The organism is Amycolatopsis ponsaeliensis, from assembly GCF_030182635.1.
Lineage (GTDB): Bacteria > Actinomycetota > Actinomycetes > Mycobacteriales > Pseudonocardiaceae > Amycolatopsis > Amycolatopsis ponsaeliensis.
The window spans coordinates 111937-225272 of sequence record NZ_JAPZLD010000008.1 but is presented as its reverse complement, the minus strand read 5'-3'; the positions used below and the strand labels follow the sequence as shown (position 1 = coordinate 225272).

Here is a 113336-nt window from a genome sequence, read left to right as displayed (position 1 = left end):
GGTCTTCGCAGCGGTCGGCCCAGACGGGGTCGCCGGTCAGCCGGGTGAGCAGCTGGTGGCTCGCCATGAACTCGACGATCCCGCAGGTCTCGAAGCCCTGCCGCGGGTCCCCGAAGCCGGGCCGCGCGTTCTCGTCCCCGGCGAAACCGCCGCCGGCGAACTGGCCGTAGGTGGCCATGACCGTGTCGTAGTCCTGGTAGGTGGCCTGGGTCAGGCTCGCACTGCCGGAGCGCAGGGCGTACTGGGCGGGTTCCCGGAAGCCCTGGGCGATGTTGACGTTGTGCAGGCTGGGCAGGTTGCCGACCCAGTTGGCGCCGTAGGCGTGGATCTTGTCGGCGAGGTCGAGCAGGAAGGTGTCGCCGGTGCGGTTGAAGAGCCAGAAGACGCTGTCGAGGCCGTCGCCCCAGCGGACGGACACCCAGCTGGAGTCGAAGGCGCTCTTGCCCTGGGCGTTCATGTAGCGGAGGAAGCGGGTGAGGAACGGGATGACGCGAGTGTCGCCGGTGTACTCCTGCCAGGAGCGCAGGGCTTGCAGGAGCGGGAGGTACGGCCAGAAGTCGGGGCCGCTGTTGAGCGCGGTGCGCAGGGCGGTGGGGCCGAAGAAGCCGTCGGACTGCTGGGTGGCGAGGATGGCGTCGATCCACTTGGCGGCGGTGGCTTTCGCGGTGGCGTCCCCGGTGACGGCGGCGAGGTCTACGTAGCCGCGCAGCCAGTAGGGCACTTCTTCCCAGCCGGCGCGCTCGGGGTGGACCCAGCCGCTGGTGGCGAAGTCGAGGAAGTGCGAGGTCTCGGGGTAGTGGCCGCAGAGGCCGTCGAGCTGCAGTTTCAGCTGGCCGGCGAGCCAGCCCCGCGCGGTGACGGCCCCGGGCGGCAGTTTCAGGAAGGCGGCGGGCTTCAGCGGAGCGGCGTTCGGGGTGTAGAGGCCGCCTTGCGCGGGGGCGAGCGTTCTGAGCGCGGCGGCCTCGGCTTGGTTCGCGTTGGCACCGACCAGCACGGTGGCGGCGGCAACTCCGGCTCCAGTGACGAACTGCCTGCGGCTCAGCGACACGGGATGGCCTCCGCTCGTCTTTACAACGTTGTAAAAGTAGGTTTTACTCGGTGGATACAACGTTGTAAATCCGCCGTTCGTCGGAGCGGCCGAAAAGCGCATGAGGGGCACCCTCATGGCTTTTAAGTCCATGGGGGTGCCCCTCATGGACTTTTCGGGGCGGCTGGGGCCGGCCGGCTCCGCACGTGGGCGGGCTACGGCACGTTCGGCGAGACCGGGTCGGCTCCGCTCCCCGCCGGGTCGGGTCCGGCAACGCCGCCCGCCGCCGGTTTGGGCGGCTCCTCCTCCGCACCGTCCTCAGTGGACCCCTCGCGCACCCACTTCAGCTTCACCTCGAACTGCCCCTGCAGCCCCGTCCGCGCGATCACCGCGCCGGCCTGGGCGTCCAGCTTCACGCCGAACTTGAGCTCCACCTCGTCCGGGCCCAAGCCGCGGAACTGGGCCAACGCCGCTCCCGCTGCCGCGCGGACCTCGCCCAGTGCGTGCTCGAACGTCGTCGTTGCCTTGCGGAGTACTCCCGACGGCGCCGAAGCGCGCTCCAGGCCCGGCTCCACCTCCATCTCGACCAGCACCGATCCGCCGTCGGCCAGCGGGAAACGCACGAATTCCGGCAAGTAATCCTCCTGAAGCAGAAACAATCAACAACGCAAATCCAGCCACTGCTCCCGGCCGATGCCGAGGCGCACCCGGTCCAACTGGACGAGCAGGTCCGGCAGCCGGTCCGGGTGGGCCAGGTACTCCAGCACCGCCTGGTAGAACGCGCTGCTCATCGCCGACGGCATCAGGTCCGACGCGTCGAAACACAGGTCCTTCCCCTGTGCGAGGGTCGTCGCGATCCGCTTGGTGACGTCGCTGCGGTAGACGCCCTGGTCCACGAGCCGCTGGTGCACCGAGAAGGTCGTCCCGCCCGACGGCCAGATCCGCTGGCCCGCCTCGCTCGCCAGGTACACCATGAGCTTGCGCGCGGCCGGCGTGTCGTGGAACATCGCCGCGAGGTCGGCCGAGACCTCGGCCGGGCCACTCCCACCCGCGCCCGGGAACGGGAAGAACCGGAAGTCGCGGTCGGGCACCGGCGGCCCCGGGAGCGCGGTGTACCCGCCGATCGCGAACGAACCCAGGTGCTCCCACACACACCCCGGCGGTTCGGCGAACATCGCCTTGCCGGCGTCGGCGAACGACGTCAGCAACGCCGCCGTGCTGCCGCCGCGGACCGCGCCCGGCGCCAGCACCAGCTCGCCCCAGCTCTGCCACGCGGTACGCATCGCCGGGTCGGTCCACGGCAGTTCGCCCGCCGCCCAGTCGCTGTAGACCTGCGGGCCGGCGCCGTGCAGCAGGATGTCCTCGATCCAGTCCGTGCCCGGGAACCCGGAGTTCGGCGGCGCGCCCATGCCGAGGCACCACGGCCGCCGCCCGCTCGCGGCGAGCTGCCGCGACGTCGTCAGGAGCTGGTCCCACGTCGCCGGTTCCGGCCCGGTGAACGTCTTCGGCGAGTACCAGACGATGCTCTTCAGGTCGGCCTTGACGGCGACCGCGTACATCGCGCCGCGCCCGAGCTGCTGCAGCTTGAGCCACTGTGGACTGTACGTCTGGGCCGCCTCCGCGCCGAGGACGGCGTCGAGCGGCTTCAGGTCGCCCGAGCTCGCGTACCCGGCGAGCTCGGCCGGGTTGGACAGCACCGCCACGTCCGGCGGGGTGCCCTGCTGCAGGTCGCCGCGCAGTACCTGGTTCTGCGCACGGGTGCCCTGGTAGCTCGTCGGGATGCCGGTCTCCCGGGTGAACCCGTCGAGCACGCGCTGGAACGCGGCCTGCTCGTCGCCGGTCCACGAGCCGAGCACGGTCACGATCTCCGCGCCGGACCCCGCGGAGCAGCCGGGCACCCCGGCTGCCAGCACGACAGCCAGCGCGGCGGCGGCGATGCGCCTGCTCATTTCGCCCCCCGGAACCGGTATTCGTCGAGCCGGGGTTGCAGGCCGCCCACGACCAGCACCCCGATTCCCGCTGCCAGCACGGGAATCCCGTAGCCGAGCAGGCCGTTCCAGCCCGGTTCCGTGAGCCCCGGGCCCAGCAGCGCCGACTCGTCGACGTCGGCCGGGGCCGCGGACGGAACGGCCGGCGGCGAGGCCGTCGCCGCGGCGAACGCGGTCACCGTGTCACCGCAGGCGTCCGCTCCCCGGTCACGGCACGAGGCGACCAGCACCTTGGCGAGCGTCCCCTGGGCCCCGCCCGCGGCGGCCGTCGTCGCCGCGGAACGCGCGTCCACCGTCTGCTCCAGCACGGCACCGCTGTCCCGGGCGTCGGACTGGACCCCGAGCAGCAGCGCCGTTCCCGCGCCCAGCAGCACCAAGGCCGCGGTCGCGGCGAACAGCGCCGAGTTCACCGTCCGCCGGAAGCGCCGGGCGAGGAACCGCTGGGCCCACACCAGCAGGGCGAGCAGGAGCAGCAGCGGCAGTGCCCACAGCAGCGTGATCGCGGGGTCCAGCCAGTCGGTGCCGAGCTGCTCGTCCAGGGCGGCGCGCTGGGCGGCGGCCAGGCTGTCGAGACGCGCGAGGATGCCGTTCTCCGGCGCCGTCAGCAGGTCCGACGCGGACTGCAGGTTGCTCGCGGCGAGCGGGGCGCCATCGTCCTGGCGGAAGTGGGCGTCGGCCTGCCCGATGAAGCTGTTGTACGCGGGCACCAGCCCTTCGATGAGCTGCAGCGTCTGGCTGCCCTGCTCGCCGGCCGCGTTGTGCTCCGCGACCTGGGCGAGCTGCTGACTGGCCAGCGCGATCTCGTCCTCGTACTGCTCGCTGGGGCCGGTCAGGCGTACCTGGTCGCGCTCGAAGGCGGTCACCGCGGCACCGTGGGCGGCCACGAGCGCTTCCTTGACCAGCGACACCTCGAGCACGGCCGGCGCGGTCCGCTCGCGCACCTCGGCGATGCTCGCCCGCACCCCGAGGAAGGTCGCCAGCGCGGTCACCAGCACCAGCGCGCTGCCGGCCACCAGCCCGAGCCGCAGCCACCACAGGGTCTTGCGCGTGGTGCTCGTCGCGCTCACGACGGATCCTCGAACGGTTCGCCGCACCGCCCGCAGCGTTTCGCCGCGGGTCGCGCCTTGTGTCCACAGTGGACGCACTTGCGTGGCGCCCCGCCATCCTCGGAGCGGGCCACCGGGGCGACGGGTTCGGCGGTGTAGGTGGAGATGGTCGACCCGAGCACGAGCGAGAACCCGTCGCGCGGGCGGACGCCCTCCTTGATCGCGACGGCGCCGTCGCGGACGTCGATCATGCGGCCCAGGCGCTTGAGGATCTCCGCGTTGCCGAGGTCGGTGGCCAGCCGGTACGCGGTGCCCCATTCGCGCGCCGCCTCCGCCCGGTCTTCGCGCTCGAACGCGTCCCAGCCCGCGCGGACCGCCCGGCCCAGCTCGGCCTGCCCGGTGATGCGGGCGACGTTCTCGTCCGGCACGCTCGAGAGCGCCAGGTCGTCGGTCAGGTAGCCGACGACCGGAAGCTGTTCGCTCACCACGGTTTCCGCGCCCTCGAGCAGCGTGACCGTGCCCAGCAGCCGGTCTTCGTGGCGGGTCAGCTCGGTCGCTTCGACGTCGAGGCAGAGGTGGTACTCGCGCTGCTCGTCGCCCCACGCGCCGGTGGGCAACTCGAGCACCCGGCCGCTGGACCGGCACTGCGCGGTGAGGTCCACTTCGGTCGGGAACACCTGCTTGACGAACCTCAGCCTGCTGTAGGGCATCGTGGTCAGCCGCAGCCGCAGGTCCGGCACCGTCCGGCCCATCGCCTGCTCGACCAGCCGCCGGAAGTCCCCGGCCAGCTCGGCGTCCTCCAGCACCGCATCGGCGCTGCCGCGCAGCACGGACGCGATGCGCTGCAGGTCCCGCGGCTCCCAGTCGTCGCCGATTCCCCTGGCGTCACAAGCGAATTCGCCCCGGCAGCGATCGAGCGCGGCGTCGAGCGCGCCCATGCGGTCGGACTCGTTCTTGCCGTCGGTGAGCAGCACGGCGTGCCGGATCTCCGGGTGGTTCCGTTCGAAGAGCTCCCGGGCCAGCTCCAGCCACTGGCTCATCGCGGTGCCCCCGCCGGCGATGAGGCCGGAGACCGCCGTCTTCGCCTCGTGCCGGGTCCGTGGGCCAGCGACGGCCAGCTCCGGGGTCGCCGGGTAGACCAGCTCGGCGTGCGCGGTGCACTCGACCACCCCGAACAGCACGCCGTCGCGCAGGGAGTCGACGGCGACCCGGCAGGCGTGCCGCGCCGCCTCGATCTTCGTGGGCGGCCAGTCCATCGAACTGGAACAGTCCACCAGCAGCAGTTCCGCGGTCTGCGGCGGGCCGTCCGCCGCGGTCGCCCCGGCGTCGCCCACCCGCACGGTGAGGACGGCGTCCATCCGCTCGTCCGAGGGGGCCAGGTACTTGTTCTGGCTCAGCTGCAGGGTGAACGACGGGGTCTCGGGCATCCGATCACCTTCTCGTCTTCGGGCGGACGGAGTTGGCGAGGTCGACGAGCACGCCGTGCTCGTTCCGGTCCCGAGCCCGCTCGGCGAGCCGGCGCAGGGACTGCTCCAGCAGCGTGCGCAGCCCGCCGTCGGTGACGTGCTCGCCGAGCAGGGCACCGCCGTTCCAGCCCGGCTCGGCGCCATCGCCGAGGGCGTCCAGCGCGGCTTCGCGGACGAGCGTCTCCAGGCGGTCCTGGGACTCGCCGTCGAGGTAGAGCTCGGGCAGCCGCCGCGCCGCGTCGGCGAGGTCGTCCCGGCCCGGCGGCCCGGACGGCAGGCGGGCCACCCGGATCCGCACGGCGGCGATCCGGGCGGCGTCGTAGTGGCGGGAGATCGGCGGGACGGCGTCGAGCAGGGCGACCGCGGCGTCGCGGCCCCGATCCCGCAAGTAGCTCCTGGCCAGGCCGAAGGCGGCGCTGACCTGGCCGTGGTCGCGGTGCCACACCGAGCGGTAGCAGCGCTCGGCCTGCGAGGTGTCCCCGCGCAGTTCGGCGCAGAAGCCGAGCGCGAGCTTCGGTGCGAGCTCGCCCGGCCACGCGCGGTGCACCCGGTCGAACGCCGCCGCGGCCGGCTCGGCGTCGCCGCGGACGAGCGCCAGCAGGCCGTGGTGCCAGGCCGCCCGCCAGTCGCGTGCGGCCTCGGCGCCGAGCAGCTCTTCGGCCGCCGACAAGGCCGCGGCCGCGCGGTCGGAGTCGCCCACCGCGACGTGCGCCCGGGTCCGGGCGAACTCGATCTCGACGGACCGTTCGCCGAACAGGGCGAGCTTGTCCAGCCAGCGGTGCGGCCCGGGCGCCCCCGCGGCGGCGATGAACTCCGCCGCCGGGTCCTCCGGCGCGACCCGCGGGATCGGCAGCCGGCCGGCCCCGTCGGCGGCGCCCGGCAGCCCGGGGTCGAGCTCTTCGCCGCCGGGTGCGGCGGTGACCCAGCGATCGAGGCCGGGCACCGCGCCGAGCCCGTCGTCGAGCAGTTCCGCGGTGTCCTCGAACAGCGCCGACGGCGCCGGGCGCGGCCGTTCGTCGCGCAGCGAAAGGATTTCCCGGCGCACGCCGTCGAGCTGCTCGGCCATCTCGGACGCGGTGGCGAACCGTCGTTCGAACGGCGCGACCGCGCGCTCGAGGACCCGGCGCAGGGAGTCGAGGCCGCCGGCGACGCGATCCGGGTCGGCGTCCTCGCTCGCGCCGTCCAGCAGCACCTGCAGCGTCCGGCCCACGGTGTGCAGGTCGGACCGGACGGTCAGGCCGTGCCGGGTGAGCTCGTGCGCCGGCGCCTGGAACCCCTCGGTCCCGACGCTCGGAGTGGCCGGGTCGTCGATCGCGCGGGCCGCGCCGAGGTCGATGACCTTGACGCGCTTGTCGCCGTGGATCACGTTCTCCGGCTTCATGTCGCAGTACAGCAGGCCTTCGCCGTGGAGGTAGTCGAGCGCGCCGAGGATGGCCCGGCCGTAGACGATGACGTGCTCCACGCGCGGCGGCGGGCCCTTGACGAGGAGGTCGCGCAACGACCGGCCGCCGACGTACTCCATCACCAGGTAGGTGTCCGGCTCGCCACCGGCGGGCTGGGTGTGTTCGACGAAGTCGCTGATCCGCACGATGTTCGGGTGGTCGAGCCGGATGAGCACGTCCCGCTCGATCCGTGCGAGCGCGCGCAGCATCGCGCTCTCGCTGTTGATCACGCCCTTGAGCACGACGTGCTGGCCGGCGAGCGCGGTGTCCGCGGCCAGGTACACCCAGCCGAGCCCACCGCGGGCGAAGCAGCCGAGGACCTCGTAGCGGTCGCCGACGCGCTCCTCGCGCGAAAGCTTGGGCAGGAAGGAGAACGGCTCTCCGCAGTTCTCGCCCTCGCAGAACCCCTCGGCGAACCCGGGTTCGCCGGCGTACGCGCGGCCCACGGGTTCCCCGCAGCGGCCGCAGAACCGGTGCTGCTCGGGGTAGTCCGGGTCGGCGAGGACGAGCTTCCCGGGATCCGGCACCTCGACGGCGGGCAGCGACTGGAAGTCGGCCTCACCGCCCCAGAGCTCGACACTGCGCCGGGTGCTCTCCGGCGCGGGCGTGCTCAACGCGACGGCCGGAGCCTCGACCGGCACCCGGCGGTGGCCGCACACTTCGCAGAACCCCGTCGGCCCGACGGGCTGCCCGTGACACCACACCGGTTCGGCGGTCATGCGCACTCCCCCCGGGTGTGCCGAGCCTTCGAGAAATCCCCGGCCCTCATGAGCCCGCCAACCGGTGCCGCACCGCGCGCACGTAGCGTTCGACCAGGTCCGCGGCGGCCTCCAGGTCGCCGGGCACCTCCATGAGCGCCGCCATCGCCGGGCGGTACAACTCGGCCAGCTCCTCGTCCTCCATCAAGCCCGCGTCGGTCGCCTTCGCGTTGTAGCCGCGCAGGCGTCCGCGCAGTTCGTCGTGGCGGGCGGCGTGCGCGTCGAGGTCGGCGTGCAGGCGGATGAGCCCCCGGCGGGCCGCTTCGGCGTCGCGCTCGGTCACCGTCAGCGCGCGCCGGACGCGGCCCGGGTCGATGCGCTCGCCCGCCGAACGCAGTGCGGCCAGCCGCAGGCGCAGGTCCGCGGCGGGGCCCGGCACCTCGGCCGCGGGGTGTGCGCGCGTGCCGACCTGGGCAGCCCGCTCCCGCGTCCGCTCCTCCTCGTGCTCCACCATCTCGACCAGCAGCGCCAGCCGCTCCAGCCGCCGCGCGTTCCGCTCGCTCTCCCAGCGGCGGGCCAGGTGCACGCCGGGCGAGTCCGGCCCGCTGAACTGGACGAGCACAGTTGCCCCCTTGTCCATCAGCGGTTTGACCGCGCCGGTCAGGACGTCCTCCGGCGCGCGGGCGGCGTCGACCCCGGCCACCGCCACGGCGACGTCCTCCGGGTTGGTCGCGAGCACCGTGGTGACCTCCTCGGTGCTGATGCCGGCGCTGACGTTCTCGGCCACTTCGTCGGCGGTCTTGCCGGTGGCGTCGACGATCGCGGCGAGCCGGTCGCCCCGGCCCGGCCGCGCGCCGCGGCGTTCGCGCCGGACCTCGGTCAGGAAGTCCCGGACCACCGCCGAGTCGCGGTCGCCGATGACGACGACCAGCGGACCGGACGGCGGCCGCGGCGGCTCGCCCACCCACCGGGCGACCTCCGGGACGTGCCGGACGATCGTCTCGACGGGGATCAAGTAGGCGAGCCCGAGCCGTTCGTCGGTGTATTCGGTGACCACCATGCCGAGCACCGCGTCGGTGGCCTTGTCGATCACCCCGGCGCCGCTGAACCCGCGGCGGACGCGTTCCCCCGGCGGCTTCGAGTTCAGCTGGATCCACTCGCTGCCCGCCCCGGCCGGGCCGGCCAGCTCGGCATCGTTCACCCACACGCCGTGCTGGTGCGGTGCCGGGAAACCGTAGGTGTGGACGACCCGGTCGCGGACGGCACCCAGGCGCACGAGCGGCGCACCCGGCACGCCGGGGAACGCTTCGCTCAGCTCCAGCAGCGCGACGTCCCCGCGGCCGTCGGGCAGCGGCGGCACCCAGCACCCGGGCCGGACGCCGGCGTACGCCTCCGGTGTCCCGGGCAGGCCGACGAACCGGACCACGAGCTGCGGGACCGGGCCACCCAGCGGCGCAAGCGCTTCCTCACCGGCGGCCTGCACGACGTGCGCGCAGGTCAGGACCGTGGATTCGCCCAGCAGCATGCCGGCACCCAGTGCCCGGCCCGACGAGTCCAGCAAGCACACCCGCCACGGTTCCGAATCCCCCGCGCGCCCAGCGGAAATCTCTCCGTTGTGCTCCCTCACCGTGAGCGACCTTACGGCGGCGCACCGACGGTCCGGGCCCGGTTAGCCCGCTTCCCCTGGCAGACCACCCGAACGGCCGCAGGAGCGCCAGGCCGCCGTGGGCAACTCACCACCCGGCGGGATGCCCGGTGGGAAACGGCCGCGGTCAGGCGAGCGTGCGCAGCCGGCGGAGCGCGAAGTACACCAGCGCCGCCGTCAGCACCGCGAAGATCCCCGTCTCGATGCCCTGGAACGTCCAGAACCGGTCGCCCGGCTGGTACTGCAGCCAGTTGTACGCACCGGCACCGGCCTCGCTCTGCCCGCAGCCGCCGGAACCGCACGGGCCGATCTCGGAGTTCGGCAGCACCATCTCCCCGGCCGCGTTGCGGACGCCTTGGGAAAGCACCCAGTCGCCCGAGGCCGTGTTCGGCGTCTGGTTGCCGTCCGGGAAGAACGTCAGCGTCCGCGCGGGCAGGTAGCGCGGCCGGGCCAGTACCTCGATCGCGACGCGGATCGCCGCGAAGCCGACCAGCGCGATCCCCATGGCGGGCAGCACCTTGCGCCAGTACGTCCCCGCGAAAACACCCAGCGCCAGCGCGAACAGCGTGTACGCGATCGGCACGACTCCCTGGACGTCGAACGAGAAGTACCCCAGCCGCCCGGTGCTCGCGGTGACCAGCGGCTCGAACCACCACGAGACGCCCAGCGCGTACACGATTGCCAGCACCACGGTGATCCCGCCGACCAGGCCGAACTTCACCAGAGCCCAGTGCAGGCGGCTGACGCCCTGCGTCCACACGAGACGGTGGGTGCCCTGCTCGACCTCGCGGGCGACCAGCGGCGCGCCGAAGAACACGCCGACCAGCACCGGCAGGACCACGAACAGCACCGCGACGAACACCATGCCGCCGAACTGCTGCTCGAACTGGTGGCCGAGGCCGGCGCAGCGGCTCACCTCCTCGGTCTGGGTGATCATCGACGCGCTGCCGAGCGCGGCCCGGCAGGCGGGCAGGCCGAGGTCGTCGAACTTCGTGTGCATCGCCAGGCCCGTCGGCACCATGATCGCGGCGAGCGCGACCAGGGCGCCGAGCGTGAACAGCGCCTGCTTGCGGTGCTGGCGCCAGGTCAGCCAGATCATGCCGGCACCCCCCATTCGGTCGCGGCGACGCGGGTCTCCGCTTCGGCGAGGTGCGCGAGCACCAGGTCCTCCAAGGTCACTTCGTGCTCCGTCCACATCGGATCCACCGGTCCGCCGTCGCGGCGGACGAGCAGGGTCGACTGGCGTTCGGTGTGGCTCGCGCGGACCACCTTCGCGACACCGGCGATGGACTCGCTGCCGGCCCGCGGGCCGACGAGCGTGCGGTGCGACTCGAGCAGCTCGTCGACCGCGCCGGTCAGCTGGACGCGGGACCGCTGCAGGACGATCAGGTAGTCGCAGCTGCGTTCGAGGTCGGCGAGCAGGTGCGAGGACAGCAGGACGGTCGTCTCGCTGTCGGCCACCGCGCCCATCAGCGCCTGCATGAACTCGCGGCGCGCCAACGGGTCCAGGCTCGCGATGGGCTCGTCGAGCAGGAGCAGCCGGGGGCGCTTGGCCAGGGCCAGCGCCAGCGCGACCTGCGCCCGCTGCCCGCCGGACAGCTTGCCCACCGGCCGGCCCGGCGGGATGCCGAGCTTGGCCAGCCGTTCGCGGGCCAGCGCGGCGTCCCAGCGGTGGCGGTTCAGCTTGCCGCCCATGATGACGTGCTCCGCCGCGGTGAAGTCCCGGTACAGCGGGGTGTCCTGCGCGACGAACCCGACTTCGGGGAGCATGGACCGCGGGTCGCGGCCGAACACGCGCACCTCCCCCGCGTCGGGCCGTAGCAGCCCGACGGCCAGGTGCAGCAAGGTCGTCTTGCCCGCGCCGTTCGGGCCCACCAGCGCGGCGATCCGCCCGGCGGGCACCTCCAGCACGCAGTCCTGCAACGCCCAGGTGCGCCCGTAGCGCTTGCCCAGCGCCCGGGCCTGCACGGCCAGCTCCATCTCCGGAACTCCCTACGCAAGGTCGCGGGGCACCGGGGTGCCGCGCAACGTGGTCTCGATCAGGGCGGCGATGTCGTCGGCCGACATCCCCGCGGCTTCGGCGCGCTCCAGCCAGGCCACCAGCTCGTCGCGCAGCTGACCCTGGCTGCCCAGCGACGGCCCGGCCAGGCTGCCGGTGACGAACGTGCCCACCCCCGGCCGGCCTTCCGCGAGTCCCTCCAGGACCAGCTCGCGGTAGGCCTTGAGCACGGTGTTCGGGTTGATCGCCAGCGCTTGGGCCACATCCCGCACCTTCGGCAGGCGGTCGCCCGGGCGCAGCAGGCCGACCCGCAGCGCCTGCTTCACCTGGACGACGAGCTGCATGTACGTGGCGACCCGCGAGCGGCCGTCCAGGACGAACTCGATCACCCGGCACCTTCCTATTGTCTTACGACATTAAGACAACACCCGGGAACGCGCCGCTGTCAAGGAACGCCCGCCGGGCATAAGGTCTCGATCGAGACGCACACCGGCACCGGGAGGCAGGCATGTCGTTGTTGGACGGGCTGAGCAAGGCGATCGCCGGGGGGACGATCGAGATCGTCGACCTCACCGCTCCGCTGAGCGCGAGCACGCCGATCCTGCGGCTGCCGGAACCGTTCGCCAACACCATCCCGTTCCGGCTGGAGGAGATCAGCCGTTACGACGAGCGCGGCCCGCGGTGGTACTGGAACGACATCCACACCGGCGAGCACACCGGCACCCACCTCGACGCCCCCGTCCACTGGGTGTCCGGAAAGGATGGTCACGACGTCTCGCAGGTACCGCTGAAGACCCTGGTCGCGCCCGCGGTCGTGCTGGACTTCTCGGCCAAGGCGGCCGAGGACCCGGACTTCCTCCTGTCGATCGACGACGTCCGCGCCTGGACGGCGGAGCACGGCCCGCTGCCCGACGGCGGCTGGCTGCTCTACCGCACCGGCTGGGACGCGCGCAGCGACGACCAGGAGCGGTTCCTCAACGCCGACGAGGCCGGGTCGCACGCCCCCGGCGTCTCGCCCGAGTGCGCGCGGTGGCTCGCCGGGGAAACCCCGATCACCGGGCTCGGGGTCGAGACCGTCGGCACCGACGCGGGCCAGGCGCCCGGCTTCGACCCGATGTTCCCGTGCCACGAACTCCTGCTGGGCGCCGGGAAGCACGGCCTGACGCAGTTGCAGAACCTCGCCGCGTTGCCGCCGACGGGGACGCTGCTGGTGGTCTCGCCGCTGCCGATCGTCGGCGGGTCCGGCAGCCCGGCGCGTGTGCTCGCCCTGGTGGAGCGGTGAACGTCGCCGAACTCGTCGGCCGCACGCTAGCCGGCCTCGGGGTCGGGACGGCGTTCGGGGTGGTGGGCAGCGGCAACTTCGAGGTGACGAACGCGCTGCGCGCGGGCGGCGTCCGGTTCGTCGCCGCCCGTCACGAGGGCGGCGCGGCGAGCATGGCCGACGCCTACGCACGGATGAGCGGCGAGGTCTCGGTGCTCTCGCTGCACCAGGGCTGCGGGCTGACGAACGCCGTCACCGGGATCACCGAGGCGGCCAAGAGCCGGACGCCGATGGTCGTGCTCACCGCCGACTCGGCCGCCGCGTCGGTGCTGTCGAACTTCCGCATCGACCAGGACGGGCTGGCCGCCGCGGTCGGCGCGGTGCCGGAGCGCGTGCACTCGGCGGCGAGCGCGGTCGCCGACACCGTGCGGGCCTTCCGGACCGCGTGGCAGCAGCGCCGGACGGTCGTGCTGAACCTGCCGCTGGACGTCCAGGCCGAGCCCGCGCCATCGGAAGCGCCGTCGCTGCCTTCGATCGAGGGGCCGGCTCCGATGCGGCCGGACATCGGCGTGGCCGCCGACCTGGCGGACCTGCTGATCGCCGCCGAACGGCCGGTGTTCATCGCCGGCCGGGGTGCCCGCGGGAGCCGGGAGCCGCTGCGGGAGCTGGCCGCGCGGTCCGGTGCGCTGCTGGCCACCTCCGCCGTCGCGCACGGGCTCTTCCACGGCGATCCGTTCGCGCTGGGCATCTCGGGCGGGTTCGCGTCGCCGACGGCCGCCGAGCTGATCGTGGGCGCCGACCTCGTCGTCGGGTGGGGGTGCGCGCTGAACATGTGGACCACCCGCCACGGCAAGCTGATCGGCCCGCACGCGGACCTCGTCCAGGTCGACCTCGAGCAGAGCGCCCTCGGCGCGCACCGGCCGATCGACCTCGGCGTCGTCGGCGACGCCGGGTGCACCGCGGAAGACGTGCTGAGCGAGCTGGGTGACCACAAGGCGGTCGGCTACCGCACCGAAGAGGTCGCCGCCCGGATCGCGGCCGGCCGCTGGACCGACGTCGAGCACGAGGACCTCTCCCGCGAGGGCCGGATCGACCCGCGCACGCTGAGCAAGCTGCTCGACGAGCTGCTGCCGGCCGAGCGGATCGTCTCGATCGACTCCGGCAACTTCATGGGCTACCCGAGTGCCTACCTGTCGGTGCCCGACGAGCAGGGATTCTGCTTCACCCAGGCGTTCCAGAGCATCGGGCTGGGCCTGGGCACGGCGATCGGCGCGGCACTCGCCCGCCCGGACCGGCTGCCGGTGCTGGGCACGGGCGACGGCGGGTTCCACATGGCACTGTCCGAATTGGACACCGCGGTCCGGCTAGGTCTGCCGCTGGTGGTGATCGTCTACAACGACGCGGCGTACGGCGCGGAGATCCACCACTTCGGCGACGCCGACATGACCACGGTCCGCTTCCCCGACTCCGACCTCGCCGCGATCGGCCGCGGCTTCGGCTGCGCGGGGGTGACGGTCCGGTCCGCCGAAGACCTTTTCGCGGTGCGTGAGTGGCTCGCGGGTCCGCGCGGCGAGCCGCTGGTCATCGACGCGAAGATCGCCGACGACGGCGGTTCCTGGTGGCTCGCGGAGGCGTTCCGGCACTGACCCGGCCTTGACAGCGACCCGGGCGGAGCTGGATGCTGGCCGAGTTGTCCTACTGTCGTAAGACAGCAGGTATTCGTCCTGGGGAGCTGTCATGCGCTTGTTCAAAACCGTCCTGGCCGTGCTCACGGCCGCCACAGTGGTGGCCACACCCGCCGACGCGGGCCAGCCCCGGCCGCCGTCCGATCCCATCGGCGCCCTCCTCGCCGCCTACGACACCCACTCGATCGTCGCGAAGTCCAGCCCGGACCCCGGGCCGTTCGTGTTCGACCTCGTGCGGGACCCGCGTTTCCCCGGCAAGGTGAACGACATCGCGGTCGAGTGCGGGAACTCCCTCTACCAGCCACTCCTGGACGCCTACATCAGCGGCGGCGACGTCGCGGACGTCAGCCACGTCTGGCGGGACACGACGCAGCCGAGCTGCGGGTTTTCGTTGTTCTACGAACAGCTTTTCGCCCTGGTGCGGCAGGTCAACACGACGCTGCCGGCCGCACGGAAGATCCGCGTGCTGGCTTGCGACCCACCGATCGACTGGAGCCGCGTCCACACGCCGTCGGACCTGGAGCCGTTCCACGACCGGGACGCGTCGATCGTGTCCGTGGTGAAGACGCAGTCCTTGCAGAAGCACCGCAAGGTCCTGATGCTGTTCGGCCTGGGACACTTGAAGCACGACGGCGGCAGCGCAGCGGTCGCACAACTGGAGCGCGAGTATCCTGGCGCGGCCTACGTGATCGCGGACCACTACGGGTTCACTTCGGACAACGCGCGGCTCGAAAAGGGCTTGGGCTCGTGGCCGTCCCTGACCCCGATCCAGGGTTCCTGGCTGGGCGCACTCGACACGGCATACTTCCCGACGAACCGCGAATACCCGCCGGGCACGCGCGGGTATCCGGGAGTGGACGCCTATCTGTACCAGGGCCCGGCGGATCTCCTCCTGCGGGAGCCGTTGTCGGCCCGCGCGGTCCTGGACACGGAGTTCCTGAACGAGCTACGCCGACGGGCTGTGGCGGTCGACGCGCCCCCGGATGGTCTGTTGTGGCCGGAGTTCTTCTTCGAGCGCGAGCGTGCGTCCGGGGTGCTGCTGCACGGTTAGCCCTGGGGCGCCCGGGGATTGCCTGGTGCACCTGCGGTTCAGGCTGGATCACGGCCGGGTGAGAGCTGCTTCGTTGGGGTGCTTCGGTTCTCGCTCCTGAGCCGTGAGCTCTCGGCTGGGTTCGAACGCTGGCCATTGCGACTCGCGGTGTGGGGGTAGGCCCGTAGCCGGTTGGCTGCGGGCCTACCCCGTTCATGCTGCGAATGGCAGTGGTTGGTGGAGGTTGTTGCGCCTGGGTTTTCGGCGTTTGTCGAGGAATGTCGGTGGGAGGAATTCGGGTAGGCCGTCGGTGGCGATGCGGACCTGCCAGCCGGAGCGGTGCAGGAGTCGGTGGTGGTGGGCGCACATCAGCACCAGGTTGCCCAGCTCGGTCGGGCCGCCGTCGGCCCAATGCCGGACGTGGTGGCCGTGACAGTGTCGGGGTGGGCGGTGGCAGCCGGGGAAGGCGCAGCCGCGGTCGCGGAGGTAGAGGGCTCGGCGGAGTGGGGTGGAGATCAGGCGTCGTTGGCGGCCGAGGTCGAGGGGTTCGCTGTTGGTGCCGAGGACTGCGGGGATGAGCATGCAGTCGCAGGCGTGGATTCGGGCTTCGGCTGCGGAGATGGTGCCGAGGTCGCCGAGAGTGGCTCGGCCGGCGCCGGGCTTGGGGGCGGTGCCGGTTCTGCCGGGGATGGCTGGACCAGCACCGGCCTTGGGTGCGGTGCCGGTGTTGCCGGGCATGGCTCGGCCGGACGCGGCTTTGGGCATAGCGCCGGATTCGCCGAATGTGGCCTGACCGGCAGCGGACATGGCGCCGAGGGTTGCCGTGCCGATGCCGGCCTTGGGCATGGTGCCGGTATCGGCGAAGGTGGCCGGGCCGGTAGCAGGCTTGGGCATGGTGCTGCCGAGGATTGTTGTGGCGAGGCCGGACTTCAAGTCCGCCAGCGACATCGCGATCATCACGTGGGCTCGTTCGCCGGCCTGCATCGGCAACTCTGGGGAGTTGAGGGCCAGGTCGATCGCGTCGGAGAATGCGTCGCCGTAGCGTTCCAGTGGGGAACGCAAGTCTGGGCCTTCGTCGGTCGTGCGGCGTTGGGCCAGGGAGTCCAGCAGGGCGCTGGCGCGTGCGCCGGTTTCGTCGTCGAAACGGCCGTTCAGTTCCCAGAACCCGGTTCTCTTGCGGCGCAACGACAGTTCGCGGCTGGGTGTGGCTGGTTCGGTCTCGTCGGGTTCGGCCCCGTCGGGATCCAGGTGGGCCACGATGCGGGCGCCGAGAGCGGCGACTTGCTTGTGGCCGGCCTCGGAGGCGAACGTGAGCAGGTGCTGCTCGGCCTCGTCGCGGTGCTCGGGTGGGATCTGGGTCATCACCCCGACGATCGTGTCGATCATCGGGCTGCTCAACCGGCCATCCGAGGCAGCAAGACCGGTGGCGGGAGCAACAGCCGGGACCGGAGTGCCGTCGAGGGTGCAGCCAGAAGCGAGAGCGCGGGCTCGTTTCACCACAGCCTCAGCGGCCGCCTTGGGGATGTCGGCGAGGTGCTCGAAGAGTCTTGCCGCAGAACGGTAGCCGAACAACTCCATGACACCGCGCGACTCGATTTCCACCAGCAGAGAACCGATCTCGGCCTCAGCAGACCGCACAACAGTGAGCAGCGCGGAGATGCGGTCGGCCAGGGCCACCGCATCCGCTTTCCACACCGCTTCGCTGTCCACACACCAAGATTACCAACATTCGAACACATGTCATCACTCGAAAGAATGATCCAGCGCAAGTCCGGCAGGGACACCGTCGCGTGGGGAATCGGCGCTCCCGCACCGAGCGGCAAGCAACAACACGAAGGTCGGGTAGCCGGAGGGAGTTTCACCCTCCGGCTCCCACAGATCCCGGCGTGACAGTCTCCCGTCACCGGGCTCTTGTCATCCTGATCACCAGACGTGCTGAACCGAGGAAACCCATGGCCAGTGCGCGAAGAGGCGGGGATATCGATCAACTATCCCCTGCCAGCACTCACGGGTTTTCTTGAGGTTCCGCAGTCGTTTGTATTTCTTGCGGATCCACCGCACCAAGTAGGCATTGATGCGCTGCAGGAGCGGAAGCAACGCGGTGCGGTAGAACGCACCGTAGTATTGCATCCAACCCCGCACGATCGGATTGACCCATCGCGCGAGCTCCGCGAAGGAGAGACCGGTACGTCGATGCAGCCGCCAGGACCGCACCTGAGCACTGAGCCGGCTCAGGGCTTCCTTGCTGATCGCAGGCACAAACCCGCTGAATGATCGGCCGCGCCTGTCCCACGCCCTGCGCTGACGGAACGTGAACCCCAGAAACGTGAACGACGTATGCTCCGAGAAGCCTGCCCGTCGTCCGTCCCGGCAATACACGATCCTCGTTTTGTCGGGATGCAACCGCAACCCAACCTGTTCCATTCGCTCGGCGACGACGACCAGCACGTACTCGGCCTGACGTCGCGTGGAGCAGTGCACCACCACATCATCGACATAACGCTCGAACTCGACGTCCGGGAATTCCCGGGCCATCCACGAATCAAACGCGTAGTGCAGGAACAAATTCGCCAGCACCGGTGAGACCGCAGACCCCTGCGGAGTCCCGCGGTCCCGCGTGACAAGACTGCCGTCGACCCGCTGCATGGGCGCGGCAAGCCACCGCTTGACATACAACACGATCCACGACTGGTCGGTGTTCGCCTCCACCGCCTTGATCACCAGGTCCCACGGCACCGTGTCGAAGAACTTCCGGATGTCCACATCGACCACCCAGTCGGCCTTCCAGCACCGCGCCCGACACGCCGCCACCGCATCTAGCGCCGACCGCCCACGCCGATAGCCATAAGAGTCGGGATGGAAGATCGCCTCGACCTTACCCTCCAGCCTCCTGGCCACCACCGTCTGCGCGACCCTGTCCGCCACCGTCGGCACACCCAGCGTCCGAACCCCGTCACCATGCGGTTTCAGTATCTCCACCGCTCGCACCGGAGGCGGAAAATAGCTCCCCGAGGACATCCGATTCCACACCCTATAGAGATTGTTCTTCAGGTCGGACTCGAACTCCTCGACCGAGCACCCGTCCACTCCCGGAGCGCCCCTGTTGGCCTTAACCTTCTCCCACGCCTCCCACACTTCCCACTTCGAAATCTCAAACGACTTCTCCGGCGACTTCAACTCGTTCACTCAATTCCTCCCAGACCGCAGTCCGGTTGACCGAACAAACAACAGTCACGAATGACCCGGTCCCTTCGCTCCATCCCCACCGCGTCAAGCAGAGACTTCTCCGCTACTACGAACCGGTCCGCCGGCGCACCCTGCAACGGTACTCAATCCCGCACGGTTTCAGCCGCCCAAGACTCTCCCTATCGCCACCAGCAGCGGCAGCAGTATCAGGACACGCCTTCTCACGTTCCACGCGGAAGCAGCAGATCGGACTCACGTCACCTCCATGCCGGACACCATCTGGCCAATAAACGGGCACCCGCCAGACTCATCCCGGGATCTCGACGACACCCCGGTTTCGATGCCATCCAAGGAATTACGACACTTCACCAGTTACAACGCAACGTCTTCCCAATCCCCACCTGACGCCTCACACGACGCCTTTTCCTACTCGCTCACCACGACGGTCTTCAGCCAACGCAGCAGCAGGCGGTTTGAAGCCTCCCCCCGCAGGGCGACTCCGAAGGGCCACAACCTTCATCTCCCACGCAGCACCACATCAACAAGCCCTACCTACCAGAGCCCCTCTCCGTGTTCGTGACACACCGCCGATTTCCCACGCCCCGGCGAAGCCGCATCAGTAAAGGTGATCAACCAACCCGATGCGAAACCCAAACATTGGGTTCAACGTAGACAGCGAAATCCTGAGCAATCGAGACGAACACGGGAGCGAGAGCACCAGGAACCTCCACGACACCATCGCGGTCGAACGGCAACCCGGTCCACCCCCGCCAGTCAGCCAACGGAGCCGACACGGTCGCAGAACAAGCCGCGACGCCAAGAATCCGCCCACCGGCACGCACATGAGTACGCAACCAACGATCAGCAGGCAGACCGTCCACCCGCGTCTCGGCGACATACTCGCGCATCGGCATCGCCGCGACTTCAAACCGGCGGCCGCCGTGTGCATTCCCTCCAGCACGGCAAGCGAATGCTCGCGCCCTTGGTACTCCCGATGCACGGCGATCTCCAACGCACAAGCAGTGTCCGGAACGACCTCGTCGAGTGCGTCCTCCGCAGCCCACACGGCCATTTCGTCCCAGCCGCGAGCGGGGAGCGGACCGCGGCCCAGGAACGGCACCATGATCCTCCTCGCGACCGGCCGATCGTCCTCGAGCAACGCGACGACCAAGTGCGGCCAGCGGCTCGCAGCCGGCCATGAACTTCGGCGACTCCGGCGCGTACGGGATCGCGTAAGCCGCCTCAGCGAGGTCCGGGCGCTGGGCCAGCGTGACGAGCACGTCAGTTCCCCCGGGACCAGGACTCCAGCGCGATCAGCGTCTTGGTTCCGGTCACCTGGTGGTGACGGCGGATCTCGTCGATCGTCTTCTGCAGGTGGGCCATGTCGCGCACCCGCAGCCACACCAGCGCGTCCGGGTCGCCCGCGATCGTGAACACCGCCTGCGCCTCGGGCATCCGCGTCGTGGTGCGCAGGATCTCCGCGACCTTCGTGTTGCCGACGAACCGCAGTTCGGTGAACGCCTCGATCCCCCAGCCCAGCTTCGCGTGGTCGACCTGCACCGTGAACCCGGTGATCACGCCGGTCTCGCGCAGCCGGTCGATCCGGCGCTTGACCGCGGCCGTCGACAGCGTGACGCGGCCGGCGATGTCCGACAGCGTCCGGCGGGCGTCCTCGCGCAGCAGGCCGAGGATCTCGTGGTCGGTCGCGTCGAGCAGCTCTTCGGTCATGCGTCCGAGCGTAAACGGACGCAAAAATCACGGCCAGCCGACGCGGATGCGCGCCGAAACTTGCGTGTGAGACCTTGATCCGGCAGTGCCTGTTGCGTGAGGGTGGTCCGCGTCGCACTGTGCCCGGAAGCACATCGACGCGAAGGAGGCCCGCGCCGTGGAGACGTTCACGCTGGATGACCGGTACCTGCGAGAAGCGGGGACCGTGCACCTGTCCGGGGTCCAGGCCCTGGTCCGGCTGCTGTTCGACCGCGTCCGCCACGACCGCGCCCACGGCGGCGACCCCGCCGTGTTCGTCTCGGGCTACGAGGGCTCGCCGCTGGCCGGCTACGACCTCGAACTCGGCCGCCGCGCGAAGCTGCTGGAGAAGCACGACGTCGTCCACCGCCCAGGCCTCAACGAGGAGCTGGCCGCGACGTCGGTGATGGGCAGCCAGCTCGTCGCGGGCGCCGGCGGGCGGCGCGGCGTCACCGGGTTCTGGTACGGCAAGGCACCCGGCCTCGACCGCGCCTCCGACGCCCTCCGCCACGCCAACCTGGCCGGCACCGACCCGCGCGGCGGCGCCGTCGCGCTGGTCGGCGACGACCCGAACGCGAAGTCCTCGACCGTCCCGTGCGCGTCCGAGCTCGCCCTCGCCGACCTGGCGATCCCGATCCTCTACCCGGCCGACTCCCAGGACGTCCTCGACCTCGGCATGCACGCCGTCGAGCTGTCCCGGGCGGCCGGCGTCTGGACGTCGCTGAAGGTCGTCGCCAACGTCGCCGACGCCTCGGGCACCGCGACCGTGAGTCCGCAGTGGACCGCGCCCGAAATCGCCAAGGCCTACCGCCACGCGCCGACCTCGCGCCTGCTCGGCACCACCCTCGCCGAGCTGGAACGCAGCCTGTTCACCGTCCGGCTGCCCCTCGTGCTCGACTACCTGCGCGCGGCCGGCATCAACCGGATCATGCACCGGGGACCGGCCGACCGGATCGGCATCGTGTCCGCCGGGAAGTCCTACCTGGACCTCCAGCAAGCCCTGCGTGCACTGGGTCTCGACCCGGAAACACTGAAAAAGCACGGCATCCGCGTGCTCAAGCTCGGCGCGATCCACCCCCTCGAACCCGGGATCGTCCGCGAGTTCGCCGACGGGCTCGACGAGATCATCGTCGTCGAGGAGAAGCGCGCGTTCGTCGAGACGGCCCTCAAGGAGGTCCTCTACGGCCTCCCCGGCGCGCCCGCGATCACCGGCAAGAAGGACCGCGACGGCCGCACCCTGTTCACCGAGCTCGGCGAGCTGGACCCGGACGTCGTCGCGACCGGCCTGGCCCGGCGGCTGCCCGGGGGCATCGCGTCGGTGGACGCCTTCACAGCGCGCCGCCGTCGCGAGCGCATCTCCGTGCCGCTGCTCGCGCGGACGCCGTACTTCTGCTCGGGCTGCCCGCACAACTCGTCGACGAAGGTGCCCGAAGGCACGCTGGTCGGCGGCGGCATCGGCTGCCACACGATGGCCCTGTTCATGGAGCCCGACCAGGTCGGCACCGTCCTCGGCGTGACGCAGATGGGCGGCGAGGGCACCCAGTGGATCGGCATGGCGCCGTTCGTCGAGGCCGAGCACTTCGTCCAGAACATCGGCGACGGCACGTTCACCCACTCCGGCAGCCTCGCCGTGCGCGCGGCGGTCGCCGCCGGCGTCAACATCACCTACAAGCTGCTCTACAACTCCGCCGTGGCGATGACCGGCGGCCAGGACGCCGTCGGCGGGCTGCCGGTGGAGAAGGTCGCCGAGCTGCTGCTGGTCGAAGGCGCGAAGCGGGTCGTGATCACCAGTGACGCGCCCGGACGGCTGCGGCGCCGCAAGGTGCCCGCCGGCGTCGAGGTCCGCGACCGGACCGAACTCCTGGCCACGCAAGAGGAACTGGCCGCCATCAAGGGCGTCACCGTGCTCATCCACGAGCAGGAGTGCGCGGCCGAGAAGCGGCGGAAGCGCCGTCGTGGCAAGCAGGAGACGCCCGCGACCCGGGTCGTGATCAACGAGCGCGTCTGCGAAGGCTGCGGCGACTGCGGCACCAAGTCGAACTGCCTGTCGGTGCAGCCGGTGGCCACCGAGTTCGGCCGCAAGACGGCGATCCACCAGTCGTCGTGCAACGTCGACTACTCGTGCCTGGCCGGGGACTGCCCGTCGTTCGTCACCGTGGTACCGGCCGGGAAGAAGCAGCGCCGCAAGCTCGGCGAGCTGGCCGCGGACGCCGTGCCCGCTCCCCCGGCCGCGTCGAAGGACTTCACCGTGCGGATCACCGGGATCGGCGGCACCGGCGTGGTCACCGTGACGCAGATCCTCGCCACCGCCGCGGTGCTCGACGGGCGGCACGTCCGCACGCTCGACCAGACCGGGCTGGCCCAGAAGGGCGGCGCGGTGGTGTCCGATCTGAAGGTGACGGCGGAGGCGGTCGAGCAGGCCCCGAAGCTGGCCACCGGCGAGTGCGACCTCTACCTGGCGTGCGACGCGCTGGTCGGGGCGGACGCGGCCAACCTCGGCGTGGCCGACGCGTCCCGCACCACGGCGGTCGTGTCGACGACCGAGGTGCCGACCGGCCGGATGGTCGTCGACACGACGGTGGCGTTCCCCGACCCCGGCAGCGTCCTCGCCCCACTGGAAGCCGCGGCGGCGCGAACGGTGTCCCTGGACGCGCGCGGCCTGGCCGAGGAGCTCTTCGACGACGACCAGTTCGCGAACGTGCTGCAGCTCGGCGCGGCCTTCCAGACCGGCGCGATCGGCCTGCCCGCCGAGGTGATCGAGCGCGCGATCGAGCTGAACGGCACCGCGGTGGCCGCGAACCTGCAGGCCTTCCGCCGCGGCCGTCAGCTGGTGGCCGACCCGGACGCGCTCACGACGTCACCCGCTCCCGCACAACGAGTCGCGCAGCCCGCCGCACGGAAGCTGGTCCACGCCGCGGCGGAGTCCGAGCTGGCCCGGCTGCTCGACATCCGGATCCCCGACCTGGTCGCCTACCAGGACGAGCGGTACGCGCGGGCGTACGCGGAGTTCGTCGAGCAGGTGCGCGTGCTGGAGGACGGGCCGACGGAGATTACCGAGGCGGTCGCGAAGCACCTGTACAAGCTGATGGCCTACAAGGACGAGTACGAGGTCGCGCGCCTGTCGCTGGACCCGGCGTTCACGGCCGATCTCGAGGAGCAGTTCGGCGAGGGCACGAAGTACGCCTACCGCCTGCACCCGCCGGTCCTGCGCGCTCTCGGCATGAAGCGCAAGATCAGCCTGGGCCCGTGGTTCCGCCCGGCGTTCCGGTTGCTGCACGCGCTGCGGCGGCTGCGCGGCACCCGGTTCGACCCGTTCGGCCGCGCCGAGGTGCGGCGGGTCGAGCGCGAGCTGATCGAGGACTACCGCGGCACGGTGCTCGAGGCCTTCCGCGCGGCCGACGTAGACCGCGCCCGGGTGCTGGCGCTGGCCGAACTGCCCGATCTGGTGCGCGGCTACGAGGACGTCAAGCTGGCCAACGTCGCCCGGTACCGGGAGAAGCAGGCCGAAGTCCTCACGCTCGTAAATAGCTGAGCATCGCCTGGGCCTCGTCGGGGACGCGCAGTTTCGCGCTGACGTCCCCGGCGTGCTGCCGGGCGGCGGCGGTGCCGATGCCGAGCAGCCGCCCGATCGTCGGCACCGAGTGGCCTTCGGCCAGCAGCGCGACGACCTCGCGTTCGCGCGCGGTGAGCGTTGCGACCGGGTCGCCGGGCCGCGGCCGGGCCAGCTGGACGGCGACGACGTCGCGGTCCAGCACCGTGCCTCCGGCCGCGACGCGCTTCAGGGCGTCGAGGAACTCGTCCGGCTTCCCGACGCGCTCCTTGAGCAGGTACCCGGCGCCGCCCCCGCCGGCGGCCAGCAGGTCGCCGGCGTAGCCGTCTTCGACGAACGCCGAGAGCGCGAGGATCGCCAGCCCGGGGGCGATCCGGCGGGCTTCGAGGGCGGCCCGCAGGCCCTCGTCGGTGAACGTCGGGGGCATCCGGACGTCGACGACGGCGAGGTCCGGCTCCGCCACCTGGACGGCGGCCAGCAGGTCACCGGGGTGGTCGACGGCGGCGGCGACGTCGAACCCCTCGCTGCTCAGGAGCAGCACCAGCCCCTCGCGCAACAGGGCGTCTTCCTCCGCGATCACGATCCGCACGACGGCTGCCTCCTCGCCTCCACGTCCTCTCCCTGCCTGGATGCACGGATCGGCCCCCGGGACCGGTTCAGCCGATGCCCGTGGTCCGGAACCGGGCCCGGTAGTCGCTCGGGGTCACCCCGAGGCCGCGGGCGAAGGCACGTCGCAGTGTCTCGACGGACCCGAAGCCGGCTCGCCTGGCCACGACGTCGAGGGGCTCGGTCGTGCGTTCCAGCTGGTGCTGGGCGGATTCGAGCCGCACCTGCTCGACGAATCGCGCGGGTGTGCGGCCGAGCTCGTCGCGGAACAGGCGGGTCAGGTGCCGCGTGCTGACCCCGGCGCGGGCGGCGAGGTCGTCGAGGGTGTGCGGCGCCGCCGGGTCGGCCGCGACGGCATCGAGCACGGCCCGCAGCACCTCGGTGCGCGGGCGGCCGGTCTCCAGCCGGACGCTGAACTGCGACTGCCCGCCGGGCCGCTGCAGGAAGACGACCAGGTGTTTGGCCACCAGCCGGGCCACCTCGGCCCCGAGGTCCTCCTCGACCAGCGCGAGGGCCAGGTCGATGCCGGACGTGACGCCCGCGGAGGTGATCACCGGGCCGTCCTTGACGAAGATCGCGTCCTCGTCGACCCGCACGCGAGGGAAGCGGCGGGCGAGCCGGCCGGTCAGGTCCCAGTGGGTGGTGGCGCGCCTGCCGTCGAGGACACCCGCCGCGGCCAGCGCGAACGCGCCCGCGCACACCGACGCCGTGCGGTTCGCGCCGCCGGCCAGGCGCCGGATCTGCGCGACGAGCGCGGTGTCGGCGATCGTGCGGGCCCACTCGGGACCGCCGGGTACCAGCACGGTCGCCCCGCGCGGGTCGGCCGCCGCGAGGTCGAGGTCGGCGCCCAGGCGCGTCCCGGTGTTCGCGCGGACGTCGGCGCCGCCGGGCGAGGCCGTCTTCAGCTCGTACCGGCCACCGTGCTCGTTGGCCTCGGCGAAGACCTCCAGCGGCCCGGAAACGTCGAGCAGCCGGACGCCGTCGTAGAGCACGACGACGACCGGAGAGCCGGGACGGGCGCCCACCTCAGCCTTGGCCGGACCAGCCGCTCAGCCGCGTGAGCAGGCGCTCGAGCACCTCCGGGTCCGCGGCCACCGGGGCACCGGAGACCGGCTCGTCGACCAGGGTCCGGCGGTCCTGCCGGCGCGGCAGGCGCACCTGCTTCGCGTTGATCCCGCCGGGCAGCTCGAGCTCGCACCAGGTCGTGCGGGCCCCGCCCACGCCGGGCGTGACGCCCACGCGCTCGCCGGGCCCGGCGACCTTCGGCTCCGGCAGGCCGGGCACGTCGTCGTCGACTTCGACCACCAGCACGTCGGCACGCAGCCGCAGCCGCAGCGTCACGAAGGCGGGCGACCGGGGGTCACCGGCTTCGATGACGGTCTCGACCAGCCGTCTCGCGGTGGCGGTCACCTGCTCCAGCATCGGCATCAGGGACCAGTCGGTGAGAATCAGGCGGACGAACAGCTCCGTGACCGGCAACGCGCTCGGTTGCGCGACCAGCCGGATATCGTCCATCTGCGAGGTGTGCGCGCTCAAACCTGACCTTCCTCGCCCAGGTGCGGACCGTCCGGGTTTCCGCATCTTTCCACCCGGCCTCGGGCGGCACGGTACCGGCCGTGTCCGCGCTGCTACAGCGGGGGCCCTGGGCCAAGTCGGCGAAGACGAAGATCTGCGCGCCGAACGGTTGCCGGAAGGCGGTCTTCGGTGTGCCGGCCGCACCGAAGACCGCCTTGGCGCTCGTCAGACCCGAGCCGGGGCCCAGAGCGCGTCGATGGTCTTCTCGGCCGTCGCGAGGCTCGCGTCGGCCAGCGGGATGAGCTCCGCCATCGCCGGGTTCACGTGCGCGAGCGTCAGCTCCGCCGTGACGAACCGCGGCTCCAGGCCGGTCAGCGAGACGCCGTGCGGGAGCCACTGCTCGGCGTGGTCCCAGCCTTCGCGGGGCGCTCCCTCGCCGTACCCGCCGCCGCGCGAGGCCAGCACGATGAAGTCGCGGCCGCCGAGCAGGCCGGTCATCGTCTCGTGGTCGACCGAAAGCCCGGGTGCGATGAGGTGGTCCACCCACGCCTTGACGCTGCTCGGCGCGCCGTAGTTGTAGACCGGCAGGCCCAGCAGCACCGTGTCGGCCGCCTTGATCTCGCCGACGAGCTCCTGCGTCAGCGCCCACGACGCGGCCTGGGCCGGCGTGTGCTGCTCCGGCGGGACCGTGCGGGCGGCCCCGCTCTCGGCGTCGAGGTGCGGGAGGGGGTGTGCGCCCAGGTCGCGGTAGGTGACGGTGCCGTCCGGGTGCGCGGCGCGCCACGCGGCCGCGGCCCGCGCGCTGAGCCGGCGGCTCACCGAGCGCTCGCCCTGGATGCTCGAGTCGATGTGGAGGAGATGCGCCATGTCGTTAGCCGCCCATAGATCGTTGATGTAAGACAAACCATTAATAGCACATCGACCATCTGCTCGCCCATATACTGGGCTGATGACCTCGCTGCCGGTCGTCAACCAGCCGCCCCACCGGTGCGGAGCACTGCTCGACCACCTCTCGCGCCGGATGCGGCTGCGCAGCGAGTCCGTGCTGGCCCCGCTCGGCCTGCGGCCGCGCCACCTGATCGCCCTCACGGTCCTGCGCGACCGGGGCGGCAGCTCGCAGCAGGACCTGGCGAAGGTCCTGGAGATGGACGGCACGAACGTCGTCGGGCTGCTGAACGACCTCGAGACCGAGAACCTGATCGAGCGCCGCCGCTCCCCCGTCGACCGGCGGCGCCACGTCGTCGAGCTCACCGACGTCGGCGTGAAGCTGCTCGTACGGGCCGAGTTCGCGCTGGCCGCGGTCGAGGACGAGGTGCTGTGCGGGCTCACCGACGAGCAGCGTGAGACGCTCTACGAGCTGCTCCACCAGGCGACGAGCAAGACGGACGCGGAAGCCTGCACGGAGCCGTGACGCGGCCGATCTGCTGAGCCTCAGCCGCCGGCGATGTCGCGGGCCAGCTGCCGCGCTTCGGGCAGCGTGAACTTCCCGGTGATCTGCGTTTCCCCGCCGGTGATGGCGGACTGCACCGCCGGCGCGGTCAGCACCCGGCTCTTCAGCACCATGGCGACCTGCTTGCCGATGTTCTGCCCGGTCCACTCCGCCCAGGTCTTCGTCCCGGCGCCGGTGAAGCGGATGCTGATGTAGGGACTCCCCGTCTGCGGGTCGAACGCCGCGTCCACCCGGCTCACGTCGGCGCCGCTGAGGAAGCCGGGCGCGAGGACGTACTTCGTGCCCTGCGCGCGGTCGCAGCTGACCAGCGGCAGCTTCGGGTCGTCGTGGCCGTCCAGGGGGTCCGGCTGCCCTTGAGCGCAGTCGAACGCCTGCGCGGCGGCCTGCTGGGTGGCCGGATCGGTGCTCTGCCGCTCGGTCGCCGAGCCGGTCGCCGGCCCCGCCGGCAGCTCGGCCAGCACCGGCCGGAAGCGCAGCTGCGTGCCGTCCTTGACGATGAAGCCGGTGGGCGCGGCCTGACCCGCCACCTCGGTCTGGCACCCGGTGACGAGCACGGCGACGGCCGCGAGGAGGAGGATCCGCACGGCGCCCATTCTGGCGTGCGGACCTACCCGGCCGCCAGGATCGCTTCCAGCCCGGAGGCCTGGGTCCGCCAGTCCGTCACGTTCGGTGTGGTGCCGGTCCAGCGCTGGCCGATCCGGTTCAGCGAGTCCCGGTCGCCCGTCCACAGCGCGTCAGCCTGCTTCTGCGCGAACGCGCGGTAGGTGGCCGAGCCGGTCGCCGTGGCCAGGTCGCCGAAGTAGCGCAGGAAGATGCCCTTGAACTGCTTCTGGTTGTCGTCGCAGGACCCCGTGCCGGTGTCGCAGGATTCGACGAGCACGCCGCCCGAGGTGAGCCGCGCCATCGCCGCGTCGGCCAGCCGCTTCGCCGCGTCCAAATAGGACTGGACGCCGGTCGCGCGCCACAGCTCCAGCAGCCCGCCGATGCCGAGGCCCTGGTTGTACGTCCAGACCGTCTGGCCGTTGTTGGCGCAGGACGACGTCAGGCCGTCGTTCACCAGGCCCGAGGAGTTGATCAGGCCGCTGTTCAGGAACCAGTCGCCCGCGGTCCGGGCCCGCTGGCCCCACACCGTGTCGCCGGCGAGCCGGTTGTGCAGCGACGCGGTCAGCCGCAGGTACAGCCCGGCCGTGACGGCGTTCTTGTACGTCCGCTCGCGGTTCCACCAGACCCCGCCGCCGCAGCTGCCGGTGTCCCAGAAGCCGTGGACGTAGTTCGCGATCGTCGTCGCCTCGGTGAGGTAACGCGCGTCGTGGGTGCGGTCGTAGACGGCGACCCATGCCAGGCCCCACCACGCGCTGTCGTCGATGGCGCGGCTGACGAAGTCGCCCTCGATCGCGTCGGAACTCCTTACCCCGGCGGGGAAAGCGGCGCGGTTGACGTCGAGGGTGCGGGCCAGCGCGGTGTCGAACCCGCCCGCGTCGGCCACCGCCGTCACCGCGACCGCCGAGTTCCACCAGCTCGACGGCCACCACGCGGTGTAGGGGTCGTAGGACCACATCAGCGCGTCGAGCGCACCGGCGGCCCGCGTCGTCGCCGGGCGTGCCCAGGCCGTGCAACTCCCTTGCGCGTGCGTGGCTTCGCGGCCGCAGGCGCGCACCGCGCCGCCGTAGAGCCGGCCACGCGGATCGCGCGTCGCGAACGCCGTGGTGTGCGTTCCGGTGGCGCCCGCGGCGACGCTCGTACGGCCCAGCGACGAGCCGTCGGGCCAGCTCGCGCCGGCGTCCCAGGACCGGTCGAGCCAGATCTCGTCGCCGGCGCCGCCGGCTTCGATTCCCGCCCAGGCCATGCCCTTGCCGTCGAAGTGGAGCCGGATCGTGCGGCCGAAGAGCGTAGTCGGCGCCACCGGCTGGCTGTCACCCGTGCCCGGGGCGGTGCGGTCACAGGCGGCGTCGCAGACGTCCGGGTAGATCCACGCGGTGCACGCGACGCCCTGCGCGTCCCCGCACGCCCGGACCAGTCCGCGGTGGTGGTGCTGGGGATCGGTGAGGTTGTACATCAGCGTGCGGGTGCCGGTCCACGTGCTCGGGATGCTCGCTTTGCCCAGCAGGCCTTCCCAGGTGGCGCCGCCGTCCCAGGACCGGTCGAGCCAGACGGCGTCGCCGGCGACGCCGTTGTCGATGCTCGCCCACGCCATGCCGTCGGGGTCGGAAGCGTGCAGCCGCACGACGCGGCCGTTGATCACCTTGTCGGGCAAGGGAAAGCTCTCCCGCGCGGCCCGCGACGGATCGAGCGTGTCGCACGACGTCACGCACACCGTCGTGGCCGCTTCGGCGGGCCGGAGGGACATCGGAGTGAAGGAACCGAGGACGAGCAGCAGCACGAGCAATGTCCGCATCGACATCCCTCTCCACGCACCGGGGTTCGCTCCAGCATAGGAAGCCGGCGGCCGATTCTGAAGGATTCCGCCCGGTTCTGGCTCGTTCCGGACAAAGGTTCTCCACCCGGTAAAGCTGCGCGACGTTCTGGCGGAGTCGCTGGACACCGACGACGTGGGCGCCTCGGTCGCCGTGTTCGTGGACGGCGAGCCGGTGGCCGACCTCTGGGGCGGACATGTCGACACCGCGCGCACCGTCGCGTGGGATCGGGACTCCATCACCAACGTCTGGTCCACCACCAAGACGATGACCGCGCTGTGCGCGCTGGTCCTGGCCGACCGGGGCGACCTCGACCTGGACGCGCCGGTCGCGCGGTACTGGCCCGAGTTCGCGGCCGCGGGCAAGGAAACCACGCGCGTGCGGCACCTGCTCGGGCACACCGCGGGCCTGCCGGACTTCGACGGCCCGATCGCGGTCGAGGACCTCTTCGACTGGCCTGCCGTGACGGCGCGACTGGCCGCGCAGGCTCCGGCGTGGGAGCCCGGCACCACCGGCGGCTACCACTCCGTCACCTTCGGCTTCCTGGTCGGCGAAGTCGTCCGCCGCGTCACCGGGCGCAGCCTCGGCACGTTCTTCGCCGAGGAGGTGGCCGGCCCGCTCGGCGCGGACTTCCACATCGGGCTGGGAGCGGAGCACGACCACCGGGTCGCCCCGCTGATCCCCGACCCGCGGGGCGACAAGCCGCCGGGTTTCCTCGTCGGCGTCTCGGATTCGTACCCCGAAGCCTGGCGGCGTGCGGAACTGCCCGCCATCAACGGGTACGGCAACGCCCGCTCGGTCGCGGCGGTGCAGTCGGTACTGGCGTGCGGGGGCGTCTCGGGCGGCGTGCGGCTGCTGTTACCGGCAGTCGGTGGCTACGGCTGTTCGCGCCACGACCAGCGCGGACGGCCCGGTCGGGATCCATCGACCGGGCCGTCCGGACAGGACCGCCGAAGAAGCCTAGTGATCGTTGAGGTAGTAGTGGGTGCTCGGGTGCTGGTAGTTCGGGCCCAGGAAGACCGTGACGCCGATGTTCCAGTGTTCCGGGAGGTCGTGCGTGCCGCCATCGGAAGCTCTGGCCGTGGCGCAAGATCCCAATCCACCGGAGGCGACGAGCGTGTAACGGGTGTCGTAGGCACCCGGAACGGAACTCTCCTCGACGGCGATATCAGCCCGGGCGGAGAGTCCGTCGGCCGCCGAGTCGCAGACGGACACGACGTCGCCGTTCTCTTCGACGTAGACAGTGCCACCCTTGTTGGCGTCCGTGGTCTTCCACGTGTGGTCCCAGCTGCCGCCGGGGGGATCCACAGTTGCCGACGCCGACGTCGCGGTCAGGAGTGTCCCGCCGGCGACGAAAGCAGTCGTCGCGACCAAGGCCGCGATCTTGTTACGCATCGTATGGCTCCCATTCTCACGCTCGCACAGAGAAATCTGGGCGAGCTGTATTTGTTCACTACCCGGCACCGTGCACCGCGTCTGACGGCTTTCCCGCCGGTGTCAGGACTTCTCGAAGTGCAGATAGCCGATCGGGGTGCATGTAGTCGGCGTTGACGACCAGTTCGCCCTGGTGCGCCGCACACCCGCGGAGTCAGTGGATGTGACGCGAATCCGACGACGCCGAACCCTGCGTGCGGCAGGCACGCCGGCCGCGTGGAACCGCAGGTCTCCGGTCATCAGGTCACCGGCAGTGCAACCACTTCAGGCGACCGGCTCGTCTTCGACGGCGCCGGCGAGGCGCGGTCACTTCGGCCTTCGTTCCTCGCCATGCAGTCTTCCGCCTTCCCCCGAAAACCAACCCCAGTTGCGGAGAATGTCGGAATCGTCACCTTTGCTAACCCAGTCGGGTGAAACACTCTCGCCAGGCCGACCGTGCCAGCCGTGACTGGACGGCGTCAATCAGCCCCGAAACGTTTTATCCCTGCCCGAAGGATCTCTGAAACCGGCAACCTCGGCGCCTCGTGCCGCGACCTGCGAAATCGGGATCACCGGACTTGGCGGCTCCGGCCGCGCGAACCGGCCGCCGATCCGCTCACGCACCCGATCCAGCCGATCCATCCCCACGTCGATCACCACTGACTGCCGTTGCGGTATCAGCCGTCGAGCTCCGGCGGGAACAGGCGCGGCATGAAGGCGAGCATCAGCGCCGACCAGACCACGTGCGTCAGCAGCGGCGCCTGTACCCCGCCCGACCGGCCGCGCTGCACGGCGAACAGGGTGCCCATCACCGCCGAGGCCAGTACCAGGGCCGGGTTTCGCGTCGCCGTCGTCGAGAGGACGTACAGCGCCGTCGATCCACGCGCGCCGAAAGCGTCGTAGAGGGCGCCGCGGAAGAAGACCTCCTCCGCCGCGCCCGTCACGAGCGTGGTCGCCGCCACCGAAGGCGCCGAACCGTGGTGGGCGTGGCCGAGCACGCCCGCGATCGCGCGCCGCAGCACCGGGATGCGGCGGGCCACCAGCGCGCCGCCGTAGAACGCGCCGAACGCGCCGGCCCCCGCCAGGACCGGCCCCGCGACATCCCGGCGGCCCCGGGGCACCCGTCCGGCGCCGGCGAACCACGTTGCCGCGACCGACGCCGTGAGGACGTGGAACCGCCGCGAACCCGACCGGCTGGCCAAAGACGCGCCGAGCAGGCCGGACCCGGCGGCCGTCACCCCGGCGAGGAGCGCCTTCTTCACGCGGGCCGCCGGCTCTTCGCCCGCTCGCCCAGGGCCTGCAGCACGGCTTCGTCGTACCCCATCGGCTCGAACTCGACGATCCGGCGGATCGCGTCGTCGCGGACGACGACCTCGTTCGTCATCGAGTCGATCAGTGCCCGCCCGGTCGTGACGTCGATGTCGGTGACGAGCGAAAGCCAGTACGACGAGAGCCTCGGCGAGAGCAGCGGCACCGGCACGATCACCAGCGGCCGCCCCTCGATCGCCGCGACCCGCTGCAGCATGTCCCGATAGGCCAGCACCTCGGGCCCGCCGATGTCGAGCGTGCGGCCGGCCGCCTCCGGGTGGTCGAGCACGCCGGCGAGGTAGCGGACGACGTCGGCGATCGCGATCGGCTGGGTGCGCGTGCCGACCCAGCGCGGCGTGATCATCGCCGGCAGGTGCTCCACCAGCTGGCGGGTCAGCTCCCACGACGTCCCGCCGTGCCCGACGACGATCCCGGCGCGCAGCACGGTCACCGGCACGCCGGTCTCCCCCAGCAGCCGCTCGACCTCGCGCCGGCTGCGCAGGTGCTCCGAAAGTGTGTCGTCATCGTCCCCGAGGCCGCCGAGGTAGACGATCCGGCCCACGTCGGCGTCGGCTGCCGCCCGGGCGAACGCGCGGGCGGCATCGGCGTCACGGCGCTTGAAGTCCGCGCTGTCGAGTGAATGCACCAAGTAGTAGGCGGCTTCGGCGCCCTTGAGCGCGTCCCGCAGCGAACCGACATCGGCGACGTCGCCGCGGACGGGTGTCCCGGCGCCGCTGTACTTCCCGGGGTGCCGGGTCATCGCGAGGACGTCGTGCCCCGCTTCTTCCAGCACCGGGCACAACCGGCCGCCGACGAACCCCGAAGCCCCGGCCACCAGCACTCTCATGGTCGCGACGTTAGCCGGGGCTTCGCCGGCCCGCAGAACGTCGGTTCCCGGCGAAACAGACCGCGGCGACGACGCCCGCGCAGCCGACGAGCTGCAGCACGCTCGGCGTCTCCCCCAGCAGGCCGATGCCCAGCAGCACCGCGCCGACCGGCTGCAGCAGCATCAGTGTCGCGCCGACGGTGGCCGTCATCCGGGGCAGCGCGGCGGAGATGAGGATCCAGCCGATCAGCTGACCCACCACGGCGAGCGCGATCAGCCAGCCCAGCGTCTCCGGGCTCGGGCTCAGGTCGAGCGAGCCGGTCGGGAGCCCGAGCACGACTGCGACGACGCCGGCGGAGATCGTCGCCAGCACCAGGGACTGCGCCTGCGCGCCCGCGCCGCCGCTGAGCCGGATCAGGAAGAGGTACACCGCGTATCCCGCGCCGGCGAGCAGCGCGAACACGGCGCCGGTGACCGGGTCCGGGCCGAACGAGGCGGTGCCGGCGAACCCGCCGGCCAGCACGACGCCGCCGAGCAGCACGGGCACGGCGATGAGGAACCGCTTGGCCGGGCGTTCCCGCAGGAACACGAACGCCAGCAGCGGCACGATGACCACCTGGACGGCGAGCAGCACGGTCGCGATGCCGGCGCCGATCCGCGGGATCGCCTCGCCCCACAGCACGAAGTCCAGGCCGAGCCCGGCGCCGGCCAGCAGCGGGAGGAACACGCGGGGCGCCGGGCCGGACTTCCGCCGTTCCCGCGCGGCGAGCGCGAGCAGCACCGGCAGGGCCAGCAGGCAGCGCCAGAACGCGCTGGTGCTGCCGCTGGCGTGCGAAACCTTGATGAAGACCGACGACAGGGAAATGCAGAAGCTGCCGAGCGCGGCGAGCAGGCGCGGGTCGAAGCGTTCGGTGAACGGCGCGGGGACGGTCATGGGGCGGGGCGCGGTCGCGGTCACCACTCCAGCGTGCGGGTGATGACTGTCAAGGACAAGCGAATGTTTCTGCGCGGAATTCGGTAGTATCCCTACCGTGTTCGGAATCGAGCGGATGCGCGCGCTGCACGCCGTGGCCACGCAGGGGTCGGTCGCCGCGGCGGCCGCGTCCCTGCACGTCACGCCGTCGGGGGTGTCGCAGCAGCTGGCGAAGCTGGAGAAGGAAGCGGGGCAGCGGCTGCTGGAGCCGCGTGGCCGGGGCGTCCGGCTGACGAAGGCGGGCCAGGTGCTGGCCGGGCACGCCGAGCGGATCCTGGCGCAGGTCGCCGAGGCGAAGGCGGACCTGGAACTGCTGCGCGAGGACGTCATCGGGCCGCTGCGGGTCGGCGCGATCCCGACGACCGTGCACGCGCTGCTGCCTCCCGCACTAGCGACGCTCGCCGCGCAGCACCCCCGGCTGGCCGTGACGCTGCACGAGGGCGAGGCGGAGCAGACGATGCCCCGCGTGCTGGCCGGCGACCTCGACGTCGCGGTGCTGGAGAGCTGGGAGGACCGGCCGACGGTGCTGCCGCCGGCGACGACGCGGATCGCGTTGTTCTCCGACGTCGCGGACCTCGTGCTGCCGGCCGGGCACCGCCTCGCCCACCGCAAGGCGGTCGATCTGTCCGAAGTGGACGATCTGCCGTGGATCGGCTGGACGCTGGAGTCCGGCTGCTACGAGTGGCTGGTGCAGGTGCTGCGCAAGCAACGGCTGGAGCCGCGGATCAGCTGCACGGTCGGCAGTTACCCGACCCAGCTGGCCCTGGTGGCGGGCGGCGTCGGCGCGGCGCTGGTGCCGCGCCTGGCTCGCGAGCTGCAGCCCGAGGGCGTCCGCATCCTGGCCACGCGCCCGGCGCTGACCCGGACCATCTACGCGATCTGCCGGGCGGGCGAAGAGGACCACGGCGTGGTGCGTGCGTGCCTCGACGCGCTCAGGGCCGCCTCCGCGCGGTTCCAGAGCGCGGGGCGGCCCACCGGCTGAAGCGTCAGCGGGTCAGGTCCCGGATCGCCCGCAGCACCGCGTCCTTGCGCTGGATGTGCAGGAACTGGTGCGCCGCGTCGTCGAGGACCCGGTGCTCGCCGCGGGACGACCCGGCGGCGATCGACGCGTGCAGGTCGCGGATCCCGCGTTGGGCGGCCTGGATGAGCTCCTCGGAACCGAACTGCGACCAGTACGGGTTGCGGCCCATCGCGGTGAGCACGATCAGCGGGACGTCCGGGAGCTGCCCGCCGGCGCGCAGTTCGGCGTAGACGTCGTCCTCGTTCGCCGTCTCGCCGAGGACGGTCCGCCAGGTCGTCAGGTGGTGTTCGGCCAGCGCTTCGCGCACGTCTTCCGGCCACTGCGCGAACAGCTCGGCGTACTGCCCGCGCGCGGTCGCGAGCTGGTCCTCGGTGAGGTCCGGCATGTCCGCCGCGGTCTGCTTCATCCGGTCGTTGAGCTCGACGGCTTCCGCGGGCAGGTGGGCGAACAGGTCTTCGTGCCCCGGGTCCAGCAGGAGCAGGCCGGCGACGTCGGCCGGGAACAGCTGCGCGAACCGCCGCGCGTAGGACGCGCCCAGGGAGTGCCCGGCCAGCACGTACGGCCCGTCGACACCGGCGGTTCGCAGGAGGTCTCGCAGCTCGGTCGCGACTTCGGCGGCCGTGCGGGGCAGCGCGACCGGGTCGCTCCAGCCCGTGCCGGCGCGGTCGTAGAGCACGCTCGTCGTGAACTCCGCGGCGGCGGTGTGGACGTTCAGGTAGTCCAGGCCGACGAGCCCCGCGCCGGGCAGGACCACGACGGGCGGCCCGCCGGAGCCCGCGCGGTCGAGAAACAGCGCGCGGCCGGCAACCTCGAGGGTCCGGCCGCGCGGCGGCGATGCGGTGAGGGGCATGACGGCTCCTTACATTCTCAACTTTGCGAACGGTAGCACGTATGAGAATATGATGGCCATGGATCCCCTGCGCCTGCTGGTGCACCCCGTGCGGCTGCGGATCGTGCACGCGATGGCGGGCAGCCGGACCCGCACCACGACCGAACTGTGCGAGCGACTGCCCGACGTCTCGAAGGCGACCGTGTACCGCCACGTCGGCGTCCTCGCCGACGGCGGGATCCTCGAGGTCGAGGGGGAACACCGGGTGCACGGCGCCGTCGAGCGCCGGTACCGCCTGCGGCGGGACCGCGCGGTGGTCGACGCCGCCACCGCCGCGTCGGTGTCCAAAGAGGACCATCGGCGGGTGTTCGCCACGGCGATGGCCACGCTGATCGCGGAGTTCAACGCCTACCTCGACCGCGAAGACGCCGACCCGGCCGCCGACCTCGTCGGCTACCGGCAGCACGCGGTGTGGCTCAGCCGCGCGGAGCTGGAGGGCATGATCGGCGAGCTGCGGGAGGTCATCGTGCGCCGTCTGGGCAACGAGCCCGCCCCGGACCGGACGCGGTACCTGCTGAGCCCGATCCAGTTCCCCACCGCGGAACCGTCTACTGTGGACTGAGCCGTTCGACCATTTCGGTCACCAGCTTTCCGGGCTGCCGGTGGTGCACCAGGAAGACGTCGCGCGCCGGCCGGGCGTCGGCGGCGTCGCGGACCTCGATCCGCGCCGGCCCGATCCGGGCGAGCACGCTCTCCGGTACGAACGCGATCCCCAGCCCGGCCTCGACCAGCGCCAGGATCACCTGGTAATCCCGGGTTTCGTAGGCGACGCCGAGCGTGACCCCGGCGGCGTCGGCGAGCTGCTCCAGGCAGACGCGGTTGGGCACGCCCGGGCTGCCCGAGATCCAGTCTTCCCCGGCCAGGGCGCCCAGCGTGAGCCGGCGGACGCGGGCTTTCGGGTGTCCCTCGGGCAGGATCAGCCGGAACCGCTCCGAGCGCAGCAGCGTCCGGGTCAGCCCGCGCGGCTCGGGCAGCGGCGCGCCGGGATAGCGGTGGGTGATCAGCAGGTCGAGGTCGCGGGAGTTGACCAGCCCGTACCCGTCGGGCGGTTCGAGGTCCAGCAGCCGCAGGGCGACGGCCGGGTGGTCGCGGCGGAACCCGGCGAGCGCGGCGGGCACGAGCGTCATACCCGCGCTGGCGAACGTACCGACGGTGAGCTGGGCCGGTTCCTCGTCGCGCAGGGCGCGGACGGTCCGTTCGGCGGTGCGCAGCTCCCCCACGATGGTCTCCGCGTGCCCCAGCAGCGCCTCCCCGGCCGGCGTGAGCGTGACCCCGCGCGGGTTGCGGTGCAGCAGGGGCGCGCCGACGTCGCGTTCGAGCTTGCCCAGCTGCTGCGAGACAGCGGACGGCGTGAAGGACAGCCGCTGAGCCGCCCCGGCGATGGAGCCGGCGTGCGCGACCTCGGCGAGCAGGGTCAGGCGGTGAGCGTCGAGCATGGCAGCCTCCGGCCGTAAGCGTCGCTAACGTCAGCATAGGAGACGTCGCTGGTGCTTACGGCCACCCGCGCGCATGCTGATGCGCATGATCACCACTTCGGATGTCGAACGGGCCGCCGCGCGGATCGAGGGCCGGGTCCGCCGGACGCCGGTGTTCGCCGACGGCGGCGTGTGGTTCAAGCTCGAGCACCTGCAGCACACCGGGTCGTTCAAGGCCCGCGGCGCGTTCAACCGGATCATCGCGGCGGGCGAGCTTTCGGCGGCCGGGGTGGTGGCCGCGTCGGGCGGCAACGCCGGGCTCGCCGTCGCTTACGCCGCAAGGGAGTTCGGGGTGGCCGCGCGGGTCTACGTCCCGGCGACCGCACCGGCGGTCAAGGTGGCGAAGCTGCGGCAGCTGGGCGCGGCCGTCGAGCTGGTCGGCGAGAAGTACGCGGACGCCTACGACGCGGCGGTGAAGGACGCGGCGGACCGCGGCGCGCTCTTCTGCCACGCGTACGACCAGCCGGAGATCTGCGCCGGCCAGGGCACGATCGGTCTCGAGCTACTGGCCGACGTCGACGGGCTGGACACGATCCTGGTCGCCGTGGGCGGCGGCGGCCTGCTGGCGGGCATCGCGGCGGCGGTCGAAGGCCGGGCGCGCGTGGTCGGCGTCGAGCCGCACACGGCCCCGACGCTCCACGCCGCGCTGGCCGCCGGTGAACCGGTGCCGGTGGAGGTGTCCGGTATCGCCGCGGACTCCCTGGGTGCCTCGCGGCTCGGCGACATCGCGTTCGCGGTGGCCACGCGCACGGGAGTCGGGTCGGTGCTGGTGGACGACGCGGCGATCGCCGAAGCCCGGGCGGCGTTGTGGGACCGCTACCGCCTGGCGCTCGAGCCCGGCGGCGCGACGGCGTTCGCGGCGCTGTCGACCGGCGCCTACCGCCCGGCGCCGGAGGAACGCGTCGCGGTCCTGCTGTGCGGCGCGAACACCGACCCGGCGACGCTCACTTCCCCGACAGCAGGTCCACCAGCGGCGCGAACTCCTCGATGAAGGCGCTGTTGACGCTGACGTAGGAGACGCCGAGCTCGTCGCGCCGCCGTTCGAGCTCGGCGGCCATGTCGTCGAGGCTGCCGCGGATCATGGTGAGCGAGTCGTGCTCGATGAGGGTCTCGGCGTCGACACCGATGAACCCCCGGATCCACCGCGGTACCTGTTCCCCGACGACGAAGATGTTCAGCGCGAGCTCGATGTCCCTTTCGCCGGCCGCGGTGGTGATCTCTTCGACGTAGCCGGCCATCTCCTCGCGGGTGGTGAGCACACCTCCCGCCAGCGTGATGATGTCGGCTTTCGCGGCGGCGAGCCGCCGGGCTTTCGGCCCACCGGCGGCGATCATGACGGGGGTGTGCGCGTCACCGTCGAGCCGCCGGACGTGGTCGATGGTCTCGGAGATGGAGTCGAGCCGTTCCTGGCCCGAGCCGTAGGGCAGGCCGAGCTCTTCGGCTTGCTGCCGCATGGTGGGCAGCCCGGTCCCGAGCCCGAGTTCGAACCGGTTGCCGGTGACGACGGAGAGGGAGTGCGACTCCCAGGCGGCGGCCCGCGCCGTCCGCAGCGGGCTGGCCAGGACGAAGGAGCCGACTTTGAGTTCGGTGGTGACGGCCGCGGCCGCCGCGAGGGCGGCGGTCGGGGTGGGGAGGCTGAGGTTGTCGGGACAGAGCAGGGTGGAGTACCCGAGCTCCTCGGCGCGACGCGCGGTCTGCAGCCATTTCGCCCCGCCTTCCGTCGCGCCGGCGACCACGCCGAACCGGAACGGTTTCTTGGTCATCGAAGCACCCCCGGGTAGTTGGTACTTCGATCAAACCACCGGTGGGTCCGGCGGTGCCACCGCAGCATGGGGAATCGGCACTCTCGCTCCGAGCGAGAAACAACAAGAAAGCGCCGATTCCCCCTGCCCCGGCGAAGCCGGATCAGCCCCGCTGATATTCCTCCCAGGTAACCTTCGCCACCGAAGGCCCGTCGTCAGCCCCACGCCCGGCAAGCCCGTTCATCCCGAGGTAGTAGTCCCCGGTCTGGTGCTGAGCCCCCGAAGAAAGATCCGGGTCGGAGATCGCCATCGCGTGGATGTGGTACGCGAAGCCCTGATCCGGTGTGCGGTACCAGGCCGCGAACCCGACCTTGCGCAGCGCCGTGAGCAGCTTCGTGCGGGTCGTCGACGACATGCCGGACACCGAGATGTCCAGCGCGCCGCCGCCGTCGTGGGTGCCGGCCGATGCGTCGACACCGCCCGGGTTGTAGCCGCCCTGGGTGAGGCTGACCGTGATGCCCGCGATCCCTTCGGCGGCCAGCAGCATCGCCTTGGTGCGGGTGTTCGTCGTGACCCCGCGGTAGGCGATCCGGCTGCCCGCGGACACCGCGGCGGTCACCGTGTACCGGCCTTCGCCCAGCTTCTCCAGCGACGTCTTGCCCGGCAGGCCGGACGCGTCGATCCCGGTGTACCCCAACGACTTCTGGTACTGCGAGTACGCCGTGATCGTCGTGGTGCCGAAGTACCCGTCGACGTACGTCGCGGCCAGCAGGCCCTTCGCCTGCAGTGCCTGCTCCACCAGCAGCACGCTGTCGTGCGCTCCCGGGGTCTGGGTGTCGTCGGCCCGGCGGGGGTCGATCTGGGCCGCCTTCAGCACGGCCTCCATGTTCGCCGTGGGCAGCGCCGTCGTGGCCGCGGGCTCGGCCTGAGCCGGTGCGGCCACGGCGAACGCCGCTGCGGTGAGTGCCGTCAGCACGGCGGCCTTCGTGAACATCCCTGTCCTCCACTGATCGGAATCCTTACTCGACCAGCATCGCCCGGCCCGGTACAAGGACCGTACAAATCACCCGGCCGAGAAGCCCCGCAGGCGCAGGCTGTTCGTGACGACGAAGACCGAGCTGACCGCCATCGCCGCCCCCGCGAGCATCGGGTTCAGCAGGCCCGCGGCCGCCAGCGGCAGCGCCGCGACGTTGTACGCGAACGCCCAGAACAGGTTGCCCTTGATCGTGCGCAGCGTCCGGCGGGACAGCCGGATCGCGTCGGCCGCCGCGCGCAGGTCGCCGCTCACCAGCGTCAGGTCGGCCGCCTCGATCGCGACGTCGGTACCCGTTCCCATCGCCAGGCCCAGGTCGGCCTGGGCGAGCGCGGCCGCGTCGTTGACGCCGTCGCCGATCATCGCGACGACCTTGCCGTCCTCCTGCAGCCCGCGGACGACGTCGGCCTTGTCCTTCGGCAGCACCTCGGCGATCACGCGCTCGATGCCGACCTCGGCGGCGACCGCCCGGGCGACCACGGCGCTGTCCCCGGTGAGCAGCACCGGAGTCAACCCGAGCCCCCGCAGCCGCCGGATCGCCTCCGCCGACGTCGGCTTGACGGTGTCGGCCACGGCCAGCGTGCCCCGGACCTCGCCGTCCCAGGTCACGGCGACCGTGGTCAGCGCGCTGTCGGAAGCGGCCCGCCCGACGGCGACCTTCCGCCCCTCGACGACGCCTTCGACGCCCAGTCCCGGCGTGCTGCGGAAGTCCACGACGGACGGCAGCGTCCCGAAGCGCTCCCGGGCGGCGTCGGCGATCGCCCGGGCAACCGGGTGTTCGGACGCGGCTTCGACGGCGCCCGCGAGCCGCAGGACCTCGCCGTCGCCCTCGACCAGCGTCATCCGGCCGGTGGTCACGGTGCCGGTCTTGTCGAGCACGACGGTGTCGACGCGCCGGGTGGACTCCAGCACCTCCGGACCCTTGATGAGGATGCCCAGCTGCGCGCCGCGGCCGGTGCCGACCAGCAGCGCCGTCGGCGTCGCCAGGCCCAGCGCACACGGGCAGGCGATGATCAGCACCGCCACCGCGGCGGTGAAGGCGGCCGACGGCGTCCCGCCCGCGCCGAGCCAGAAGGCGAGCGTCGCCACGGCCAGCGCGATGACGATCGGGACGAAGATCGCCGAAACGCGGTCGGCGAGCCGCTGCACGCGAGCCTTGCCGGTCTGGGCCTCCTCGACGAGCCGGGCCGTCTGGGCCAGCTGCGTGTCGGCGCCGACGCGGGTGGCGCGGACGACGAGCCGGCCGCCGGCGTTGACCGTCGCGCCGGCGACGGTGTCGCCCGGCCCGACCTCGACCGGCACGCTCTCGCCGGTGAGCAGGCTCGCGTCGATCGCGGACCCGCCGTCCTCGACGACGCCGTCGGTGGCGACCTTCTCCCCCGGCCGCACCAGGAACCGGTCGCCGACGGCCAGGTCACCGATCGGGATCCGCCGCTCGCCGCCGTCGCGCAGGACGGCGACGTCCTTCGCGCCCAGGTCCAGCAACGCCCGCAGCGCGGCACCGGCGCGGCGCTTCGACCGGGCCTCGAAGTAGCGGCCGGCCAGGATGAACGTCGTGACACCGGCGGCGACCTCGAGGTAGATGGCGCCGTCCCCGGCCATCCGCTCGATGGTGAACTCGAACGGGTGCTTCATGCCCGGCATGCCCGCGCTGCCGAACAGCAGCGCGTACACCGACCAGCCGAACGCGGCGAGCGTGCCCATCGAAATGAGCGTGTCCATCGTGGCGGCGCCGTGGCGGAGGTTGGCGAACGCGGCGCGGTGGAACGGCCACGCGCCCCACACCAGCACCGGCGCGGCCAGGGTGAGCGAAATCCACTGCCAGTAGGTGAACTGCCACGCGGGCACCATCGCCAACGCGATCACCGGCACCGACAGCACCGCGGAACCGAGCAGGCGCTGCCGCAGCGTCCGGGCGGGATCGTCCGCCGGGACCTCGTCCGGCTCCGCCTGGGGCAGTGCCGCGCCGTAGCCGGCCGCTTCGACCTGCGCGACGAGGTCCTCCGGGGCGACGTCGCCGCCGTAGACGACCTTCGCCTTCTCGGTGGCGTAGTTGACGGTCGCCGTGACGCCGTCCAGCTTGTTGAGCTTGCGTTCGACGCGCATCGCGCACGACGCGCAGGTCATGCCGGTGATGGCCAGCTCGATCTCGGCGGGAGCCTTCTCCAGCTGCAGCGTCATGGCCGGTGTCCTTCCCCGGTGGTCACGGTGAATTCGGCGGTGCGGACCACGCCGCCGTGGCGGAAGTCCAGGAAGAGCCGGTAGGTCCCGGCCGAGGGCACCTCGGCGAAGAACGGCACGGCCGGACCGGCGCTCGTGCGGCCGTCGCCGGGCTCGCCGTCCGGGTGGACGTGCAGGTACCCCAGGTCGCCGCCGCGCAACGCGACGAGGTGGCCGTAGGCGCCCAGGTAGGGCCGCAGATCGGTGACGTCCCGGCCGTCCTTGGTGACCGTCGCGGTCAGGCGGGACGAGCGGCCGGGAACGAGGTCGCCGTCGAGCCGGACGCGGTAGCCGTCGACGTCGGCGGTGCGCGACGGCGCGTGCTCGACCGGCTGGAAGAGACCCGGTGCGACGAGGTCGACGCCGAGCGTCTGCGCCGGTCCGCCGGTGGGCGTGAAGTCGGCGAAGGCGCGGTAGCTGCCCGCGCCGGCGACCGTGATCGGCACGCTCCACGTGCCGTCCGCGCCGAGTTCGGGGTGCAAGTGCTGGTAGCCACTGGTGTCGCGGCGGACGACGATGAAGTGCAGCCGCTTCTCGTGTTCGACGTCGTAGGCGGTCACGGGAGCGCCGTCCGGGCCGGTGATGCGGAAGGTGAACTTCGTCGTGGCCCCCGGGGTGAGCGTCGGATCGGCGGGCGTGAGGGTGTAGCCGCCCGCGGCCGAAGCCAGCCCGCCGGGCTGGTGGTCCGCGGCCTCCGCGACGGTGCCGCCGTGGACGTCCCCGTGCGCGGCGTCCTCGCCGCCGTGCGCCCCGGCTTCGGCGGGAAAGGGACCGACGGCGGTGCCGGCGGCCCAGGCGCCGGCGGCGACCAGGGCGAGCGCCGCACCGTAGGCGGAGAGCTTCGCTGCCGTGTTCATGTCAGCCGGTACCCCGCTTCTTCGACAGCGCCGCGCACGTCGGCGACGGAAAGGGCTTCGGCGCTGCGGACGGTCACCGCGCCGGTGGCCAGTTCGACGGTGACGCCGGTGACGCCCCCGAGACCGCGGATTTCCTCTTCGACCGAGCGGGCGCAGTGGTCGCAGGTCATGCCCGTGACGGTGTAGGTCGTGTCTGCCATGCCTCATGGATACCCTAGGGGGGTAGGGTAAGCAAGCATGGTCACGACATGTAATCCCGGTCACAGTGGATTCCGTTACCACTGGTCCAGGCGTGTTTCCCCTCGTCACGGAGAGTTCTCAGAGGGGTTCCCTGGACGGTGCCGTGTTCCTTTCGTAACCTATTCGAGATCTCGCGGCCCCCGGTCGTCCCGAAGACGGCGACGCGAGATCGCCGCCGATACCCCCCTGCCGGGTACCGGACCCACCGCGTAGCTCTTCCTCTTGCGGTCGAGCACGCGCCGGACACGGGCGAGGCCCCCGACTCGCCCCGGTACCCGACGGCGGCCGATCAGCAAAGGAGACCCGCGCGAGAATGCGTTCGCATCCCGTCAAGCGCGTGGTGTCAGGTGCGCTCGCCGCTGCCTCGGTGATCACTGTCGTCACCATGGCCCAGGCGCCGGCCACCGCCGCCCCCATCCCCGTCCTCCAGGCCCCGCCCACCGGGTCCGATGCCCTGGCCAAGTACCGCGACCTCTCGGCCCAGGCCGAGAAGCTCAACGAAGACCTGCTCAAGGCCCAGGACGACCTGACCGCCAAGCAGGGACAGCTCGACAAGGCCAACGCCGACGTCACCGCCGCCAAGGACGCGGGTGCGGGGGCCATCGAGGCGAAGAAGAAGTACCAGACGCAGGTCGACAAGTTCGCCGGCGCGTCGTTCACCAGCGGCGTCCAGTTGAACAAGCTGTCGGCACTGCTGGCCGGCACGTCGACCCAGGACTTCCTGGACCGCTCGGCGGCTCTCGAGGTCATCGCGACCGACAAGAACGCCGCGATGGACGGCCTCAGCGGCGCGGCCGAGAAGGCCACCGCGGCCGAGAAGGCGGCGACGGACGCGGCGAAGCGGGCGACCGACGCTCGTGACGCGGCGGCGAAGCTGGCCTCGGACATCGAGGGCAAGAAGAAGAACCTCCAGGCGCAGATCGACCAGATCGAGGCCCAGAGCAAGACCCTCAGCACCGCCGACAAGACCGCCCAGAAGGACACCGGCGGCAAGGCCCCGACCGTCAAGGCGGCCTCCTCGGCCGCGCAGAAGGCGGTCGACGCGGCGCTGAGCAAGCTCGGCAGCGCCTACGTCTACGGCGCCACCGGGCCGTCCACGTTCGACTGCTCGGGCCTGATGCAGTGGGCCTACAAGCAGGCCGGGATCACCCTGCCGCGGACGTCGTCGGCACAGGCGGGCTTCGGCACGTCGGTGCCGCGCGACCAGCTGCAGCCGGGCGACCTCGTCGCGTACTACTCCCCCGTGTCCCACATCGGGATGTACATCGGCGACGGCAAGATGGTGCACGCGCCGACGAGCGGCGACGTCGTCAAGATCTCGCCGCTGCTGAAGGAGTACGCGGGAGCGACGCGGCCGACGGCCTGAGTTTCCTCGGGGGATGCCCCGTTCCGGGAGGTGTAGAACTCCCGGGGCGGGGCATCTTTCGTGCAGGGGCGACCACCACGACGCCGGCAGTGCGACCGGCTCGTGAACGGCGATTGTCGGACCCCTGCGCCAGAGTCGGATTCGACCGAACAGATGTTCGACGGGAGGCTGTTGTGACCGATCAGGTGGAGCCCAATCCGGAGAAGGATCCGAGCGACTGGACCACCGGCGACGAGCCGATGACCGGGCCGCAGAAGTCGTATTTGCAGACGCTGGCCCAGGAGGCCGGCGAGGAAGTGCCGGACGGGCTGACGAAGGCCGAAGCCTCGGCGCGGATCGATGAGCTTCAGCGCGCGACCGGGCGCGGCAGCTGAGGGCGTAAGCCGGTCAGGCCGCGAGAGGCAGCGTGGCGCCCGTTACGCGGAGCAGGAACTCGGCGTTGGAGCCCGTCTTGCGGAGCTGGTCGAGCAGCTGCTCACTGGCCTGCGGGCCCTGCAATGCGCGGCGGACCTCGCGCATCGCGGCCAGTTCTCCCGGTGTGACCAGGAGTTCTTCGCGCCGGGTGCCGGACGCGGTGAAGTCGACCGCCGGGAAGATGCGGCGCTCGGCCAGTTTGCGGTCGAGTTTCAGCTCGGCGTTGCCCGTGCTCTTCAGCTCTTCGAAGAACACCGTGTCGGCCAGCGAACCGGTTTCCACCAGCGCCGAGGCGACGATCGTGAGCGAGCCGCCGCCTTCGAGGTTGCGGGCCGCGCCGAGGATGCGCTTCATCGGCTGCAACGCGGCCGCGTCGACGCCGCCGGACAGCGTCCGGCCGGACGCGCGGGCCGAAAGGTTGTACGCGCGGCCGAGGCGGGTCAGCGAGTCGAGAAGCAGCACGACGTCTTCGCCGCGCTCCACCAGGCGTTTCGCGCGCTCGACGGCGAGTTCCGCCACGGCCACGTGTTCGGCGGGCGGACGGTCGAAAGTGGACGCGATCACCTCGCCGCGCATGGTCCGGCGCAGTTCGGTGACCTCCTCCGGACGCTCGTCGGCGAGCAGCACCATCAGCCGGCATTCCGGGTGGTTGACCGCGATGCCGTGGCCGATCTCGCGCAGCACGGTGGTTTTCCCGGCCTTCGGCGGGGAAACGACCAGCGCGCGCTGTCCCTTGCCGAGCGGGGTGACGAGGTCGATGACGCGCGGCAGCAGGCGCGCCGGCGTGGTTTCGAGCAGCAGGCGCTGGTCCGGGTGCAGTGGGACCAGGTCGGCGAAGTGCGGACGTGGCTCGGCCGGGTCGGCACCGTTGACGCTGGTGATTTCTTCGCCCGCGCCGGTGATTTCGTCGCCGGGACGCAGCTTGTGCTTGCGGACGACGGAAAGCGGGAGCGGGGTGTCGTCCGGGGCCGGCCGGTAGCCGGTGCGGACGAAGGGGGTTTTTCCTGACAGGTCAAGGATTCCGTGAAAAGACATGAGTGTTCTCCTGATGAGGGTTCGGTCCACGCGAACAGCGGGACCGGAGATGAGGAAGGAGGCCGATCGGCCTGGATCCGGGAGCTTCCTCCGGGCGGCCGAGGGGCCGACATCCGCGAGGAGCACCTTTACGTTAGCGCGACGTCACGGAAAGCACAACGGGTAAGACCCGGTGGTGTTGGGTAGCTCTCCGGAAGAAGCCCTGAAGCACGGGGGAAACCACGGCGGACGATGGGAGCGGATCGTGTACCGACACACCCCGGAACCTGGCCTCGACATGGGCGAGGCCACCGACGCCGACCGACCGGGGACCATGCCCCCGGCGCGCACCCGCGCCGGCGCCGTGGTCACCTCGACGTTCGAAGAGCTGGCGCCCGCGCTGCCGAACGAGATGGCGGACCTGCGCCGCAAGCTGACCCGCTGGCTGGGTGAGCTCCCGCTCGACCCGGCGAGCACGCACGACATCACGCTGGCCACGTACGAAGCACTGGCGAACGTGGCCGCCCACGCCTACCCGGACGGCCACGGCTGGGCCCGCCTCCAGGCGGCCCGCACCGGCGACGCGGTGACCGTCACGGTGACGGACACAGGCTGCGGCATCTCGGCGACCCGGCCGCGCCAGGCAGGCCTGCGCACCTCGGGCGGCCGGGGCCTGGTGCTCATCGACAAGGTGACGGACCAGTCCGACATCGACACGAGTGCCGACGGCACAACGGTCCGCATGACCTGGCGTCCGGCGGCGTTGAGGGATCAGAACCCGGCCTGATCGGGCGGAATCGAGTAGCGCCGTGCGGGTTCGTTCGACACCCCGGCGCTGCGGGTAGCCAGTGCGGCCAAGCGAAGATGCTTACGCAGCAAGCGTTGCACGCAGAGGGCTTTGCATGGCGGGAGCGTTGCGCGACGGCTTGCGTCGGCTGACCGCCGGCTACGAATATCCCCGGTCTGGGCAACCCCGCAGGGCAGCGAGGGCGGTTCAGCTCGCTACAACAGCCGACTCCGCCCCGCCATTCCCCCAGTGTCCTACGTCACAACCCCTCAGGCCGCTCCGGCCAGCCGAACCAGCCGGTTCCGCGGGTACGAAACCAGTTCCCTCTCCTCGTCCGTGGTGAAGATCTCGACGGAGTCCTCGAGCAACTCCGCCGAGGTCACCTGCAGCTGCCACGCGGGCAGTCCCGGCGCCGGCTCGTGCCAGAACCACTGGCCCTTGGTCAGCTGGTCCGCCGGGACCGTCGCGTCGTCCGTGTTCATGCCATGAGGCTAGCCGTCACCACCGACAGTTTTCGCACTGCCTCAGCCGTGCGCCGCGTTGACCGTGAGCGTCAGCACCTCCGGGTCGCCCGCGAAGACCGCTCCGCTGAAGTCCGGGCCCGGGCTCACGTCGTCGTACGGGAACGCGTACCCCCTGTTGTCCGGGAGTTTCGAGTGGACGATGCGCGCGTAGTGGTTGGTCACGTCGCCCTGGTAGAACTTCGCCGGGTCCTCGCCCGTGGGCTGGTTCGGGTTGTCCAGCAACGTCGTCCGGTTCAGCGCCGCCGCCAGGCGGGGGACGATCGCCTTGCGCGCGTCGCTCGCTCCGGAAGCCAGCGCGAACGGGCCGCTGTCGCAGCTCCACACGTCCGCCGTGGCCGGCTTGGCGAACGACTCGGACCCGAACACCAGCTGGTCGCCCGAGACGCGGCCCGTGAACGTTCCCACGCCCGGGTTCTGCGAGTCGACGACCAGGTCCGTGCCCGCGTACTTCTGCCACACCTGGTCGATGTAACCGTCGAGGTAGCCGCCGAACTGGGACGCGTGGTGGTGCGGGGACAGCACGCGCAGGTTCCCGCCACCGCCCGTCTGCACCAAGCCCGGCCACTCGCCGCCCAGGCCCGACAGCTCCGACGCGATCTGGTCGAGCGCGCCCGCCGGGAGCCCGTTGACCGTTGACGTACCGGATCCGGACGTGGTCAGGGAAAGTCCCATCGGGATGCCCACGAAGTCGACGTAGCTGATGTTCGCGAACAGCTGCGTGTCGTTGAACGTGAACTCGCTGAACGACCAGTTCTTGCCGTAGTTCGCGTCGCCGGAGTTGAGGAAGCTCGGGTGCACCAGGTTCGGACCCGGGTCGAGGAAGAAGTCCAGCTTCGCGTCGGTGACGACGTAGATGCGCGCGCCGCCCATCTTGGGCACCGACACCTGCGCCCCCGAAGCGATCGGGATGGCGCAGTCTTCCGGCAGCGGCGTCGTCGGCGCCGACGGCGAGTCCGGGTAGTACGGCGTGCCATCGGCACGCAGCAGCACCAGGCGCCCGTCCGGTGTGGTGCCGGTGACGTAGGCGTACACGGTGCCGGAGCCCGAGTTGTTGACCAGCTTGAGGCCGAACGTGTCCGGCGTCGCGGCGTAGGCGGACCGCGCGAGCGGAAACGCGGTGGCCGTGGCGAGCGTCGCCGCCGTGAGGCTGAGGAACGAGCGACGGGAGATCATGGTGTCCTCCACGTTGAGGAGATGGCGGAGTCCATAAAGGACATCCGAGGACAGTTCGCAGTTCGTTGTGGACGCCAACAAACTATGACTCCGCTTTCGTTACCTGGCAACCCTTCGAAAGAAGGTCCAGACCACCGTCTCAGCTGGCCCGCGCGCTGCCCCGGCGCCACGAATTCGAAACGCGGCTCCGCCGGGAGTGCCCCCGGGTACCGGGTGCCGGGTACTTCCGGGCACATCCCTTGACTCGGGCGCGCGCGAGGGGTGACAGTGGACAGCCTCGCAGGTCGTGGACGACCCCGTTCCCCTCAGGAAGCGAGACCCCATGCGCACCGTCAAGCGGCTCACCGCCGTGCTGGCCTCCTTGTCCTTCGTCCTGACCGCCGCTCCGGCCCACGCCGCCGACGAGTGGACCACGGTGTTCCAGGACGACTTCGACGGCACCGCCGGCAGCGGCCTCAACGCCCAGGACTGGCTGTACGACACGGGAACCGGCTACCCCGGCGGCGCGGCGAACTGGGGCACCGGCGAACTCGAGACGGCCACGAACTCGACGGACAACGTCTACCACGACGGCGCCGGCCACCTGGCGATCAAGCCGCTGCGCGACGCCGCGGGCACCTGGACGTCCGGCCGGATCGAAACGCAGCGCACCGACTTCGCGGCACCCGAAGGCGGTCAGCTGGAGATCAGCGCGACGCTCAAGCAGCCCTCCCCCGCGAGCGGCCTCGGCTACTGGCCGGCGTTCTGGGCGATGGGCGCCGACGCCCGCCCGGTCGGCGCGACGAACTGGCCGAGCATCGGCGAGCTCGACATCATGGAGGACGTCAACGCCCTCAGCAAGCACTCCACCACCTTCCACTGTGGACAGTGGCAGGGCGAGTGCCACGACCCGGACGGCATCACCAGCGACCTCCAGGACTGCGCCGGCTGCCAGGACGGCTACCACACGTACTCCGTCGTGGTGGACCGCCGCGACGCCGCGGCCGAGGAGCTGCGCTTCTTCCTCGACGGAAACCAGACGTTCTCGGTGAAGCAGAACCAGGTGTCCGACGCGACCTGGAAGGCCGCCGTCGACCACGGCTTCTTCGTCATCTTCGACGTCGCGATCGGCGGCTCCTACCCGAACAAGGTCTGCGGCTGCACCTCCCCGAGTGCGGACATCACGCCCGGCGCCGAGATGAGCATCGACTCGCTCTCGGTGAAGACCAGCCAGGGCTGACTTGTAGGCTGACGCCATGAGCGTCCGCCACACCGTCGTCGCGTCCCCGGTCGGCCCCCTGACCCTGGTCGGCGACGGCACCGCGCTCATCGGCCTCTACTTCGACGGCCACCTGCGCCCCCCCCGCGTCACCGCCCCCGCCCCCCGCGGCTCGGCGTTCGAAAAGCAGGTCTGGGCGATGCTCACGAAGATCCCGTACGGCGAGACCCGCACGTACGGGCAATTGGCCGCCGAGCTGGGCGACCCCGGCGCCGCGCAGGCGGTCGGGAACGCCAACGGCTGGAACCCGATCAGCGTCATCGTGCCCTGCCACCGCGTGGTCGGCACCAGCGGCGGCCTGACCGGGTACGCCGGCGGTCTCGACCGCAAGCGGTTCCTCCTCGGCCTGGAGGAACCGCCCGCGGACGAGGTCGGCCGGTTGTTCTAGCCTGCCGAGCAGGTCACGGTCGGCGCCGTCAGGTTCCCGCCGTGCTGCACGGTGAACCCGATGACGTTGCCGCTCCCGTTGGGCCGCGCGGTCAGCACGTACCCGGTGCTGTCCCAGGTGCCCGTGTAGTTCCAGCTGCCGATGACCTTCTGGGGTGCCGAGAAGGTGATCGTGAGCACCCAGTTGGTCGACCCGGTCACCGTCACCTGGCCGTTGAAGCCGACGTTCCACTCCGCCGTCTTGGCGTAGGTCCCGGTGCACCCGCCCGGCGGCGGAGTCGTGGGCGTGGTCGGTGTGGTGGTCGGCGTCGGGGTGGTGCCGCCGTTCAGCGCGTCGAGCACCGCGGTGTAGGCGGCCTTCTTCTGGCCGTTGCCGTCGAACAGCAGCGGCGTGCCGGACGCCCGCCACGAGTCCGTGTCACGGATGCCCCACACGGTGATGCCGGTGCAGCGCGCCACCGCGAGGCAGGCGTTCGTGACCGTCCGGAAGTTGTTCGCCTGCGTGGTGCCCGACCCTTCGATGTCCAGCTCGGTGATCTGCACGTCGACGCCGAGGGCGGCGAAGCTCTGCAGCGTCGTCTGGTAGTTCGACGGCACCGGGCTGTTGCTGTTGAAGTGCGACTGGAAGCCGACGCAGTCGATCGGCACGCCGCGGGACTTGAAGTCCTGGACCATGCGGTACACGGCCTGGGTCTTCGCCTGGTTCCAGTCGTCGGTGTTGTAGTCGTTGTAGCAGAGCTTCGCGTTCGGGTCGGCCGCCCGCGCGGCGCGGAACGCCGCCTCGATCCAGTCGTCGCCGGTGCGCTGCAGGTTCGAGTCGCGCCGCGCCCCGGAGCTGCCGTCGGCGAAGGCCTCGTTGACGACGTCCCAAGCGTAGATCTGACCGCGGTAGTGGGTCGCGACCTGGGTGACGTGGTTCAGGATCGCCGAGCGCAGCGCGGACCCCTCCATGCCCTGCATCCAGCCGGGCTGCTGCCCGTGCCAGGCCAGCGTGTGCCCGCGCATCCGGGCACCCTGGCTCGTCGCCTGGCTGACGATCCGGTCGGCGTTGCCGTAGCTGAACTGGCCCTGCGAGGGCTCGGTGGCGTCGATCTTCATCTCGTTCTCCGGTGTGATCATGGAGAACTCGCGGCCCAGGATGCCCGTGTAGACGCTGTCCGAGAGCTTGCTCGCCGAGACCGCGGTGCCGAAGTAGCGCCCGGTCCCGTTCGCCGCGCCACCCAGCGTGGTACCTCCGGACGGCGGCGGAGAAGTCGTCGTGGTCGTGCCGCCGCTGTTCAAGCCGAGGAACGCGATCGCGTACGCCACCATCCCGTTCTGCGGCAGAGCGTGCCCGGCGCCCTGGACGCTGATCCCTTCGACCGGCGCCTGCGTGCCGGTGGAGCCGTAGCGCGTGCGCGTCCAGCCGGACTGCGGAGCGTCACTCGACGACGGCGTCTGGCTCACCCCGCGCAGGTTCGTCCACTGCTTGATCTCCTCCCCGAAGTTCGGGTAGCGCAGGGTGTCGTCGGCGGTGCCGTGCCACAGCTGCATCCGCGGGTACGGGCCGGTCCGCCCGCCGCTCATCTGGCGGGCCTGGTCGCCCCACTGCTGGGCGGTCTTGATGAGCTGGCCGCCCGAGCACTGGCTGTTCCAGCTCGACCCGTCGGTGGTGGCGAAGCAGCCGGCGGGAACGCCCATGAACGCCGAACCGGCGGCGAAGACGTCGGGGTACTCCGCGGCGAGAACGTTCGTCATCATCGCGCCGGAGGAGAACCCGGTGACGAACACGCGGCCGGGATCGACGTTGTAGTGCTGCTTGGCGTAGTCGACCATCGACAGGATGCCGACCGGGTCGCTGCCGCCGCCGCGGGTGAGGGCCTGCGGCGAGGAGACGTCGAAGCACTGCCCGCTGCGCGTGGCTTCGGGGAACACGATGACGTACCCGTACTGGTCGGCCGCGGTGACGTAGTCGCGCGCGTAGCCGTTGAAAACCGCCGACGCCGACCCGGTGCAGTAGTGGATCGCGACCAGCAGCGCCGGCTTGGCCGCCACCCGGTCCGGGACATAGGCGTACATGTTGAGGTTGCTGGGGTTGGTGCCGAAACCGGTCACGCGGGTCAGCGTGGCGGCCGACGCGGGCTGCGCCGTGATCACCAGCACGATGGCGGCGGCGATCGACAACACGGCGGCGAGGAGGGCGGTGAAAAGTCTTCGCACTCGAGTAGATCCTTTCCGGGAGCAGGGCGCAGCTGCGACGATCGTTGGTTCGCGGCCCGGAACCGGTCAACGATTATCGGAATGTTTCGGGACCTTTCGAACTGCCGACCGGCCGTACTGCTGAAAGGATCCGGGGATGACCGAGCTCCTCCTGGGACCGCTGCTCCGGCACGTCGACGCCACCTCCGCGACGATCTGGGTCGAAACCGACGGACCGTGTGAAGTCCTTGTCGCGGAAGCGAAAGCGCGGACGTTCGAGGTCGCCGGGCACCACTACGCGCTGGTCGTGCTCACCGGGCTGGAGCCCGGGCGCGCCACGCCGTACGAGGTCCGGCTCGACGGGGAGCTCGTCTGGCCCGAGCCGGACAGCGACCTGCCGCCCAGCCGGATCCGGACGCTGACCCCGGGCGACCCGCGGTTCCGGCTGGTCTTCGGGTCGTGCCGCAAGCCGCGGGAGGAGGACGCGCTCGGCCCGGACGCGCTCGCCGCCTACGCCCACCGGATGGCCGAGCTCGACGAAGGCGAGTGGCCCGAGTCGCTGCTGCTGCTCGGCGACCAGGTCTACGCCGACGAAACCACCGACGCGACGCAGGAGTGGCTCGCCTCCCGGCGCGACACGAGCAAGCCGCCCGGCACCGAGGTCGCCGACTTCGAGGAGTACTGCCACCTGTACTTCGAGGCCTGGCGCGAACCGGCGGTGCGCTGGCTGATGTCCACCGTGCCGACGTCGATGATCTTCGACGACCACGACGTGCGCGACGACTGGAACACCTCGCAGGCCTGGCGCGAGCAAATGACGCAGACGCCATGGTGGCCGGAGCGGATCCGCGGCGCGCTCGTGTCGTACTGGGTCTACCAGCACCTGGGCAACCTCGGGCCGCACGAGCTGGCCGAAGATGACCTCTACCAGCGGGTGAGCACTTCGGGGGTGGACAATGCGGAGCTGCTGCGCGAGTTCGCCGACCAGGCCGACCGCGAAGCCGACGGCGCGAAGGGCACCCGGTGGTCCTACCGCCGCGACTTCGGCCCGGTCCGGCTGCTGGTCATCGACTCGCGAGCGGGACGGATCCTCGAGGGCGGGCAGCGGTCGATGATCGGCGAAGCGGAGTTCCGCTGGATCGAGGAGCAGACCTCCGGCGAGTTCGACCACCTGCTGATCGGGACGTCGCTGCCGTGGCTGATGCCCACCGCGCTGTCGGCCGCGCAGTCGGTCAACGAGCGCCTGTGCACGCGGCCGGGGCTCGTCGGGCGGGCGTCCGAGTGGTTCCGCCAGCTCGCCGACCTCGAGCACTGGCCGGCCTTCCGCGAGTCGTTCGACCGGCTGACGCGGCTGATCGGGCGGGTCGCGGACGGGGACGCGGCGTCGGTGAGCGTGCTCTCGGGCGACGTCCACCACGCGTACGTCGCGCGGGCCGACCTCCCGGGGGCGCCGGTGCACCAGCTCACCTGCTCGCCGGTGCACAACACCGTCCCCTGGTACATGAACCGCCTGTTCCGCGCGGGCTGGGCGCGGGGGCTGACCCGGCTGAGCGAGGGGCTGGCTCGCCGGGTCGGGGTCCCGCCCGCGCCGCTGACCTGGGGTTGCGTGTCGGGACCGCACTTCGGGAACGCCGTGATGACCTTCGACGTCGACGGGCGCGAAGCCACCGCGACCCTGCTGCAGCCGGAGCGGGACGGGGAGCCGATCCGGCTCACCGGAGCGTGAGGGTGGGTGCGGCGCGGCCACCCTTCCCGGCCTGAGCCGGGTTAGCCTCGGATCATGGCCAAGGAGAACGTGCTCGGGGAGTTCCTCCGGGCCCGCCGTGAACAGGTGGGACCGGCGGAGCTGGGCCTGCCCGCGGGCGGGTCGCGCCGGGTCGCCGGGCTGCGCCGCGAGGAGGTCGCGGTGCTGGCCGGTGTCAGCACCGACTACTACATCCGGCTCGAGCAGGGCCGGGAGCGGAATCCCTCGCCGCAGGTCCTCGACGCGCTGGCTCACGGGCTGGCCCTCGACGAGGACGCCACCGCCCACCTGCACCGGCTGGCCCAGCCGGCTCCGAGACGCCGGCGCGCGCGGCGGGAGCAGGTCAGCCCGAACCTCCTGCGGCTGATGGACGGCTGGCCGGACACGCCCGCGCTGGTGCTCGGCCGCTGCCTCGAGGTGCTCGCGCACAACGCGCTGGGCGAGGCGCTGTTCGGCGGCCACACCCACAGCGGTGACCTCGTCCGGCTGGTGTTCCTCGACCCGGACGCGCGCGAGTTCTATCCGGACTGGGAGCGCGTCGCGGTCAACACCGTCGGCGGCCTGCGCGTGGCCGCGGGCCTCGATCCGGACGATCCCCGGCTGATCGAGACGGTCGGCGAGCTGTCGGTCAAGAGCGCGGACTTCCGCCGGTTGTGGGCGCGTCACGACATCCGGCAGAAGACGCACGAGACCAAGCGGTTCCACCACTGCCTGGTCGGCGAGCTCGTGCTGAGCTACGAGGCGCTGACCGTGAACGGCGCGCCCGGCCAGCAGCTGGTCGTCTACCAGGCCGAGCCCGGCAGCCCGTCGGAAGCCGGGCTCGGCCTGCTCGGCAGCCTCGCCGCGAGCTAGAAAACCCTTTCTGTCATTTCCGCCAAGGACGGAGTACTTCGTCATGCCCGAAAACTGGTTCATCACCGGCTGTTCGACCGGCCTCGGCCGCGCCCTGGCCACCGCGGTGCTCGAGCGCGGGCTGCGGGCCGTCGTCACGGCCCGCGACCCCGCGCAGGTCGCCGACCTCGTCGCATCGCACGGCGACCGCGCGCTGGCCCTGCCACTCGACGTCACCGACCACGCGCAGGTCGTCGACGCGGTCAAGCGGGCCGAAGCCGCGTTCGGCCGGATCGACGTCCTGGTCAACAACGCCGGCTACGGCTACCTCGCCGCGATCGAGGAAGGCGAGGACGACGAGGTCCGGAAACTCTTCGACGCCAACGTGTTCGGCCTCGCCGACGTCACCCGCGCGGTGCTGCCCGGCATGCGGGCCCGGCGCGGCGGCCACATCGTGAACGTGTCGTCCCTCGGCGGGCTCGCCGCGTTCGGGGCCACCGGCTACTACCACGCGACGAAGTTCGCCGTGGAAGGGCTTTCCGAGTCCCTGGCCGCCGAAGTGGCGCCGCTGGGTATCAAGGTGACGATCGTCGAGCCCGCCGCGTTCCGCACCAACTGGTCCGGGCCCTCCATGCATCAATCGGCGACCCGCATCGACGACTACGCCGAGACCGCCGGTGCCCGCCGGGCCGCGACCACCGCCACCTACGGGCACCAGCCCGGCGACCCGGTCCGCGCCGCCGAGGCGATCCTGACCGCGGTCGACGCTCCCGAACCACCTCTGCGGCTGCTGCTCGGCATGGCCGCCTACGACATCGCCACGGCCCGGCTCGACACGCTCCGGTCCACCTTCGACACCTGGCGCGAGACCACCCTCGGCGCCGACTTCCCGGCCAAGGAGAATTCGTGAAGATCGTCCTCATCACCGGTGCCAGCAGCGGCATCGGCCGCGCCACCGCGCTGCGGCTGGCCCGCGAAGGCCACCACGTCGTGCTCGGTGCGCGGCGGGAAGACCGGCTGACCGCGCTGGCGAAGGAAATCCACGACGCCGGGGGCACGGCGGACGTGCGCCGCCTCGACGTCACCGACCGCGCGGAGGTCGCCGCGTTCGCCGACGCCGCCGTGGAGGCGCACGGCCGGCTCGACGTGTTCGTCGCCAACGCCGGCGTGATGCCGTTGTCGCGCCTGGATTCCCTGCTCGTCGACGAGTGGGACCGGATGCTCGACGTCAACGTCCGCGGTCTGCTCCACGGGATCGCGGCCGCGCTGCCGCACTTCAAGCGCGCAGGCGCGGGGCACTTCGTGACGATCGCCTCCACCGGCGCGCACGAGGTCGTGCCGACCGCCGCGGTCTACTGCGCGACGAAGTACGCCGCCCGGGCGATCACCGAAGGCCTGCGCCTGGAGGCCGATCCCGGCATCCGCGTCACGACGGTGTCGCCGGGCGTCGTCGAGTCCGAGCTGGCCGACACGATCACCGAACCCGGTGCGCGGGAAGCGATGCGCACGTACCGCGCGGTATCGCTCCCGCCGGACACCATCGCCGGGGCGATCTCCTACGCGATCGGCCAGCCGGAGGGAGTCGACGTCAACGAGCTGATCGTGCGGCCGACCGCGCAGCGGTGACCCTCACGACGGCAGGTGACCGACCTGCTGGGCCAGCACCATGGAGAACGCGCCGTCGGGGTCGCGTTCCCAGGTCGTCACCGAGCCGTTCGGGACATCGGTGGCGTGGGCGACGCGCAGCAGGTCGGGCTCCGGCAGTCCTTCGAGGAGGTAGCGCAGTGCGTAGATCGTCATCTCGTGCGCGGACAACAGCACCCGCTTGCCGGGGTGCTCCGCGCTCAGCTCGGTCAGCAGGGATCGCAGCCGCAGCACGACGTCCGCCCAGGACTCGCCGCCCGGGGGCCGGTAGTAGAACTTGCCCAGCCGGCGCTTGCGGCGCAGCTCGTCGGGCCAGCGCTCGCGGACGCCGTGGGAGGTCAGCAGGTCCAGGACGCCGAGCTCGCGGTCGCGCAGCCGTTCGTCCGGGACGATCCGCACGCCGGCGGGCGCGGCCAGGCGCGCTGTGTCCCAGGCCCGGCGGTAGGTCGAGGTGACCACGAGGTCCGGCGGATGCTCGGCGAAGAACTCCCCCGCGGCCTTCGCCTGGTGCCGGCCCCGGTCGGTCAGCGGGACGTCGGCGTCGCGTTCGGCGACCTCGATCACGTCCGCCCCCGCCGACTCCGCCGCCTCCCGGGCCACGTTCCCGGTGCTCTCGCCGTGGCGCAGCACGGCCACCCACTCCAAGTCGACGCTCACGCCGGGCTTGGTACCCGCGGGGACCCGCCGACGAAACCCGGGATGGTTAGGCGCGCCAAGGGCTCCCGGCTAGGGTCGGTCCATGTCGCGAAGTCTCGACGCCGAGGATCGTCTCAAGCTGCTGGAGACGATCATCGGCGCGCCCGCCGAGCACCTCGGTCTCGCCGAGCTGCTCGCCGAGACCCTGCAGCGCCTGCGCGAAGGCATGGACGTCGACACCGCGACCGTGCTGCGGTACCAGGCCAGCGGCCGCCAGCTGGTCGCCTTCGCGGCCGCCGGCATCGAAGAAGAGGTCCACCAGGGCGTCCGGGTGCCGATCGGCAGCGGTTTCGCCGGCCGGGTGGCGCTCGAACGCACTCCCGTCGTCCTCGACCACGTCGACGAAACCACCGTCGTCAACTCGCTGCTCTGGGAGCGGGGCCTGCACGCCATGCTCGGCGTGCCGATGGTCGCCGCGGGCGAGCTCGTCGGGGTGCTGCACATCGGGTGCGTCGCGCCCCGGCGGTTCTCCGAGGGCGAAGTCGGCACCCTGCAGCTGCTCGCCGACCGCCTGGCCATGGCGATCCAGGTCGAGGCGCTCGAAGAGAACCGCACCGCCACCATGGCGCTGCAGCGCAGCCTGCTGCCGAACAGCCTCCCCGACCTGCCCGGTCTCACCTTCGGCGCCCGGTACGTGCCCGGTGCGGAAAGCGGCCTCGGCGGCGACTGGTACGACCTGTTCTCGCTCCCCGGCGACCGCGTCGGCGTCGTGATGGGCGACGTCTCCGGCCACGGTCTCGAGGCCGCCGTGATCATGGGACGGCTGCGCAGCGCCCTGCGCGCGTACGCCCTCGACTGCGAGAACCCGGCCGACGTGCTCGCGAAGCTCGACCGCAAGGCCAACCACTTCGAGCACGGCGCGATGGCCACGGTCGCGTACGGGGTCGTCGAGCCGAGCCGCGAAACCCTCGCCCTGTCGCTCGCCGGTCACCTGCCGCCCGTGCAGGCCGAGCCGGGTGAACCGGGCCGGCTGCTGGATGTGCCGCCGGATCCGCCGATCGGGCTGACCATCGGGCAGCCCCGGCGGCGCACGACGGTGGTCGGCCTGACGCCGGGCAGCGTGCTCGCGTTCTACACCGACGGCCTGGTCGAGCGCCGTGACCGGCCGGTGGACGCCGGGATGAAGCTGCTGGCGGAAACCCTGCGCGCCGACGAGCCCGACCGGGTCTGCGCGCAGGTGATGGCCGAGATGATCGGCAGCCGGGCGGCCCAGGACGACGTCGCCCTGCTGGCCATCCGGCGTGAGGTCGTCCCGGCCGGCGGCTGACCCGGCCGGGACGCCGTTCAGGACGCGGTGAGCGCCGCCTCGCGGGTCGGGAACAGCGAAAGGCTCTCTTCGAGCCCGGTGAGCTGGATCGGGCGCAGGGTCGCCCGGCCGGCCGCGACGATCCGCACCACGGTGCCGGGACCGGCGTCGCGGTGGATGGTCAGCAGCGCCGTCAGGCCGGGAGAGGCGAGGAAGTCCACGCGGGTCAGGTCGATCACCAGCAACGGCGGAGCAGCCGTCAGCGCCTCCGCGGCGGCTTGGGCAAGAGCAGGTGCGGTGGTCGTGTCCACATCCCCGGCGACCTCCACGACGACCGCGTCGCCCTGCTCCAATCGGGCGATCCGGAACTCGCCGAATGGCACAGCGGTGGCCGAGCCCTCACTGTGGATGTGTTCCGTCATCGTGTTTCGTCTCCTTGCCTTCGGCGACGCCCCCGGGATTTCCGGTGGGCACGCGTGATCACGAAGGCTGTCTGCTCAACCGGTGCCAATCATGCCCGCCCGCCACGCCCACCGCCGTTTCAACACCGCGTCCCGCCTTGCGGACCCGGCACGAACAGGCAGGATGGTCGTCATGGCCGAAACGGACGAGACCGGGAACACCCTCGGTGCCGCCGCGAGCTCAGCGGGCACGGTGACGCTGGAAGACCGGGACGGCACCGCCGTGCTCCGGATCGACGGAGCCCTCGACCTCGCACTGGCGCCGAAACTGCGGCAGCTGGCCGAGCGGGCCGCGCGCCTGGCACCGGCGGTCCTCGTCATCGACCTGACCGGGGTCACCTTCCTGGCGTCGGCCGGGATGGCCGAGCTCGTGCGGGCGCACCGCGGGCGGACGGTGTCCGCGCCGCTGCGGGTGGTGGCCACCGGCCGGATCACCCTGCGGCCCTTGCAGCTGACCCGGCTGACCGACGAGCTCGTCATCTACCCGTCGTTGTCCGAGGCACTGGCCACCGGATGACCGCGCCGGGGTTCGACGAACTGCTCGGCGCCGTGCGCCGGGCGTTCGCCGGCGGCTCCGGAACCCCCGTCGCCACCGAGGTCCGCCTCCTCTCCCCGGCCGAAGCGCGCTCGGTGCTCGGCGACCACGCCGCGGTCGCCGTGACCGGCCGCGCGCTCCTGGCGGATCTGGTGCCGGGCCGGAAGATCACCGGCGCGATCGCCGTCGCCGGCGACGGGCAGGACGCACTGGTCTACACCACCGAGGAGATCGGCGGGACGCCGTCCGCCGTCGCCGCCGCGATCGACGCCGCGGCCGCCCACCTGGCGGGCGCCCTGCGCCGGCTGCGGGGCGAAGCCGTGGTGCTCGACGCGCTGCACTCGACCGGCCGCGAACTGACCGCGCAGCTCGACATCGACCGGATCGTGCAGGACGCCACCGACGCGGCCACGAAGGCGACCGGTGCCGGGTTCGGCGCGTTCTTCTACAACCTGATCGACGAGCTCGGCGAGTCCTACACGCTGTACACGATTTCGGGCGTGCCGCGCGCGGCGTTCGACCGGTTTCCCATGCCGCGCAACACCGCGGTGTTCGCGCCGACCTTCGACGGCGACGGCACCGTCCGCAGCCCCGACATCACGCGGGACCCGCGGTTCGGGAAGAACGCGCCCCACCACGGGATGCCGGCCGGGCACCTGCCCGTGTACAGCTACCTGGCCGTGCCGGCGCTCAGCCCGACCAGCGGCGAAGTGCTGGGCGGGTTCTTCTTCGGCCACTCGGAGCCGGACCGGTTCACCGCGCGGCACGAGTACCTCGCCGAGGGCATCGCCGCCTACTCGGCCATCGCGCTGGACAACGCCCGCCTGTACGAGCGCGAGCGCAACCTCGCTTCGGAGCTGTCGCGCAGCATGCTGCCGGTCGTGCCGGAGACCCCCGGCCTCGACGTGTTCACGCGGTACCTGCCCGCGGCGACCGGGAGCAAGGTGGGCGGCGACTGGTTCGACGTCATCCGGCTGCCGTCCGGCGCGACGGCGTTCGTCATCGGCGACGTCGTCGGCCACGGCGTCACGGCCGCGACCGTGATGGGCCAGGTCCGCACGGCCATCCGCTGCTACGCGCTGCTCGAACTGCACCCGTCGGAGGTGCTGCGCAACGTCTCCGCGCTGACCGGCGGGCTGTTCGGCGAAAGCTTCGTCACCTGCTTCTACGCGGTCCACCGGCCGGACGACGGCACGCTGACCTTCGCGAACGCCGGTCACCTGCCGGCGATCCTGATCCGCCCGGGCACCGCGCCGGAGGAGATCGGCGAGGCGCTGGCCGAGGTCGTCATAGCGTCGGCGCGGAGTTTCCTCAGCGCACCACCGGGTTCCCGCCCGGTGCGGACCTGGTGCTCTACACCGACGGACTGGTCGAAAGCCGCACGCGGGACCTCACCCTGGGTGTGGAATGGCTCTTGGCGGGCATCCCGGGACTGCTGGCCGCGGCCGACCTCGGCACGGCGTGGGACAAGCTCGTCGACGAGCTGACCCACGGCCGGCACGACGACGACATCGCGCTGATCCACGTGCGTCACCGCGGAGAGGACGGAGCATGACGGACCCCCTCCCCCCGGGCGCGCCCGCACCACCGGCGACGTTCCACCGGCGCATCGCCGCCGTGGCGGACCGGCTGCCGGAGCTGCGCGAAGCACTGACCGACTGGCTGGGCACGCTCGGCCTGGACGAAGAACGCCAGGAAGACGTCGTCCTGGCGGGTTACGAAGCGATGGCCAACTCCGCCGAACACGCTTACCCCGACGGCGAAGCGGGCCCCGTCGACGTCCGCGCCGAGGCGCAGAACGGGCGCTTGACGGTGACGGTCACCGACTACGGGGCCTGGCGCGCCCCGGCGGCGACGAACGGGCTGCGGGGCCGCGGCCTGCTGCTCATCGACAGCCTCGCCGACCACAGCGCCCAGGTACACCGCGAGGACGGCACGACGGTCACGATGACGTGGCTCTCCGACAGCGCGGGTTGACGACGCCGCGCCCCGCTTCCCCCTCACCCGCGATCCGAACGTCTTGAATGAGTCATTCAGGTCTTGGGAGGTCCTGAATGACTCATTCAAGACAGCGGATCCGTGCACGGCGGTGCCGGGCCCGCGCGGGTAGGCTCACGGAGCCCCGTCAACCTGGAGTGTGATGAGCGTCGGCGAGGAATCCGGCCAGCGCGCCGTCTTCCCGGGAACCAGCCAGATGGCGGCCCGGATGCGCGAGTTCGACTGGACCGCGTCCCCGCTGGGGGAACCGGCGGCGTGGCCGGTCAGCCTGACGACGGCCGTGCGGATCTGCCTCACCTCGCGCTTCCCGATGATCGTCTGGTGGGGCCCGGACCTGAGGTTCCTCTACAACGACGCCTATCTGCCGCTGCTCGGCACCAAGCACCCCGCGCTCGACAAGCCGGGCGCGCACGTCTGGGACGAGATCTGGCACATCATCGGCCCGATGCTCGAGAGCGTGATGACCACCGGCGAGGCGACCTGGTCGGAAGACCTGCTGCTGCCGATGAACCGGCACGGCTACTGGGAAGAGACCTACTGGACCTACTCCTACAGCCCGGTCCACGACGACGAAGGCGTCGTGCGGGCCGTCTTCACCGCGGTCACCGACACCACCGAGCGCGTGATCGGCGAACGGCGGCTGGCGACCCTGCGCGAGCTCGGCGCCCAGGCCGGCATCGCCCGCAGTGTCGCCGAGGCCTGCGAGCTGGTCACCGGCGTGCTCGGCCGGGCCGGTGCCGACGTCCCCTACGCCGCGATCCACATCCGTGAAGACGACGGCGAGTTCACCCTCGCGGCCGTCACCCCCGGCGGCGCCGGGCACGCGGACGGCTGGCCGCTCGGCGAGGTGCACGCCGACGGCGTTCCGCGCACCGTGTCCGACCTGACGGCCTTCGGCGAGCTGCCGTCGGGCACCTGGTCCACCCCGCCCGCCGAGGCGGTCGTCCTGCCGCTGCCCGGACACGCCGAGGCCGCCGGCGTGATCGTGCTCGCGGCGAGCGCCGGGCACGCGCTCGACGAGTCCTACCGGACGTTCCTCGGGCTGGTCGCCCAGCAGACCGCCGCACTGGTCAACGGCGCGCTCGCCTACCAGGCGCAGCAGGAGCGCGCGGAGGACCTGGCCGCGCTGGACGCCGCGAAGACCACCTTCTTCGCCAACATCAGCCACGAGTTCCGGACCCCGCTCACCCTGATCCTCGGTCCCGTCGCCGAACTGGACCGGACGCTGGGCGACGCGGACGAGCGCGTCCGCGAGGAGGTCGCCGTCATCCACCGCAACGCGCTGCGGCTGGGCCGGCTGGTGAACAACCTGCTCGACTTCTCGCGGATCGAAGCGGGCCGGATGCAGGCCAGCTTCGAACCGGTCGACCTCGCCGCGTTCACCGCGGAGCTGGCGAGCGTGTTCCGCGCCGCCGTCGAGCGGGCCGGGCTGCGGTTCGAGGTCGACTGCCCGCCGCTGGGCCGGCCGGTGCACGTCGACCGCGGGATGTGGGAGAAGGTCGTCCTCAACCTGCTGTCCAACGCGGTCAAGTACACCTTCACCGGCGAGATCCGGGTGCACACGGCCTTGCACGGCGAGCACGCCGTGATCACCGTGACCGACACCGGGATCGGGATCGACGCCGCCGAGCTGCCCCGGCTGTTCGAGCGGTTCCACCGGATCCCGTCGGCGCGGGCGCGCTCGAACGAGGGCAGCGGGATCGGCCTCGCCCTGGTGCGGGAGCTCGTCGGCATGCACGAAGGCGAGATCGCCGTGGAGAGCACGCCCGGCGCCGGCACGACGTTCCGGATCCGGCTGCCGCTGGGCACCCGCCACCTGCCGGCCGAACACCTCGCGCCGGAGCGGCCGGCGGGCGGGATCGACGCCGGGACCGCCGAGCCCTACGTGCAGGAGGCGCTGCGCTGGCTGCCGGACGGCGACTCCACCCCCGACGTCGCGCCGGTCCCGGTCACGGGTGCCCGGGTGCTGGTCGCCGACGACAACGCCGACATGCGCGACTACCTCGTCCGGCTGCTGCGCGAGGACTACGCGGTGACCGCGGTGCGCGACGGCGTCGAGGCGCTGGCCGCCGCGTCCGGCGAGCCGCCCGACCTGATCATCAGCGACGTCATGATGCCGCGGCTGGACGGCCTGGGCCTGCTCACCGAACTGCGGCGCGACCCGCGCACCGCCGCCGTGCCCGTGCTGCTGCTGTCCGCCCGCGCCGGGCAGGAGGCCGCCGTCGACGGGCTGGCCGCCGGGGCCGACGACTACCTCGTGAAGCCGTTCTCCGCGCAGGAGCTGATCGCCCGCGTCCGCACGACCATCCGGCTGGCCCGGCTGCGCACGCAGCACTCCCGGTGGCGCGCGGCGATGATCGACTCGCTGCAGGAGGGTTTCTTCGTCTGCGACGCCGACGGGCGGGTCGTGGAGCTGAACGCCGCGTGCGCCGAGCTGCTCGGCTTCGGCCCCGCCGGACTGCCGTACCCGCCGCCGCACCCGTGGTGGCCGTCCCGCGACGCCGACCCCGACGCCTACCGGCAGGTCGCCGCCGCCTTCGCCCGCGCACGGGACGAGCCCGCCGGGAGCTTCGTGCTGCCGCTGCGCCACCGGGCCGGGCACCGGGTGTGGGCCGCGATCGCCTACAACGAGCTGTACGACGACGAGGGCAGCCGCCGGCTCGTCGGCACGATCCGCGACGTCACCGCGGAGCGCTACGCCGTGCAGCGGGAAAACGCGCTCGCCGCGATGAACCAGCGCCTCGCCGGGGTCAGCGGGGTGCCGGACGCGCTGCGCACCGGGCTGGACCTGCTGTGCGAGCTGTGGCAGGCCGAACGCGTGCTCGCGGTGACCTGGCCGCACGACGGCGAGCCGGAGCTCACGTCGACCGACCCCGGCGACGGGAAGTGGACGGACCTCGCCGCGCCGCTGCGCGCGCGGCTCGACGAAGTGCGCACGCTCCCGGCGCTGCACGCGACGCCGGCGGAGGGCGGCGCCGGCGCGACCCTGGACCACCCCGGCGGCCGGCTGACGCTCTGGGTGGAGCCGGACCCGCGCCGCCCGCTCGGCACCGAGGACCGGACGTTGCTGGCGCTGCTGGCCGGGACGCTGGCGCACGCCCTGCGCCGGGCCCACCGTGACGACCGGCAGCGCGAGGTCGCGATCGCGCTGCAGCGCTCGATCCTCGGCCCGGCCCTGCTGCCGGACGGCTTCGCGGTGCGCTACGAACCGGCGAACCCGCCGCTGGAGGTCGGCGGCGACTGGTACGACGTCGTCCCCCTGTCCGGTGACCGGATCGGCATCGTCGTGGGCGATTGCGTCGGCCGGGGACTCGCCGCGGCCGCGGTGATGGGCCAGCTGCGCAGTGCCTGCCGCGCGCTGCTGCTGGAGGCGAACGGCCCTGCGCACGCCCTGACCACCCTCGACCGCTTCGCCGACCGGCTGCCGGGTGCCCTGTGCACCACCGTCTTCTGCGGGATCCTCGACCCCGCCACCGGCGCGCTCACCTACAGCAGCGCCGGCCACCCGCCGGCCACGCTGGTGCACCGCGACGGCTCGGCGGAGTTCCTCGACGCGGGCGGCAGCGTGCCGCTCGCGGTCCGCGTCCCCGCCGCGCGCCCGGAGGCCACGGCGGTCGTCCCGGTCGGCTCGCTGCTGATGCTCTACACCGACGGCCTCGTCGAACGCCGCCGAGAGTCCCTGGACGACGGCATCGACCGGGCCACCTCGGCCGCCCACGACGCGCGCGACGCCGACCTCGCCGACCTGGCGGCGACGCTGATGAGCGGGCTCCGGCCGGCGGACGGGTACGAGGACGACGTCGCGCTGCTGCTCTACCGCCGGTCGGTACCGCCGCTGGAGCTGGACTTCCCGGCGCACCCGGACAGCCTCGCCTCGACGCGCCACTGGCTGCGCGCGTGGCTGGGCACGGCGTCGCTCGGCGAGGACCTCGCGCAGGACGTGCTCGTCGCCACCGGCGAAGCCTGTGCGAACGCCGTCGAGCACGCTTACCCCGAAGACTCGGGCAACGCGCACCTCTCGGCCCGCTTCGCCGGTTCGCAGCTGGTCGTCACGGTGACCGACCAGGGCCACTGGAAGCGGCCGCCCCCGGACAACCACGTCCTGCGCGGTCGCGGGATGCCGATGATGGAAGCACTGGCCGACACGGTCGCGGTGCAGCAGGACACGACTGGCACCACCGTCACGCTGGAATGGAGAATCGGTTCGTGACCACGGCACTCACGCTGGTCGCCTCCGCGGGCGACGACGGGGACCGGATCCTGACCGTGACCGGTGAGATCGACATGGGCAACGCGGCCGAGTTCGGTGCCGCCCTGGACCGCGAGCTCGCGGCCGGGACCGCCCTGACCGTCGACCTGACCGGGGCGACCTACCTCGACAGCGCGGGGATCGCGGCCCTGTTCGACCGGGCCGCGGCCCACGACCTGCGCCTGGTCGCACCCCGGCTGCTCGAACGCGTCCTGCGGGTTTCCGGTTTCACCGAAGCCGCGAAAGTCACCATCCGCTGAAGGGTTGACCCGCTCCGTACCGGGTATGCGACGGTCAGCGACGGCCGCGGGGTGGGTTGTGCCGCCAGGTCGCCGCGAGGTGGTTTTCGGCGCCAACCCACGACGTTCAGCAGCGAGCCTCGGGCCGGAGCCACCGCTCCCTCCTGGCTCACCGGGCCCGTTCCGCCCGCGGGTAAGGTTCGCGCAGGAACTCGGGACGGGAGTGAGCGCAGTGACCGGTGATCCCATCCCGTCGGAGCACCTCGACGAGCTGACCGCCGCCATGGCGGAGCTCACGGGCGCCCTGGAGACCGAACCCTCCGAGGCGGAGATCCTCGACGTCGTCTGCGCCGAAGCCGTCCGGGCCGTGCCCGGGGCCGACATGGCCAGCATCACCGCGATCCGCGACGGCCGGCCGGAAACCGCCGCCTCCACCGACGACCGCGCCGTCGATATCGACCGCGTCCAGTACGCGGCGGGCGAGGGCCCGTGCCTGCGGGCGGCCGAGAGCGGCGAGATCGTCCGGCTGCCGCTCGCCACGGCCGGCGCGCTGTGGCCCGAGTTCACCTCGCACGCACTGAGCCTCGGCGTCGGCAGCTACCTCGCCGCGCCGCTGCGCGTGGACGGCACCCTCGCCGGCGCGCTCAACCTCTTCGGCTACGGAGACCACGGCTTCGCCGAGACGGACTCGCGGATGCTGCGGCTCTACACCACGATCGTCTCGTTCGGGCTGCGCACCACCCGCCGCTACCACCGGGCCCGGCAGCGCGCCGCCGAGCTCGAGCTGGCGATGAGCTCGCGGGCGGTGATCGAGCAGGCCAAGGGCATCCTCATGGCCGTGCACGGGATCACCGCCGACGAGGCCATGAAGCGCCTGATCGCGGAGTCGCAGCACACCAACGTGAAGCTCCGGGACATCGCGACCCGGTTCGTCGAAAGCCTCTCGGCCGGCTGACGTTCACGCGGTGCGCCGGACCGGGAACGGCCAGGTCAGCGTGATCACCGTGCCGTCGTCGGTCGAGCGGAGGTCCAGGCCGTCGACCAGCGCCTGGATCAGCCGCAGGCCGCGGCCGCCGTCGGACCGCTCCGCGATCGTGGTCCAGCGCCCCTGGTCGGCGACGGTGACGATCAGCACGTCCTCGTCGATCCGCGCCCGGACGTCGATCAGCCCGGGCCGGCCGTGGTAGGCGTGGTCCAGCACGTTCGCCATCGCTTCCCAGCAGGCGAGGACGACGTCGTCGGCCTGCCTGCCGACCTCGTCACCGGCGCGTCTGCGAAGCCACGACACGAGGTGCCGGCGCAAGCTCGGCAGAGTCCGTGGCGAAACCGTGCCGCGGTACCGCCAGCCGTCCGCTCCGTGCTCTTCCACGTTCACCTCCTCGGGGGACTGTGGGTTTGCTACCCACCGGTCGGATTTCTCAATCACGGGTAACGACTTTCCCTGCTGCGTTCGGCTCTGGTGCGCCGCGGGCCGGCGTGATCGGATGTGCGGATGACTCGGTCGACGTCGTCCGTGGTGCTGTGCGCGGTGCTGGCCGCCGCCCTCCTGCCCGCTCCGGCAGCCGCCGCTGCCGTCCCGGATCCCGGGCCGGGTGCCCTCTCGCACTTCGGGCTGGCCCGCAAGGACTGCCTGGGCACCGCGCGGAACACGACCAGCAAGGCGTGGTTCACCGTCGCGGGTGGCGTGCTGTCCGATGTGTACGCGCCGGTGATCGACAACACGAACGTCGAGACGCTGCAGTTCGCGGTCACCGACGGCGCCACGTTCACCGACCTGCAGGCGCGGGACATGACCTACACCGTCCGCACCAGCGCGGGCGGGATGGCCTGCGAGGTGACGTCGACCCCGCGCAGTGGCAAGTACCGGCTGGTCACCGAGTACCTGACCGACCCGGCCCGGACCGGCGTGCTCATCCGGACGCGCCTGGACCCGCTGCGGGGGTCCGGCCGCGACCTCAAGGTCTACGTGCGGTTCGACGCGAGCATCAACGGCAACGGCGGTGGTGGCCCGGCGAACGGCGGCGGGGACACCGCGACCGTCGACGCGGCGACGAGCGCGCTGGTCAGCGCCGACCCGAACACGGTGTCGAGCGCGCCGGCCCGCGACTACGCCACTCCGCTGGCCGCCGCGCTGCGCGCCGACCGCCGGTTCCTCGGCACGTCCAGCGGGTTCGCCGGCACGGCCGGCGACGGGCTGGCCCAGCTCGACCGCGACCACCGGCTGACCGACCGGACACCGTCGGCGGTGAACGGCAACGTCGTGCAGACCGCGCAGCTGGACCTGGAGCCGCGCCGCCCGGCTGTGCTGGCGCTGGGCTTCGGCCCGGACGCGCGCGCGGCGGTCCAGACCGCCGGCGCGAGCCTGCGCACGCCGTTCGACCAGAGCTACCGCGACTACGCGCGTGGCTGGCGCGACTACGACAACGGCCTGATCCCGTTGCGGGGCAAGGATTCCGACTCCTACTACCAGTCGGCCAACGTGCTGAAGGCCAGCGAGGACAAGACGTTCCCCGGCGCGGTGGTCGCCTCGCTCGGCAGCCCGTGGGGGCAGGCGGTCTCCGCGGGCGACGCGCCCGGCGGCAAGCCCGTCTACTTCGGTTCCTATCGCGAGATCTTCGCCCGCGACCTCTACGAAAGCTTCTCGGGCCTGCTCGCCGCGGGTGACCGCGAGACGGCGCGAGCCAGCGTGCGGTGGTTGTTCAGCCGGCAACAGCAGCCCGACGGCCGCTTCCCGCGCAACTCCATGCTCAACGGGAAGAAGGCGCCCGACTCCGGAGGCGACCAGCTCGACGAGAGCGCGTACCCGATCCTGATGGCGTTGCAGGCCGGGCTCGACCGCGACCGCACGCTCTACACCGATCACATCCGCGCGGCCGCGGACTTCGTCGTCGCGCACGGCCCGGCGTTCGGTTCCGAGCGCTGGGAAGAACAGGGCGGCTACTCGCCCTCGACGATCGCCGCGGAGATCGCCGGGCTCGTCGCGGCCGGCGTGATCGCCGACCGCAACGGCGACCCGGCGCGCGCCCGCGTCTACCGGGCGACCGCCGACCACTTCCAGCGCAGCATCAAGGGCTGGACGGTGACTTCCACCGGACCGTACGGCGGCCGGTACTTCCTGCGGCTGACGAAGAACGGCGACCCGAACTCGGAGTGGATCTACAACCTCGGCAACGGCTCGGTCGACGCCGACCAGCGCGCGGTCGTCGACGCCGGGTTCCTCGAGCTGACGCGCCTCGGCGTGCTGCCGGCGAACGACCCGGACGTCACCACGTCGCTCGCCGTCGTGGACCGGGTGATCAAGCGGGACACGCCGGCCGGGCCGGGCTGGTACCGCTACGGGACTTCCGCGGCGGGCAGCGAGGACGGCTACGGCGACTGCTACGAGCCCGACCCGACGAACTGCGCGCCGACCGGGGCGCCCTGGCCGGGGCCGAACACCGGGTCCGGGCACCTCTGGCCGGTGCTCGCCGGTGAACGCGGCGAACAAGCCGTGCAGACCGGCGACCGCGCCGGCGCAGCGGCCTTGCTGCGCGCGATGCGGGCCCAGACCGGCGGCACCGGGCTGATTCCCGAGCAGGCGTGGGAAAACCCGGCGGTCCCGCCGTCGCCCTACGGCTCGGACCCGCGCACGGCGTCGATCGGGTTCGCCCCCGGGCAGCCCGCCGGTTCGGTCGCGCCGCTGAGCTGGGCGCAGTCGCAGTCGGTGCGCCTGGCCCGGGCCCTGGACGACGGACGGCTGACCGAACAGCCCGCCGACGTCCGCGCCCGGTACGTCACGCACGCCCCGCCCGCGGCGCTGGCGGTCACCCTCGACGCTCCGGCGTCGGTGTCGACCGCGACCGCGGCGGTCACCGGCACCGCACCCGCCGGCAGCCGGGTCGACCTCGCCGTGTCGGCCACCGACGCGGGGACGACTTCCGTGCTGTCGACCCGGGCGACGGCGGCGGGGACGTTCAGCGCGACGGTGCCGACGCCGCTGGGCGCGAACGTCGTCACCGCGGCCGCCACGTCCGGCACCGGGACCGGCTACGCGCAGAAGACGATCAGCTCGGACTTCGTCACCGGCACGGTGCTGCTCGACTCGGCCGACCCGGACGGCGACGACAACGGCCCGGGCACGTTCACCTACCCGACGGCCGGGGACTTCCACGCGGGCGCGTTCGACCTGCAGCGGTTCCAGGTCATCGACTCCGGCACGAACCTCGTGTTCCGCGCGCAGATCCGCGACTTGTCGCCGACGTTCGGCTCGCCGCTGGGCGCGCAGCTGCTGACGATCTACGCGCACGACCCGGCCGCGACGGCGACGTCGACCGCGGCGCCGTTCCCGAGCCGGGCGTACTCCATCGCCGCGCAGGACGCGTGGAGCCGGCGCCTCGAAGTCCAGGGCTTCGCCGATCCGGCGCTCGTCGACGCTTCGGGCGCTTCGCTAGCGACGCCGTCCGTGCAGGCTTCGCAGGCGACGCGATACATCACGGTGAGCGTGGCGAAGTCGGCGTTCGGGACACCGGCTGCCGGCTGGACGTTCGCGGTCGTGCTGACCGGCCAGGACGGCAACTCCCCCGACCAGGCGCGGCCGTTCACGCCGACGGCGGGGCAGTACACGTTCGGCCTGTGCGCGGCGGGCGGCACGGCGCCGATCTGCGCGGCGGACCCGGCGACGGCGCCGAAGGCGTTCGACGTGCTGACACCGTCCGGAGTGGACCAGGCGGCCGAGCTGGACCCGACCCGCGGGCCGGTCGCGGTGCGTGGCGTACCGGTGGGCTGATCTGGCACGCTCGAAAGCGTGATCGACGACTTCGCGAAACGGTATCTGCACGACGATCTGCGGGAAATCCGCGAGGTGATGACCGGGAAGCTCGAGGGCCTGAGCGAGTACGACATCCGCCGGCCCTTGACCGCGACGGGCACCAACCTGCTCGGCCTGGTCAAGCACCTGACGCTGACCGAAGCGCGGTACTTCGGCGAGGTGTTCGGCCGGCCGTTCCCCGAGCCGGTGCCGCGCTGGGACGACGCCGGTGCGCGGGGAAAGGACATGTGGGCGACCGAGCACGAGACGCGCGCGGAGATCTTCGACCGCTACCGCCGCGCCGGGGAACACTCCGACGCGACGATCACCGCGCTCGCCGTCGACGCGCCGGGGCACGTGCCGTGGTGGCCGCGGCCGGATGTGCTGCTGTTCAACGTCCTGGTGCACGTGCTCACCGAGACCAGCCGGCACGCGGGGCACGCGGACATCCTGCGGGAGCAGCTGGACGGGGTGACCAGCGCGGCGAGCCGGGACGCGGATTTCTGGGCGGCCAGGCACGCCGAAATCGAGCGGGCTGCCACAGCCGCTCGTTAGGGTGGACGTTCAAGATCACCCAGGGTTGCTTTTGTGCGGGCAATCGCACTTCGGAGCTAACCTGATCGGGTCGTGGGCATCTTTTCCTGTGAACACGAAAGTTCGGTGAAGGACTCACCGGACCGCTTGACACAGGAAGGGGTTCCCCTCATGTCCGTTCGTCGCAGTGTCATCACCCGCAGTGTCACCGCCCTCGCCGTGACCGGTGCCGCCGCTACCGCCGTGATCGCCGCGGCCGGGACCGCCTCCGCGATGCCGACCGACTTCAACTGCACGTCTTCGCAGATCGACACGACGCTCGTCGCCGGGTCCCCGGGTGCGGGCCAGCGCTACGCCTCGGTCGAGTTCACCGCGAAGCCGGGCGAGTCGTGCACGCTGCAGGGCGCACTGCCGGTCACGCTGACCGGCGCCGGCGGCGTGACCGTGACGCCGGACCCGGCCGCCGCCGACGCGCCGGCGGTCACCGTCGCCGACGGCGCGCCCGCGTCGATGCTGCTGCACTGGACCGGGATCGAGGCTCCGGAGAACCAGGTCCAGCCGGCGAGCGTCACGGTGACCGCGCCCCAGACGACCACCCCGCGCGGCGACACCAGCGACCCGGCGATCACGCTGCCGTGGAACCAGGGCCCGCTCGACGACTCCGCCGACGCCCACGGGCTGACCGTCGGCGCGGTGACCGCGGGCCCGGCCCAGCCGTAACGCGCACGCGGGGGGGGCGGGCCCGCGGCGGCGCCCCGGGGGGGGCCCCCCGCCACCCGGGGGGCCCCCACCCCCCCGCGGTGGGGCGGGGCCGCGCCGGGGGGGCCGGGGGGGGGGTTTCCCGGGGGCCGCCCCCTCCGGTACCGGCCCCCGGGGGGACCCCCCCGCGCGCCGCCGCGTGGGCGACCGCCCAGTCACGCGTGTCGGCCATCCGGCACCGGTGATGTCAGAGTCCCGGCAAGGTCGCGGTTCGGCCACCCGGCTTCCGCCGCTGCCGTGAACCGGATCCGGATTCGAGCGTCTTGAATGAGTCATTCAGGTCTCGGGAAGTCCTGAATGACTCATTCAAGACAGCGGACCCGGGCGCCACGCGAAAGAACCGACCCTGCCGGACTCCGGCCGGCGAGGTCAGCCGCGGCCGCCGTGGTCGTCCCCGGCCTCGTGGTGGCCGCCGTGGTCGTCGCCCGGCTCGTGGTGGCGCCCGTGGTCGTCGCCCGGCTCGTTCCCCCGGCCGCCGTGGTCGTCGCCGAGGTCGTGGGTGTGCGTCGGGTACGTGCTCGGCGCCGACCGGGTCGGGTACGTGCTCGGCGCCGGGCGGCTCACGCTCGGCGAAACCGTGGTTTCCGTGGTGGCCGAGGGTTCGCTCGTCGTGGTGGCCCCGACGGACGTGGGCACCCGCGTACCGTCGTCGGCTCCCGACTGCGCCAAGGCCGCCGTCGTCCCGCCCACCGCGAGCACCGCGCCGGCCGCCGCGATCACCAGAATCTTGCGCATGTCTGCTCCTTCTCGTTCTCCGACAACGAAAGAAGCATCACGCGCCCGGCGATAGCGGCGCGCTGCGCGACGCTTAAGGCATCCCTAAAGCCTTCCCGAGGTCCAGCACGATCCGCGCCCCCGGCCCGCGGGTGACCGTGAACTCCCCGCCGGACGCGCGGGCCGTCTGGCGGGCGATGTCCAGCCCGAGCCCGGTCGACCCGACGCCGCTCGCACCGCGCTCGCCCTCGTCGAAGCCCGGCCCCTCGTCCGTGACCTCCAGCCGGGCCCCGTCGGGCGTGGCCGTGAGCCGGATCGCGTAGGCCGTCCCCTCCGGTGTGTGCGCGAAGACGTTGCCCAGCAACGCATCCAAGCTCGCGGCCAGCTCCGCCTCGCCGACCGCGACCGGCAGCGGACCGTCGTCGAGCGAAACCGTCGCCGCGCGGTCCTGGTCCTGCGCGAGCACCGACCAGAACTCGGCCCGCGCGCGGACGACCGAAACCGCGTCGCACGAGCCGGGCGCCGAGTCCCGCGCCCTCGCCTGGTCGATCAACGCGGTGACCTGGCGCTCCAGGCTTTCCGCGTGGCCGGTGATCCGCTCGGCCTCGGCGGGATCGGCCAGCGACTCGGCGTCCAGCCGCAGCACGGTCAACGGCGTCCGCAGGCGGTGCGAGATGTCCGCGACCGCCTCGCGTTCCTGCCGCACCAGGTCCCGGATCCGCGCGGCCAGGAGGTTGAGCGCGGCGGCGACCGACCGCACCTCCCCCGGCCCACCCGGGCGCGCCCGGGCGTCGAGGTCGCCCTCGGCGAGCCGGCGCGACACCGCCGCCAGCTCGTGCACCGGCCGCACGATCGAGCGGGCCAGCCGGTCGGCGACGAACACCCCGAGCGCCAGCAGCACCACGCCCAGCCCGGCCAGCACCAGCCAGGCCGCACCCAGCCCGCGGGTCAGCTCGGCGCGCTCGACGAAGGCCCGCACGACCGCCGTCCCGGCCGGCAGGCCCTGGACCGCGACGAGGATTTCGCGCCCGTCCGCGTCCTCCACGGTCAGGCTGCTGCCCTGCGCCGCGGCCAGGGCGACGCCCGGTGTGCGCGGGGTCGGCGCGCCGAGCACGGTCCCGTCAGGGAGGAACACGGTCACCGGGTGGCCCTCGGTCGTGTTGAGCTGGTCGACCGCCGGGCGCAGCGACGCCGCGTCGGACGTCGCCACCAAGGACGTCAGCGACTGCGCCTTCGCCGTCGCGGCGGTGACCGCGCGGTCCGCGGTGACCGACCGCAGCAGGATCGCCAGCGGCACCAGGAACGCGACGAGCACCAGGCTCATCGCGGCCGTGACCAGCACCGCGAGCCGCTTCCTCACGCCGGGCCCTCCGGTTCGGCCAGGCGGACGCCGACCCGTCGCACGGTGTGCAGGTACCGCGGCTCCTGCGCGGTCTCGCCGAGCTTGCGCCGCAGCCACGACAGGTGCACGTCCACCGTCTTGTCCGCGCCGGCGTACGGCAGCTTCCAGACGTCGGCGAGCAGCTCGCGCTTGCTCACCACGGTCCCGGCCCGGCTCGCGAGGTAGTGCAGGAGGTCGAACTCGCGCGGGGTGAGGTCCAGCGGCGCGCCGTCGAGGGCCGCCTGCCGCGTCCGCGCGTCGACCGACAGGCCGCCGACGACGACCGGGGCCGTCGTCTCCTCCGGCTCGGCCCGCCGCAGCACCGCGCGGATCCGCGCGTCGAGCTGGGCGCCGCCGAACGGCTTGACCACGTAGTCGTCGGCACCGGCGTCGAGCAGCCGGACGATCTCCTCCTCCGCGCCCCGGGCGGTGACCACGATGATCGGCACCGCGCTGACCGCCCGCACCATCCGCAGCACCTCGCGGCCGTCGAGGTCGGGCAGGCCCAGGTCGAGCAGGACGACGTCGGGCCGGTCGGTGACCGCCGCCTGCAGCCCGGCCATCGCGGTCGGCGCGGACGTCACCGTGTGCCCGCGCTCGCCCAGCGCACGCAGCACGGCCGTGCGGATGGTCGGGTCGTCCTCGACGAGCAGCACGGTCGCCATTCCGGGGAGGCTACACACGCGAAGCCGCTTCGCCGGGCTCCTGGCGAACGCTAAGGACGTCTTAGCCGCGCTTTAACCCTCCCGGATGGCACAGTGGACGGGTGACCAGGCGCGGGCTGTGGATGACGGCGGGGTGGCTGCTGGCCGCCGCGGTCACCGCGGGCGCCGGCACGGTGGCCCTCGACCTCGTCGGCGCGGGCATCCTCGGCCCGCAGAACCAGCCGCTGTCGCAGGACGACGTGGCTCGCGCGCTGGAAACCGTGCCGACGAGCACGACCCCGGTGGCGCCGGCCTCGACCACGACGTCCTCGAGCGCCCCGGCGCCGCGCGGCCTGACCGTCCCCGGCGGCCGCCTCGTCGCGAAGTGCACCGGGGACCGGATCGAGCTGATGTCGTGGAGCCCGGACCCGGGCTGGCGCACCGACGACGTCTCCCCCGGCCCCGCCGCCACCGCGTCGGTGAAGTTCAAGAACGACGGGACCGAGAACGTGACGATCGTGACGTGCCGCGACGGTGAGCCGCACGCCGAAACGGTCGCCGACGAGGGCCACCACGGACGCGGCTAGCGCGGCAGCCCGGCGTTGAGCCGGGCCAGGATGCCGTGCGGGAACGGCAGATCCGGTGCGCTGACCGCGGTGAGCCGGTCGAGCTGGGCCTCGGTGAGGTCGAGTTCGAGCGCACCGAGGGTTTCGGCGAGCTGCTCCGGCGACCGGGCGCCGATCAGCGGCGCGGGCATGGCCGGCCGGCGCGTCACCCAGTGCAGCGCCACCTGGGCCGGGGTCGCGCCCACCTCGGCCGCGACCTCGCGGACGACGTCCAGCACGGCCCAGCGCGTTTCCGGCAGGGACCGGTAGGGCGAGCCGTCCCGTCCCGCCGCCGTCACGGGTGTACTTGCCGGACAGGAACCCGCCGCCGATCGCGCCCCACGGCTGGACCGCGATGCCGAACTCCCGCGCCAGGGGCACGTGCTCGGCCTCGATCGCCCGCTCGACCAGGGAGTACTCCAGCTGCAGCGCGGTCACCGGCGGCCCACCGAGCATGGCGGCCTTCGTCGCGTACCAGGCCGGGACGTCGCTGAGCCCCACGGCGCCGATCTTCCCGGCGCGCACGAGGTCGCCGAACGCCGCCATGACCTCCTCGGCCGGGGTGAAGCCGTCCCAGATGTGCAGCCAGTACAGGTCGACGTGGTCCACGCGCAGCCGCCGCAGCGACGCCTCCAGCGAGGCGACCATGTTCTTGCGGCCGTTGCTGCGGTGGCGGGCGTCCGACCGCGGTTCCCCACCGCTGAAGTCGGGCCCGGAGTACTTGGTGGCGAGCACGACGTCGTCCCGGTCGACGTCGCGCAGGAACTCGCCGACGAGCTCCTCGCTGCGGCCGGCGCTGTAGTTGTCGGCGGTGTCGACGAAGTTGCCGCCGTCCTCGACGTAGGCGCGGAAGATCTTGCGCGCGGTGTCGTCGTCGGCGCAGAAGGAGCCGGTGCCGAAGGTCATCGCGCCCAGCGCCAGCGGCGAGACCCGCAGCCCGGAGCGGCCCAGCGGCCGGTAGTCGTCCAGTCGTGTCATGTCCCCGATCGTGCAACCCGGAGCGTGGTCCGGGTCAAACCCGATCGAGGGCATTCCAGGGCAACTTCGGGGAGAAAACGAGCCATCCTCCCGGTTAGCCCGAAATGAACTCCGGGGGTGCGCTAACCTGGCCCGATCGTGGGGCCCGTTGCCCCGTACCCCGGCGTGGCGAGGAGTCGAATTCGTGCAACCGAACCTGGGGCCAGGTGAAGACTTCGAGCTGCTGCTCGAACGTCAGGTCCGGGACATGCAATCGAAGGCGGCGGCGCTGAGCGAAGCGCTTTCCGCGGCCGGTGCCACGGTCCGCTCCCGCGACGGGTCGGTCACCGTGACGCTCGCGCCGAACGGCGCGCTCACGAACCTCGAACTCGGGCACCGCGCGACCGAGATGGGACCCGCGCGGCTGACCGCGGCGATCATGAGCACGGTGCGCGAAGCGCAGCGCCAGACCGCCCGCACCGTCGCGGACTCCTTCTCCACCATCAACGGCGACGGCGAGTCGACCGACATGGTCCGGTCCTTCCTGCCGCCGGACCCGCCGCCCGACGGCGACTTCGCGGCACCGGAAAGCGCCGAGCCCGAGCGGACCCCGCCGCCGGCCGCTCCCCCGGCGCGGCCGCCCGCACCGCCGGCCCCGCCGGCCGCCGGGCCTGCCCCGCGTCGCCGTCCCCCGGCCGACGACCACCCCGACGACGAATCGAACCCCTGGTGAGCGGCGGCGGCTTCAGGGTCAATTCGGAGCCCCTGGCCAACTTCGGCAAGCACCTCGACGAGCTCCAGAGCAACCTGCAGGGCACGGCCGACCTGGTCGGCGGCATGACGTGCGACCCCGGCATGTTCGGCATCAACCCGGCGTGCCAGCTGATGGCGGCGGGCGCGAGCACCTGGACGGACAAGGCGCACCACCAGTTCGGCGACTACGCCAAGACCATCGGCGAGTTCTCCGACAAGGTCGCCGAGGCCGCGAAGCGCTACCAGTCGGGCGAACAAGACGCCGTCGACTCGATCGTGAGGTTCGAATAGTGGGCGACGACTACAAGAGCAAGGACGTCGGCCTCCACGGCTCCGAACTCTTCAACGACGACAACCGGGCGGCCGGTGCCGGTTTCTTCGAAGCCGCGGTGGGCCTGGACAAGGCCGTCAAGGAGAACGACCAGGTCGCGATCGGCATCGGCGCGGCGGGCATGGCGCTGGAGACCATCGGTCTCGTGCTGGACCCGATCGGCAGCCTGCTCACCGCCGGGATCGGCTGGCTCATCGAGCACATCACGATCCTGCGGTGGCCGCTGGACATCCTGATGGGCGACCCCATCGGCATCAACGCGGCCGCCGAAGCGCTCTCGGCCGAGAAGAAGAAGCTGGAGCAGTGGTCGACGGACCACCAGTCGGAGATCGAGAAGCTCATGAAGGACTGGTCCGGCAACGCCGCGGACCAGTTCAAGAAGGACATGGACGCGGTCACCGAGCAGCTCGCCTCCCTCGGCGGCTACCTCGACCAGGCCGGCAAGAACATGAAGATCGCCGGCGGCATCGTCGGCGCCTTCCGCGGCATCTTCCGCGACCTGATCGCGATGCTCCTGGCGACGATCATCAAGGGCGCGCTGATCGCGGCGGCGCTGGCCCCGGTGACGTTCGGCGCGTCGATCGCGCTGTTCGTCACGACGACGATCGGCACGGTCGCCACGGCGCTGGGCAAGATCGGCACCAAGCTGATCCAGCTGGGCAAGAAGCTGGCCGACCTGGTGAAGGCGCTGGCGAAGATGGGCAAGGCGGGCGACGAGATCGCGGGCGCCAAGCCGCCGACGAGCAGCCTGACGCCGACCCCCACCCCCAAGCCGGACGCGACGCCGTTGCCGAAGCCGGACTCGACGCCCGCGCCGAAGCCGGACACGACCCCGTCGTCGGCGACGCCGGAACCCAAGCCCGAGCCCAAGCCGGACACCACACCGGAACCCAAGCCGGAGCCCAAGCCCGACACCACGCCGTCGTCGGCCACGCCGGAACCCAAACCTGAGCCGAAGCCGGACACGACACCGGAGCCCAAGCCGGAACCGAAGCCGGACACCACGCCGTCGTCGGCTACACCGGAGCCGAAGCCCGAACCGAAGCCGGACACCACACCCGAGCCCAAGCCGGAACCCAAACCCGACACGACACCGTCGTCGGCCACGCCGGAACCCAAGCCCGAGCCCAAGCCGGACACCACACCGGAACCCAAGCCGGAGCCCAAGCCCGAGCCGAAGCCCGAGCCCGCGCCGTCGTCCTCGGCGACCCCGGAGCCCAAGCCGGAACCGAAGCCCGACACCACGCCGTCGTCGGCCACGCCGGAACCCAAGCCCGAACCGAAGCCGGACACCACACCCGAGCCCAAGCCCGACGCCACGCCGGACCCGAAGCCGGACTCCACACCGTCGTCGGCCACACCGGAACCCAAGCCGCACAAGCCGTTCACCGACCAGATGACCGCGGTCATCAAGGACAAGCTGTCCAAGGTGGACGGTGTCACGCCGGAGATCATGGCGAAGTTCGACAAGATCAACAACTTCTCGGTCGAGCAGCTCGGCAAGGTCTTCGGCAAGGAAGGCGCCGAGAAGTTCGAGTCGGCCATCAAGATCATGACCGACCCGTGGTTCGGCAAGTCGGGCCTGGCCGGCAAGACCGTCGTCGACATGATCAAGGGCGTGCCCGCGAGCATCGGCAACGTCACCGGCGGGGACGACGACTAGTCACTCCTCCGCGAGGATCACCGCCCGGGACGCGAGGTGCAGTGCCAGCCTCTCGTCCGGGCGGGACAGGTCCACCCCGAGCAGCTGCTCGATCCGCGCGATCCGGGCCGCCACGGTGTTGCGGTGCACGCCCAGCACGGTGGCGGTCTCGGCGATCGACGACTCCGCGTCGAGGTAGGCGGCGAGGGTCCGGACCAGCTCGCCGGGCGCGTCCCGCAGCGGCGCGACGAGTGCGCGGGCCGCGGGCTCGAACGTGTCCGTGCGGGTCCACTCCAGCAGCAGCTGCGCCATCCCGAGCTGGTCGACGTGCAGGAAGTGACCGGTCTCGGGCCGGGTCGCGGCGAGCCGGGCCGCGTCGAGGGCCTCCGCGACGGTCGCCGCCAGCCCTTCCGGCCGCGGGTGCGGCCGCCCGACCCCCATGTGCGCGCCGAGGCGCAGCGCCCGGTGCGCCGTCTGGAGCCGGGTCGCCAGGGAGCGCACGCGTTCCGCCGTGGGTTCGTGGTCGAAGGTGACCCAGCCGGTCCAGCCGTCGCCGTGCTCGACGACGACCGCCTCGACGTCCAGCGCCCGCATGACCTCCTGCGTGCGCGCGACCGTGTCGACCGCCGCCGGGACACCGATGTGCAGGCCGACGTGCCAGCCGCCGAGCCGCCAGCCGGCGTCGGCGACGCGGCGGCGCAGGTCCGCGCCGGGTTCGGTGTCGAGGCGCAGGAGGTCGCCGAGCAACGCGGTGCGGGAGCGCGCGTCGCGTTCCAGCTCGAGCCGGTTGGCGAGCAGCCACCGTTGCAGCGCCCCGGCGGCGACGGCGAGCGCGGGCGGGACGACGTCGGCCCGCGCGGCTTCGGTCCCCCGCAGTTCGGCCGCGAGCCACATCGCCGGGCGCTGCAGGAGAACGGGGTGGGCCAGGAAGACGCTGCCGTCGCCGTCGGTCCGCTGCGGCACGGCCTCGTCCAGCCGCACGCGCCCGTCGACTTCACCGGCGAGCGGCGCACCACGATCGTCGAGGACGGCGACGGGCGAACGCAGCAGCCGCCGCAGCACGGCAACGACCTCTTCGGGCGGCCGCAGCCGATCACCGAGCGCGCGATGGGTGGCCAGCAGCAGATCGGCCCGGTCGAGTTCGGGCGCGGCGAGCAGCAGCCGCGCTTCGACGAGCAGATCCAGCGGCGCGGCACCGGTGGTCAGCAACGGAACGGCCAGCCGATCGGCGAGCAGCCGCGACGCGGTGAGCGGTTCGGTCCCGGGCAGCAGGACTCCGGTGGCCCCGGCATCGGCACAGCGCCGAAGAAGGGCATCGATCTGCCAGTCGGTCCCGGCAACCGGCCGGGCGACGACGGTGAGTTCCCCGGGCCCGGGGAGGTGGGAAGCGTCCAAAGTGGCCTGAACGGTCGCGAGTGGACGGTCGAGCCCGGCCGCGCCGGCGAGCAGCCGGACGTTCTCGGCCCAGCCGGGGAGGGAGAGAACTCGGCGCAGGCTCATGGGAGCCCCGCCGGGCCGGTGCCGGCCGCCTGCTGCCGGCTCACGACAGATCCCGATGAGGCGGCACGCTGCGGCACCGCGACCTGCCCGCCCAGCCCTGCAACACCGGCCCCACGCCACCCACCGCGCGACGCTCCGGCGCAAGCACCCGCCGCCCCCTCACTCCACACCCACCGGGTCGCAGTCGATGCCGTACGCCCGGGGCCGGACCACCGGCAGCCACCGCGGGTCCGTCCAGAATGGCGCCGCTGCCAGCCGGACCACGTCCACCTCCACCCCCGCACGGATCGCGTCGCACGACACCGGGACTCCCGTGCGGTGGTCCAGTACCGACAGCACGTCCGGGGTCGACGCCACCGGTTCCCCGTCGCGCAAGGCCAGCAGGTACTCGTTCTCCATCTCCAGCCGCAGCAGCGCGCCGTCGCGGTGGTCGGCCAGCGTGACGCTTCCTCGGCCGAATCCCGGGCTTCCGTGCTGCCCCGGCCCCAGGTGTCGCGCCACCTCCAAGACCCTCCCGCGGGCCAGCACCGATCCCGCCAACGCCGCCTCGAGCGCGTCACGAGGCGGGCTCTCCCCCGCCGCCAGCACCCGGCGGCCCAGCTCCAAAGCCCCACTCGTCGTTCCCGGGACCGAACACTCCGCCAGCTCGCCGGCCGGGATCGGGGCCAGCGCGAACGCCGCCCACCCGCCGGAGCCGGCCAGGAACGCCCGGGTTCCGCGCTCGATCACCACGTCGGACCCGGCCGCCAGCACCACGACCTGCCCGCCCGGCTCCGCCAGTGCCGCCGGGGCGACGCCGCGGCCGGTCGCCGCCACCGAGAACTGGTCGAGCCGGGGCAGTCCGCGGCCGGACAGGTCTGCGTCGACGTACCCGCGCCCGAGCTGGTCGGCCACGACCAGCGGCAGCAGCCCGTTGAGGCCGCCGATCTCGATGGACATCAGCGCGTCGGCACGCTCGCCGGTCCAGCGCTCGACGGCGGCCACCGCGGCCGCGAACTCGCCGCCGCCCGGCAGCTTCTCGGTGAACGCCGCCGTCGCGCCGACCACGCCGATGGGCACCACCCGCGCGTCCGGCGGCAGCTCGCCGGCGGGACGTACGACCAGCGACCGGCCGTCCGAGAGCAACCGGCGCAGCAGCACGGCGGCGGTCACGGTGTCCCCGCCGCCGCCGGACCCGAGCAGGGCCACCCCGCGTTCGAGGGCGGCCACGTCACCAGCGGTGATGCGCATGACTGACCACAGTAGACGAGCTCAGCGCAGCGCGTAGCCACCGTCGGGGTAGAGCGTCGACCCGGTCGTGTAGGTGCTGCCGAACAAGTACAGCACCGCATCGGCCACTTCGGACTCCTTCCCGACGCGGTGCAGCAGCGTGTCCGCGCGGTACTGCGCGAAGCTCGCCTCCCGCACGTCCGCGGGCCGCCCGGCCCAGAGGTTGCCGTCGATCGTGCCCGGCGCGACCACGTTCACCCGGACCGGCGCCAGCTCGACCGCGAGCCCGCGGCCGAGCCCTTCGACCGCCGCGTTGCAGGCGACGTACGCGGGCGCCGCACCGGGCGGCCGGACGCTCGCCGCCCCGGACATCAGCACGATCGACGCGTCCGGGGCCAACCGCGGCACCGCGTGCTTGACGGCGTGGTACTGGCCCCAGAACTTCGTCACGAACGGGCTCGCCGCGTCCTCGTCGCTCAGCTCCCGCAGCGGCCCCACCGTGTACGACGCGCCGGGCGTGAAGAGGTGGTCGATGCGGTCCAGGGCGCCGAAGAACGCGGCCAGCGACTCCTGGTCGGTGCTGTCGACGACCTGCCAGGTGCCGCCCACCTCCTTCGCCGCCGTCGACAGCTTCTCCGGCGTGCGTCCGCCGAGGTGGACCGACGCGCCCGCGGCGGCACACCGCCGGGCCACCTCCAAGCCGATGCCGGAACCGCCACCGATGATCACGACGTGCTTCCCGGTCAAGCTCATCCGATCTCCTCGACGGGGACGAAGGGGTGCGGCAACCCGAACGCACCGGGACCGAACGTGTCGAGGGCCTCCGGCGTGCGCATCAGCGGCGGGGTCGAGATGCCGACGACGGTGACGCGCTGGCCGTACCGCAGCGTCTCCGTCGTGATCGGCTCGGCCGTCGAAGCCTCCAGCACGCAGATCAGGTCGGGCACCACGCACCGCACGGTACCGTCCACAGTGGCCAGCAGGTTCTCGTTCTGGAACAGGATCTCCAGCTTGCTCGAACCGTCGAACGACACCGCCGCGGCGCGCCCGCGGGCGAAGCCCGCCTCGGTCCGGCGCTCCACATCGGACACCTTGCCGCGGAACAGCACCCGCAGGTGCTGGTACGGCGTCGAGCGCAACGCCGTGGACAGCTGCTCGACCGGATCCTCGTTGCGCTCACGAGCGAGCCGGATCGTCCGGCCCACGGTCAGCGCCAGCGAAAGCGTTTGCGGTACCGCGGTCCGCTTCACGTCGGCGCCGCTCATCGCGTACTCGGCGATGTGCGCGACCCCGCCGAGCCGGATGGTGACGCCGCGGGCCAGCCACTCCATCCGCCGGTTGTCCGCGCCGGTGTCGATCACGGTGGTCTCGCCGCGCTCGCCGCCGATCGCCATGGGCGAGCCGGAGACGCCGTACACGCCGAACGTCTCCATCTGCAGTTCCGGGAACGCCCGGCCCATGCCGTCGGCGTCGACGACCGGCAGGCCGAGCCGCGCGCCGACCAGCAGCGGGATCATCGAGTTGATGCCGCCGCACTCGATCGGCATGGTCGCGTCGGCCCGCTGCCCGAGGTGCCGCTCCAGCGTCCGCAGGGCCAGCACGGGCTCGGCGCCGTTGGGCAGCTTCTCGTGCACCACGGTCGGCGCGCCCATCTGCGCGGTCGGGATCACCAGCGCGTCGTCGTCCACTTCGGACGGATCCAGAATGGTGATCGGCCCGTGCTCCCGGATGGCTTCGCGCACGAGCAGCCGGCCGACGTACGGGTCACCGCCGCCGCCCGTACCGAGCACCGCGGCACCGCGGGCGAGGTCGGGCAGGTCGTCCTCGGTCAGGGTCCAGCTCACCCGGCCACCCCGATCGGGTCGATGTCGTAGCCGAAGTACCGCGGCCCGGCGAGCGCGATGCCCTCCGGCGTGTGCCAGCGCGGGTCGGCGGGCGCGGCGATGACCGTGACGCGCTGACCGAACCGCAGGCCTTCGGTCGTGACGGCTTCCCCGGTCTCGCGTTCCAGCGTGCAGATCAGGTCGGGCACCGACGCCTCGACGACGCCGTCGCGCTCGGCCACCAGGTGCTCGTTCTGGAACCGCAGCACCAGTTCGGCGCCGGTGTCACCGTCCATCCCGGACAGCCGGGCCTCGCCGCGGGCGAAGCCGGTGACCGTCCGGCGCGCGACGTCGACGACCTTGCCGCTGAACAGCCGCCGCCCGCCCAGCCGCTCGACGACCCGGGCGACGGGGTCCTCGTGCGCGGCACGCGCGGAACGGACCAGCGCGCCCAGCTCCGCGCACAGGCTGAGCGTGCCCGGCACCAGCGACTCCCGCGCCTGGCTTCCGGACATCGCGTAGTTGCTGATCATCGCCGAGCAGCCCATGTCGATGGTCGCCGACCGGGCCAGCCGTTCGGCCCAGCGGTTGTCCACTGTGTCCAGTACCCCGCGGTTGCCCTTCTCGTCCGCGATGGACATCGGGGTCGCGCGGATGCCGTACAAAGTCGGCAAAACCATTTGCAGCTCCGGGAACGCGCGGCCCATACCGTCCGCGTCGACCAGCGGCAAGCCGAGCTGCGCGGCCGCGACGACCGGGATGAGCGAGTTGACCCCGCCCGCCTCGGCGCACGCGATGTGCGTCAGCTCCTTGCCGAGGTAGCCCGCGAGCGTGCGCGCGGCCAGGCCCACCTGCTCGGCCGAGGGCAGCTTCTCCACCATGACCGTCGGCGCGCCCATCATCGCGACCGGCAGCACGACGGCGTCGTCCGGCACCTCCGCCAGGGGCACCAGCGGCACCGGCCCGTGCGAGCGGACCGCGGAAAGCGCGAGCAGCCGGCCGATGTACGGGTCTCCCCCGCCGCCGGTGCCGAGGATCGCCGCGCCGCGCGCGATGTCGGGCAGGTCGTGCTCGGTGATCTCGCGCATCACGCCCCCAGCTGCAGGTCGCCGACGGCCTTGGCGCGGATGCGCGTGGCGTTGCCGGGCAGGTACGGGATGGGCACCTCGTCGAAGTCGACGATGCCGACCGACGCCGGCGACGCACCGGCGGCGACCGCGCGATCGATGGCCTCCTGCTTCGCCTCCTCGACGACGGCCTCGCGACGGCCGGGCTCGATCACGTAGACGCGGTCGACCTCGCCGCCGATCTGCGCGATGGCCGCGCCGATCGCGTTGGCCACGGCGTAGTTCTCCGGCCGGTGCACCTCACCGCACCCGGCGAGCTCGTCCGGCAGCAGCACCGAACCACCGCCGACCGCCACCACCGGCAACGGCTCCGCGGACGTCCGCATCCGTTCGACCACATCGGACACGTCGGCGGCGATCTTGTCCAGCGCCGCCCGGACCAGGCCCTTGTCCAAATGCGACACCAGAGACGCGTCCCCGATGTCGGCCCGCCCCGCCGCGACCGCGATGTCGGTCGCGGTGAGCGTGTCCCCCCCGAAGACCAGCGCCTTCGACGTCAGTTCGTAGCCGACGGAATCCGGGCCGACCGTGACGTTCCCGCGCACCCGGCTGCCGCCGCCGATGCCGATCGACAGCACGTCCGGCATCCGGAAGTTGGTGCGGATCCCGGCGACGCTGACGTCCGTGGTCGCCTCACGCGGGAAGCCTTGCCGCAGGACACCGACGTCCGAAGTCGTTCCGCCGACGTCGACCACCGCGCAGGTGTCCAAACCGGACAGCACGGCCGCGCCGCGCATCGAGTTCGTCGGCCCCGAAGCGAAGGTGGCCACCGGGTAGCGGCGGGCGAAGTCGACGTCCATCAGCGTGCCGTCGTTCTGGCTCAGGTACAGCGGCGCGGTGATGCCCGCGCCGGTGACCGACGCGGACAGCCCGTCGACGATGTGCGCGGCCAGCTCGCGCAGCGCCGCGTTGATCACCGTCGCGTTTTCCCGCTCCAGCAAGCCGATCCGGCCGATCTCGTGGGACAGCGAGATCGCGACGTCCGGCAGCTGCGCGCCGATGATCTCGGCCGCGCGGGTCTCGAACTCGGCGTTGACCGGGGAGAAGACCGAGGTGATCGCGACGCTGCGCACCCCGGCCTCCCCCATGTCGTCGGCGGCCTTGCGCAGCTCGCTCTCGTCGAGTTCCGCGATGTGGCGGCCGTCGAACTCGTGTCCACCGTGGACCAGGTAGCTGCGCCCCGACACCGCGTCGACGAGCCGCTGCGGCCAGTCGACCATCGGCGGCAGCGACGCCCCGGCCGGCAGGCTCAGCCGCACGGCCGCGGTCGGCGCGAGCCGGTGGGCCTCGACGAGGGCGTTGATGAAGTGCGTGGTGCCGATCATCACCGCCCGGACCGCCGCCGGGTCGAACGCGCGTTGCCGCTGCAGGCCGTCGATCGCGGCGACGATGCCCGAGGTGACGTCCGCGGTCGTGCTGGTCTTGACCGAGGCGAGCACCTGACGGCCGTCGAGCAGGACAGCGTCGGTGTTGGTGCCGCCGACGTCGATGCCGATGCGCACGAAGATTCTCCTTAAGGACTCAGACGGCGGGGGCGGGCTCGGCGTCGGCGGTCCGGCTGCTGCCGATCCCGCGCACCAGGCCGAGCTTCCCGGCGACGACGTACAGGACGAAGGCCACGACGAGCGAGTTGATGCTCGGCAGGCCCCACTCGACGAACTCGCCGAAGAGCGCGGCGGCGACCCAGACGACGAGCGTCGCGGGCACCCACACCGGGGCGTCTTCGGGAATCGCGCCGCGGGCCCGGGCGGATTCCAGGTCCCCGCGCCACTTCTTCACGACGAAGTACTCGGCGACCATGATCCCGGCGATCGGCGGGAACGCGACGCCCAGCACGGTGAGGAAGTCGGTGAACTTCGCCAGGATCCCGGCCGCGGCGAGCACGCTGCCGGCCAGGCCGAGCACCGCCGTGACCAGCCCGCGGTGGGCCTTGCGCCCGGACACCGTGCCGATGAAGTTCACGACACCGAGACCCGACGAGTACAGGTTCCAGTCGTTGATCTTGATCGTGCCGGCGATGACGATCAGCAGCCCGATCCAGCCGACCGACGACGTCACGATCGTGGTGATGCCGGCGCTGCCGACGGCGTGCGCGAGCAGGACACCGGACAGGCCGATGACGTACTCGCCGAGGGTGATCCCGACGAGCGTCTGCTTGACGACGTCGGCGGTGGACCGGTTGAAGCGGGTCATGTCCGGGGTGATGACGGCGCCGACGATGAAGCCGCCGGCCACCAGCGTGGTGCCCTGCAGCAGGCTCAGCGACGGCCCGGGCGGGGCCGAGGAGACGAGCGTGCCGAGGTCGTGGCGGGTCAGCTCGGAGATGATCGACCAGCCGACCAGGATCAGGAACGCCGGCACGGTCAGGTACGCCGTCCAGGCCATGGAATGGAAGCCGCGCACCACGATCGCGGTGACGAGCAGGCCGAACAGCAGCGCCCAGCCCCATTCCGGCAGGCCACCGATGAGGGCGACGAGGCCTTGGGCGGAGACCGCGGACTGGATACCGAACCAGCCGATGAGACTGATCCCGATGGCGAGCCCGATGAGCGCCGAGCCGCCGCGGCCGAAGCCGGTCCAGCGGGCGATCATGGACGTGGACAGACCTTCGCGGACGCCGATGACGCCGACGAGGATCGTGATGAGCTCCAGGATGACCGAGCCGAGGGTGAAGGCCAGGACCGCCGGCCAGAAGCCCATCCCGAAGCCGACGGTGGCTCCGAGCAGGAACTGGGACAGGGCGGACACCTGGCCGAACCGCTGGACGGCGACCGACCACCACGAATACCGGGCGTGGTCCGGCACTCTGGTGAGGGCATAGTCATCGACACCGACTGTTGAGGCCACGCCGACCTCCTAATCCGGGAAGGGGAACGGGTTCCCCGCACCGTAAGCAGCGGCCCCGGCGGCGTCACCGTGCGATGTGCACAGCCCCGGCGTCAGCGCTGTGCAGGTCGCATAGTCAGGCGAGCGGGTCCACTCCGGTCAGCGTGACACTTTCCGCCCACAGGCGCCCGGCGGCCGCGTCGTCGGTCAGGTTCGCCCAGCGCTCTTCGAGGCGCGGGCGGCCGCGCAGGCCGAACACGCGCGGGCCCCACAGCTGCCCGCCGGTGACGTCCGGGCCGAGCACCGCGCGGACGGCGGGGCGCGCGCCGGCGTCCTTGCCGTGCAGCAGCGCGCGGGCGGGCACGCCGCGCAGCCACTGGCCGCCGGTGCGGACGTGCACCGGCGGGCGTGACGGCGTCAGCGAGTCGAGCGCACCGCCGGGGTGGGCCACCACGCTCAGCCGTTTCGAACCGGCTTCGCGCAGCCGCCGGTCGAGTTCGACGGCGAAGAGCATCTGGGCCAGCTTGGACCGTTCGTAGGCGCGCTTCGGCTGGTAGTCGCGCTCGCTCTGGAGGTCGGCGAAGTCGAGGCTCGCGGACTTCGCCGCGAAGCTGCCGGTGGTGACGATGCGCGCGTCCGGCGCCAGCCGCGGCATCAGCCGGGCGACCAGCGCGAAGTGACCGAGGTGGTTGGTGCCGAACATCAGCTCGTGCCCGGCCGCGGTCTCCCGGCGGGGCGGGTGGTCCAGCATCACCCCGGCGTTGCAGACGACGGCGTCGAGCTCGCCGGGATCGACCGCTTCGAGCGAGGCCAGGTCGGCGAGGTCGAGCCGGACGTGCGTGATCCGCGCACCGGCGACCTGCGAACGGATCGCGGCGGCCGCCGTCTCGGCCTTCGCCGGGTCACGGCTGCCGATCACCACCTCCGCGCCGGCCGAGGCCAGCTGCTCGGCGGCGAAGTAGCCGATCCCGGCGTTGCCCCCGGTCACCAGCACCCGCATGAAGGTCCCCTCCCCGTGTCAAGCTGTCCCGCGTGGACAACGCTACCGGGGAACGGGCGGGCTACCGGCGATCGGCGGGGTCGCCCCGCGGCGAGGCGCGCCGGCTCGAGCTGCTGGCGAAGGTCACCGACGACGTCGCCGAGAACGGTCTCGTGGACTTCTCGCTGCGGCGCGCCGCGCGGGCGGCCGGAACGACGCACAAGGTGCTGCTCTACCACTTCGAAGGCGCCGAAGACCTGCTCCGGCAGGTGGTCTTTTCCTTGCGGGAACGGCGGATCGGCAACGCGCTGACGGCGGTCGCGGAGTCGCCGGCCACCTTGACCGACCGCGTCCGCGCCGCCTGGGAGAGCCTCCGCGACGAGGAGTCGGAGCTGCGGCGCGTGCTCGACCAGGCGATGGGCCTGGCGATGTACGACCCGGGCCGGTATGCCGCGCTCGGGCGCGGCGCGTCCCAGCAGTACCTGCCGACGCTGGTGTCGTTCTGCCCGCCGCGGTGGCCGGAGCAGCGGAAGCTCGAGGTCGCGTCGATGATCCTCGCGACCCTGCGCGGCTTCCTCGTCGACTTGCTGACCAGCGACGACGGCTCCGGCGCCGAGGCCGGGTTCGCGGCGCTGCTGCGCGCGGTCCAACGGGAGGAAGCCGCTTCCTGAGCCTCGACAGTTTGCGAACCACGTGGTTCACTTCGGGCATGCAGATCGAGCTGTCCGCGGGAACGGTCGAATACACCGACACGGGCGGGCCGGGCCCGGTCGTCGTCTTCGTCCACGGCCTGCTGATGGACGGCACGCTGTGGGACGGCCCGGTCGCCGCCCTCGACGAGCACCGCTGCGTGGTCCCGACCCTGCCGCTGGGCGCGCACCGGGTGCCGATGCACGACGCCGCCGACCTCTCGCTGCCCGGCATCGCCGCTCTGCTGGCGGAGTTCCTGGAGCGCCTCGACCTGCGGGACGTCACGCTGGCCGGCGTCGACACCGGAGGCGCGCTCGTGCAGCTGCTGATGGTCGCGGGCGAGCCCCGGGTGAGCCGCGTGGTGCTGGCCTCGTGCGACGCGTTCGACAACTTCCCGCCCGGACTCACCGGCAAGACGCTGTTCCTGACCGGGAAGCTGTCGCCGAGTCTGTTCGGGCTGTTCATGCAGCAGATGCGGCTGCGCGCGGTCCGCCGGCTGCCGATCGCGTTCGGCTGGCTGACCAAGCGTGGTGACGCCGTTTCCGCCGGCTGGATCCGGCCGCTGCTGAGCCAGGCGGGCATCCGCCGCGACACGGTCCGCGTCCTGCGCGCGGCGGCCGCGTCGCCGGGGATCCTGGTGGACGTGGCCGAGCGGCTGCCGTCGTTCGACCGGCCGGCGCTGGTGGTGTGGGCCCGCGAGGACCGCGTGATGCCGCCGGAGCACGGTGCCCGGCTGGCCGCGTTGCTGCCCAAGGGAAAGCTCGTCGAGGTGGCCGACAGCTACACGCTGGTCCCGCTGGATCAGCCGGCGGAGTTCGCCCGGCTGGTCAGGGAGTTCACAGCCGGCTGAGGCCGTGGAGGATGCGTTCCATCAGCTCGAGGCTCGGCCGGTTCCCCGACCCCTTCCGGGCCGTGTGCACCGCGACGATCCCCCGGTCCGCCAGGTCGGACAGCAGCACCCGCGCCACGCCCAGCGGGATCCGCCTACGCGCCGCGACCTCGGCGACCGACTGCGAGGTCCGGAGCAACGCGCAGATCTCCGACTCCTCCGTCGTACTCCCCCGCACGACGGCCCGCCCGCGCTGGGTGATCGACACCAGCGTCTCGATCGGAAGGTCCCGGGTCGGGCGCGTTCGGCCATGGGTGCGGAAGTACGGGCGGACCATCCCCGCCCCACCTTCTTCGAGCACGGACCCCCAGTGCACAGCCAGCTCCTCACGGCGATTAATCCTTGTCGGCGATTATTTGACCTAATGATCGAGTAGGCCGCAATCGACCGAACAGAGCAACGCCGGAAAAACAGCAGGTCAGCGCGGGGACGGCGGAGCAGTACTGCCGCGAAGTACTAGTCGAGTCCCGAGAATCGCCGGAGATGTCGCGATTTTTCCACCGGACAATCTCGCCAGCAGGAGGCGGCCGGCCCGCTCGCCGAGCTCGGCCACGGGCTGCGCGACCGTGCTCAGCTCGAGCAGGTCGGCGAGGTCGTGATTGTCGAACCCCAGCACCGAGACGTCCTCCGGTACCCGCAGCCCGGCCCGGCGCAGCGTCCGCAGCGCCCCGAACGCCATTTCGTCCGACGCGGCGAACACCGCGGTCGGCCGGCGCGGCAGGCCGAGGAGGGCGCTCATCGCGCGTTCCCCGCCCGCGACGGTGAAGCCACCCCCGGCCTCGAAGGCCGGTTCCGGCTCGCGCCCGTCCTCCCGGCACACCGCGTGGTAGACCTCGCGGTAGGCGGCCAGCCGCCGCAGCGGAGTCGTGAACCCGAGCGGGATCGGGGCGTTTTCGCCGATGTAGGCGATTTCGCGGTGGCCCAGCTGGACGAGGTGGCGCATCGCGGTCACCGCCGCGCCGTGGTCGTCGATCCCGACGGAGTCGCCCCAGGGCTCCTCGGTGCCGATCGTGACGAGCGGGACGTCGAGGCCCAGCAGCTGCTCGCGCTCGGTCTCCGTCAGGGGCAGGGAGAGCACGAGCACCGCGTCGACCCGGCGGCGCAGCGGCAGGCCGGCGAAGAACCGCTCGCGGCCCGGGTCGTCGCCGAGGTTGTAGAGCAGCAGGCTGATGCCGGCGTCGCGCAGCACCCGCTCGACGCCGGAGATGATCCGCGAGAAGTACCAGCGGTCGACGTAGGGCACGATCACGCCGACGGTCCCGGTCCGGCCGGTGGCCAGGCTCGACGCGGCGGGCGAGATGGCGTACCCGAGCTCCGCGGCGGCCGCGAGCACCCGCGTCCGCGTGCCGTCGGCGACGCCGGGCACCCCGCGCAGGGCCCGCGACACGGTGGCCGCCGAGACGCCCGCCAGCCGCGCCACGTCGTCGAGCTTGTCCGGCATCCCCTGCCCCATTCGTTGCAAGCGCTTGCAACCGTCTGCGTCTTTACCATTGACACTGCCCTTGATCAAGGATAATCATCAATGCAAGCGCTTGCAATGCGTTGCCTGTCCGGCAAGGAGGCCGCCATGCGCCAGCTCCTCCCCCTCACCGGTGCGACGCTGCTCGCGGCCACCGCGCTCGCCGCGTGCTCGTCGGCTTCCGGCCTGACGATCAACCTGTACATCTCGCCGGAGGACCACCTCCAGACGGTGGTGGACCGGTGCACGCAGGAGGCCGCGGGCCGGTACAAGATCGTCTACAACAAGCTGCCGCGCGGCGCGGACGGCCAGCGCGAGCAGATGGTCCGCCGGCTCGCCGCGGGCGACACCTCGCTGGACGTGCTCGGCCTCGACGTCACGTGGGTCCCGGAGTTCGCCGAGGCGGGCTGGGCCGAGGAGTGGACCGGCGCGAACGCGGCGGCGGCCACGCGGGACGTGCTGCCGGGGCCGCTGGCCACCGCCAAGTGGAACGGAAAGCTCTACGGCGCGACGAAGAACACGAACGTCCAGCTGCTCTGGTACGACGACCGGATCACGCCGTCGCCGCCGAAGACGTTCGACGAGCTCATGACGCAGGCACAGCAGCTGAAGGCCGCCGGGAAGCCGTACCAGGTCGTGTTCACCGGCGCGCAGTACGAAGGGCTGGTCGTCTTCTATAACACGCTGGTCGCTTCCGCGGGCGGCCACATCCTGTCGGACGACGGCAAGTCCGTGGTGATGGACGACGGCGCGGTCCGCGCGCTTTCACTGTTGAAGACGATCACCACGGCGGGGATCACGGACCCGTCCCTGACGAACCAGAAGGAAGACGACATCCGCCAGGCGTTCCAACGCGGCCAGGCGGCGACGGAGCTGAACTGGCCGTTCGTGTATGCCTCCTACGCGAAGGAGAAGCCGCAGGATCTGCCGCACTTCAAGTGGACGCGCTACCCGTCGGTGGTCGCCGGCCAGCCCAGCCGCGTCACGATCGGCGGGTTCAACCTGGCGGTTTCGACGTATTCACAGCACAAGCCGGAGGCGTTCGAGGCGGCGCTGTGCCTGCGCAACGCGACTTCGCAGAAATACCAGGCCCTGGTCGACGGAATCCCCCCGAGCATCGCATCGATCTACAGCGACAACGCACCATTGGATCCCGCGAAGCCGGCGGACCCGAAGGAAAATCCGACAATGGCCGACCAGTACCCGATGAAGGGCGACATCCAGGCGGCCCTGACGGACGCGGCGGTCCGCCCCCTCACCCCGGCGTACCAGAACCTGTCGACGGTAATTTCGAAGGTACTGTCACCCCCGGCAGAGATCGACGTCCAGGCAACGGCGAACGAACTGCGCGAGCGGTTGACGGACGCATTGAACTCGCGGGGCATCATCCCGTAGGCACACCCGCTCGGGGCGGCGTTCGTGGGTGGGGAACGGAAGGGACTTGGCCCCGTTCCCCACTCACCACTCAAGCCCAGGCCAACGCGGTGACAGCCCGCCCCGGCTCCCTCGTCCCCGCCGCAGTCAACACCGGCGAGGAAGCGGTCACCCGAGATCAAAGCCGAATAGGCTTCTTGTTCATGAACTATCCAGGCGGTCGACGGGCCTGGGGACGTTCTTGGGCACACCGCCTCTGACCTCTTTTGTGTCTGTTGGGTCCGGTCGCGTCCGGACCTGTCTGGACGTCTGACGGCCTGTAGACGGCCTGGCTTTCTGCCGCCGCTGTGTCTGTCTGGCCTGGTGGCAGCCCTCCCCCGTCTTCCTCGTCCCCGCTGCTGTTACCTGACTTGGCTCAAATTAGTGCGCACCGCGGTCGTGGATGCGGGTGAGGGCATCGCGGAGGTCGTCGGGTAGCGGGTCGACGGCGGTGAGGGTGTGCTCGCCGGCCTGGATGTTGATGGTGCGGTAGCGGCGGGTGGTGCGCACGAACTTCTTGATCGACCAGCCGGTGGTCTGCTCGATCCACCTGCTGACGGCCAGGGCGGCGAACACGACCGTCAGGTGAGCGTCGATCGACTCGCGCTTGTGGTGGTAGATCGGCCGCGCACGTAGGTCGTGTTTAGACATTCGGAACGACTTCTCGATGTGGAACAGTCGGTGGTAGGCGACGATCACGAACTCGGCGGTGACGTCCGGGAGGTTGGTGACGTAGCCTTTGAGGCCGGCAAGGGCGCGTGCCTTGGCTTCCAGGGTCCGGTTGACACTCTTGGTGGCGCCGGTGAGCTGGATGAACCGGTTGCGTTTGACCGCGGTCTTGCCGGCGACGGCCTGCTCGGCCTTGGCGACCTGTTCGTCGATGCCGTGCAGGGTGCGCCGAGCCCGGTCCGCCCGGTACTGGTAGTAGATGATCTGGTCGCGGCGCTGGTCCTTGGGGCCGGCAGGCCAGGGCTGGGTGAAGATGTGCCCGTCGGGGATCTGCTCATCCGGGTGCTCGTGGCGCCACGCCTGGACCACGTACGGCACGTCGGGTATCCGCGCGCCGAGATGAACGACAACCCCGCGGCCTCGATGGCCTGCTGGTTGGCCGCAGAGATCATGCCAGCGTCGGCCACGACCGTGACATCAGCCAGCTGGTGGGCATCCATGAACGCACGGATGGTCGGCAGCATCGTAGTGGTCTCGCCCCGGTTGCCCTCGAACGCGTTAACCATCAACGGAAACCCGCTTGCGTCGGTGAGCAGCCCGATCGTGATCTGCGGCTCCAGGCGGCGTTCTTTGGAGAACCCGGGCTCACGGAACCCGTCCCCGGCATCGGTCTCGAAGTACAAGGTGGACACATCGTAGAGAACCAGTGACGCCGGCCCCAGATCAGCGGTGCGGGCGCACGCCGCGGCCAACTTCTGCCGCCAGGACTCTTTCGCGAACGTGGGCAGACGCCGCTTGAGGGTCGCGTACGCCGGCGGGTCGAAACCTGCCTCCTCGACCACCCGCAGACTGTCCAGCTTGCTGGTCGGCTCGACGATCCGTGCCAGCACCAGTAATCGGAACACCTCGTCACCACCAGCGGCCTCCTCGAACCCCAACAGCTGGTAGGCGTGGCCGAGCGCGTCCCACAGGTACCCCATCCGCGACGACGTGATCGCAAGCGGCCCACCACCAGCACCACTGCCGGCCTGCAACGCCGCGAAGTCCGGGCCAAAGTCGAGCTCGGGCTGCCCCACAGCCAGACGCTGCCTCGCCACCGCCTTGAGCGCCTCCAACGCCGCATCGTCATGCGCCGAGCCGATGTGCTCGATGTCCCGCGACCCGCGACGCGAGGAGTGCACGATCTGCACCGCCCTGGCCCCCGACGCCGTCTTCACCGTGCGCACATACGCCACGAGAGACAGCCTAGAACCGGCCGCTTAGTGCGCAGATTTTCGCCGTTCACACGACGAAACCGCAGCTCAACAGCCAGCACCCTACCCAAGATCAGCGATCTTGAGCCAAAGTCAGGTAAGGTGACGGAATGGTCATGCGGGTGGCGGTTCCCGTGCTGCCGTGCCGAGATGTGCAGGCAGCGCGGTCGTACTTCACGGACGCGCTCGGATTCGACACCATATTCACCTGGGAGACCCCACCTAGCTACGCGGCCGTGATCCGCGACACCGCCGAGTTCCACCTGTACGCCGAAAGCAGCGTCGGCCCGGCCAGGGTGACGGTTGTCGTCGACGACGTCGATTCCTGCCACGACGAGCTGCGCGCCCGCGGCGCCGACATCGTCGAGCCACCGGCTGACCGGCCCTACGGGATGCGCGACTTCAACGTACGGACACCCGATGGGCACTTGTTGATCTTTAGCCAGCCGCTTACCGAGTACGGGTGACCATCAGCGGACCAGCCGGAAGAATGACCGGACCTCGTCGACGAACAACGCCGGCTGCTCGAACGCCGCGAAGTGGCCGCCCTTGCCGGGCTCGTTCCAGTACCGGATGTTCGGGAACCGGCGCTCCGCCCACCGCCGAGACGGGCGCTGCAGCTCCTTGGGGAAGACCGAACAGCCGGTGGGTACGGTCACCGGCGCGCCGGCCGACCCGGAGATCCATTCGTTGACCTGCCGGAGGCTTTCCCAGTACAGCCGGGCGGATGAGGCACCGGTGCCGGGCAGCCAGTAGAGCATCAGGTTGTCGAGCAGCTCATCCCGGGTAATAACCCGATGCAGGTCGCCACCGGAGTCGGTCCACGACCAGAACTTCTCGACGATCCAGGCGCAGAGGGCGGCCGGCGAGTCGACCAGCCCGTAGCCGACCGTCTGCGGCCGGGTCGACTGCTGCGCCGAGTATCCGGAGCCCCATTCGTCCGCCTCCCGCAGTGTCGCGAGCGCCGCCCGCTCGGCACCGGTGAGGTCGTCCAACGTGGCCGGATCGGGCGGTGCGAGCGGCGGCATGAGATGGATGCCGGCGACCCGATCGGGTTGCCGTTGACCGATGCTCGTGGCGATGCTGGTGCCCCAGTCGCTGCCCTGGGCGCCGAACCGCCGGTAGCCGAGCCGGGCCATCAGCTCGCACCACGCGTCGGATATCCGCTCGATCCCCCACCCCGGCGCGGCCGGCTTGTCGCTGAAGCCGTAACCGGGAAGCGATGGGCAGACCCCTAGAACCGGCCGCTTAGTGCGCAGATTTTCGCCGTTCACACGACGAAATCGCAGCTCAACAGCCAGCACCCTACCCAAGATCAGCGATCTTGAGCCAAGTCAGGTCTGGCCTGGTGGCAGCCCTCCCCCGTCTTCCTCGTCCCCGCTGCTGTTAGCGCCGGAGGGCCGGTGTCAGGGGTGGGCGCTTGCGTCCATCGCGCAGCGACGCCGTAGGCGCCCTTGATGGCGGTCGGCCGGTGTTAAACGATCGCTGACGAGGGAGCGGCCACCAGGTCGTGCTCCGGTCGGCGTAACGCTGATCGACTCGGCGACGTCTGTGGGCGTATGGGGACGAGTGGATCAACCAGCTCGCGGCGGCGCGCGTACGCGGCCGACCATCCGGCGGGCCGCCCGCCGACCGGCGGCCGAAGCGGAGCGGCAGGCCGTCCGTGTCGCATGAGGGCAGGCCCGCCGCACGGGTGGTGACGTGCGCGCCGCCGACGGCGGCGCGCCTTGATCCCATAGAGCCATGTTCGGCAGTGATCGCAACGATCTAAACGAAATTCACAGACGTCGACTTCGCTTGCTTGAGTCTATGTTTAGACCATTGGCTGTGCGTATGAAGTCCACGACAAAGCGTACCTTAGTGCGTAAATCCTTTGAATAGTGATCATCTAGCCAGTGAGAGACAACGTAGCTGGCCACTTTGTTCTTATCGAAGCGGTACCCATCAACATCTTTTAATGGATTCTCCCACTTGTCGCCCCGCCAGGTGATTTCCCGGTTGTGCACAGTAAAGGTTGCTTCATTTAACAAATCGTATGGTACATAGTTTTCTATCGTATATCCACTGGTAACCCATGCAGAATCTTGCATCTGCTGATTGAATTCTTCGATGACCCGAGTCTTAGTCGCACTCAACTTCGACTGCGGTTTTGTCTTGTCACTATCGATAACGATCATGATCTTTCGATTCAGTCGCCTAAGTTCGATAAAATCTGACACGATCGAGTCGTCACCCGAAAGATGATTTAACAGTTTGCCACCATAGAACATTATCGAATAGTCTATGCCTTCGACAAGCTCTGGGTCGACGTCATTTATCCAGCGCGTTAGGTAAATTCGATCACTGGGGCCTTCGACCCAAATTATGGCATTCGACTGCAGCAGGTCCGACGGCCGATAGCCGAGGTTATCACAGATTTCCGAAACTTGCGCAGGCTTGCTAGCAAGCCTGACAACACTAGTTCCCGATGAATCCCTGCGAACGTCAAACACGGTAGTCTTGGTGTAGTCAAGAATATGTGCAGAGTGCGTGGCTATCAGATACTTATTGGTTGTGTGAAGCAGTAGATAGTTGATTAGTTTTCGCTGAAGCAAAGGGTGGAGGTGAACTTCCGGTTCCTCGATGCAGAGTAAATGATCCCGATGAATCGTTGCCGCCGCAGCAAGGATAACTACCTGATGGATTCCGGTACCGTAGTGGTCTAGCGGTAGAAGTGATCCGTTCTGCAACACCTGTATTTCCTTGCGATTATGTGGAATACGCAGTCTCGCGTCGGGATCGTCCAGAATCACCTGAAGGAATGTATTTATCTCCCCGAAGAGATGTTCGTCGTCTTTGTATGAGGGAGTTATTTCTGGATTCTGCAGGCGCGCAAGATCGTCGATCAGGTTTTCCCCACTAGTGCCACTCACTCCTTCGATTTGTCGAATTTGCCTGAAGGCATCAATAAACTGAACCCTAGGGAGGATCTCATGGAGCCTCAAGCGATTCACGAAGTTAATCACATTCGCCGGTTGACTACTACTGTATTCACCCCAAAGGTTATGTGTAATCTGCTGCGGCACGCTTGCAATTGGCAGATCTTTTACAATATTAAGCGCCTGATCTTGAGATGGATTCGAGTAGTTAGAGTCGTAAACGAACCAGATGAGGTCATCCCCGGTCAGATGGAAAGATGGAGAATCAAATAGCTGTTCAATATTCTTGCGTTGAGACTCATACTGGCCGGGCTGCAGTGCGCGAATACGCTCGACGAATTCGTCGCTACTTGGGTCGACCGCAATTGCCCAGGCAGCCTGCTCAGCTGCTGAAGTCTGAGGTATATCAAGACCAGTCGGATTAAGACCATCCCGTAGAAATCGAGTCGCAAACCGCAGAATGTTGGATTTTCCGGAGTTATTCTGTCCGGCGAGGAGATTCACCTTGGTGATAGGGCTGATAAATTGAAGCTCATCGTAAAAACTACGATATCCAGTAAACCCGAATCCTTGGAATATGTTCATTTCCTCGCCCACGTATTCATTACTCGATAGTACTTCGAACTGTACCTTGCCCTTCCTTCTGATCCAGACAAGCAGGAGAGCGCGTGTCGCCGACAGAGCTTTACTCGGCAGACCGATCGCCAAGGTAATTTGTGAGAAAAATTCATACCGCAAGTTATGTCGGTCTAGATGTTCAGTTTGCGAAGTGCTCGGCTTCGCTAGCGCTGCTAACATGGCTGCATGCGTGGTGCGGGTGACCAGCTCAGCATCGGTGAGCGGATCGCGTTCTACAGGCGGCGGCGTGGGCTGTCCCAGGCGGTTCTTGCTGACCTGGTGGGCCGTACCGAGGACTGGTTGAGCAAGATCGAGCGCGGTGAGCGGGACATCCGCAGGCTGGACGTGCTGGCCGACCTCGCGCGGTCGCTGCGGGTGACGCTGGGTGACCTACTTGGCGAACCGGTGCTGATGGAAGAGCAGGACAAGCACGACGACGTCCCGGCGATCCGGGATGCGCTGATGGCTCCCCGCCGGCTGTCGCGGACGCTGTTCTCGTCGGCCATGTCACCCGAGTACATCGACCCGCAGCCTGTTCGACAACTGGTGGAAGGTGCCTGGTCGAGCTACCAGAAGGGCGACCTGGGACGGGTCGTCACCGCACTGCCAGGGCTGATCAAGACCACGCAGGCGATGGAGGCAGCCTCGGCCGACGATGCCGGGTACAAGCGGGCCTGCGCGGCCATCTCGGCGCGAGTGCACCATCTGGCCGCGACCACGCTGAGCAAGATCGGTGAGGCTGACCTCGCCTGGATCGCGGCCGAACGCGCCATGCAGGCGGCGGACGACTCTGATGATCCGCTAGTTCTGGCCTCGGCCGCCCGCTCCGGCACTCACGCGCTCCTGGCCGTAGGCCGGTTCGACGACGCGCTTGAGCTGGGCGACGTCGCGGCGAAGTGGCTGCTGCCGAGGATGGCCGAGGGTGATCCGGCCGCGCTGAGCCTGTACGGGATGCTCTACCTCCGTACCGCTGTCGCGGCGGCGCGACACCAGGACCGGAGCACGGCGAACGACCTGCTCGGGCACGCGAAGACCGCCGCTGACCACCTGGGCGTGGACGCGAATTACTGGCAGACCGGGTTCGGGCCAGCCAACGTGGAACTCCACCGGCTGTCAGCCGCTCTGGACCTCGGCGACGTCAGCCAGGTGATCGAGACCGCGCCGCGCGTCGACGTCGACCACCTGCCCGTGGAACGCCAGGTCACGCACCTCATCGACTTCGCCCGCGCGTTGAGCCTGCTCGCGAAGGACGACGACGCCCTGCAAGTCCTCCTGGAAGCTGAGCAGAAGTCGCCGACCATCGTCCGGCACAACACGATGGTTCGGGAGGTCGTGCGGTCCATGTACCGGCGTGCCCCGTCCACGGCTGGCAAGTCCTCGGCGCTACTCGCGTTGGCTGAGCGCTGCGGCGCGGTGAGGTAGTCGCATGTCGCGAGTTCTCGGGCTGGTCGCCTCCGGGGCCGGCGGGGTCGAAGACCTGCTTCCGCGCCTGATCAAGCCTGCCCAGGAAGCAGGCTGGACGGTCGCGGTCACCCTGACGCCCACCGCCGGCCGCTGGCTGGCCGAGACCGGACAGCTCGACGAGATCGACCAGACCACCGGCTACCCAGTGCGTGTCGAGCCCCGCTCGCCGTCGCAGAAGAGCCCGCACCCGGCCCCGAGCTGCCATCTAGTGGCGCCGGCCTCGGCGAACTTCGTCGCGAAGATGTCCCTCGGCATCGCCGACAACCAGGCATTGACGCAGGTCAACGAGGCGATCGGGATGCTCAACCTGCCGGTGATCGTGTTCCCGCGCGTCAACGCGGCCCACGCGCGTCAGCCGTTCTGGACCATGCACATCGAGAACCTGCGGCGTGTCGGCGTGGACCTGCTCTACGGTGACGACGTCTGGCCGCTGCATGAACCGCGGTCCGTTCCCGGTCGGGATCTACCCTGGTCAGCCATGCTGGAAGCAATCGACAAGGCCGTTCCGGCCGACCGCTGAACCCACCCGGACAGTTTGTCCGGGTGATCTTCCTTACCCGGGTGTCTCCTGTTCCCAGCGCGCCCAATCGGACGCGCTCAAGCCGAGACATCGGGAGAGCACACATGGGCATTCACGTGGTGATTCAGCCCCTCGTCGGATACGGCGCTGCCGTCGTGTCACCTTCCCCGGGAGTCCGCCAGCTGGTGGCCGGGGGCGATGAAACCGCGATCATGATCCAGGTACCGGCTCGGATCGGCGGCCTGATGGACACTGCGCGGTTCATGCGGAGCCTCGCCGTGGCCGCGAACGAGTTCGGCGAGTGGTGCGAGACGCAGAACCGCACCCGCACCTACTCCTCTCCTCTCGGCGACCAGTGGTCGGAAGAGCGCGACTGAGCGCGAAGAAACCCATACAAGCAAAGGGAATTCAGCATGGCTATCGACAAGGGACACCGGTTCGGTATCGACTTCGACGACGCGTTTCCGCAGGGCTTGGTGATGGTGGGCGAGGTGTCGCCGGACAACGAGTACCAGTCGCGTGAGGACCGGGCCGCGAACCGTCCGGTGCGGCAGCGGGTCGATGAGATCACGGGCAAGCGGCAGTGGAAGGTCATGGTGACCGACCCGGCTGAGACGCGCGCGAAGCGGGCCTCGTTCGAGATCACCCTTCTCGCCGACGTCCAGCCCGTGCCGACCACCTCGGAGGCGCTGCCGGGCATGCGGCCGATCGAGTTGGACGGCCTGACCGCCGAACCGCGCGTGGCGGGGCAGGGTGAGTTCAAGTATCAGTCCTACGTGTTCCGGGCGACCGGCTTCAAGCAGGCCACCAGCAACGCGAAGCCGTCCCGGTCCGGTGGGTCCGGTGAGACGCCGAAGGCAGCGTGACAGCGATGGGCTTCCGCGAGCAGGTCGAGGCGTGGGAGCAGGCGTACCGGGACTACATGGCCGCGTGGGAGCACGGCCGTGCGGTGCTGTCGCCGGTGAGTGCGACGAACACGGCGAACGCGGCTCGGCGGGTGTCACGGGCGTGGCACGAGCTGGCGCAGGCGCGCGGGTTGCCGTGGTGGTGTGTGGCGGCGTTGGAGTCGGCGGCCGAGGGGTTCGCCGACCTGGCCCGGGATTGGGAACAACATGACGGCAACGTGGGACGGGCTGGGGCTCCGATGGACGGTCGGCCCGGGTACCGAGGTGACGGTGGAGGAGACCGGGACGGGCGCATCGCACCCGCCGGTCCTGGTGCTGGCCGGTGGGCTGTGCGTGGTGACGCTGGTGCCGCCGGAGGACCAGACCGCCTGGACGGGATGCGCGGTGTTCCTGCGTCAGCTCCGCGACCACGCCGAGGAACTGGCGGCGTTGCTGGAAGCCCGCGCGGGGAGGCGTGATCGTGCGGAAGGCTGAACCGAAGACGCTGCGAGAGGCCCATGAGGTGGTGATGGACCGCCGGCCGCCGAACAACGCGAACCCGTCGGTGTGGCTGGCGTTCCGCCTCGGCAACGCGCGGCTGTACAAGGCGATCGCGGACGTCGACCGAGGTCATCACCACGAGGCGCTGTACTGGGCCGGATACGAGGAACGGCAGGCGGGTGAGATCTCGACGGAACTCCAGACGGAAGGAAAGCCTGCTGATTAGTCGCATGTAGACGACCGGAAAGTCGACAGTAGTAGCAAAAAATGCACGCTATGACGTGCGGCAATGAAGCACGTCCTGATGTGGGTGCGTGTGATCCGTAAGGCGCAGAAGCGGAACCTGGCTACCAACCTTTCCGCTCCTGCGCTATCCACAACCAGCGGAAGTGAACAATGACAACGCTAAACGATGACAACCGGCGAGCGTCAACGGGGTCACCCGAACGCGCTGCCCCGCCGGCCGCAGCAGACGGCCCAGGATTCCGAGACGGCCTGACGACGGCCTGACGGGGCCAGCCGCAACAAAACAGCAGGTCAGAGGCGTATAGGTTTCTTGTTCATAAACTCCTCAATCCCCAAAACCCCCAATTCCCGCCCTATACCCGACCGCTTGATCCCCCCAAAAGGCAAATCCGCCTCCGAACCACCCGACTTGTTCAGATAAACCATCCCCGCCTCAATCCGCCGAGCCACCCGCACAGCCCGTTCCCGATCAGTCCCGAACACACTGGCCCCCAACCCGAACGGCGTATCATTCGCCAGCGCAATCGCCTCCTCCTCATTCTCCGCACGAAAAACCAACACCACCGGCCCGAAAATCTCCTCGTGATAAGCAGCCATCCCCGGCGTCACATCCGTAAGCACAGTCGCCTCGAGGAACGCCCCCGGCCCCGGCACCCGCCGCCCTCCCGCGCGCAGCGTCGCCCCTTCGCCGATCGCCCTCTCGACCTGCGCCGCCACCTCCTCCGCCGCCGCGATCGAAGCCAACGGCGGCAACGTCGTCGACGGGTCGGCCGGGTCGCCCGGCACGTAGTACTCCGCGACGCGCTTGGCCAGCCGGTCCACGAACTCGTCGTACAGCTCACCCAGCACGATCATCCGCTTGGGCGCGTTGCACGACTGGCCGCAGTTGCGCATCCGGGCGGTCGCGGTGACCTTGACCGTCTCGTCCAGGTCGTCGGTGTCCAGCACGATCAGCGGGTCGGACCCGCCCAGTTCCAGGACGCACTTCTTGAGGTTCCGCCCGGCTTCCGCCGCGACCGAGATCCCCGCCTGCTCACTGCCGGTCAGCGAGACGCCGACCAGGCGCGGGTCGGCGAGCATCCACGGCACCTGCCGGCTCGACGCGAACACGTTCACGTAGGCGTCCGAAGGCACCCCCGCGTCCCGCAGCACGCTCTCGATCGCCGCCGCCGAACGCGGGCAGATCGACGCGTGCTTGAGCAGGATCGTGTTGCCCAGCACCAGGTTCGGCGCGACGAACCGGGCGACCTGGTACGCCGGGAAGTTCCACGGCATGACGCCGAGCAGCGCCCCGATCGGCTCCTTCGTCAGCACGGCCTCGCCGCCGCGGATCGGGATCGGCTCGTCGGCCAGCAAGTCCGGGCCGCGGTCGCCGTAGTACCGGAAGATGTCGACGACGACGCCGACCTCACCGCGGCCTTCGTTGATCCGCTTGCCCATCTCGAGGGTCATGATCGCGGCGAGCTCGTCGGCGCGTTCGGCGAACAGCTCCGCCGCGCGCAGCACGATCGCGGCCCGCTCGGCGACCGGCCGGGCGCGCCAGGCCGCGAAGCCGCCGTGGACGCGCTCGATCGCGGCGCGGACTTCCTCGTCGGTCGCGTTCGGGATCTCCTCCACGAGTTCACCGGTGGCGGGGTTGGTGACGGAATACATGGCGGTCTCCTCTGCCCACACTAGCCTACTGCATACTGTATACACCATGGGATCGTCGGTCGACACCCACGCGGCGGTACCGCGCGCCGCGTGATCGACTATCGTTCTCGCATGACGCTGGAGATCACCGGCGGATCCTCTTTCTCCGCCCTGACAAGGGAAACCGGTCAGTGGACCCGCCGCTACGCAGGTGGCGCGATCACTTTCGGCTGTCCCGGGCGCACGTACGAACGCGCACCGCGGGTCTGGGGAGGCCGTGGCCTCGGCCTGCCCGAAGACGAGTTGCCGGCCTTCGCCGCCCAGCTCAAGCGCGTCATGAAGCACGAGGCGTACTGGCTGGCGCGGGCCGACTGCCCGGACCGACGGGCGGGTGACGCCGCGCGCTGGTCATCAGGCCGCTACGACGACGAAGACGGCTTCGTCTACTTCGCCGGACCGTGCACCCACGGCGACCCGTGGCCGGGGTACCGGCCGGCGCGGAGCTTCACGATCGTGTTGCCCCAGGTCCGCGGCCTGCGCATCCGCGTCGCCGCCTACCTGGCCGCCGGCTGACCCGAGTGAAAGCTCGTCAGCCGGCCGGAGGCGGTGCAAGCCGTGGTGTCAGCGCCGCGCGAGCCGGAGCCGTCGCCGCCGTCGTGAGCGGGATACCGTCGACCGCCCACGCGCTCCTCACCGGCCGCGACCTGCTCGCCGCGACCCGCGCCGCCGGGACGCTGCTCCCCGGCCGGCGCGACCGGCCCGGCGTCGCCGCCGGGCTGATCGCGCACGTCGTCGTCTCGGCCGCCTGGACCGGGGTCCTCGCCGCGACCGCCCGCCGCCACCGCCTCGGACTGCTCCGGGGCGCGGCGGCCGGGCTCGTGATCGCGGCGCTGGACCTGGGCGTAGCCGGCCGGGCCTACCCGGCCGTGCGGGCGCTTCCCCGCGCCCCGCAGGTCCTGGACCACCTGGTCTTCGGCGCCGTCACCGGCGCGCTCCTGGACCGTCCACACGGGACGGATCAGGGCACGACCTGGACGACGTCACCCGGGTGCAGCGAGTTGTAGAACGTCACCGCGGCCGCGTGCGAAAGGTGCACGCACCCGTGCGACTTCACCTTCAGGCTGCCCTGGTGGAACGCCACGCCGGTGGTCGTGAAGAACACCGAGTACGGCATCGGCCCGTTGTACTGCTTGCTGTAGTGGTCGATGTCCTTGTACTGCACGTGGAACGTCCCGACCGGCGTCGGGTACTTCGCGAGCCCCACGGTGATCGGGACCCCGCCGTAGGTGACGTGGCCGGCACCGTCGGTCAGCCACGCCGTATTCGAACTGCGCTGGACACAGGCCTTCGCGGCGGCACTGCACGGCGTCGATGCCGCTTCGGCCGTCCCCGCGAACGCCAAGGTCCCCGCCATCGCGGCGACCCCGCCCAGTAGTGCGATCATCCTCCGGTTCATCGCGCGCCTCCCGTTGTCGTTCGGCTACAGGAGGTAAGGTGCCCAGTTTTGCGATCTTCGAACCGAAGATCACCGACCGGGTTGCGACAGCTGGAGGAACTCGTTCTGCTCACGGTCGTAGCGCTGGGTCAGGCCATTGCCGTAGCGGTCCCACCAGTTCGCCGTGTGGCCGCCCTGGCGGGTGGTCGTGTCCCCGTAGATCTGGCGGTCGTACTCGAGGCGCGCGTCGTGGAACTCCTGCTGGAACTGCTGGGGCGTGAGGCCCTGCGCGTGCTGGACCGCCGCGTCGCTGATCGAGTTCGAGCTGCGGACGATGTCGTCGCCCGCCATGTGGTTGAGGATCGCGCGGACGCCGCCGGCGCCGCGCATGTGCGCGCCGGACATGACCGCGGCCTGGGCACCGGCATCGGTGAAGTTGAGCGCCCCCGCGGTGCGCGCGTTCGCCGTCATCAGGTCCGAGACGACGGCGCGCTCTTCCGCGCTGCCGATGCCGTACTGCTCGCGCGCGGCGATGATCCGGTCGTAGCCGTTGTGCATGTTCTGCCGGAAGCCGTACGCCTCCGGCACGCCGCCCTGCTCCCCCGTCGCGCCTTCGGAGCGCATGATCGAGTCGACGACCCGCGGGTCGAGCTGCGGCGGTGCCGCAGCGGCCGCCGCTCCCCCGCCACCGCCTTGGGCGGCGTTCTGGCCACCGCCGTAGGCCTGCGCGACGTCGGAGTCGGCCGCGTTGTACCCGTTCGCGGCCGTCTGGACGTTCTGGTTGACGTTCGTGATCAGGCTGAGGAACTTCTGGAGCGCGCTGCCCAGCGAAGAGTGCAACGCCGAGTTCGCGGCGGCGACCCCGCTGCCGATGCCGGCGAACGACATCGCGTCCAGCACCAGGCTCTCCAGGTCGCGGGTGGTCGACAGGAAGGACGACCCGACTTCCTCGACCGCCTTGGCGACCGTCCCCATTTCGGTGGTTTCGGCGCGGTAGGCCCCGGCACTCATGGTCTGCTCCCTCCGGACACCGGCTGTGCGCATCGAGAATTCCCCACCGGACGATCCCGGCACACGGCCGAATTACCCACCCGCCACGGCCGCGGTACCGGCAGGACTGACCACTCCGACGCTAAGGTCGAAGGGAACCCGGCAGTGAGGAGACGACGATGAACCAGCCCGTGGACGACCCGAACGTCGTGGACGGCGAGATCGTCGACGAGACGCCGACCGCGGCGCTGGCGATCCCGTCGATCCCCCCGCCGCCGCTGCCGGACCCGGACTACAGCGAGGGCGGGGTGCCCAGCTTCGACTTCGTCCGCGACAAGATCGAGAACCGCTACACGACGTCGCTGGGCGCCGCCGACGTGGCCGGGCTGGGCACGGAGAACACCGCCGAAGCCCTGGACAAGAAGATCGCCGACCGCGACCAGGCCGCCAAGGACCGGCTGGCCGAGATCCGCCGCTCGATGCGCGGCGAGTAGCTCAGCCGAAGATCGCGACCGGATCGCCGGTGTACCAAGCGTTTTCGATCCGCACGCGCCGCATCACCCAGCGGTCGCCGTCGCGGATCAGCGTGACGTCGTAGCGGTTCTTCAGCAGCGCGTGCTTGTCGTGGTCGTCGCTCAGCAGGTGCTGGGCCTCGACCAGGGCCGTCAGCCGCGCGGTGTCGCCGTCCACCTCGACGCGCGGATTGGTCACCTGGTGCGTCGTGTCGACGCGGCCCTCGAACAGCGCGAGGATCGTGTCGACGATCGCGTCCCGGCCCGTCATCAGCGGCGGCTCCGCGCCCCAGCGCGCGGCCGCCGGCCGGAAGTCCAGCTCCGCGTCGGCGGCGAACGACGACGCAAACAGCTCGCGGTCCTTGAGGTCCTGGCCGAGGCCGAAGCGGTACAGGGCGTCGACGATCTCGACGCGGTCATCGTGGTTCATGGCTCCAGCCTCACCGCGCCCGCGAAGCCGATCAACGCGCTTCTGTGCCACGATCGTGAAGCAGGAGTTGACGATGGAGGGGCGGAGATGGCGGAGACGCGCGAGGTCGAGTCGTTCCTGGCGTTGGCCGAGGAGCTGCACTTCGGCCGCACCGCGGAGCGGCTGCGCGTGTCGACCGCCCAGGTCAGCCAGACGATCCGGAAGCTCGAACGGCGGATCGGCGCGCCCCTGTTCACCCGGACCAGCCGCCGCGTCGAGCTGACGCCGGTCGGGCGGCAGCTCCGCGCCGACCTCGGGCCGGCGTGGTCGGCGGTCGGCGCGGCCCTGGACCGGGCGGTCGAGGCCGGCCGCGGGGTCACCGGCACGCTGCGCGTCGCGTTCGGCGACGCCGCGGGCGGGCAGCTGCTGGCAGGGGTGGCCGAGCTGTTCCGGCAGCGAGCGCCCGGCTGTGAGGTCGAGTTCCGCGAGGTGCGCCCGGCCGAGGTCCTGCCGTGGCTGCGCGAGGGCGAGGTGGACGTCGTGCTCGCCGGGCTCCCGCTCGACGGCCCCGATCTGGTCACGAGCCCGGTCCTGGTGCGGGAGACGCGTTTCCTCGCCGTGGCGGCGGGCCATCCGTTCGCGCGGCGCGACGCCGTGCCGGTCGCGGACCTGGCGCGTGTCACGGTGCTGCGCTGCGCGCTGCCGGACCCGTGGCTGGACGAACACGCTCCCGACGCGGTGCCGCGGCCGCGCGCCGGGCTCCAGGAACTGCTCACACTCGCCGGCGCCGGCGAAGGGGTGCTGCCGGTCGGTGCCCACATCCGGCGCTACTACCCGCGGCCCGACGTCGCGTACGTCGCGCTCGACGGCGCGCCCCGGCTCGAGTGGGCCCTCGTCTGGCGGGACAGCTCCGCGACGGCCCGGGTGCGCGCCTTCGCCGAGGCGGCGGCCGACCTGGTCCGCGAACCAGCCTGACGCCTATCCCAACCGGGGTACGCGGGTCGTCCGGTCAGCCCGGGAGCCAGCGCATCTCCACCGGCTGGCACGCGGCGATCGCCGTCAGCCGGTTCGGGAACACCCGCACCTGGCCGGCGAGCTTCGTCAGCCGCACCACCCGGTCGGGCACGCTCCCCGGGACGACGATCAGGCAGCCGGCTATCCCGCGGTCCCGGTAGCTCTCCACCGCCGCGAGCAGTCCCCGGGCCCCGTGCGCCGACAGGAACTCCAGCGCCGTCAGGTCGAGCACCAGCAGGTGCGGTTCCGGCAGTTCGCAGATGGCGGCTTCGATCAGCGTCGTCCACCGCAGCACGGTGGCGATGTCCAGTTCACCCTGAAGCTCGATGACCAGTGCACCGCTGATCCGCTCCGTGATGGCTTCGTCCCGCTCGAGCATCGCGCCTCCCCCGGAGCCGGATCGGGGCCGGCTCCCAGGCCATCGTCCCACTTCCGGGCGGCCCTGGCCGCCCCGACATCCGGGGCCGCGAGCGGACGGCCCAACCGGCGCGGCCGTCCGGCTCAGCGTCCACTGTGGACACTGAGCCGCGCCAGCCACTCCCGCAGCAACGTCACCTCGGCCGCCGTCAGGTCTCCCGCCGCCTCCGGCAGCCGGGCGGCGAGCGTCGTCGCCGTCGCCGCGAGGTCGCCGGACACCTCCGGCACCTCGGCGAGCACGCCGGACAGCACGCTTTCCCGCACCCGGACGGAAAACCCGGGATCCGGGTAGAGCTCCGGCCGGGTGATCAGCGACAGCGCGACGCCGGCGTTGGCCGCCATGACCATCTGCGAGGCGAGCGGCGGCGGCAGCTTCAGCCGCCCCGCGGCCGCGCACCGCTCGAGGACCGCGAGCAGCAGGCTGTGCGCCTCGGCGGCCGCCCCCGGCGGCGTCGACAGGCCCGAATACATCAGGCGGTAGTAGTTGGGGTTGCCGAGCGCGAACGCGACGTGGTTGTCCCAGCCGTCACGCAGGTCACGCACCGGGTCGCCGGACGGTTCCGCGGCCCGCTTGCCGGCGAGGTACTTCTCGAATCCGCGGTCGACGACGGCGGCGAGCAGGCCCTCCTTGTCGCCGAACTGCCGGTACAGCGCCGGAGCGCCGACACCGGCGGCCTCGCAGACCGCCCGCGTGGAGAAGTCGGCCTCGGCCGAGTGCGCCAGCAGGTCGGCCGCCGCCTCCAGAATCCGCGTTCTCACGTCCACGACACCGGACGCTACCAGCGGATATCACCGATATCAAGCAAGAGGTAGCGCCGGTTCACCACCTGTGTTAGCGTCGCTTACACAGGCACGACAACATCGATAACGAAGGACGCCCACCATGCCGTTCGCCAACTTCAAGGTCCCCGCCGGCACCCTCACCCCGGAGCAGAAGGAGCAGCTCGTCACCCGCACGACCGACCTGTACGCCGAGATCTACGGCGACCGCGCCCGCGCGAACACGATGGTGCTGGTCGAGGAGGTCGCCGACGGCGGCTGGGGCATCGGCGGCGACGTGCTCACCCTCGCGAAGCTGCAGGCCGGCTGACGTCAGGCTTCCGTAATCCTCTCGTGGAATCATCGGTACGCCGCCGAAGTTGTACAGGTGGCAGCACCACACGAGGAGAAGGAGTGACGCCGTGAGCACGTCAACCGAAAGGGCCGTCCTGGCCGGCGGCTGCTTCTGGGGGATGCAGGAGCTGTTCCGCCGTCAGCCCGGGGTGATCTCGACCCGGGTCGGTTACAGCGGCGGCGACGTCCCGAACGCCACCTACCGCAACCACGGCACGCACGCCGAGGCCATCGAGGTGGTCTACGACCCCGCGCAGACCACGTTCCGCGACCTGCTCGAGTTCTTCTTCCAGGTGCACGACCCGACCACGAAGGACCGCCAGGGCAACGACATCGGCCTGAGCTACCGTTCGGCGATCTTCTTCGAAAACGACGAGCAGAAGCGCGTCTCCGAAGACACGATCGCCGACGTCGAGGCGTCCGGGTTGTGGCCGGGCAAGGTCGTCACCGAAGTCAGCCCGGTGGGCGACTTCTGGGAGGCCGAGCCGGAGCACCAGGACTACCTGCAGCGCATTCCGAACGGGTACACGTGCCACTTCGTGCGCCCGGGCTGGAAGCTCCCGAAGCGCGAGAAGACCGCCTGACACACTCGTATCACTTAAGGCCCCTTCGTCGGCTCCCGGCGAAGGGGCCTTCGTCGTTTCAAAGGCGGAAAGATCACCCGAACGGCGGTGAGCCGCTTCCTGTCCTGAGTGGACGGTCAGCCGATCGAATCCCAATAGCGGGAAATGTCCTGTTTGGGAGTTATTGCGTCCGGTGGATAAGACCGTACGTTAGTCGCTTGTTCACGAGCCTCCGGCACCGGATTCTGATTTCCGTTACACGGCAGTATCTCTCGTCCCCCTGATCCGGCCCGGTCTCGAACCCGGGTCTGGTTCACCCTGCCCGGAGGAGATCCCTCGATGGAACTGAGACGTCCAGTCGTCTTGGCAGCAACCGGCGTGCTCGTCGGCGCGCTCTGCATCACCGGAACCGCACAGGCGCAACCCACCCCGAACGCCGCCCCGAGCGCCCTGGCCCAGGCCACCACCGCGGCCGCCGGCCTCGTGGCGAGCAGGCCCGCCGCGCTGCACGCCAGCGCGGACGACGTTTTCCAGGCCCAGAAAGCGATTTCCTCGACCAACGGCCTCCAGTACATCCCCTACGAGCGCAGCTACAAGGGCCTGCCCGTGGTCGGCGGCGACTTCGTCGTGGCGACCAACTCGACGGGCCAGGTGCTCGGCACCTCCGTCGCGCAGGACCAGACCATCAACCTCGCCTCGACCACCGCGAAGGTGACCGGGGCCGCGGCCGAGGCGACCGCGCGGCAGCAGCTGTCCGCCGTGGACAGCGTGAGCCCCGCCCAGCAGGTCGTCTACGCGCTCGGCTCGCCGACGCTGGCCTGGAAGAGCACCGTCGTCGGCCGGGACGCCGAAGGCCCGAGCCGGCTCGACGTCATCGTCGACGCCGCCACCGGCAAGGTGCTCAAGACGCAGGAGCACGTGCTGAACGGTGACGGCACCAGCGCCTGGAACGGCCCGAACCCGGTGCACCTCGACACCACGCACTCGGGCAGCACGTACTCGCTGAAGGACCCGGCCATCACCAACACGTCCTGCCAGGACGCGGCCAACAACACCACCTTCAGCGGGCCGGACGACCTCTGGGGCAACGGCACCGCCAGCAACCGCGAGACCGGCTGCGTCGACGCGCTGTTCGCCGCCCAGACCGAGAACAAGATGCTCTCGCAGTGGCTGGGCCGCAACGGCTTCGACGGCAGCGGCGGCGGCTGGCCGATCCGCGTCGGCCTGAACGACCAGAACGCCTACTACGACGGCACCCAGGTCCAGATCGGCAAGAACACCGCCGGCGGCTGGATCGGCTCGATCGACGTCGTCGCGCACGAGCACGGCCACGGCATCGACGACCACACCCCGGGTGGCATCTCGGGTTCGGGCACGCAGGAGTTCGTCGCGGACGTCTTCGGCGCCTCGACCGAGTGGTTCGCGAACGAGCCGGCTCCCTACGACCAGCCGGACTTCCTCGTCGGCGAGCAGGTGAACCTCGTCGGTTCCGGCCCGATCCGCAACATGTACAACCCGTCGGCGCTGGGCGACAAGAACTGCTACGACAGCTCGGTCCCCAACGGTGAGGTGCACGCGGCCGCCGGCCCCGGCAACCACTGGTTCTACCTGCTGGCCGAAGGCACCAACCCGACCAACGGGCAGCCGACCAGTACCACGTGCAACAGCTCCACGGTCACCGGCCTCGGTGTCCAGAACGCGGTGAAGATCTTCTACAACGCGATGCTGCTCAAGACCACCAGCAGCTCGTACCTGAAGTACCGCACCTGGACGCTGACCGCGGCGAAGAACCTGTTCCCGGGCAGCTGCACCGAGTTCAACACCGTCAAGGCGGCGTGGGACGCGATCTCGGTCCCGGCGCAGTCGGCCGACCCGACCTGCTCGGCGACCGGCACCGTCACGGTGTCCAACCCGGGCAACCAGTCGACCGTCACCGGCACCGCGGTGAACCTGCCGCTGTCGGCTTCGGGCGGCACCTCGCCGTACTCCTGGACCGCCACCGGCCTCCCGGCCGGCCTGTCGATCAACGCCTCCACCGGCACGATCTCGGGCACCGCGACCACCGCGGGCACCTCGAGCGTCACGGTGACGGCGAAGGACGCGGCCAACAAGACCGGCACGGCGTCGTTCAGCTGGACCGTCGGCACCACCACCGGCTGCTCCGGCCAGAAGATCCTCAACGGCGGCTACGAATCGGGCGCGACGAGCTGGACCGGTACCACCGGGGCCATCGGCCAGTGGGCGTCCTCGGGTGAGGCCGCGCACGGCGGCACCTACTCGGCCTACCTCGACGGCTACGGCTCCACGCACACGGAGAACGTCGCCCAGTCGGTGAGCATCCCGGCCGGCTGCCACGCCAGCCTGACGTTCTACCTGCACATCGACACGGCGGAGACGACCACGTCCACCGCCTACGACAAGCTGACCGTCACCAACGGCAGCGCCACCCTCGGCAGCTACTCCAACCTGAACAAGGCCACCGGGTACGCCCTCCGGACGATCGACGTTTCGTCGGCCGCCGGCGGCACCCTCGCGCTGAAGTTCACCGGCACCGAGGACAGCTCGCTGCAGACGTCGTTCGTGATCGACGACGTCGCGGTGACGCTGAGCTGAAACCGCTGAATCCGCACTGAAAAGGCGGGGAATCCGGGAATTCCGGGTT

Annotated in this window: 108 protein-coding genes and 3 pseudogenes (1 of these 111 running past the window's edge); 50 read left to right on the top strand and 61 right to left on the bottom strand. The window is 71.1% G+C overall.

What is annotated here, in order from left to right; genetic code table 11:
* From QQ657_RS14780 to QQ657_RS14735, 10 genes are all read right to left on the bottom strand, one after another.
* A protein-coding gene (locus tag QQ657_RS14780; RefSeq protein ID WP_284742691.1) for an RICIN domain-containing protein crosses the window boundary here: on the bottom strand, positions 1 to 1048 show its 5' end (the start). Its footprint begins 1808 nt before the window's first position; only the first 1048 of its 2856 coding nucleotides appear in the window; the start codon lies at positions 1046 to 1048; its stop codon lies off the left edge, out of view.
* Positions 1049 to 1242: 194 nt separating this feature from the next.
* Entirely contained in the window at positions 1243 to 1662 is a 420-nt protein-coding gene (locus tag QQ657_RS14775) for a CU044_2847 family protein (RefSeq protein ID WP_284742690.1), read from the bottom strand.
* Positions 1663 to 1686: 24 nt separating this feature from the next.
* Positions 1687 to 2976: an ABC transporter substrate-binding protein gene (locus QQ657_RS14770; protein WP_284742689.1), complete on the bottom strand. Its 1290-nt coding sequence runs from the start codon at positions 2974 to 2976 to the stop codon at positions 1687 to 1689.
* Entirely contained in the window at positions 2973 to 4082 is a 1110-nt protein-coding gene (locus QQ657_RS14765; protein WP_284742688.1) for a GlnX family signal transduction membrane protein, read from the bottom strand. Before QQ657_RS14765 ends, QQ657_RS14770 begins: the two co-directional genes overlap by 4 nt.
* Complete coding sequence (locus QQ657_RS14760) at positions 4079 to 5488, bottom strand: vWA domain-containing protein (RefSeq protein ID WP_284742687.1); 1410 nt, start codon at positions 5486 to 5488, stop codon at positions 4079 to 4081. Before QQ657_RS14760 ends, QQ657_RS14765 begins: the two co-directional genes overlap by 4 nt.
* Before the next feature lie 4 nt (positions 5489 to 5492).
* Positions 5493 to 7688, bottom strand: coding sequence for a serine/threonine-protein kinase (locus QQ657_RS14755; RefSeq protein ID WP_284742686.1), 2196 nt, complete (start codon positions 7686 to 7688; stop codon positions 5493 to 5495).
* Positions 7689 to 7734: 46 nt separating this feature from the next.
* Positions 7735 to 9192 (bottom strand): S1 family serine peptidase, encoded by a 1458-nt coding sequence (locus QQ657_RS14750; RefSeq protein ID WP_284742685.1) that lies wholly within the window; start codon positions 9190 to 9192, stop codon positions 7735 to 7737.
* A gap of 247 nt (positions 9193 to 9439) precedes the next feature.
* The gene (locus QQ657_RS14745; protein ID WP_284742684.1) at positions 9440 to 10411 is read right to left on the bottom strand and encodes an ABC transporter permease; all 972 of its coding nucleotides are present in this window, start codon (positions 10409 to 10411) and stop codon (positions 9440 to 9442) included.
* Positions 10408 to 11292, bottom strand: coding sequence for an ABC transporter ATP-binding protein (locus QQ657_RS14740; protein ID WP_284742683.1), 885 nt, complete (start codon positions 11290 to 11292; stop codon positions 10408 to 10410). The genes QQ657_RS14745 and QQ657_RS14740 overlap by 4 nt, the downstream gene beginning before the upstream one ends.
* Before the next feature lie 12 nt (positions 11293 to 11304).
* Positions 11305 to 11700 (bottom strand): GntR family transcriptional regulator, encoded by a 396-nt coding sequence (locus tag QQ657_RS14735; RefSeq protein ID WP_284742682.1) that lies wholly within the window; start codon positions 11698 to 11700, stop codon positions 11305 to 11307.
* Positions 11701 to 11819: 119 nt separating this feature from the next.
* Between QQ657_RS14735 and QQ657_RS14730 the strand changes: the two genes are divergently transcribed.
* The 3 genes from QQ657_RS14730 (at position 11820) to QQ657_RS14720 (ending at position 15308) form a co-directional block, all read left to right on the top strand.
* Positions 11820 to 12593 carry a cyclase family protein gene (locus QQ657_RS14730; protein WP_284742681.1) on the top strand — a complete coding sequence of 258 codons (774 nt, stop codon included), beginning with the start codon at positions 11820 to 11822 and terminating at the stop codon, positions 12591 to 12593.
* Complete coding sequence (locus QQ657_RS14725) at positions 12590 to 14218, top strand: thiamine pyrophosphate-binding protein (RefSeq protein WP_284742680.1); 1629 nt, start codon at positions 12590 to 12592, stop codon at positions 14216 to 14218. Before QQ657_RS14730 ends, QQ657_RS14725 begins: the two co-directional genes overlap by 4 nt.
* 91 nt (positions 14219 to 14309) lie before the next feature.
* Entirely contained in the window at positions 14310 to 15308 is a 999-nt protein-coding gene (locus QQ657_RS14720; RefSeq protein ID WP_284742679.1) for a hypothetical protein, read from the top strand.
* A gap of 192 nt (positions 15309 to 15500) precedes the next feature.
* Here the strand turns inward: QQ657_RS14720 and QQ657_RS14715 are convergent, their stop codons facing one another.
* The 4 genes from QQ657_RS14715 to QQ657_RS14700 all read right to left on the bottom strand — a co-directional run bounded on the left by QQ657_RS14715 (position 15501) and on the right by QQ657_RS14700 (position 20201).
* Positions 15501 to 16997, bottom strand: a complete 1497-nt coding sequence (locus QQ657_RS14715) for an HNH endonuclease signature motif containing protein (protein ID WP_284742678.1) — start codon at positions 16995 to 16997, stop codon at positions 15501 to 15503.
* 213 nt (positions 16998 to 17210) lie between these two features.
* Positions 17211 to 18473, bottom strand: a complete 1263-nt coding sequence (gene ltrA / locus QQ657_RS14710; RefSeq protein WP_284742677.1) for a group II intron reverse transcriptase/maturase — start codon at positions 18471 to 18473, stop codon at positions 17211 to 17213.
* A 629-nt stretch (positions 18474 to 19102) separates the two neighbouring features.
* Complete coding sequence (locus QQ657_RS14705; protein WP_284742676.1) at positions 19103 to 19387, bottom strand: hypothetical protein; 285 nt, start codon at positions 19385 to 19387, stop codon at positions 19103 to 19105.
* Between the two features lie 367 nt (positions 19388 to 19754).
* Positions 19755 to 20201, bottom strand: a complete 447-nt coding sequence (locus tag QQ657_RS14700) for an Lrp/AsnC family transcriptional regulator (RefSeq protein WP_284742675.1) — start codon at positions 20199 to 20201, stop codon at positions 19755 to 19757.
* Positions 20202 to 20358: 157 nt separating this feature from the next.
* On the opposite strand from QQ657_RS14700, the gene QQ657_RS14695 reads away from it, so the two are divergent.
* A complete protein-coding gene (locus QQ657_RS14695) occupies positions 20359 to 23751 on the top strand; it encodes an indolepyruvate ferredoxin oxidoreductase family protein (RefSeq protein ID WP_284742674.1) in 3393 nt (1130 codons plus the stop codon).
* Here QQ657_RS14695 and QQ657_RS14690 read toward each other — a convergent pair.
* From QQ657_RS14690 to QQ657_RS14675, 4 genes are all read right to left on the bottom strand, one after another.
* On the bottom strand, positions 23732 to 24358 hold the full coding sequence (locus QQ657_RS14690; protein ID WP_284742673.1) for a response regulator: 627 nt from the start codon (positions 24356 to 24358) through the stop codon (positions 23732 to 23734). The genes QQ657_RS14695 and QQ657_RS14690 overlap by 20 nt on opposite strands.
* Before the next feature lie 67 nt (positions 24359 to 24425).
* Positions 24426 to 25400 (bottom strand): GlxA family transcriptional regulator, encoded by a 975-nt coding sequence (locus QQ657_RS14685; protein WP_284742672.1) that lies wholly within the window; start codon positions 25398 to 25400, stop codon positions 24426 to 24428.
* Position 25401: 1 nt separating this feature from the next.
* Positions 25402 to 25911, bottom strand: coding sequence for an ATP-binding protein (locus tag QQ657_RS14680; protein ID WP_284742671.1), 510 nt, complete (start codon positions 25909 to 25911; stop codon positions 25402 to 25404).
* Between the two features lie 204 nt (positions 25912 to 26115).
* Positions 26116 to 26757, bottom strand: a complete 642-nt coding sequence (locus QQ657_RS14675; protein WP_284742670.1) for an FMN-dependent NADH-azoreductase — start codon at positions 26755 to 26757, stop codon at positions 26116 to 26118.
* An 82-nt stretch (positions 26758 to 26839) separates the two neighbouring features.
* On the opposite strand from QQ657_RS14675, the gene QQ657_RS14670 reads away from it, so the two are divergent.
* A complete protein-coding gene (locus tag QQ657_RS14670) occupies positions 26840 to 27301 on the top strand; it encodes a MarR family winged helix-turn-helix transcriptional regulator (RefSeq protein WP_284742669.1) in 462 nt (153 codons plus the stop codon).
* A 20-nt stretch (positions 27302 to 27321) separates the two neighbouring features.
* On the opposite strand, the gene QQ657_RS14665 is transcribed toward QQ657_RS14670, so the two are convergent.
* Entirely contained in the window at positions 27322 to 27933 is a 612-nt protein-coding gene (locus tag QQ657_RS14665) for a SecDF P1 head subdomain-containing protein (protein WP_284742668.1), read from the bottom strand.
* 14 nt (positions 27934 to 27947) lie between these two features.
* Entirely contained in the window at positions 27948 to 29735 is a 1788-nt protein-coding gene (locus QQ657_RS14660) for a glycoside hydrolase family 76 protein (protein WP_284742667.1), read from the bottom strand.
* Between the two features lie 154 nt (positions 29736 to 29889).
* Between QQ657_RS14660 and QQ657_RS14655 the strand changes: the two genes are divergently transcribed.
* Positions 29890 to 31305, top strand: coding sequence for a serine hydrolase domain-containing protein (locus QQ657_RS14655; protein ID WP_284742666.1), 1416 nt, complete (start codon positions 29890 to 29892; stop codon positions 31303 to 31305).
* Positions 31306 to 31844: 539 nt separating this feature from the next.
* Here the strand turns inward: QQ657_RS14655 and QQ657_RS14650 are convergent.
* The 3 genes from QQ657_RS14650 to QQ657_RS14640 are packed head-to-tail and all read right to left on the bottom strand — an operon-like array spanning position 31845 to position 34259.
* Positions 31845 to 32429 (bottom strand): CPBP family intramembrane glutamic endopeptidase, encoded by a 585-nt coding sequence (locus QQ657_RS14650; protein ID WP_284742665.1) that lies wholly within the window; start codon positions 32427 to 32429, stop codon positions 31845 to 31847.
* Positions 32426 to 33322, bottom strand: a complete 897-nt coding sequence (locus QQ657_RS14645) for an NAD(P)H-binding protein (RefSeq protein ID WP_284742664.1) — start codon at positions 33320 to 33322, stop codon at positions 32426 to 32428. Before QQ657_RS14645 ends, QQ657_RS14650 begins: the two co-directional genes overlap by 4 nt.
* A gap of 10 nt (positions 33323 to 33332) precedes the next feature.
* Positions 33333 to 34259: a DMT family transporter gene (locus QQ657_RS14640; RefSeq protein ID WP_284742663.1), complete on the bottom strand. Its 927-nt coding sequence runs from the start codon at positions 34257 to 34259 to the stop codon at positions 33333 to 33335.
* Between the two features lie 73 nt (positions 34260 to 34332).
* Between QQ657_RS14640 and QQ657_RS14635 the strand changes: the two genes are divergently transcribed.
* Positions 34333 to 35256 carry a LysR family transcriptional regulator gene (locus tag QQ657_RS14635; RefSeq protein WP_284742662.1) on the top strand — a complete coding sequence of 308 codons (924 nt, stop codon included), beginning with the start codon at positions 34333 to 34335 and terminating at the stop codon, positions 35254 to 35256.
* A 4-nt stretch (positions 35257 to 35260) separates the two neighbouring features.
* Here the strand turns inward: QQ657_RS14635 and QQ657_RS14630 are convergent, their stop codons facing one another.
* Positions 35261 to 36145, bottom strand: a complete 885-nt coding sequence (locus tag QQ657_RS14630) for an alpha/beta hydrolase (protein WP_284742661.1) — start codon at positions 36143 to 36145, stop codon at positions 35261 to 35263.
* A gap of 58 nt (positions 36146 to 36203) precedes the next feature.
* Here QQ657_RS14630 and QQ657_RS14625 point away from each other — a divergent pair, with 58 nt between their 5' ends.
* Positions 36204 to 36746, top strand: a complete 543-nt coding sequence (locus tag QQ657_RS14625; RefSeq protein WP_284742660.1) for a helix-turn-helix domain-containing protein — start codon at positions 36204 to 36206, stop codon at positions 36744 to 36746.
* On the opposite strand, the gene QQ657_RS14620 is transcribed toward QQ657_RS14625, so the two are convergent.
* Positions 36733 to 37620 (bottom strand): LysR family transcriptional regulator, encoded by an 888-nt coding sequence (locus QQ657_RS14620; protein ID WP_284742659.1) that lies wholly within the window; start codon positions 37618 to 37620, stop codon positions 36733 to 36735. The genes QQ657_RS14625 and QQ657_RS14620 overlap by 14 nt on opposite strands.
* Positions 37621 to 37705: 85 nt before the next feature.
* On the opposite strand from QQ657_RS14620, the gene QQ657_RS14615 reads away from it, so the two are divergent.
* The gene (locus QQ657_RS14615; protein WP_284742658.1) at positions 37706 to 38650 is read left to right on the top strand and encodes a threonine/serine dehydratase; all 945 of its coding nucleotides are present in this window, start codon (positions 37706 to 37708) and stop codon (positions 38648 to 38650) included.
* On the opposite strand, the gene QQ657_RS14610 is transcribed toward QQ657_RS14615, so the two are convergent.
* From QQ657_RS14610 to QQ657_RS14590, 5 genes are all read right to left on the bottom strand, one after another.
* Complete coding sequence (locus QQ657_RS14610) at positions 38604 to 39422, bottom strand: LLM class flavin-dependent oxidoreductase (protein WP_284742657.1); 819 nt, start codon at positions 39420 to 39422, stop codon at positions 38604 to 38606. The genes QQ657_RS14615 and QQ657_RS14610 overlap by 47 nt on opposite strands.
* A 142-nt stretch (positions 39423 to 39564) precedes the next feature.
* Entirely contained in the window at positions 39565 to 40395 is an 831-nt protein-coding gene (locus QQ657_RS14605; RefSeq protein WP_284742656.1) for a peptidoglycan-binding protein, read from the bottom strand.
* Between the two features lie 69 nt (positions 40396 to 40464).
* Positions 40465 to 42615 (bottom strand): heavy metal translocating P-type ATPase, encoded by a 2151-nt coding sequence (locus QQ657_RS14600; RefSeq protein WP_284742655.1) that lies wholly within the window; start codon positions 42613 to 42615, stop codon positions 40465 to 40467.
* Positions 42612 to 43511 (bottom strand): DUF8832 domain-containing protein, encoded by a 900-nt coding sequence (locus QQ657_RS14595; RefSeq protein WP_284742654.1) that lies wholly within the window; start codon positions 43509 to 43511, stop codon positions 42612 to 42614. The genes QQ657_RS14600 and QQ657_RS14595 overlap by 4 nt, the downstream gene beginning before the upstream one ends.
* Positions 43508 to 43711, bottom strand: coding sequence for a heavy-metal-associated domain-containing protein (locus QQ657_RS14590; RefSeq protein WP_284742653.1), 204 nt, complete (start codon positions 43709 to 43711; stop codon positions 43508 to 43510). The genes QQ657_RS14595 and QQ657_RS14590 overlap by 4 nt, the downstream gene beginning before the upstream one ends.
* A 353-nt stretch (positions 43712 to 44064) precedes the next feature.
* Between QQ657_RS14590 and QQ657_RS14585 the strand changes: the two genes are divergently transcribed.
* Complete coding sequence (locus QQ657_RS14585; RefSeq protein WP_284742652.1) at positions 44065 to 45117, top strand: C40 family peptidase; 1053 nt, start codon at positions 44065 to 44067, stop codon at positions 45115 to 45117.
* 173 nt (positions 45118 to 45290) lie between these two features.
* Complete coding sequence (locus QQ657_RS14580; protein ID WP_284742651.1) at positions 45291 to 45491, top strand: DUF3072 domain-containing protein; 201 nt, start codon at positions 45291 to 45293, stop codon at positions 45489 to 45491.
* A gap of 13 nt (positions 45492 to 45504) precedes the next feature.
* Here QQ657_RS14580 and rho read toward each other — a convergent pair whose 3' ends face one another.
* Entirely contained in the window at positions 45505 to 46566 is a 1062-nt protein-coding gene (rho, locus tag QQ657_RS14575) for a transcription termination factor Rho (protein ID WP_284742650.1), read from the bottom strand.
* A gap of 244 nt (positions 46567 to 46810) precedes the next feature.
* Here rho and QQ657_RS14570 point away from each other — a divergent pair, with 244 nt between their 5' ends.
* Positions 46811 to 47332, top strand: a complete 522-nt coding sequence (locus tag QQ657_RS14570) for an ATP-binding protein (protein ID WP_284742649.1) — start codon at positions 46811 to 46813, stop codon at positions 47330 to 47332.
* Between the two features lie 269 nt (positions 47333 to 47601).
* On the opposite strand, the gene QQ657_RS14565 is transcribed toward QQ657_RS14570, so the two are convergent.
* Together QQ657_RS14565 and QQ657_RS14560 are read right to left on the bottom strand one after the other, a co-directional pair.
* Positions 47602 to 47814, bottom strand: a complete 213-nt coding sequence (locus QQ657_RS14565; RefSeq protein WP_155546378.1) for a hypothetical protein — start codon at positions 47812 to 47814, stop codon at positions 47602 to 47604.
* A 42-nt stretch (positions 47815 to 47856) separates the two neighbouring features.
* Positions 47857 to 49029 (bottom strand): glycoside hydrolase family 64 protein, encoded by a 1173-nt coding sequence (locus tag QQ657_RS14560; RefSeq protein ID WP_284742648.1) that lies wholly within the window; start codon positions 49027 to 49029, stop codon positions 47857 to 47859.
* Between the two features lie 322 nt (positions 49030 to 49351).
* Between QQ657_RS14560 and QQ657_RS14555 the strand changes: the two genes are divergently transcribed.
* A complete protein-coding gene (locus QQ657_RS14555; protein ID WP_284742647.1) occupies positions 49352 to 50248 on the top strand; it encodes a glycoside hydrolase family 16 protein in 897 nt (298 codons plus the stop codon).
* A gap of 16 nt (positions 50249 to 50264) precedes the next feature.
* The gene (locus QQ657_RS14550; protein ID WP_284742646.1) at positions 50265 to 50675 is read left to right on the top strand and encodes a methylated-DNA--[protein]-cysteine S-methyltransferase; all 411 of its coding nucleotides are present in this window, start codon (positions 50265 to 50267) and stop codon (positions 50673 to 50675) included.
* Here the strand turns inward: QQ657_RS14550 and QQ657_RS14545 are convergent.
* Complete coding sequence (locus tag QQ657_RS14545; protein WP_284742645.1) at positions 50672 to 52873, bottom strand: extracellular catalytic domain type 1 short-chain-length polyhydroxyalkanoate depolymerase; 2202 nt, start codon at positions 52871 to 52873, stop codon at positions 50672 to 50674. The genes QQ657_RS14550 and QQ657_RS14545 overlap by 4 nt on opposite strands.
* A gap of 136 nt (positions 52874 to 53009) precedes the next feature.
* Here QQ657_RS14545 and QQ657_RS14540 point away from each other — a divergent pair, with 136 nt between their 5' ends.
* From QQ657_RS14540 to QQ657_RS14525, 4 genes are read left to right on the top strand one after another with little or no spacing between them, the layout of a single operon-like run.
* Entirely contained in the window at positions 53010 to 54578 is a 1569-nt protein-coding gene (locus QQ657_RS14540) for an alkaline phosphatase D family protein (protein ID WP_284742644.1), read from the top strand.
* Positions 54579 to 54632: 54 nt separating this feature from the next.
* Positions 54633 to 55448: a helix-turn-helix transcriptional regulator gene (locus QQ657_RS14535; RefSeq protein ID WP_284742643.1), complete on the top strand. Its 816-nt coding sequence runs from the start codon at positions 54633 to 54635 to the stop codon at positions 55446 to 55448.
* Between the two features lie 43 nt (positions 55449 to 55491).
* Positions 55492 to 56337, top strand: coding sequence for an oxidoreductase (locus tag QQ657_RS14530; protein ID WP_284742642.1), 846 nt, complete (start codon positions 55492 to 55494; stop codon positions 56335 to 56337).
* Positions 56334 to 57053 carry an SDR family oxidoreductase gene (locus tag QQ657_RS14525; protein ID WP_284742641.1) on the top strand — a complete coding sequence of 240 codons (720 nt, stop codon included), beginning with the start codon at positions 56334 to 56336 and terminating at the stop codon, positions 57051 to 57053. Before QQ657_RS14530 ends, QQ657_RS14525 begins: the two co-directional genes overlap by 4 nt.
* Before the next feature lie 3 nt (positions 57054 to 57056).
* Here the strand turns inward: QQ657_RS14525 and QQ657_RS14520 are convergent, their stop codons facing one another.
* Entirely contained in the window at positions 57057 to 57728 is a 672-nt protein-coding gene (locus QQ657_RS14520) for a histidine phosphatase family protein (protein WP_284742640.1), read from the bottom strand.
* 82 nt (positions 57729 to 57810) lie between these two features.
* Here QQ657_RS14520 and QQ657_RS14515 point away from each other — a divergent pair, with 82 nt between their 5' ends.
* The gene (locus QQ657_RS14515; RefSeq protein WP_284742639.1) at positions 57811 to 59034 is read left to right on the top strand and encodes a PP2C family protein-serine/threonine phosphatase; all 1224 of its coding nucleotides are present in this window, start codon (positions 57811 to 57813) and stop codon (positions 59032 to 59034) included.
* A gap of 17 nt (positions 59035 to 59051) precedes the next feature.
* Here QQ657_RS14515 and QQ657_RS14510 read toward each other — a convergent pair whose 3' ends face one another.
* On the bottom strand, positions 59052 to 59435 hold the full coding sequence (locus tag QQ657_RS14510) for an STAS domain-containing protein (RefSeq protein WP_284742638.1): 384 nt from the start codon (positions 59433 to 59435) through the stop codon (positions 59052 to 59054).
* A 172-nt stretch (positions 59436 to 59607) separates the two neighbouring features.
* On the opposite strand from QQ657_RS14510, the gene QQ657_RS14505 reads away from it, so the two are divergent.
* The 7 genes and pseudogenes from QQ657_RS14505 to QQ657_RS14475 all read left to right on the top strand — a co-directional run bounded on the left by QQ657_RS14505 (position 59608) and on the right by QQ657_RS14475 (position 67450).
* A complete protein-coding gene (locus tag QQ657_RS14505) occupies positions 59608 to 59991 on the top strand; it encodes an STAS domain-containing protein (RefSeq protein ID WP_284742637.1) in 384 nt (127 codons plus the stop codon).
* Positions 59988 to 61208 (top strand): annotated as a pseudogene (locus QQ657_RS14500) (PP2C family protein-serine/threonine phosphatase); the annotation flags it as partial. The gene QQ657_RS14505 and the pseudogene QQ657_RS14500, both read left to right, overlap by 4 nt.
* A 149-nt stretch (positions 61209 to 61357) precedes the next feature.
* Positions 61358 to 61564 carry a SpoIIE family protein phosphatase gene (locus tag QQ657_RS14495; protein WP_284742636.1) on the top strand — a complete coding sequence of 69 codons (207 nt, stop codon included), beginning with the start codon at positions 61358 to 61360 and terminating at the stop codon, positions 61562 to 61564.
* The gene (locus QQ657_RS14490) at positions 61561 to 61986 is read left to right on the top strand and encodes an ATP-binding protein (protein WP_284742635.1); all 426 of its coding nucleotides are present in this window, start codon (positions 61561 to 61563) and stop codon (positions 61984 to 61986) included. The genes QQ657_RS14495 and QQ657_RS14490 overlap by 4 nt, the downstream gene beginning before the upstream one ends.
* Positions 61987 to 62149: 163 nt before the next feature.
* On the top strand, positions 62150 to 66217 hold the full coding sequence (locus QQ657_RS14485) for a SpoIIE family protein phosphatase (RefSeq protein ID WP_284742634.1): 4068 nt from the start codon (positions 62150 to 62152) through the stop codon (positions 66215 to 66217).
* Complete coding sequence (locus QQ657_RS14480) at positions 66214 to 66516, top strand: STAS domain-containing protein (protein ID WP_284742633.1); 303 nt, start codon at positions 66214 to 66216, stop codon at positions 66514 to 66516. Before QQ657_RS14485 ends, QQ657_RS14480 begins: the two co-directional genes overlap by 4 nt.
* A gap of 211 nt (positions 66517 to 66727) precedes the next feature.
* A complete protein-coding gene (locus QQ657_RS14475; RefSeq protein ID WP_284742632.1) occupies positions 66728 to 67450 on the top strand; it encodes a GAF and ANTAR domain-containing protein in 723 nt (240 codons plus the stop codon).
* Between the two features lie 3 nt (positions 67451 to 67453).
* Here QQ657_RS14475 and QQ657_RS14470 read toward each other — a convergent pair whose 3' ends face one another.
* Entirely contained in the window at positions 67454 to 67864 is a 411-nt protein-coding gene (locus tag QQ657_RS14470; RefSeq protein WP_284742631.1) for an ATP-binding protein, read from the bottom strand.
* A 123-nt stretch (positions 67865 to 67987) separates the two neighbouring features.
* On the opposite strand from QQ657_RS14470, the gene QQ657_RS14465 reads away from it, so the two are divergent.
* From QQ657_RS14465 to QQ657_RS14455, 3 genes are all read left to right on the top strand, one after another.
* On the top strand, positions 67988 to 71260 hold the full coding sequence (locus QQ657_RS14465; protein ID WP_284742630.1) for a glucodextranase DOMON-like domain-containing protein: 3273 nt from the start codon (positions 67988 to 67990) through the stop codon (positions 71258 to 71260).
* A gap of 18 nt (positions 71261 to 71278) precedes the next feature.
* Complete coding sequence (locus QQ657_RS14460; protein WP_284742629.1) at positions 71279 to 71836, top strand: DinB family protein; 558 nt, start codon at positions 71279 to 71281, stop codon at positions 71834 to 71836.
* Positions 71837 to 71986: 150 nt separating this feature from the next.
* Complete coding sequence (locus QQ657_RS14455; RefSeq protein ID WP_284742628.1) at positions 71987 to 72535, top strand: DUF4232 domain-containing protein; 549 nt, start codon at positions 71987 to 71989, stop codon at positions 72533 to 72535.
* A gap of 408 nt (positions 72536 to 72943) precedes the next feature.
* Here the strand turns inward: QQ657_RS14455 and QQ657_RS14450 are convergent, their stop codons facing one another.
* The 3 genes from QQ657_RS14450 to QQ657_RS14440 all read right to left on the bottom strand — a co-directional run bounded on the left by QQ657_RS14450 (position 72944) and on the right by QQ657_RS14440 (position 75334).
* Complete coding sequence (locus tag QQ657_RS14450) at positions 72944 to 73309, bottom strand: hypothetical protein (RefSeq protein WP_284742627.1); 366 nt, start codon at positions 73307 to 73309, stop codon at positions 72944 to 72946.
* A 73-nt stretch (positions 73310 to 73382) separates the two neighbouring features.
* The gene (locus tag QQ657_RS14445) at positions 73383 to 74648 is read right to left on the bottom strand and encodes a HAMP domain-containing sensor histidine kinase (RefSeq protein ID WP_284742626.1); all 1266 of its coding nucleotides are present in this window, start codon (positions 74646 to 74648) and stop codon (positions 73383 to 73385) included.
* The gene (locus tag QQ657_RS14440) at positions 74645 to 75334 is read right to left on the bottom strand and encodes a response regulator transcription factor (RefSeq protein WP_284742625.1); all 690 of its coding nucleotides are present in this window, start codon (positions 75332 to 75334) and stop codon (positions 74645 to 74647) included. The genes QQ657_RS14445 and QQ657_RS14440 overlap by 4 nt, the downstream gene beginning before the upstream one ends.
* A gap of 101 nt (positions 75335 to 75435) precedes the next feature.
* Between QQ657_RS14440 and QQ657_RS14435 the strand changes: the two genes are divergently transcribed.
* A complete protein-coding gene (locus QQ657_RS14435) occupies positions 75436 to 75900 on the top strand; it encodes a hypothetical protein (RefSeq protein WP_284742624.1) in 465 nt (154 codons plus the stop codon).
* On the opposite strand, the gene QQ657_RS14430 is transcribed toward QQ657_RS14435, so the two are convergent.
* Together QQ657_RS14430 and QQ657_RS14425 are read right to left on the bottom strand one after the other, a co-directional pair.
* Entirely contained in the window at positions 75897 to 76217 is a 321-nt protein-coding gene (locus QQ657_RS14430; RefSeq protein WP_284742623.1) for an aldo/keto reductase, read from the bottom strand. The genes QQ657_RS14435 and QQ657_RS14430 overlap by 4 nt on opposite strands.
* Before the next feature lie 52 nt (positions 76218 to 76269).
* A pseudogene (locus tag QQ657_RS14425) lies at positions 76270 to 76824 on the bottom strand (aldo/keto reductase); the annotation flags it as partial.
* A 256-nt stretch (positions 76825 to 77080) separates the two neighbouring features.
* Here QQ657_RS14425 and QQ657_RS14420 point away from each other — a divergent pair.
* From QQ657_RS14420 to QQ657_RS14410, 3 genes are read left to right on the top strand one after another with little or no spacing between them, the layout of a single operon-like run.
* On the top strand, positions 77081 to 77608 hold the full coding sequence (locus QQ657_RS14420; protein ID WP_284742622.1) for a YbaB/EbfC family nucleoid-associated protein: 528 nt from the start codon (positions 77081 to 77083) through the stop codon (positions 77606 to 77608).
* Positions 77605 to 77919 (top strand): hypothetical protein, encoded by a 315-nt coding sequence (locus QQ657_RS14415; RefSeq protein WP_284742621.1) that lies wholly within the window; start codon positions 77605 to 77607, stop codon positions 77917 to 77919. Before QQ657_RS14420 ends, QQ657_RS14415 begins: the two co-directional genes overlap by 4 nt.
* Positions 77919 to 79622, top strand: coding sequence for a WXG100 family type VII secretion target (locus tag QQ657_RS14410; RefSeq protein ID WP_284742620.1), 1704 nt, complete (start codon positions 77919 to 77921; stop codon positions 79620 to 79622). Before QQ657_RS14415 ends, QQ657_RS14410 begins: the two co-directional genes overlap by 1 nt.
* On the opposite strand, the gene QQ657_RS14405 is transcribed toward QQ657_RS14410, so the two are convergent.
* The 8 genes from QQ657_RS14405 to QQ657_RS14370 form a co-directional block, all read right to left on the bottom strand.
* Positions 79623 to 81101 carry a PucR family transcriptional regulator gene (locus QQ657_RS14405; RefSeq protein ID WP_284742619.1) on the bottom strand — a complete coding sequence of 493 codons (1479 nt, stop codon included), beginning with the start codon at positions 81099 to 81101 and terminating at the stop codon, positions 79623 to 79625.
* Between the two features lie 159 nt (positions 81102 to 81260).
* Positions 81261 to 82331 (bottom strand): S-methyl thiohydantoin desulfurase family protein, encoded by a 1071-nt coding sequence (locus tag QQ657_RS14400; RefSeq protein WP_284742618.1) that lies wholly within the window; start codon positions 82329 to 82331, stop codon positions 81261 to 81263.
* Positions 82332 to 82352: 21 nt separating this feature from the next.
* Positions 82353 to 83063 carry an SDR family oxidoreductase gene (locus tag QQ657_RS14395; RefSeq protein ID WP_284742617.1) on the bottom strand — a complete coding sequence of 237 codons (711 nt, stop codon included), beginning with the start codon at positions 83061 to 83063 and terminating at the stop codon, positions 82353 to 82355.
* On the bottom strand, positions 83060 to 84154 hold the full coding sequence (locus QQ657_RS14390) for an S-methyl thiohydantoin desulfurase family protein (RefSeq protein ID WP_284742616.1): 1095 nt from the start codon (positions 84152 to 84154) through the stop codon (positions 83060 to 83062). The genes QQ657_RS14395 and QQ657_RS14390 overlap by 4 nt, the downstream gene beginning before the upstream one ends.
* Positions 84151 to 85221, bottom strand: a complete 1071-nt coding sequence (locus QQ657_RS14385) for an S-methyl thiohydantoin desulfurase family protein (protein ID WP_284742615.1) — start codon at positions 85219 to 85221, stop codon at positions 84151 to 84153. The genes QQ657_RS14390 and QQ657_RS14385 overlap by 4 nt, the downstream gene beginning before the upstream one ends.
* Positions 85221 to 86762 carry a hydantoinase/oxoprolinase N-terminal domain-containing protein gene (locus tag QQ657_RS14380; protein ID WP_284742614.1) on the bottom strand — a complete coding sequence of 514 codons (1542 nt, stop codon included), beginning with the start codon at positions 86760 to 86762 and terminating at the stop codon, positions 85221 to 85223. The genes QQ657_RS14385 and QQ657_RS14380 overlap by 1 nt, the downstream gene beginning before the upstream one ends.
* Positions 86763 to 86781: 19 nt before the next feature.
* The gene (locus QQ657_RS14375; RefSeq protein WP_284742613.1) at positions 86782 to 88107 is read right to left on the bottom strand and encodes a purine-cytosine permease family protein; all 1326 of its coding nucleotides are present in this window, start codon (positions 88105 to 88107) and stop codon (positions 86782 to 86784) included.
* A 115-nt stretch (positions 88108 to 88222) separates the two neighbouring features.
* Positions 88223 to 89086 (bottom strand): SDR family NAD(P)-dependent oxidoreductase, encoded by an 864-nt coding sequence (locus tag QQ657_RS14370; RefSeq protein ID WP_284742612.1) that lies wholly within the window; start codon positions 89084 to 89086, stop codon positions 88223 to 88225.
* Between the two features lie 32 nt (positions 89087 to 89118).
* On the opposite strand from QQ657_RS14370, the gene QQ657_RS14365 reads away from it, so the two are divergent.
* Both QQ657_RS14365 and QQ657_RS14360 read left to right on the top strand, forming a co-directional pair.
* Entirely contained in the window at positions 89119 to 89736 is a 618-nt protein-coding gene (locus tag QQ657_RS14365) for a TetR/AcrR family transcriptional regulator (RefSeq protein ID WP_284742611.1), read from the top strand.
* A gap of 38 nt (positions 89737 to 89774) precedes the next feature.
* Positions 89775 to 90605: an alpha/beta fold hydrolase gene (locus tag QQ657_RS14360; RefSeq protein ID WP_284742610.1), complete on the top strand. Its 831-nt coding sequence runs from the start codon at positions 89775 to 89777 to the stop codon at positions 90603 to 90605.
* Here QQ657_RS14360 and QQ657_RS14355 read toward each other — a convergent pair.
* Both QQ657_RS14355 and QQ657_RS14350 read right to left on the bottom strand, forming a co-directional pair.
* Positions 90592 to 90960, bottom strand: a complete 369-nt coding sequence (locus QQ657_RS14355; protein WP_284742609.1) for a DUF742 domain-containing protein — start codon at positions 90958 to 90960, stop codon at positions 90592 to 90594. The genes QQ657_RS14360 and QQ657_RS14355 overlap by 14 nt on opposite strands.
* Positions 90961 to 91062: 102 nt before the next feature.
* Complete coding sequence (locus QQ657_RS14350) at positions 91063 to 92085, bottom strand: LacI family DNA-binding transcriptional regulator (RefSeq protein ID WP_284742608.1); 1023 nt, start codon at positions 92083 to 92085, stop codon at positions 91063 to 91065.
* 126 nt (positions 92086 to 92211) lie between these two features.
* Here QQ657_RS14350 and QQ657_RS14345 point away from each other — a divergent pair, with 126 nt between their 5' ends.
* Positions 92212 to 93498: an ABC transporter substrate-binding protein gene (locus QQ657_RS14345; RefSeq protein ID WP_284742607.1), complete on the top strand. Its 1287-nt coding sequence runs from the start codon at positions 92212 to 92214 to the stop codon at positions 93496 to 93498.
* A gap of 399 nt (positions 93499 to 93897) precedes the next feature.
* Here the strand turns inward: QQ657_RS14345 and QQ657_RS56950 are convergent.
* A pseudogene (locus QQ657_RS56950) lies at positions 93898 to 95420 on the bottom strand (IS1634 family transposase).
* A gap of 128 nt (positions 95421 to 95548) precedes the next feature.
* Between QQ657_RS56950 and QQ657_RS14335 the strand changes: the two are divergent.
* On the top strand, positions 95549 to 95905 hold the full coding sequence (locus QQ657_RS14335) for a VOC family protein (RefSeq protein ID WP_284742606.1): 357 nt from the start codon (positions 95549 to 95551) through the stop codon (positions 95903 to 95905).
* Positions 95906 to 95908: 3 nt separating this feature from the next.
* Here the strand turns inward: QQ657_RS14335 and QQ657_RS14330 are convergent, their stop codons facing one another.
* Both QQ657_RS14330 and QQ657_RS14325 read right to left on the bottom strand, forming a co-directional pair.
* Positions 95909 to 96712, bottom strand: a complete 804-nt coding sequence (locus QQ657_RS14330) for an alpha/beta fold hydrolase (RefSeq protein WP_284742605.1) — start codon at positions 96710 to 96712, stop codon at positions 95909 to 95911.
* Between the two features lie 504 nt (positions 96713 to 97216).
* A complete protein-coding gene (locus QQ657_RS14325) occupies positions 97217 to 99064 on the bottom strand; it encodes an AAA family ATPase (RefSeq protein ID WP_284742604.1) in 1848 nt (615 codons plus the stop codon).
* 96 nt (positions 99065 to 99160) lie between these two features.
* On the opposite strand from QQ657_RS14325, the gene QQ657_RS14320 reads away from it, so the two are divergent.
* The 6 genes from QQ657_RS14320 to QQ657_RS14295 all read left to right on the top strand — a co-directional run bounded on the left by QQ657_RS14320 (position 99161) and on the right by QQ657_RS14295 (position 102569).
* On the top strand, positions 99161 to 100396 hold the full coding sequence (locus QQ657_RS14320) for a helix-turn-helix domain-containing protein (RefSeq protein WP_284742603.1): 1236 nt from the start codon (positions 99161 to 99163) through the stop codon (positions 100394 to 100396).
* A gap of 4 nt (positions 100397 to 100400) precedes the next feature.
* On the top strand, positions 100401 to 100958 hold the full coding sequence (locus QQ657_RS14315; RefSeq protein WP_284742602.1) for a flavoprotein: 558 nt from the start codon (positions 100401 to 100403) through the stop codon (positions 100956 to 100958).
* Positions 100959 to 101062: 104 nt separating this feature from the next.
* A complete protein-coding gene (locus tag QQ657_RS14310; RefSeq protein ID WP_284742601.1) occupies positions 101063 to 101335 on the top strand; it encodes a hypothetical protein in 273 nt (90 codons plus the stop codon).
* Positions 101336 to 101371: 36 nt separating this feature from the next.
* A complete protein-coding gene (locus QQ657_RS14305) occupies positions 101372 to 101824 on the top strand; it encodes a hypothetical protein (protein ID WP_284742600.1) in 453 nt (150 codons plus the stop codon).
* Positions 101825 to 102070: 246 nt separating this feature from the next.
* Positions 102071 to 102337, top strand: a complete 267-nt coding sequence (locus QQ657_RS14300; protein WP_284742599.1) for a hypothetical protein — start codon at positions 102071 to 102073, stop codon at positions 102335 to 102337.
* Positions 102318 to 102569 carry an AMED_5909 family protein gene (locus QQ657_RS14295; RefSeq protein ID WP_284742598.1) on the top strand — a complete coding sequence of 84 codons (252 nt, stop codon included), beginning with the start codon at positions 102318 to 102320 and terminating at the stop codon, positions 102567 to 102569. The genes QQ657_RS14300 and QQ657_RS14295 overlap by 20 nt, the downstream gene beginning before the upstream one ends.
* A 311-nt stretch (positions 102570 to 102880) precedes the next feature.
* Here the strand turns inward: QQ657_RS14295 and QQ657_RS14290 are convergent, their stop codons facing one another.
* Complete coding sequence (locus QQ657_RS14290) at positions 102881 to 104242, bottom strand: NAD-dependent succinate-semialdehyde dehydrogenase (RefSeq protein ID WP_434056739.1); 1362 nt, start codon at positions 104240 to 104242, stop codon at positions 102881 to 102883.
* A 111-nt stretch (positions 104243 to 104353) separates the two neighbouring features.
* On the opposite strand from QQ657_RS14290, the gene QQ657_RS14285 reads away from it, so the two are divergent.
* Together QQ657_RS14285 and QQ657_RS14280 are read left to right on the top strand one after the other, a co-directional pair.
* Positions 104354 to 104794, top strand: coding sequence for a hypothetical protein (locus QQ657_RS14285; RefSeq protein WP_284742596.1), 441 nt, complete (start codon positions 104354 to 104356; stop codon positions 104792 to 104794).
* Between the two features lie 83 nt (positions 104795 to 104877).
* Entirely contained in the window at positions 104878 to 105285 is a 408-nt protein-coding gene (locus tag QQ657_RS14280) for a hypothetical protein (protein WP_284742595.1), read from the top strand.
* Here the strand turns inward: QQ657_RS14280 and QQ657_RS14275 are convergent.
* A complete protein-coding gene (locus QQ657_RS14275) occupies positions 105240 to 105677 on the bottom strand; it encodes a L,D-transpeptidase (protein WP_284742594.1) in 438 nt (145 codons plus the stop codon). The genes QQ657_RS14280 and QQ657_RS14275 overlap by 46 nt on opposite strands.
* Positions 105678 to 105746: 69 nt before the next feature.
* Positions 105747 to 106667, bottom strand: a complete 921-nt coding sequence (locus tag QQ657_RS14270; RefSeq protein ID WP_284742593.1) for a hypothetical protein — start codon at positions 106665 to 106667, stop codon at positions 105747 to 105749.
* A gap of 158 nt (positions 106668 to 106825) precedes the next feature.
* Here QQ657_RS14270 and QQ657_RS14265 point away from each other — a divergent pair, with 158 nt between their 5' ends.
* A complete protein-coding gene (locus QQ657_RS14265) occupies positions 106826 to 107140 on the top strand; it encodes a hypothetical protein (RefSeq protein WP_284742592.1) in 315 nt (104 codons plus the stop codon).
* A gap of 1 nt (position 107141) precedes the next feature.
* Here QQ657_RS14265 and QQ657_RS14260 read toward each other — a convergent pair whose 3' ends face one another.
* On the bottom strand, positions 107142 to 107588 hold the full coding sequence (locus tag QQ657_RS14260; protein WP_284742591.1) for a nuclear transport factor 2 family protein: 447 nt from the start codon (positions 107586 to 107588) through the stop codon (positions 107142 to 107144).
* An 87-nt stretch (positions 107589 to 107675) separates the two neighbouring features.
* On the opposite strand from QQ657_RS14260, the gene QQ657_RS14255 reads away from it, so the two are divergent.
* Positions 107676 to 108542, top strand: coding sequence for a LysR family transcriptional regulator (locus QQ657_RS14255; protein ID WP_284742590.1), 867 nt, complete (start codon positions 107676 to 107678; stop codon positions 108540 to 108542).
* Positions 108543 to 108576: 34 nt separating this feature from the next.
* Here the strand turns inward: QQ657_RS14255 and QQ657_RS14250 are convergent, their stop codons facing one another.
* Together QQ657_RS14250 and QQ657_RS14245 are read right to left on the bottom strand one after the other, a co-directional pair.
* Positions 108577 to 108960, bottom strand: a complete 384-nt coding sequence (locus QQ657_RS14250) for an STAS domain-containing protein (protein WP_284742589.1) — start codon at positions 108958 to 108960, stop codon at positions 108577 to 108579.
* Positions 108961 to 109082: 122 nt separating this feature from the next.
* Positions 109083 to 109763: a TetR/AcrR family transcriptional regulator gene (locus QQ657_RS14245; protein WP_284742588.1), complete on the bottom strand. Its 681-nt coding sequence runs from the start codon at positions 109761 to 109763 to the stop codon at positions 109083 to 109085.
* A gap of 118 nt (positions 109764 to 109881) precedes the next feature.
* Between QQ657_RS14245 and QQ657_RS14240 the strand changes: the two genes are divergently transcribed.
* From QQ657_RS14240 to QQ657_RS14230, 3 genes are all read left to right on the top strand, one after another.
* Positions 109882 to 110088 (top strand): 4-oxalocrotonate tautomerase family protein, encoded by a 207-nt coding sequence (locus tag QQ657_RS14240; protein WP_284742587.1) that lies wholly within the window; start codon positions 109882 to 109884, stop codon positions 110086 to 110088.
* 91 nt (positions 110089 to 110179) lie between these two features.
* Positions 110180 to 110695 carry a peptide-methionine (S)-S-oxide reductase MsrA gene (gene msrA / locus QQ657_RS14235; RefSeq protein ID WP_284742586.1) on the top strand — a complete coding sequence of 172 codons (516 nt, stop codon included), beginning with the start codon at positions 110180 to 110182 and terminating at the stop codon, positions 110693 to 110695.
* Between the two features lie 318 nt (positions 110696 to 111013).
* Positions 111014 to 113287: a M4 family metallopeptidase gene (locus QQ657_RS14230; RefSeq protein ID WP_284742585.1), complete on the top strand. Its 2274-nt coding sequence runs from the start codon at positions 111014 to 111016 to the stop codon at positions 113285 to 113287.
* Positions 113288 to 113336 lie beyond the last annotated feature (49 nt).

Bases quoted from the DNA above. Each gene is read 5' to 3' on its own strand.
- QQ657_RS14535 (WP_284742643.1), top strand. From the start codon at position 54,633: ATGGCCAAGGAGAACGTGCTCGGGGAGTTCCTCCGGGCCCGCCGTGAA.
- QQ657_RS14285 (WP_284742596.1), top strand. From the start codon at position 104,354: ATGACGCTGGAGATCACCGGCGGATCCTCTTTCTCCGCCCTGACAAGG.
- QQ657_RS14605 (WP_284742656.1), bottom strand. From the start codon at position 40,395: ATGTTCACGAAGGCCGCCGTGCTGACGGCACTCACCGCAGCGGCGTTC.
- QQ657_RS14455 (WP_284742628.1), top strand. From the start codon at position 71,987: ATGTCCGTTCGTCGCAGTGTCATCACCCGCAGTGTCACCGCCCTCGCC.
- QQ657_RS14255 (WP_284742590.1), top strand. From the start codon at position 107,676: ATGGCGGAGACGCGCGAGGTCGAGTCGTTCCTGGCGTTGGCCGAGGAG.
- QQ657_RS14485 (WP_284742634.1), top strand. From the start codon at position 62,150: ATGAGCGTCGGCGAGGAATCCGGCCAGCGCGCCGTCTTCCCGGGAACC.
- QQ657_RS14645 (WP_284742664.1), bottom strand. From the start codon at position 33,322: ATGAGAGTGCTGGTGGCCGGGGCTTCGGGGTTCGTCGGCGGCCGGTTG.
- QQ657_RS14740 (WP_284742683.1), bottom strand. From the start codon at position 11,292: ATGGAGCTGGCCGTGCAGGCCCGGGCGCTGGGCAAGCGCTACGGGCGC.
- QQ657_RS14705 (WP_284742676.1), bottom strand. From the start codon at position 19,387: ATGCCGATGCGCGAGTATGTCGCCGAGACGCGGGTGGACGGTCTGCCT.
- QQ657_RS14270 (WP_284742593.1), bottom strand. From the start codon at position 106,667: ATGAGTGCCGGGGCCTACCGCGCCGAAACCACCGAAATGGGGACGGTC.
- QQ657_RS14385 (WP_284742615.1), bottom strand. From the start codon at position 85,221: ATGCGCGAGATCACCGAGCACGACCTGCCCGACATCGCGCGCGGCGCG.
- QQ657_RS14290 (WP_434056739.1), bottom strand. From the start codon at position 104,242: ATGTATTCCGTCACCAACCCCGCCACCGGTGAACTCGTGGAGGAGATC.
- QQ657_RS14620 (WP_284742659.1), bottom strand. From the start codon at position 37,620: ATGCTCGACGCTCACCGCCTGACCCTGCTCGCCGAGGTCGCGCACGCC.
- QQ657_RS14675 (WP_284742670.1), bottom strand. From the start codon at position 26,757: ATGGCGCATCTCCTCCACATCGACTCGAGCATCCAGGGCGAGCGCTCG.
- rho (WP_284742650.1), bottom strand. From the start codon at position 46,566: ATGTCTTTTCACGGAATCCTTGACCTGTCAGGAAAAACCCCCTTCGTC.
- QQ657_RS14370 (WP_284742612.1), bottom strand. From the start codon at position 89,086: ATGCGGGTGCTGGTGACCGGGGGCAACGCCGGGATCGGCTACTTCGCC.
- QQ657_RS14530 (WP_284742642.1), top strand. From the start codon at position 55,492: ATGCCCGAAAACTGGTTCATCACCGGCTGTTCGACCGGCCTCGGCCGC.
- QQ657_RS14465 (WP_284742630.1), top strand. From the start codon at position 67,988: ATGACTCGGTCGACGTCGTCCGTGGTGCTGTGCGCGGTGCTGGCCGCC.
- QQ657_RS14360 (WP_284742610.1), top strand. From the start codon at position 89,775: ATGCAGATCGAGCTGTCCGCGGGAACGGTCGAATACACCGACACGGGC.
- QQ657_RS14345 (WP_284742607.1), top strand. From the start codon at position 92,212: ATGCGCCAGCTCCTCCCCCTCACCGGTGCGACGCTGCTCGCGGCCACC.
- QQ657_RS14540 (WP_284742644.1), top strand. From the start codon at position 53,010: ATGACCGAGCTCCTCCTGGGACCGCTGCTCCGGCACGTCGACGCCACC.
- QQ657_RS14315 (WP_284742602.1), top strand. From the start codon at position 100,401: ATGTCGCGAGTTCTCGGGCTGGTCGCCTCCGGGGCCGGCGGGGTCGAA.
- QQ657_RS14275 (WP_284742594.1), bottom strand. From the start codon at position 105,677: ATGAACCGGAGGATGATCGCACTACTGGGCGGGGTCGCCGCGATGGCG.
- QQ657_RS14250 (WP_284742589.1), bottom strand. From the start codon at position 108,960: ATGCTCGAGCGGGACGAAGCCATCACGGAGCGGATCAGCGGTGCACTG.
- QQ657_RS14730 (WP_284742681.1), top strand. From the start codon at position 11,820: ATGTCGTTGTTGGACGGGCTGAGCAAGGCGATCGCCGGGGGGACGATC.
- QQ657_RS14625 (WP_284742660.1), top strand. From the start codon at position 36,204: ATGGATCCCCTGCGCCTGCTGGTGCACCCCGTGCGGCTGCGGATCGTG.
- QQ657_RS14260 (WP_284742591.1), bottom strand. From the start codon at position 107,588: ATGAACCACGATGACCGCGTCGAGATCGTCGACGCCCTGTACCGCTTC.
- QQ657_RS14590 (WP_284742653.1), bottom strand. From the start codon at position 43,711: ATGGCAGACACGACCTACACCGTCACGGGCATGACCTGCGACCACTGC.
- QQ657_RS14615 (WP_284742658.1), top strand. From the start codon at position 37,706: ATGATCACCACTTCGGATGTCGAACGGGCCGCCGCGCGGATCGAGGGC.
- QQ657_RS14600 (WP_284742655.1), bottom strand. From the start codon at position 42,615: ATGACGCTGCAGCTGGAGAAGGCTCCCGCCGAGATCGAGCTGGCCATC.
- QQ657_RS14665 (WP_284742668.1), bottom strand. From the start codon at position 27,933: ATGGGCGCCGTGCGGATCCTCCTCCTCGCGGCCGTCGCCGTGCTCGTC.
- QQ657_RS14350 (WP_284742608.1), bottom strand. From the start codon at position 92,085: ATGCCGGACAAGCTCGACGACGTGGCGCGGCTGGCGGGCGTCTCGGCG.
- QQ657_RS14240 (WP_284742587.1), top strand. From the start codon at position 109,882: ATGCCGTTCGCCAACTTCAAGGTCCCCGCCGGCACCCTCACCCCGGAG.
- QQ657_RS14265 (WP_284742592.1), top strand. From the start codon at position 106,826: ATGAACCAGCCCGTGGACGACCCGAACGTCGTGGACGGCGAGATCGTC.
- QQ657_RS14595 (WP_284742654.1), bottom strand. From the start codon at position 43,511: ATGAACACGGCAGCGAAGCTCTCCGCCTACGGTGCGGCGCTCGCCCTG.
- QQ657_RS14515 (WP_284742639.1), top strand. From the start codon at position 57,811: ATGTCGCGAAGTCTCGACGCCGAGGATCGTCTCAAGCTGCTGGAGACG.
- QQ657_RS14770 (WP_284742689.1), bottom strand. From the start codon at position 2,976: ATGAGCAGGCGCATCGCCGCCGCCGCGCTGGCTGTCGTGCTGGCAGCC.
- QQ657_RS14660 (WP_284742667.1), bottom strand. From the start codon at position 29,735: ATGCGGACATTGCTCGTGCTGCTGCTCGTCCTCGGTTCCTTCACTCCG.
- QQ657_RS14550 (WP_284742646.1), top strand. From the start codon at position 50,265: ATGAGCGTCCGCCACACCGTCGTCGCGTCCCCGGTCGGCCCCCTGACC.
- QQ657_RS14490 (WP_284742635.1), top strand. From the start codon at position 61,561: ATGACGGACCCCCTCCCCCCGGGCGCGCCCGCACCACCGGCGACGTTC.
- QQ657_RS14745 (WP_284742684.1), bottom strand. From the start codon at position 10,411: ATGATCTGGCTGACCTGGCGCCAGCACCGCAAGCAGGCGCTGTTCACG.
- QQ657_RS14720 (WP_284742679.1), top strand. From the start codon at position 14,310: ATGCGCTTGTTCAAAACCGTCCTGGCCGTGCTCACGGCCGCCACAGTG.
- QQ657_RS14510 (WP_284742638.1), bottom strand. From the start codon at position 59,435: ATGACGGAACACATCCACAGTGAGGGCTCGGCCACCGCTGTGCCATTC.
- QQ657_RS14630 (WP_284742661.1), bottom strand. From the start codon at position 36,145: ATGCCCCTCACCGCATCGCCGCCGCGCGGCCGGACCCTCGAGGTTGCC.
- QQ657_RS14750 (WP_284742685.1), bottom strand. From the start codon at position 9,192: ATGCTGCTGGGCGAATCCACGGTCCTGACCTGCGCGCACGTCGTGCAG.
- QQ657_RS14305 (WP_284742600.1), top strand. From the start codon at position 101,372: ATGGCTATCGACAAGGGACACCGGTTCGGTATCGACTTCGACGACGCG.
- QQ657_RS14230 (WP_284742585.1), top strand. From the start codon at position 111,014: ATGGAACTGAGACGTCCAGTCGTCTTGGCAGCAACCGGCGTGCTCGTC.
- QQ657_RS14505 (WP_284742637.1), top strand. From the start codon at position 59,608: ATGGCCGAAACGGACGAGACCGGGAACACCCTCGGTGCCGCCGCGAGC.
- QQ657_RS14555 (WP_284742647.1), top strand. From the start codon at position 49,352: ATGCGCACCGTCAAGCGGCTCACCGCCGTGCTGGCCTCCTTGTCCTTC.
- QQ657_RS14755 (WP_284742686.1), bottom strand. From the start codon at position 7,688: ATGACCGCCGAACCGGTGTGGTGTCACGGGCAGCCCGTCGGGCCGACG.
- QQ657_RS14310 (WP_284742601.1), top strand. From the start codon at position 101,063: ATGGGCATTCACGTGGTGATTCAGCCCCTCGTCGGATACGGCGCTGCC.
- QQ657_RS14320 (WP_284742603.1), top strand. From the start codon at position 99,161: ATGCGTGGTGCGGGTGACCAGCTCAGCATCGGTGAGCGGATCGCGTTC.
- QQ657_RS14335 (WP_284742606.1), top strand. From the start codon at position 95,549: ATGGTCATGCGGGTGGCGGTTCCCGTGCTGCCGTGCCGAGATGTGCAG.
- QQ657_RS14670 (WP_284742669.1), top strand. From the start codon at position 26,840: ATGACCTCGCTGCCGGTCGTCAACCAGCCGCCCCACCGGTGCGGAGCA.
- QQ657_RS14760 (WP_284742687.1), bottom strand. From the start codon at position 5,488: ATGCCCGAGACCCCGTCGTTCACCCTGCAGCTGAGCCAGAACAAGTAC.
- QQ657_RS14700 (WP_284742675.1), bottom strand. From the start codon at position 20,201: ATGACCGAAGAGCTGCTCGACGCGACCGACCACGAGATCCTCGGCCTG.
- QQ657_RS14450 (WP_284742627.1), bottom strand. From the start codon at position 73,309: ATGCGCAAGATTCTGGTGATCGCGGCGGCCGGCGCGGTGCTCGCGGTG.
- QQ657_RS14440 (WP_284742625.1), bottom strand. From the start codon at position 75,334: ATGGCGACCGTGCTGCTCGTCGAGGACGACCCGACCATCCGCACGGCC.
- QQ657_RS14585 (WP_284742652.1), top strand. From the start codon at position 44,065: ATGCGTTCGCATCCCGTCAAGCGCGTGGTGTCAGGTGCGCTCGCCGCT.
- QQ657_RS14560 (WP_284742648.1), bottom strand. From the start codon at position 49,029: ATGATCTCCCGTCGCTCGTTCCTCAGCCTCACGGCGGCGACGCTCGCC.
- QQ657_RS14610 (WP_284742657.1), bottom strand. From the start codon at position 39,422: ATGACCAAGAAACCGTTCCGGTTCGGCGTGGTCGCCGGCGCGACGGAA.
- QQ657_RS14400 (WP_284742618.1), bottom strand. From the start codon at position 82,331: ATGCGCATCACCGCTGGTGACGTGGCCGCCCTCGAACGCGGGGTGGCC.
- QQ657_RS14565 (WP_155546378.1), bottom strand. From the start codon at position 47,814: ATGAACACGGACGACGCGACGGTCCCGGCGGACCAGCTGACCAAGGGC.
- QQ657_RS14405 (WP_284742619.1), bottom strand. From the start codon at position 81,101: ATGAGCCTGCGCCGAGTTCTCTCCCTCCCCGGCTGGGCCGAGAACGTC.
- QQ657_RS14395 (WP_284742617.1), bottom strand. From the start codon at position 83,063: ATGAGCTTGACCGGGAAGCACGTCGTGATCATCGGTGGCGGTTCCGGC.
- QQ657_RS14300 (WP_284742599.1), top strand. From the start codon at position 102,071: ATGACGGCAACGTGGGACGGGCTGGGGCTCCGATGGACGGTCGGCCCG.